We start from the raw sequence: 113495 nt of genomic DNA, 5'->3' as shown, positions 1-113495 counted from the left end.
AGCCCGTGCCCATACCATTTGTCCGGCTTGAATCGGTGCGCAAAGGGCACGACCAGCGCCACTGACAAGATCGCCAAGCCGACACTTGAAAGATTAGCCGGCCCAGAAAGGTCCTTGCCTGACAGCACCGGAAATCCGATCCAGCAAAGAGCGATACCCACAACGATGGTTAAGACCAAGCTTATGACAGCCAGCTTGCCGCTTCCGATCCAAAGAAATCCGCCGAACGGACCGCCAAAGACCGACACCAGGGCCGCCGACCATCTGGATCGCGACTTTGTTTCTTCCGTCACAGACTACCGCCCCCAAGGCAAACAAGGCAGGACTGTCCATCAAACAAAAAAGCGAGGCAAGCCTCGCTTTCGCAATTGCCGGGCTGATCTTCGCATCAAGCCGGCAGAATGGCGCCTTCCAGCGTAGTAAGCTGGCTAAGGAACTGTTCGGCCTTGCTGCGCGTCTGGTCGTCCTTAGCGTCGGCGACGTCTTCCCTGGCTTCCTGGATGCGGCGGGTAAGGTCGGCGCGGTCGATGTCGCCGACGGCTACCGCCGATTCGGCGAGCAGCGTGCAGCCGGCAGGAACGATGTCGGCAAAGCCGCCGAACACGACGTAGCGCTCTTCCTTGCCTTCCGCGGTCTTCACCGTGACGACGCCCGGCTTGATCGTGGTCATGACCGGCGCGTGATAAGCCATGACGGTCATCTCGCCTTCGGCGCCCGGAATGACGACGGACTCGACCTGCTCGGAAACCAGCAGGCGCTCCGGCGAGACCAGTTCGAATTTGAAAGCTTCAGCCATGCCAATTTAGCGAGTAAGGAATAGCGAGCAGCGAATAGTCCAAGGAACTTCGCCTGCTCATACGCCCTATTCGCTACTCCCTCTTCGCTATTCGCTTCTTATTCGCTTGCTTACGCCGCTTCGGCCGCCAGGCGCTGTGCCTTCTCGACCGCCTCTTCGATGCCGCCGACCATGTAGAAGGCAGCTTCCGGCAGGTGATCGTAGTCGCCGTTGCAGAGGCCCTTGAAGCCCTTGATGGTGTCGGCGAGGTCGACCAGCTTGCCCGGCGAGCCGGTGAACACTTCGGCGACGAAGAAGGGCTGCGACAGGAAGCGCTCGATTTTGCGAGCGCGGGCCACCGTCTGCTTATCCTCTTCCGACAGCTCGTCCATGCCCAGGATGGCGATGATGTCCTGCAGCGACTTGTAGCGCTGGAGGATCGACTGCACCTGACGGGCGACCTGGTAGTGCTCTTCGCCAACGACCATCGGGTCGAGCATGCGCGAGGTCGAATCGAGCGGGTCGACGGCCGGATAGATGCCCTTTTCCGAGATCGCGCGGTTGAGCACGGTCGTCGCGTCGAGGTGGGCGAAGGAGGTCGCCGGCGCCGGGTCGGTCAAATCGTCGGCCGGCACGTAGATCGCCTGCACCGAGGTGATCGAACCCTTGGTCGTCGTCGTGATGCGCTCCTGCAGCGCGCCCATGTCGGTGGCCAGCGTCGGCTGGTAGCCCACGGCCGAGGGAATGCGGCCGAGCAGTGCCGACACTTCGGAGCCCGCTTGCGTGAAGCGGAAGATGTTGTCGACGAAGAACAGCACGTCCTGGCCCTGGTCGCGGAAATATTCGGCGACCGTCAGGCCGGTCAAGCCGACGCGGGCGCGCGCGCCCGGCGGCTCGTTCATCTGGCCATAGACGAGCGCCGCCTTGGATCCTTCACCGCCGCCCTTCTTGTTGACGCCGGACTCGATGAACTCGTGATAGAGGTCGTTGCCTTCGCGGGTGCGCTCGCCAACGCCGGCGAACACCGAGAAGCCGCCATGCGCCTTGGCGACGTTGTTGATCAGTTCCTGGATCAGCACGGTCTTGCCGACGCCGGCGCCGCCGAACAGGCCGATCTTGCCGCCGCGGGCATAGGGCGCAAGCAGGTCGAGGACCTTGATGCCGGTGACCAGGATCTGCGCCTCCGTCGACTGCTCGACATAGCTCGGAGCCGGCTGGTGGATGGAGCGCATCTCGATGCCGTCGACCGGCCCTGCCTCGTCGACCGGCTCGCCGATGACGTTGATGATGCGGCCGAGCATGCCCGGGCCGACCGGCACGGTGATCGGCGCGCCAGTGTCATAGACGTCCTGGCCGCGAACCAGACCTTCGGTCGAGTCCATGGCGATGCAGCGCACGGTGTTCTCGCCAAGATGCTGGGCCACCTCGAGCACGAGGCGATTGCCGACATTGGACGTCTCCAGCGCGTTCAGGATCGCCGGCAGATGTTCGCCGAACTGCACGTCGACAACGGCGCCGATGACCTGGCGAACCTTGCCCGCCAAGCCAGTCTTCTTGATGGCAACGGTCGGCGCCTTCGCCGCGGCAGCCTTGGCGGGCGCGGCCGCCTTCTTGGCCGGAGCGGCCTTCGCTACAGCTGCCTTTGCCGGTGCTGCCGCCTTCGCGGCGGTCTTCGGGGCCGCCTTCTGGGGGGTCGCTGCTTTCGCCATCGTCTTTACCCTTTTCGTCTCTCTGTTTCTCACGCGATCCGCTGAAGGTCGACGACCTTCGTGGGAGCGCCTAGAGCGCCTCGGCGCCCGAAATGATTTCGATCAATTCCTTGGTGATCTGCGCCTGCCGCTGGCGGTTGTAGGTGATCGACAATTTGTTGATCATGTCGCCGGCATTGCGCGTCGCATTGTCCATGGCGCTCATCTTGGCGCCCATCTCGCCGGCCGCGTTTTCGAGCAGCGCGCGGAAGACCTGTACGGAGATGTTGCGCGGAATGAGGTCGGAGAGGATTTCGCCCGGCTCCGGCTCGTATTCATAAACGGCGTTGCCGCCGTTCGACGCGTCGGCGGGAGCGGAAGCCACACCTGCCGGAATGATCTGCTGGGTCGTCGGAATCTGGCTGATCACCGACTTGAACTGCGAATAGAACAGCGTGCAGATGTCGAAACCGCCCTCGTTGAAGAGCTGGATGACCTTCTTGGCGATGGCATCGGCATTGACGAAGCCCAGCGTCTTCACTTCGCGCAGGTCGACGCGGTCGATGATCAGCTCCGCGTAGTCGCGGCGCAGGATGTCGAACCCCTTCTTGCCGACGCAGATGATCTTGACCTTCTTGCCGTTGGCCAGCAGCTTGCGGATGTGGTCGCGAGCAAAGCGTGCGATCTGCGAATTGAAGCCGCCGCACAGACCACGCTCGGCGGTGCAGACGACAAGCAAATGCACGTCGTCCTTGCCGGTGCCGGTCATCAGCGCGGGAGCATCGCCGCCGTCGCCGATCGCCTGGGTGATGTTGGCCAGCACCGCGCCCATGCGCTCCGAATAGGGACGAGCGGCTTCCGCCGCCTCCTGCGCGCGGCGCAGCTTCGCCGCGGCGACCATCTGCATCGCCTTGGTGATCTTCTGCGTCGCCTTGACCGAGGCGATACGGTTACGAAGGTCTTTTAATGAAGGCATGCTTCAAACCTGATCCCGTTCGTCCGGCTTCGTTTAAGCGAAGGTCTTGGCGAAGGTGTCGATCTCCGCCTTCAGCTTGGCGCGCAGATCGTCCGACAGCGCCTTCTCCTTGCGGATGCCGTCCAGCACGTCCTTGCCGGCCGAGCGCATGTGGCTGAGCAAGCCATGCTCGAACTTGCCGACCTGGTCGATCGCCAGCTTGTCGAGATAACCGTTGACGCCGGCGAAGATCACCGCGACCTGCTCCTCGACCTTCAGCGGCGAGAATTGCGGCTGCTTCAGGAGTTCGGTCAGGCGCGATCCGCGGTTGAGCAGGCGCTGGGTGGCGGCATCGAGGTCGGAGCCGAACTGGGCGAAGGCCGCCATTTCGCGGTACTGAGCGAGTTCGCCCTTGATCGAGCCGGCGACCTGCTTCATCGCCTTGATCTGCGCCGAGGAGCCGACGCGTGACACCGACAGGCCGACATTGACCGCCGGGCGGACGCCCTGGAAGAACAGATTGGTTTCCAGGAAGATCTGGCCGTCGGTGATCGAGATGACGTTGGTCGGGATGTAGGCCGACACGTCGTTGGCCTGGGTCTCGATGATCGGCAGCGCCGTCAGCGAACCACCGCCATTGTCGTCATTGAGCTTGGCGGCCCGCTCCAGAAGGCGCGAATGCAGGTAGAAGACGTCGCCCGGATAGGCTTCGCGGCCGGGCGGGCGGCGCAGCAGCAGCGACATCTGGCGATAGGCGACGGCCTGCTTCGACAGATCGTCGTAGCTGATCAGCGCATGCATGCCGTTGTCGCGGAAATATTCGCCCATCGTGCAGGCGGTGAACGGCGCCAGGAACTGCATCGGCGCCGGATCGGAAGCGGTGGCGGCGATGATGATCGAATAGTCGAGCGCGCCGCGCTCTTCGAGGACCTTGACGAACTGCGCGACGGTCGAGCGCTTCTGGCCGACGGCGACGTAGACGCAGTAGAGCTTTTCCTTCTCCGGCCCGTTGTCGTGCACCGCTTTCTGGTTGAGCATCGTGTCGAGGATGATCGCGGTCTTGCCGGTCTGGCGATCGCCGATGACCAGCTCGCGCTGACCGCGGCCGACCGGGATCAAGGCATCGATGGCCTTGAGGCCGGTCGACATCGGCTCGTTCACCGATTTGCGCGGAATGATGCCGGGCGCCTTGACGTCGACGCGCTTGCGCTCGGTCGCCTTGATCGGGCCCTTGCCGTCGATCGGATTGCCGAGCGCGTCAACGACGCGGCCGAGCAGACCCATGCCGACGGGCGTATCGACGATGGCGCCGGTGCGCTTGACGATGTCGCCTTCCTTGATGTCGCGGTCGGCGCCGAAGATGACGACGCCGACATTGTCGGCTTCGAGGTTGAGCGCCATGCCGCGGATGCCACCGGGGAACTCGACCATCTCGCCGGCCTGGACATTGTCGAGGCCATAGACGCGGGCGATGCCGTCACCGACGGACAGAACCTGACCGACTTCGGAGACCTCGGCCTCCTTGCCGAAATTCTTGATCTGGTCTTTCAGAATTGCGGAAATTTCCGCGGCGCGGATGTCCATCAGCCGACCTCTTTCAGTGCAAGCTTGAGCGAATTGAGTTTGGTTTTGAGCGACGTATCGATCTGGCGCGAGCCCATCTTGACCACCAGCCCGCCGAGCAGCGACGGGTCGACGGTCACGGTGATCGCGACATCCTTGCCGGCAACGCTTTTCAGCGCCGCCTTCAGCTCGGTCTGCTGAGCCGCCGTCAGCGCATGCGCCGAGGTCACCTCGGCGGCGGTCTCGCCACGATGCTCGGCGGCGATCTGGCGAAACGCCTTGATCATGCCCGGCACTGCGAACAAGCGGCGGTTCTGGGCCACGACGCGCAGGAAATTGCCGGTGAGGCCGGTGATCCCTGCCTTGTCGGCGATTGCCGCGATAGCCTTGGCCTGGTCCTCGCTGGAAAACACCGGGCTATTGATCAGACGGGTAAGGTCGGCACTGCCTTCGAGCATCGTCGCGAAACTGTTGAGGTCGGCCTCGACCTTGGCGACCGAATTTGCCTGCTGCGCGAGCTCGAACAGCGAACCCGCATAGCGTTCTGCGACAGCTGAGATTGGCGATGACGATTGGGCCACGGACCGTCTTTTCTCTTGTCTGACAGGCCGCAGATTGTTGGCGCGAGCGAAAACTCTGGCTAAATCTTTGACCTTACTGCATTTTTCCAAGCACGGAGGCGCGGCTTCCGCTATCCCCGGCCGAAAGTCGATTGCCGTCTAGCACAGGGATTTTAAGACCGCAATGCGTCGTCCTGCATGGTTTTAGGCACTATTGTCGCATCCGGCGGTGCGGTTCGGCCGCTGGATGCGAATTAGCCTTCGATTCAAGCCACAAAGCCGAAGACGAAGGCAAGCGGCAAGGCGGCCAGCACCAGCTCCACCACCATGAAGGCCCAGTTGAAAGGCGTGTTGGCGCCATCCGACATCATCGACAGCAGTCGGCCGAAGGCGGTGAACAGCCAGGAAAAGCCAAGCGCCATGTAGAGCAGCGGTTGCGCCAGCAGTATACAGCACAGGCCGACACCGAGATAGAAGCCCGACATCCGGCCGCGCCCTTCTGCGATCGCCGCCGTCTTCTCGGGCTTGACCTGCAGCCGCATGATCCGGAAGGCCAGCCCCGGCGCCAGGAACAGCAGCAGGCCGAACAGCAAGGTCACGACGGCGCTCGACCATGCCAGCCATTCGCCCTGACTCATCGGCCACGGAAACGCAAATTCCATTCTGTCCCCTCGTAAATGGCTGTTTCGAAGTTCGGGCATTCTAGCGAAGGACATGACATGCGCCAGATGGGCGTCGGTGATTTACGAAACGCGCATCAGCCTCACAAAAAACTCTGCGGGTCGATATCGACCTGCACCCTGACCGAGCCCCGTATCTTCGGTCCCTCGGCCAGCATGGCGCGGATGAACCCTTGCATGTCGGCGCGCCGTTCGCCCTGGATCAGCAGCCGAAAGCGATGGCGGCCGCCGATCAGCGATAGCGGCGCCTCGGCCGGACCGAGCACGAACAGGTCGGCGGCCTGAGGTGCCGCACGCCGCAGGCCGCGGGCGTGCGCTTCGGCTTCCGCGCGCGTCGCAGCACTGACGATGACGCCGGCGAGGCGGCCGAAAGGCGGCAGCGCCGCCCGCTCGCGCTCGGCGATCTCGCGCTCGTAAAAAGCCTCGGCGTCGCCGGAGACGATCGCCCGCATCACCGGGTGGTCGGGCTGGAAGGTCTGCAGCAGCCCAAGGCTCTTCTTGCCCGTTCGGCCGGCGCGGCCGGTCACCTGGCTGAGCAGCTGGAAGGTGCGCTCGGCGGCGCGCGGGTCGCCATTGGCAAGGCCGAGATCGGCGTCGACCACGCCGACCAGTGTCATGTTGGGGAAATTGTGCCCCTTGGCGACGAGCTGCGTGCCGATGACGATGTCGGCCTCGCCATTGGCGATGGCTTCGAGCTCCAGCCTCAGCCGCCGCACACCGCCCATCAGGTCGGACGACAGCACGATGGTTCGAGCGTCGGGAAAGTGAGCGACGACCTCTTCGGCGATGCGCTCGACGCCCGGCCCGCAGGCGACGAGATGGTCGAGCGTGCCGCATTCCGGGCAGGCCTCGGGGCGGCGCTCATTATGCCCGCAATGGTGGCAGACGAGCTGGCCGCGGAAGCGGTGCTCGACCAGCCATGCCGAGCAGACCGGACAGCCGAAGCGATGGCCGCAGACCCGGCACAGCGTCAGCGGTGCATAGCCGCGCCGGTTGAGGAACAGCAGCGACTGTTCCTTTTTCTCCAGCGTCTGGCGCATATGGCCAAGCAGCACCGGCGACAGGAAGCCGCCGCGCGCCGGCGGGGCGCGGCGCATGTCGATCGTCTTCAGGTCTGGAAGCGCCGCCTCGGCGAAACGCGCCGAAAGCACCGCCCTGTTGTAGCGGCCTTGGCTTGCATTGACCCGGCTTTCGACAGACGGCGTCGCCGAGGCGAGCACGACCGGAAAGCCGCCGATATGGCCGCGCACCACCGCCATGTCGCGCGCATTGTAGAAGACGCGATCCTCCTGCTTGTAGGCGGGGTCGTGCTCCTCGTCGACGACGATCAGCCCGAGCTCCCTGAACGGCAGGAACAGCGCCGAGCGCGCGCCGGCGACGACGCGCACCCCGCCTTCCGCCACTTGCCGCCAGACGCGCTCGCGCATCCTCGGCGGCAGGTCCGAGTGCCATTCCGCCGGCTTGGCGCCGAACCGTTCCTGGAAGCGCTCGAGGAAGGCGTGGGTCAGCGCGATCTCCGGCAGCAGGATCAGCACCTGCTTGCCCCGGTCGAGCGCCGCCGCCACCGCCTCGAAATAGACCTCCGTTTTGCCCGATCCGGTCACCCCGTCGAGTAGCGTGACGCCGAATGCGCCGGCCGCGACACTGGTGCGCAGCATCTCGGCCGCATCGTTCTGGTCCGGCATCAGCGAATGCTGGGCGTAGCCCGGATCGGGTGCTGCGACCACCGGCCGCGGCGGGATCATCACAGTCTCGAACACGCCTTGCGCTTTCAGCCCGTCGATGACGGTCGACGACACGCCGGCCGCATGCGCCAGCCCGGATCGCGTCCAGGCAAGCCCACCTTCGGCTGTTTCCAGCACACGCATCCTCGCACCCGTCATCCGGTCGGGTTTGGCGAAAGTGCGTTGCAGCCCTTCGATCCACGGTTCCGGGTCGAAGGCCTCCGGCGCCCGCAACAGCATGCGCGCCACCATGCCGGGCGGCGACAGCGTGTATTGCGCGATCCAGTCGACGAAGCGGCGCATGGCTTGGTCGATCGGCGGGCAGTCGAAGACCTGCTCGATCGGGCGCAACTTTTTGGCATCGACCTTTTCGACGGCGCCGTCCCAGACGATGCCGGCAACCTGGCGCGGACCGAGCGGCACGCGCACGATCGAGCCCGGCACCACACGCATGCCGGCTGGCACGGCATAGGTGTAGGGGCGTTCGGCGGGCATCGGCACCAGCACCGGTGCGGCTGCGACAAAGGGCGAATCTTCGATCATGAGGCGTGACCTTGCCCCGACTTTCGTCTAGAGCAAAGGCCGACCCCGAATGTGCAGGACATGCACATGAAAATCTTCAGGAGACCCCCATGAAATTTTTTGTCGACACCGCCGATGTCAAGGAAATCCGTGAGCTGAACGATCTCGGGCTGCTCGACGGCGTCACCACCAACCCCTCGCTGATCCTCAAATCCGGCGGCAAGATCGCTGACGTCACCAGAGAGATCTGCGAGATCGTCAAGGGTCCGGTCTCGGCCGAAGTCGTCGCGACCGAATACAAGGACATGATGGCGGAGGCCAAGATCCTGGCCAGGATCGCCGAGAATGTCTGCATCAAGGTGCCGCTGACGCTCGACGGCCTCAGAGCCTGCAAGGATATCCGGTCGGAAGGCCGCATGGTCAACGTCACGCTCTGCTTCTCGGCCACCCAGGCGCTGCTCGCCGCCAAGGCCGGCGCCTCCTTCATCTCGCCCTTCGTCGGCCGCATCGACGACACCGGCTGGGACGGCATGGAGCTGATTTCGGACATCCGCACCATTTACGACAATTATGATTTCCAGACCGAGATCCTGACCGCTTCGGTGCGCACTGTGAACCATGTCAAGCAGGCCGCCCTCATCGGCGCCGACGTCGTCACCGCGCCGCCGGCGACGCTGAAAGCGCTGGTCAAGCACCCGCTGACCGACAAGGGCCTGGAGCAGTTCCTTGCCGACTGGGCCAAGACCGGCCAGAAGATCGGCTGAAATCCAGATATTGCGAGAGAAGGCCGGGCAATCGGCCTTTTTTTGCGCCATGCAACCAATGCATGCCGGCCAAGGTGCGCAGCGGCAACTAGCCCGCCGCTGTCTTGCCGTGCTTGACCAGATCCTGGGCGATCGACAAGCGCAGCAGATCCGCCAGTTCGCGCGCCGCGCGGTTCTCGGCGTCGATCTGCGCCCTGTAGGAGGCGAACTCCTGACGCGGCTTGTCGAAAGACGACGTTATCGAGCGCTTGCCGGTCGCGATGGTCGTGCCAGTCTTGGCGTCGGTCAATGCATAGGACGCGGTCAGTGTCACCGTGCCCGCCGTCGACTCGTTTTCATCGGTCTGGGTTCGCACAAATGCTGCGGACTCGACAAGTTCGGTCACGCCGAGATCGAGCGAATAGGCCGGCGAACCCGGCTCGCCCGCACCTTGACCGAGCGCGAAGATCAGATTGTTGCGGACCTGCTGGGCGTAGCGGGTGTCGACCGGCTTGATCGAGATGGATCTGAGTTCGGCGGCAGCCCCGGCTTGCGAGCCAGCGAACAGCGGCGCGCTCGAATAAAGCGGGCGCACCGTGCAGGCCGAAACCATCGCAACCGAAGCGATCAGGCCGCAAAGCGTTATACGGCGCAGCAAACGCGCCACTTCTGTCTTCCTCGGATCAGGCAACGACATTGACGATCCTCTGCGGAACGATGATCACCTTGCGCGGCGCCTTACCTTCGAGCGCTTTCTGCACGAAGTCGAGGGCCAGAACCGCTTTTTCGACCGCACCTTGGTCTGCGTCACGGGCGATTGTCAAATCCCCGCGCTTCTTGCCGTTGACCTGGACCGGCAGCACGATCTCGCTGTCGACGACAAGCGACGGGTCATAGGCCGGCCAGGGCCGTTCGGCTACCAGATCGCTGCCGCCGAGCGTATGCCAGCATTCTTCCGCCAGATGCGGCATGACCGGCGCGATCAGATGGACGAGGACCTCGACGCCTTGCCGACAAGCGGCCTTGAGCGCCGGATCGGCCTTGCCTTCAGCCACTTCGTTGAGCGGCGTGGCGAGCGCGTTGGCGAGCTCGTAGATGCGGGCGATGGCGCGGTTGAAGGCGAGCTTTTCGATGTCCTCGCCGACCGATTTCAATGCTTTGTGCGCAGCCTTGGAAACGACCCCCGCATCGCCCTCCTTTGCCGCCGCCGGCCGGGTGCCGGCGAGCGTTTCGGCCGCCGTCGACACCAGGCGCCAGATGCGCTGGATGAAGCGATGCGCGCCGGCCGCACCTTCGTCGGTCCATTCGACGTCACGCTCGGGCGGCGAGTCGGACAGCATGAACCAGCGCGCGGTGTCGGCGCCGTAACCGTCGGTGATCTCTTCCGGGCTCACCGTGTTCTTCTTCGACTTCGACATTTTTTCGAGCGGACCGATCACCGCCTCTTCACCGGTCGCGATTTCGATGGCGCGGCGCTTGCCGTCGACGTCCTCCAGCCGCACCTCGCTGGGCGCAAGCCAGCGGCCGTTCGAGGCACTGCCGACCCGATAGGTCTCGTGCACCACCATGCCTTGCGTGAACAGGCCCTTGAACGGCTCGGCGAGATCGACATGGCCGGTCTCGCGCATGGCACGGGTGAAGAAACGCGAATAGAGCAGATGCAGGATGGCATGCTCGATGCCGCCGATATATTGGTCGACCGGCAGCCATTCAGTGGCTGCCTTGGGATCGGTCGGATCGTTCGCCCATGGTGCGGTGAAGCGCGCGAAATACCAGGACGAATCGACGAATGTGTCCATCGTGTCGGTTTCGCGCCGCGCGTCCTTGCCGCATTGCGGGCATTTGACATGCCGCCATGTCGGATGGCGGTCGAGCGGATTGCCCGGCCGGTCGAACTCGATATCGTCCGGCAGCCTGACCGGCAGGTCCGCCTTCGGCACCGGCACCACGCCGCAATCCTCGCAATGGATCATCGGGATCGGGCAGCCCCAGTAGCGCTGGCGCGAAATGCCCCAGTCGCGCAGGCGGAAGTTGACCTTGCGCTCGGCCATCGGCCGGTTGCCGATGGTCTTTTGTTCCAGCAGCTTCGCCACCTCGTCGAAGGCCTGATCCGGCTTCATGCCGTCGAGGAAGCGCGAATTGATCATCACGCCGTCGCCGGTATAGGCCTCGTCGATGATCTGGAAGCTTCCTTGATTCTCGCCTTCCGGCATCACCACCGGAATGACCGGCAGGCCGTATCTGTTGGCGAAGTCGAGGTCGCGCTGGTCACCGGACGGGCAGCCGAAGATGGCGCCGGTGCCATAATCCATCAGCACGAAATTGGCGACGTAGACAGGTAGCGTCCACGTGTCGTCGAACGGATGGACGACACGAATGCCGGTATCGAAACCCTTCTTCTCGGCCGTCTCGAGTGCTGCCACCGAAGTGCCCATGTGATGAACTTCGTCGATGAACTTTGCCAGCGCCGGATTGTCCTCGGCGGCCTTTTTGGCCAGCGGGTGGTCGGCGGCGACCGCCATGAAGGAGGCGCCGAAAATGGTGTCGGGCCGCGTCGTGTAGACCTCCAGCTCGTGCTCGCCGGCAACCATCTTGCCAGGATCCGGGGTAGCCAGCGGCCAGCGGATCAGCAGGCCTTCCGAGCGGCCGATCCAGTTCTGCTGCATCAGCTTCACTTTTTCCGGCCAATCGTCGAGTTGGTCGAGCGAATCCAGCAGGTCCTGCGCATAGTCGGTGATCTTGAAGAACCATTGCGTCAGTTCGCGCTGTTCGACCAGCGCACCCGAGCGCCAGCCGCGGCCGTCGATGACCTGCTCGTTGGCGAGCACCGTCATGTCCTCCGGATCCCAGTTGACCTTGGAGGATTTGCGCGTCACCAGCCCCTTTTCGACGAAATCGAGGAACAGCATCTGCTGGCGGTGGTAGTAGTCGACGTCGCAGGTGGCGAATTCGCGCGCCCAGTCGAGCGACAGGCCCATGACCTTGAGCTGCTCGCGCATGGCGGCGATGTTCTGATAGGTCCAGTCCTTGGGATGGACCTTGTTCTGCATCGCCGCGTTCTCGGCCGGCATGCCGAAGGCGTCCCAGCCCATGGGGTGCAGTACGTTGAAGCCCTTGGCCCGCTTGTAGCGCGCCACCACGTCGCCCATCGTGTAGTTGCGGGTATGGCCGATATGGATGCGCCCCGACGGATAGGGGAACATCTCCAGCACATAATATTTCGGACGCGGGTCGTCGTTGTCAGCCTCGAACAGCTTCTTGGCGTCCCAGGCCTTCTGCCATTTGGGCTCTGTCGCGCGCGGATTGTATCGTTCGATTGCCATCGGATGTTTTTCACTTAAAAGCATGCGCGAACCGCCGGACAGTGCCCGGCGGCCGAGGGAAATGTCGTTGCGGTGTTCACCATGGATTGCTGGACCCGTCAACTGCAGCGCCCCGGCCATGACAAAAACTACAGGGCTGCGCGTCCTTTTGGACGCGCAAAGGACGCTGTAGGATTTTAAATTACGCATGATCCTTTCCGAAAATCGAATCCGATTTTCGGGGTCATGCGAGAGTCAGGATATAAGCATGGCAAGCCCCATCGAACAGCTTTTCACGGTCAAGGCGAAGATAGCCGCCGCCGAGCGCGAGGCGGGGCGGCAAGCTGGCGCCGTGACGCTGGTCGCGGTCTCGAAGACATTCGACGCTGCCGATATCCGCCCGGTCATCAAGGCCGGCCAGCGTATCTTCGGCGAAAACCGCGTGCAGGAAGCACAAGCCAAATGGCCGGCGTTGAAGCAAGCCTTTTCCGGCATCGAGTTGCATCTGATCGGTCCGCTGCAATCGAACAAGGCGAAGGAAGCGGTCGCGCTGTTCGACGTCATCGAGACGATTGATCGCGAGAAGATCGCGGCCGAACTCGCCAAGGAAATCGCCAGGCAAGGCCGGTCGCCAGGCCTCTACGTTCAGGTGAACACAGGCTCGGAACCGCAAAAGGCCGGCATCGAACCGCGCGAGGCCGTCGCCTTCGTCGCCCGCTGCCGCATTGTTCATGGCCTCGTCATCGAGGGCCTGATGTGCATTCCGCCGGCCGACGAGAATCCCGGCCCGCATTTCGCACTGCTGGAGAAACTTGCGCGCGAGGCCGGTCTCGAAAAGCTCTCCATGGGCATGTCAGGCGACTACGAGACAGCGATCGCCTTCGGCGCAACCAGCGTCAGGGTCGGCTCGGCGATTTTTGGAGACAGGTACAAAGCGGCCGCGTCATAGCACCGCATTGCGAGGCTCGGGCCGCCCTCTAACTCCGGATGGGATGACCACGAGCGACCAATCACGGCCGTTCCTTTGCAATGTCGAAGGAGGGCACCATGAGCGAACGCATTCCCCATAACCGATATGTCTCCGATGGACTGCACGCGCACGTCTATCTGGCGATGGTCGGGCTTGCCGCGTGGTACGCGCTGTCGGCCTGGGCCGGATTCGGCGACGGCGGCTATACCGATTATCTTCTCGCCGTCATGACCGGATTCATCATCATCTCGGTGGCGTTGCCGGCCATTGCCGGGCGCGTCTGGCTTCGACACCATCGCAGGACGTCCGCGACTGCTCGCAGCTTCGAGGACTGGATGGCCGGCGAATTCGAAACCGGGCAAGGCCGCGTAAGCGCCAAGACGGCGCTGGTCGAACTCCTCCTGCCGCTCGCCGCCGTCGCCTTCGGCATGACGGCCTTCGCGATCGTGGCGCGCCTGGCTGGTTGAGGCGACGCGGTTGGTGTTCGTAACGGCACCGGCTGCCGGATGGTTCCGGTTCAACCCAACCGGACAGTCTCGACCAAAAAGTCGAGAAAGGCCCGCACCCGAGCCGGCAGATGCTTGCCCTGCCCGACATAGACGGCGTGGGTAAGCTCCTCGTCGCCGGGGTTGAAGTCCTCCAGAAGCGGTACAAGCCGCCCGGCGGCGATGTCGGGCGCCACGTGCCAGCGCGCCAGCCGGGCGATGCCCGTTCCGGAGAGCGCCATCAGCCGCATCGCCTCGCCATCGCTGACCAGCGCATTTCCGGTGATCGGGACGACAACGGCCTCGCCGGTTACGCCCACGAAAGGCCAGCCGTCGAGATGGCGCACGAAGCAGAAGCCCATCCGGTTGTGATGATCGAGATCGGCCGGTGTCTGGGGCACGCCGCGCGTCCTGAGGTAAGATGGCGCGGCGACGACGACCACCGGACTTTGCCCGAGCTTGCGCGCCACCAACCGTGATTCGCCGAGCGGCCCGGCACGGATGGCGACATCGGCGCGCTCCTCCATCAAGTCGATGACACTATCGGTCAAAACCAGATCGATGGCGATTTCCGGATAGCGTTCGAGGAAACGCGGCAAAAGCGGAATCAGCCGGTGCTGCCCGAAAGGCACGTAGCTGTTGACGCGCAGCCGGCCGCGGGGTGCTGCGCCCGCCGCCGCCTCGCGCTCGGCTGAAGCCATGTCGGCCAGGATACGCACGCCACTGTCGAAAAAGGCCGCTCCCTCCGGTGTCAGTTGCAGCTTACGCGTCGAACGGCTGACCAGCCGCGCGCCAAGACGAGCCTCCAGCCGCGCGATCAGCTTGCTCACCGCCGACGGCGTCATTCGCAGCGCCCGGGCGGCAGCCGAAAAGCTGCCCGCTTCGACGACGCGGACGAACACTTCGATCTCGCCGGAGCGGTTGATGTCGGGCCTCGCCATTCGTGAATCTATTTCACAGACAATGTGCCTGGCGCAAGGCTGGTTCACAGTACATCGCGGCACGATCTTCCGGTTGGGCGCGGGAGGACACGGGCGTCCCGTCGTCGAAACAGGCCATCAATGAACCGGAAGACCACCATGCCTCTTGCTCTTTATGCCCTCGCCGCCGGTGCCTTCGGCATCGGTGTCACCGAATTCGTCATCATGGGCCTGCTGCTCGACGTCAGCACCGATCTCGGTGTCTCGATCTCGGCTGCCGGCCAGTTGATCTCAGGCTATGCGCTGGGCGTCGTCATCGGCGCGCCGCTGCTGACGATCGCCACCGGCCGCTGGCCGCGCAAGACCGTGCTCCTAGCGCTGATGGCGATCTTCACGCTGGGCAATCTCGCCTGTGCGCTCGCCCCCGATTACTGGACGCTGATGGGGGCCCGCGTGCTCACCGCCTTCGCCCACGGCACCTTCTTCGGCGTCGGCTCGGTGGTGGCGACGGGACTGGTGCCGCCCAACAAGAAGGCCTCGGCGATTGCCCTGATGTTCACCGGCCTGACCATCGCCAACATCCTCGGCGTGCCCTTCGGCACCTGGCTTGGCCAGGCCTTCGGCTGGCGGTCGACCTTCTGGGCGGTAACCCTGGTCGGCATCGCGGCCTTCTCCATCATTCTTCTGCTGGTGCCGCGCAGCAAAGCGGCGCAGGAAAAGAGCGACCTGCGCGGCGATCTCGCCGTGCTCGGCCGCGCGCCGGTTCTGCTTGGCTTCGCCACCACCGTGCTTGGATATGCCGGCGTTTTCGCCGTCTTCACCTATATCGCTCCCCTGCTGACCGAAATCACCGGTTTTCAGGAAACCGCCGTGTCGCCGATCCTGCTCGTCTTCGGCGGCGGCCTCATCGCCGGCAATCTGCTCGGCGGCAGGTTCGCCGACCGCTGGCTGGTGCCTTCGGTTCTCGGCAGCCTTGTCGTGCTGGCGCTGGTGCTCGGCACGATGACCTTCGCCCTGCACAGCCAGGCGATGGCCGTGATCTATGTCGGGCTGCTCGGCGCCGCCGCCTTCGCCACCGTGGCGCCGCTGCAGATGTGGGTGCTGGACAAGGCGCAAGGCGCCGGCCAGAGCCTCGCCTCGTCCTTCAACATCGCCGCCTTCAATCTCGGCAATGCCGCCGGCGCCTGGCTCGGCGGCGTGGTCATCGCCCATGGTCCCGGCCTCGGCGCCGTCACCTGGGTCGCCGCGCTGCTGCCGCTCTCGGCCCTCGCCGTGGCGGCACTGGCGCTGCGCTTCGATACTACAGCGCCGCGCGTCCTCTTGGACGCGCAAAGGACGCTGTAACACTTTGATTTTGCGCATGACCCCGAAAATCGAATTCCGATTTTCGGGGTCATGCGCAGCCCCAGGCTCGGCGAACCGGCATCCGCCCGTTTGTGACGATCCAACCGAATCCAACCACCCTTCGATACAAGGAGCAAAACCATGGACTATCGACGTCTTGGCGCATCGGGCCTGAAGGTCCCGGCGCTCTCGTTCGGCGCCGGAACCTTCGGCGGTTCGGGCCCGCTGTTCGGCGCCTGGGGCAACAGCGATGCGACGGAAGCGCGGCGGCTGGTCGACATCTGCCTGGAGGCCGGCGTCAACCTCTTCGACACCGCCGACGTCTATTCGAACGGCGCCTCCGAAGAGGTGCTCGGCGCGGCCATCAAAGGCCGCCGCGATGCCGTGCTGATCTCGACCAAGACCTCACTGCCGATGGGCGACGGACCCAACGATGCGGGCTCCTCCCGTTCGCGCCTTATCAAGGCCGTTGAGGACGCCCTGAAGCGTCTCGGCACCGATTACATCGACCTGCTGCAATTGCACGCCTTCGACGCCGCAACGCCGATCGAGGAGGTGCTGTCGACGCTGGACAACCTCGTGCGTGCCGGTAAGCTGCGCTATGTCGGCGTCTCCAACTTTTCCGGCTGGCAAGTGATGAAGTCGCTCGGTCTGGCGGACAAGCACGGCTATCCGCGCTACGTCGCCCATCAGGTCTACTACTCGCTGGTCGGGCGCGACTATGAATGGGAGTTGATGCCGCTCGGCCTCGACCAGGGTGTCAGTGCGCTGGTGTGGAGCCCGCTCGGCTGGGGCCGCCTGACCGGCAAGATCCGCCGCGGCGAGCCGCTGCCGGAAAAAAGCCGGCTGCACGACACCGCAAGCTTCGGGCCACCGGTCGAGGACGAGCAGCTCTACCGGGTCGTCGATGCGCTCGACGCCTTGGCCAAGGAAACCGGCAAGACCGTGCCGCAGATCGCCATCAACTGGTTGCTGCAGCGGCCGACCGTCGCCTCCGTCATCATCGGAGCGCGCAACGAGGAACAGCTGCGCCAGAACCTTGACGCCGTCGGTTGGTCATTGACATCAGATCAGATGAAGACACTCGACGCGGCAAGCGCGGTCACCGCGCCCTATCCGTATTTTCCCTATCGCCGGCAGGAAGCCTTCGCCAGGCTCAGCCCGCCCGCGGTCTGACGCTCCAAAGCCGGGCGGAGACTCTCAAGCTGCCGCCCCGCGCTCTAATGCAGCACGAACTCGCCGTCGACCTTGTGCCATTCATTGGGCGCGATCAGCTTCTGGTGCGTGTAGCTCACTGAATGCAGCGGGCCGTCGAGCCTGGACTGCCAGAACTCGATGAACCGGATCAGCACCGGAAATTTCGGAGCGATATCGTAATCCTGCCAGATGAAGCTCTGCAGCAGATGCGGATGATCGGGAAAATGATAAAGAATCTTCGCCGTGGTCAAGCCATAGCCCTTGAGCATCAGGTCCATTTCGGATTGGTCGCGCATTGCGGTCCTCTGGGTTGATTCTCCTTTCCTCCCAATGCGAAATTGTGCGCGCTATTTGCTTAATCGTCTATTGATATTTCGTGATCGATGCCGGGTTTAAGACGCAAAAACATGCAGTTAGCAGCGATCCCGCCTGAGTGCTGACAGCACCGAGGAAAGCCGCTGCGGCATCCCGCCGCGCAAATCCAACGTCTAATATTGCCGTCACCGCGGAACTGTTAATAATGCGCGCGAATTCGTGGCCGCTTCGCCGCGATGCCGTCGGCGGTCAAGCCGGGCGGCCTGGTTTTTGGGAGGGAGTGAAAAAATGTCCGATGTTCATGTCCATCGCGTCCAGCCGGCGTGGAAGAAGAACGCGCTGATCGACAATGACACCTATTTGAAATGGTATGCCGACAGCGTGAAGAACCCGGACAAGTTCTGGGGCAAGCACGGCAAGCGCATCGACTGGTTCAAGCCCTACAGCAAGGTCAAGAACACCTCCTTCAACGGCAAGGTCTCGATCAAATGGTTCGAGGACGGCCAGACCAACGTTTCCTGGAACTGCATCGACCGGCATCTGAAGAAGCGCGGCGACCAGACCGCCATCGTCTGGGAAGGCGACAATCCCTACGACGACAAGAAGATCACCTATAACGAGCTCCACGGGCATGTCTGCCGGCTCGCCAATGTGATGAAGAAGCACGGCGTCAAGAAGGGCGACCGTGTCACCATCTACATGCCGATGATCCCTGAAGCGGCCTACGCGATGCTTGCCTGCACTCGGCTAGGCGCCATCCATTCGGTGGTCTTTGGCGGCTTCTCGCCGGATGCATTGGCCGGCCGCATCGTCGACTGCGAATCGACTTTCGTCATCACCGCCGATGAAGGCCTGCGCGGCGGCAAGTCCATCCCCTTGAAGGAAAACACCGACAAGGCGATCGACATCGCCGCGAAGAATTTCGTGATGGTCAACAAGGTCGTGGTCGTGCGCCGCACCGGCGGCAAGGTTGGCTGGGCTCCGGGGCGCGACGTCTGGTACCACGACGAGATCGCGACGGTTAAGGCGGAGTGCAAGCCGGAGAAGATGAAAGCAGAGGATCCGCTGTTCATCCTCTACACATCGGGCTCGACCGGCAAGCCGAAGGGCGTGCTGCACACCACGGCCGGCTATCTCGTCTACGCCTCGATGACCCACCAATATGTCTTCGACTACCATGACGGCGAAATCTTCTGGTGCACCGCCGATGTCGGCTGGGTCACCGGCCACAGCTATATCGTCTACGGGCCACTCGCCAACGGCGCCACCACGCTGATGTTCGAAGGCGTACCGAACTATCCGTCGCAGTCCCGCTTCTGGGATGTCATCGACAAGCACAAGGTCAACATCTTCTACACCGCGCCGACGGCTTTGCGCGCACTGATGGGCGCCGGCGACGCCCATGTCGCCAAAACGTCGCGCAAATCGCTGCGTGTGCTCGGCACGGTCGGCGAGCCGATCAATCCGGAAGCCTGGGAATGGTATTTCAACGTCGTAGGCAACGGCAAGGTGCCGATCGTCGACACCTGGTGGCAGACCGAGACCGGCGGCATCCTGATCACGCCGCTGCCCGGCGCCACCGACCTGAAGGCGGGCTCCGCGACGCGGCCCTTCTTCGGCGTCAAGCCGCAGTTGGTCGACGGCGACGGCAAGGTGCTGGAAGGGACTACCGACGGCAATCTCTGTATCACGGACTCATGGCCCGGCCAGATGCGCACCGTCTATGGCGATCACAAGCGCTTCGTGCAGACCTATTTTTCGACCTACAAGGGTAAGTACTTCACCGGCGACGGCTGCCGCCGCGACGCCGATGGCTACTACTGGATCACCGGCCGCGTCGACGACGTCATCAACGTCTCCGGCCACCGCATGGGCACGGCCGAGGTCGAATCCGCGCTCGTCAGCCACGACAAGGTCTCCGAGGCCGCCGTCGTCGGCTATCCGCACGACATCAAGGGCCAGGGTATCTACTGCTACGTCACGCTGATGGCCGGCGAGAAACCGGGCGAGGATCTGCGCAAGGAACTCGTCGCCCATGTCCGCAAGGACATCGGCGCTATCGCCACACCCGACAAGATCCAGTTCGCTCCGGGCCTGCCGAAAACCCGTTCGGGCAAGATCATGCGGCGCATCCTGCGCAAGATCGCCGAGGACGATTTTGCCTCGCTCGGCGATACCTCGACGCTGGCCGACCCGGCGGTGGTCGACGACCTCGTTGCCAACCGGCAGAACAAGAGGGGGTGATGCGTTGGGTGCCGTCACCGGGCTTTGGCGTTATCCGGCGAGTTCGCTCGCCGGCGAATGCCTGGAGGTGATCTCGGTCGGTCTGGAAACCATCGATGGCGACCGCCTGTTCGGCCTTGTCGATGCCTCGAACAATGAAATCGCACGGCCCGACCGCGAGGCGAAATGGCACAAGGTGCCACGCATCCGGACCCGGTTATCGGAAGCCCACGAACTGGAGATCGCGACGCCACAGAGCGATTGGCTGCCAGCGCCTGGGGCCGAAAGCGACCGCGCTGTTTCCGCCTTTCTCGGCTTCGAGGCCTCGATCCGTCCGTTTCGCCAAGATGCTGCGCCGGACTACGCCGGTCCCCTGACCGCGGAGCGCTACCGCAAGGCTCCGGTCCACCTCCTGACCACCGCTTCGTTGGCGCGCCTGAAGGCGCTGCATCCCGACGGCGCCGCCGATCCGCGCCGCTTCCGCCCTAACATCGTCGTCGACATGGCGGCTGTCGAGGGATCGTTCCCGGAGACGGAATGGATCGGTCGCAAGCTGGCGATCGGCGACCTGCTGTTGACCATCTCCGAGCCGTGCCGCCGATGCGGCTTCACCATCATCGCCCAGGATGGTTTCGACGACGATCCGGCAATCCTGCGCAATCTGGTCCGTCACAACGCCCATAATCTCGGCGTCTACTGCACGGTCGACCGGCCAGCCCGCGTCGAAATCGGCGAGACGATGCGCCTCCTGTAGGTCATCGGTACAAATCCGCCCGCGTCGGCGGCAGGCCGCTTGGGCCACGCGCGCGCTTGGTGACGACGGTCTGGAATATCTGCGCCGAGGCGCGTTCGAACGTGATCGAACAGCCGGTGAGATAAAGCAGCCAGAGGCGCGCCTTGGCTTCGCCGACCTCGGCGATCGCTTCATCGAAGCGTGCGTGGAGGCGCTCGGCCCACAGACGGCAGGTGCGGGCGTAGTGCTCGCGCAAATTCTCGACGTCGTAGATGAGGAAGCCGTGCGCCTCGAGATTGCCGAGCGTCATGCCGATCGTATCGAGTTCGCCTCCGGGAAAGATGTATTTGATCAGCGCCTTGAATTCCGGACCCTTGCGCAAGGTCTTCTTCATGCTGCCCTTGTCGCGCCGGGTGATGGCGTGGTGCAGATAGATGCCGCCCGGTTCGAGCAGGCGATGGATGGTCGAGAAATAGACGGCGTGGTTGGCGAGCCCCAGATGCTCGAACATGCCGATCGACGATATCTTGTCGAAGGAGCCGGACAGCTCGGCGTAGGACTTTATCTCGATGGTGATGCGATCCTCCAGCCCCTCGGCGCGGATGCGCTCGCGGGCGAGCTGGGTCTGGGCTTCCGACAGCGAAACGCCATGCCCGACGACACCGTAATGTTTCGCGGCATGGATGAGCATGGCTCCCCAGCCGCAGCCGATGTCGAGCAGCCTTTCGCCGGGCTTCAGCCGGAGCTTGCGGCAGATATGATCGAGCTTGTCTTTCTGCGCCTGATCGATGCTGTTGGCGAAATCGGTGAAATAGCCGCAGCTATAGACCATGCGTTCATCGAGGAAGAGCCGGTAGAAAGCGTTCGAAATGTCGTAGTGATGCTGGATCGCCTGCTGGCTCGACCCGCTGACGAAGGGGTTGCGCCCAGAAAGGTCGGTCCGCGCCGTCATCTGTTTTCTCGAAAACAGCACGGTCGGCAGGTCGCGCAGGACCGCCAGCTTCGGCAGCGACTTGAGTTTCATCCTGAGCTTGCCTTGCGAAGGCAGGGCGTAGAAATCGAACAGCGATCCGTCTTCCACGTCGATGGTCTTGGAAATCCACATCTCGATCAGCGTCGAGAGGGAGGGCCGGCGGATCACCTGCCAGACAATGTCCTGGTCGTTGATGGTGAGCACGGGGCCGGTGGCGGGTCCAATCCGCTCGCCGGTCCACAGCTTGACCGCGAAACCCGGCTTCAGGGTTTCGATGACCGTTCGGACGATCCGTGCGGCTCTGTCGGCTGCCTCCATGCCCTCCTCCCATGCTTCGAATGTGCTGGCACGGTCCGACAGGAGTTTGCCCGCCCGATGGGCCGGCCGCAACCCAGTCCGATACTGAAGCAGGCGCCGCGCGAGATTTTCAGCGCACCGCCTTGCCATTTGCCGATCGGCACCCCATCATGAGGGCGTGTTCAACAAATCGAAAGGAGGTGATCCGATGTCGAGTGATTTCGTTTTCCAGAACGTGGCCTCAGCGGATTGCACTTTCGGGAAGCAGTCTTCCCGTTAAGGCGCGAGATGCGCGGCTGGTGACGTGACACGTCGCCGCCATGAGCCGCGCCATGGACGGAAACACGGAAGGCCGCCGGCTTCGAAAGAAGCGGCGGCCTTTTCCTTTCTTGGTGCCCTATTCGTCCCTACTTGGTCACCGTCAGGTTTTCGATGTTGCGCGCTATGTCCTGGAAAGCCTGATCGAGTTCCATCCCATTGGCCGCCTGGTAGAAGTGCTTGATCTTGGCAGTGTCCGGGCTAGCGCAATCCTGGAGAGTAGCCTTGGCATTCGTCTCGTTGAGGTCGAAGCCAACGGTGAAGATTTCGATACCCTTGTCTCGCATGGCAGCGCAAAGCTTCTTGGCCGCCGCGCGGGGCGGCTCCTTGCCCGTTTCATTGTAAACGCCATCGACGGTGCTCGCGTCGAAATAGGACAGGTTGAACTCGCCGTCGGTCATCAGGATCGCGATTTTGGCAACCTTCTTTGGATTCATCATGGCCGGCCGCTCCGAAGCTTTCATCACGCTGCCCCAGTTTTCCGAAAGCATGTACCAGGTCCATTGCACGCCGATATGGCCCGCAGTGCCGCCCGATGCGACAAAATTCTTGATGACGCTCTTGAGCGCCGCGGCGTCCGCCGTCAGCGGCTTCAACGCGGCGGTCGGGCAAGTGGCCGTGTTCCTCCACCAAGCGAACGACGACAGCAGGTAGTCGCGATTGACCATGCTGGCGCCGGGACCCGCATCCGAATATTGATAGGCTCCCTTGCGCTCGGTGGCACAATTGTCCGGGCGCGTGAAGCCGGAGACATACTGTACGGCGCCATTGCCGGGCGCCTGCTTGCGCTGGCTGGTCGAGGTTTCAACATAGACGCTGCTGGCGGCAAGCGCGCCGGCGTTCACCGAATTGGCGTATGGCACGATGGCGACACGCACCCTGGGATTGGCGGGGTCCTGATTGTCCAGGAAGCTGCCGACCGCGTTCGCCGCAGCGGTTCTAAGATCCTTGATTTTCTGGCCGGCCATCGATCCGGTCACGTCGAGCATCATCGCCACTTCGATCGTCTTCTCCGAATAGACCGCCGTCGTCGATGCGGCGACGCGCTTCATGTCACTCATGCTGAAAAGCGGGAAATAAAGGCCGACATCGACATGGACGTCCGCCTGGACCGTCTTGGCGGTCTTGTCGACCGTCAATTTGTCGAGGACGATCTGGTCGGCGCTCAGGATGCCCGCTTGGCTGTTGGCGTTGAGAAAGGCCTGCACCGACTTATTGGCATCGGCCTCCATGATGACGCCGGTCGTCAGGTCGCGCGCCGTCGAGGTCACCGCCGCGTCGACCACGCCTTGCAGGCTCGACTTGGCGTTGTAGAGCTGGGAAACGTTGACGGTAAAGCCGACGCCCAGCGCCAGCACTGACGCGACCATGCCGAGCAGAACCGCGAAGTTTCCCCTTCGATCCGCGGCAAAGCCGCCGACCGCGTGAACAAGACCCCCAAAATGCCGCATGCTTCCGCCTCCATTCGTCACGACCTCAAGGCCGTGTGAAGGCGCAGTGCAGGATTCCGGCCGGATGGCGCCGCCAAACGACCAGAAGCCGGCGGCTTATTGTCAAACCGTTGTTTCTGCTTGGTTTCGAAATGCGGCAAGGTGAACAACCGGTAAACGAGAAGCCGCTGGGGCAATTTCGTTTACGAAGCGCTTACCATGATCGCGCCGTCTGCCGTGAGGTACAAGAACCCAGTCCTGATCCGGCACACGCACGCTGTGCCGAAGCGGGGCGACCATCACAACGGGACGCACGCCGTTCGCGCTTTGGCGCCTCTATGCCAGCATCTGCGCGCTGACGGTCCTGTCGATGCCGCGATGGGGCGGGTTGAACAGATTGCTTTCCTGCTCGTAGGTCCAGACCTTGAACAGGCCGAGCCGGTGCTGGCCGAAACTGTGCAGCAGCGGCACGTCGGTGGCGTCACGGCCGCGCGCGATGACGACGCGACCGATCCGCGGCACGTTGTGGCGGGGGTCGAATGTGTACCATTTGCCGTCGAGGAACACTTCCAGCCACGCCGAAAAATCCATCGGCGCCGGGTCGACCGGTACGCCGATGTCGCCGAGATAGCCGTTCACGTAGCGGGCGGGGATGTTCATGCAGCGGCAAAGCGTGATCGCCAGATGAGCGAAGTCGCGGCAGACGCCGACGCGCTCCTCATGCGCCTGCGCCGCCGTACGGGTCGGGCGCGCATAGCCGTAACCGAACGACAGGCGGTTGTGGACATAGTCGACGATCGCCTGAACCCGCGCCCAGCCGGATGGAACAGGGCCGAAAACCTGCCAAGCCAGATCGCTGAGATGATCGGTCTCGCAATAGCGGCTGCCGAGCAGATAGCCGAGCACGTCGTCCGGCAACTCCGCCACCGGCACTTCCCTGGCCAGCGTGTTGACCTCGTCGGGCTCGCCGCTGTCCTCGACGACGGCGTCGTAGAGAATGCGAAAGCCGCCGCCAGGCGCCGTGAAGCGGCGGCAGGTATTGCCATAAACATCGTGATAGAGCCTGGTCGGAACGGAAGGCGAGGTCAGCACGCGCGTCTGCCGCTTGATGTCGGCCTGCCGATCCTTGTGGATCTCGAGCAGCGAAATCACCGGGGTGGCTTCAAGACAGTCGATGGCGATTTCGTAGCCGAGCCGAATCAGCATCGCGGTTCCCCCCTTTTTAGGCATCGTGGAAGACAGTTCGATCAACGCGAGAAGGCCGATCGTGGTTCCCTGGGAAAGTCGAAAAGGCGATCTCGCGCCTTCCCATGCAGCCGACGCAACGCTACGGTCGGTCGACGTGCTTTGATCCCTCCGAAACGATCCCAGGATAGCAGATGTTCGCAGGCAAAAAATTCGCAGCCTTCCTGTTTGACATGGACGGCACGGTGGTCAATTCGACTGCCGCGGCAGAAAGGGTCTGGGCGGATTGGGCACATCGGCAAGGTCTCGACGTTGCCGCATTCCTGCCGACGATCCACGGCGTGCGGGCGATCGAGACCATCGCTCGGCTGGCGCTTCCAGGCGTCGATCCGACGCGCGAAGCCGATGCTCTTTTGAAGGCCGAGGCGGCCGACGTCGACGGCATCCATCCGATCGCCGGCGCCGCGACGTTTCTGGCGTCGCTGCCGCCCGAGCGCTGGGCCATCGTCACCTCAGCGCCGCGCGAGTTGGCTCTGCTGCGAATCGCGGCCGCCGGCATCCCGCTTCCCGCCATCCTTGTCGCGGCGGAGGATGTTTCCCGCGGCAAGCCGGCGCCCGATTGCTTCCGGCTGGCGGCCGAGCGGCTGGGCGTCGATGCGCGCGACTGCCTCGTTTTCGAAGATGCGCCCGCCGGCATATCGGCGGCCGAGGCGGCAGGGGCCGCGGTCGTGGTGATCAGCGCCACGCACCGGCATCCGTTGCAAACGCCGCACGCCGCGATCGCCGGTTATGACGCGATCGGCATCGCGGTTGACGATCGCGGCTGGATCGCCCTGCAGCCGGAGCGCGCCGCCGAGGTCTGCTAAGCCTCAAGTATCAGGTCGTGCCTAGAAATCGCTGGTCAGGCCCTTGACCTCCCAGTCGCCATAGCGGCCGGGTTCCTTGCCGCCACGGCCGCCGATCTCCTTCGGCACCGCGGCTTCCTGCTGGCGATAGTGTTCGCGGCGTTCTTCCGCTTCCGCCAAAGCGCGGCGGGCTGCCGGCGTCAGCGTTTTTTGCGGCGCGCCGTGATCGGGGCCGGCGTCTGTTCTGCTGGTTTCGTCTGTTTTACTGGTTTCGTCGATCATGCGATATTCCCGGCCGATTGAAACAGGCCCCGATTGAAACAGGGCCTAGCCTTTCCCATCATATAGCGATGAGTAGCGCATGACCCCGAAAATCGGAATCGATTTTCGGACAGGATCATCCGCAAAATAAAGTGTTACAGCGTCCTTTGCGCGTCCAAGGGACGCACGGCGCTGTAAGGAGGATCGACCCTTTTTACGCAGAGCCGACAGAAACGGAGCAAACAATGAACACACTTCGCACCGCCATGCTTTTGGCCGCGATGACCGCGCTGTTCATGGGCGTCGGCTATCTGATCGGCGGATCGGGCGGCATGGTGATCGCCTTGCTGATTGCCGCCGGCATGAACCTGTTCAGCTATTGGAACGCCGACAAGATGGTGCTGTCGATGAACCGCGCCGTCGAGGTCGACGAAAGGAACGCGCCGGAATATTACGCCATCGTGCAGAGCCTCGCCAAACGGGCCGGCCTGCCTATGCCGAAAACCTATCTGATCGACAACCCGCAGCCCAACGCTTTCGCCACCGGGCGCAATCCGCAAAACGCCGCGGTCGCCGCCACCACCGGTCTGCTGCAACGCCTGTCGCATGAAGAAGTCGCGGCGGTCATGGCGCACGAGCTCGCCCATGTGCAGCACCGCGACACGCTGACCATGACGATCGTCGCCACGCTTGCCGGCGCGATCTCGATGCTCGGCAATTTCGCCTTCTTTTTCGGCGGCAACCGCGACAACAACAATTCCTTCGGCATTGTCGGCGTGCTGGTGGCGATGATCGTGGCGCCCTTCGCCGCCATGATCGTGCAGATGGCGGTCAGCCGTACCCGCGAATATGAGGCCGACCGGCGCGGCGCCGAAATAGCCGGAAACCCGCTTTGGCTTGCCTCGGCCCTTGACAAGATCGCCCGTGGCGCCGAACGCATCCGCAACCCGGATGCGGAGCGCAATCCGGCGACCGCCCACCTCTTCATCATCAATCCTCTTTCCGGCGAGCGCATGGACAGTCTGTTTTCCACCCACCCGAACACCGACAACCGCATCGCGGCCTTGCAGGCGATGGCGCGGGACATGGCCGGTGGCGCATCCGCCCCTGCTCAGCGGCCTTCGCCGATGTCGCGGCAGGCGGACGAGCAGCAGCCTTCGGGCCCGTGGGAGAAGGCAGCCCAGCAGCCTGAGCAGCAGCCGGCTGAACCGGCCCGGCCGAAATCCAATCCCTGGGGCCGCAATCCGACCGGACCCAAGGGCCCGTGGTCGTGAGCGGAGCGAAACGCCGGCACCGAATTTCAGGCGATCATGAAAACAATGCCGTGAGCTCCGGCGAGCCCGTTGCCGGCCTTGCCGCGCGCAAGGCGGCGGCAAGGCTGCTTGCCGCCGTCATCGACGCGAGGACGCCGCTGGACGGGCTGACCGACCATGAGAACGGCCATCCGCAATACAAGGCACTCGACCTGCGCGACCGGGCGCTGGTGCGCGCCATACTGGTCACTGCGCTGCGTTTCCGCATGACCATTGCCGGGCTGCTGACCCGTCGCCTGGAAAAGCCGCTGCCGCCAAACGCCACCGCGCTTTCGCATATTCTGCACGTGGCGGCGGCGCAGATCCTGTTCCTCGACATTCCCGACAGCGCCGCCGTCGACCTTGCCGTGACCCACGCCAAGTCCGATCCGCGCACGCTGCGTTTTTCCGGCCTCGTCAACGGCGTGCTACGCACGCTGGCGCGGTCCAAAGAGGCCGAACTGGCTGCAGCACTCGCCACCACCGACGAAGCGCCGAAATGGTTTTCTGACCGGCTGAAAGCCACTTACGGCGCCGACAAAGCCAGGCAAATTCTCACCGCCCACAGGCACGAGGCGCCGGTCGACTTCACCGTCAAGTCCGACCCCGCGCTCTGGGCGGAAAAGCTGGGCGGCATCGTGCTGCCGACCGGTACCGTGCGCGTGGAGAAGCTCAGCGCCTCCGTCACCGAACTGCCCGGCTTCGAGGAGGGCGCCTGGTGGGTTCAGGATGCCGCCGCCAGCCTTCCGGCCCGGCTCTTCGGCGACATAAAGGGTTTGCGCATCGCTGATCTCTGTGCCGCCCCCGGCGGCAAGACCGCCCAATTGATTCTTGGCGGCGCCGAGGTCACCGCCGTCGATACCTCGAAGAACCGATTGGCGCGGCTCTCGCAGAATCTCGAACGTCTCGGTCTGTCCGCGGAGATCGTCCAGGCCGATCTGCTCAAATACGAGCCAAAGGAACTGTTCGACGCCGTTCTCCTCGATGCACCCTGCTCCTCGACCGGCACGGTGCGGCGGCATCCCGACGTGCCCTGGACGAAGACGGCGGACGACGTCGAAAAGCTCGCCGATCTGCAACGGAGGCTGCTCGCCCGCGCCGTCACGCTGGTCAGGCCCGGCGGGCGCATCGTCTTTTCCAACTGTTCGCTCGACCCGCTCGAAGGCGAGGCGCTTCACCGCGCCTTCCTTGCCGGGACGGCTGATATCGTCGACGATCCGCTCCGCCCGGGGGAGATCGCCGGCATCGATCCGTTCCTGACACCGCAAGGCACTCTGCGCACCACCCCCGCCGACCTGGACCTCGGCGCACCGGAACGGTCCGGCCTGGACGGCTTCTTCGCCGCCCGCATGCGAAGGGCCGGCTAATGCCTGTGTCGCCCAAAAGCATGCCCCCCGGTCTTGAGCCGGGCGACCCTTGCGACGCCGCGGGCTTTAAGTCCCACGCTGAAAATTTGTCGACTATTTTAGGGAGAATCTTGCGGAAAACAGGCTGAACTCCAGGGCTTCCGTTGAATTCGCCTTCGCATAAGTTCTTGAATCATATAAACTTGTCTTCGGGTTGAGGGCGATGAGGAGGGCTTTTGGCGATCGCTGCAGGCAGCACGACGCGTCTATGGACGCTTGTCGCGAAGGAGTTCTGGCGCAAGACGCGCCGGCGCCTGCGTGCCGGGCCGATCTATCGCTGGCGCTACTCCGGCCGCACGCCGGAACGTGTTTTGATCGCACCGCCGGACCTGCGCCTGGCCGACCCGCAGATCGCGCTCGAAATCTATTATGGCCGCTATCCGCTGTCGGGACATCTGGTCGAGACCGGCGGTAAATCGCCCTTCCAGATCGCCGTGCCCAATCCCGGCTGGCAGAAGACCCTGCACGGTTTTCGCTGGCTGCGTCATATGCGCGCCGCCGGCACCGAGCTCGCCGCCGCCAATGCCCGCGCGCTGGTCTCCGACTGGATCGCCATGCATGGCAACCACATTTCCGGCGTCGCTTGGGAGCCCGGCACGACGGCCAAGCGCGTCATTGCCTGGCTGCAACATTCCTCGGTGGTGCTGCAGGGCGCTGAATTTCCCTTCTACCGGGCTTTCCTGAAATCGCTTGCCATGCAGATCCGCTATCTCAGGACGATGGCACGCGAGATGCCGAACGGCAAGGACAGGCTGCGCGCCCGCATCGCGCTCGCCTTCGCCGCCTTGTCGCTGCCGGCGCCGGCATCGGCGCTGCGCGGTGCGACCCGCAACCTAGCCGAGGAGCTCGACCGTCAGATTCTGCCGGATGGCGGCCATATTTCCCGCAATCCGATCACCGTTCTCGAAATCCTGGCCGACCTTCTGCCGCTGCGCCAGACCTATGCCAATCAAGCCGAAACGCCGCCAGCGGCGCTGATGGGCGCCATCGACCGTATGCTGCCGGCGCTGCGCTTCTTTCGCCACCAGGACGGCAGTCTCGCCCGCTTCAACGGCATGGGCGCGACCATCCATGACCGCATCGCCACCATTCTGCGCCACGACGACACCGCCGGCGCGCCGTTGCTGCACGCGCCGCATTCGGGCTATGAGCGCCTCTCCATGGGCGGCGTCACCGTGATCGCCGATACCGGCCCACCGCCGCCCGTCGATGTTTCCAACGCGGCGCACGCCGGATGCCTGGCCTTCGAACTGTCCTCCGGCCGCCAGCACTATATCGTCAACGCTGGCGTCGACACCTATGGCGCCGCCGAATTCCGGCCGCTTGCCCGCGCCACGGCCGCCCACTCGACCGCCACCATCAACGACACCTCGTCGGCGCGCTTCAGCCATTCGCTGCGCGTCAACGATCTGCTCGGCACGCCGTTGATCGGCGGTCCGCAGCATGTGCCATGCAAGCGCACCGACCAGCAGGGCAGCCAGGGTTTTCTGGCCCGTCACGACGGCTATGTCGCGCGCTTCGGCTTGCTGCATGAGCGCGAGCTGAAATTATCGGCGAACGGCAACGTGCTCGCCGGCAGGGACCGCTTTCAGCGGCCCAGCGACGCGGCGATCCGCAACAACGGCCGCGATTTCGTCACGGTGCGCTTCCACATCCATCCCGACATAGGCCTGCTTCAGGACGAGCACGATCGCCTGCTGCTGACCGCCGACCAGGCCGACACCTGGGTGTTCACTTGCGCCGAGGTGGTGCCCGAGGTCGAGGAATCCATCTACTTCGCCGGTCTTGGCGGCCCGCGCCGCAGCCGTCAGATCGTGCTGGCCTTCAAGGCATCGGAGATTTCCGAAGTCCATTGGCAACTGACGCGAACGGCGATCGCCGGTCATCCGGAAAAAAGCTGAGACTGCGGCTGGCCTTGCAGCTTGATTTCCAGGCGTCATGTGCTACGGCGCGCGGACAATCTCCAAACTGAAAGGCCGCCAGCCTATGGCCGTCGCCGCCAAGAACATTCCCGCGCCCGACCTCGTTCCCATCCGTCGCGCGCTGCTCTCCGTTTTCGACAAGACCGGCCTCATCGATTTCGCCAGGGCGCTGGCTGCGGGCGGCGTCGAATTGGTCTCCACCGGCGGCACGGCAAAGGCGATCGCCGAGGCAGGCATGGCCGTGCGCGACGTCTCCGACCTCACTGGCTTCCCGGAGATCATGGACGGCCGCGTCAAGACGCTGCATCCATCCGTGCATGGCGCGCTGCTTGGCGTGCGCGACGATCCCGAACACGCCGCGGCGATGCGCGATCATGGCATCGAGCCGATCGATCTCGTCGTCTCCAATCTCTACCCTTTCGAGGATGTCCGCCGCTCCGGTGCCGCTTACGCCTCAATCGTCGAGAACATCGACATAGGCGGCCCGGCGATGATCCGCGCCTCGGCCAAGAACCACGCCTACGTCGCGATCGTCACCGACCCCGAGGACTATGCCTCGGTGCTCAACGCGCTGGAGATGAATTTCGGCTCGCTCTCGCTGGATTTCCGCAAGAAGCTGGCGGCCAAGGCCTTCGCCCGCACCGCCACCTATGATGCGGCGATCTCCGGCTGGTTCGCCGAAGCGCTGGAGATCGAGCATCCCACCTGGCGCGCCTTCGGCGGCAGGCTGGACCAGGTGATGCGCTACGGCGAGAACCCGCACCAGAGCGCCGGCTTCTACGTCGACGGCGACAAGCGCCCGGGCGTCGCGACGGCACGCCAGCTTCAGGGCAAGCAGCTTTCCTACAACAACATCAACGACACCGACGCCGCCTTCGAGCTGGTCGGCGAGTTCGACCCGGCCCGTTCCGCCGCTGTCGCCATCATCAAGCACGCCAACCCGTGCGGCGTCGCCGAAGGCGCTTCGCTGAAGGCGGCCTATGCCAAGGCGCTGGCCTGCGACCCGGTCTCGGCCTTCGGCGGCATTGTCGCGATGAACCGTATCCTCGATGCCGAGGCCGCCGAAGAGATCGTCAAAACCTTCACCGAGGTCATCATCGCGCCGGACGCCTCGGAAGAAGCGATCCGCATCGTCGCCGCCAAGAAGAATCTACGCTTGCTTGTCACCGGCGGCCTGCCCGATCCGCGCGCAGCCGGCACCACCGTGAAATCCGTTTCCGGCGGGTTGCTCGTCCAGGGCCGCGACAATGCGGTGGTCGACGACCTCGACCTCAAAGTGGTGACCAGGCGCGCGCCGACGCCAGCCGAAATGGCCGATCTCAAATTCGCCTTCCGCGTTGCAAAGCACGTCAAGTCGAACGCCATCGTCTATGTCAGGGATGGCGCCACCGTCGGCATCGGCGCCGGCCAGATGAGCCGGGTCGATTCCTCGCGCATCGCTGCGCGCAAGGCGCTCGACGCGGCCGAGGCTGCCGGCCTGGCCGAGCCGCTGACCAAGGGGTCCGTCGTTGCCTCGGATGCCTTTTTCCCGTTCGCCGACGGACTGCTGTCAGCCATTGAAGCCGGCGCCACCGCCGTCATCCAGCCGGGCGGCTCGATGCGCGACGACGACGTCATCGCCGCCGCCGACGAGCACGGCATCGCCATGGTGTTTACGGGCGTGCGGCACTTCCGGCATTGAGCACCCCTTCCTCTCCCCACAAGGGGGAAGGAAAGAGCAGCTACTCCGCCGACCGGTTGTCGGCCGGATACGGCGTGCGGATCAGGATCGCCAGACCGACGCCGAGGAACAGCACGATTGCTGCCATGCCCAGCCGCGACGAGCCGCTGGCCAAGGTGATCGTGGCCACCGTGAATGGTGCAGCAAAACTGGTTGCCCGCCCGGCCAGCGCATAGATGCCGAAATAGCGGCCCGCTTCGGCAGCAGTGACGCTGCGCGCCATGTAGGAGCGCGACGATGCCTGCACCGGCCCGAAGGCAAGCCCGATCAGCAGACCAAAGAAAATGTAGGCTTTTTCCGCCGGCGTGCCGAACAACCCGCCGCTATCGGCCCCGGGCATCATCCAGGCACCGAACAGCGTATAGCCTGGACCGGTCGAGACGATGCCGATCGTGGCGATGCTGAGCATGACAAGCGAAATCATCACGATGGTCTTGGAGCCAAGCGCCGCGTCGAGGCGTGCGGCAACCAGGCAGCCGACGATGGCAACGACGTTCAGGATGATGCCGAACAGGCCGATCTCGGTGATCGACCAGTGGAACATCGCCGCCGCAAAGGCCCCGCCCAGCGTAAGCAGTGCGATGACACCGTCTTGATAGATCATGCGAGCGATAAGAAAGCGGAAGATGCCGCTGCGCTGGCGCACTTCGGCCAATGTCGATTTCAGTTCCGCCAGCCCCTCGCGCACCGCCGGGCCAAGGGGAATGCCCTTCACGGCATCCGGTGTGAAAAAGAACATTGGCAGGATGAACAGGAAATACCAGGCCGCCGACAGGGGCCCGGTCGCCCGCGCATCCTCTCCGAGTTTCGGGTCGAGCCCGAGGACCGGGTCTAGGCCGACGATCGTCTTGCCGGTCTCCGGCGAACTGGCCATGAAGGCGACGACGAAGATCAGCGCGATCATGCCGCCGAGATAGCCAAGGCCCCAGGCGATGTTCGAGATTCGGCCGATTTCGCTCTTGGGCACCAGGCGCGGCATCATCGAATCGTTGAAGACGGTCGAGAATTCCGCCGCGACCGAGGCCAGCGAGAAGAACAGCACGACCAGGAAAAGGTTCGAACCGGGAGCAGCGAACCACAGCAGGCAAAGACTGGCGATCTTGATTGCGGCGAAGAACGCGATCCACGGTTTTCGCGGGCCGGTCTGGTCGGCGATCGAACCGAGGATCGGCGACAGCACGGCGATGGCCAGCCCCGCCGCGGCGATGCCGTAACCCCATGCCGCCTGGCCCGTCTCCGGATCGCTTGCCATGCGAGAGACGAAATAGGGACCGAAGATGAAGGTGGTGATGACCGTGAAGAACGGCTGCGCTGCCCAGTCGAACAGCATCCACCCCCAGATGCCGCGTTCGGGCGCTCGCTGCACTGCTACCTCGGCCATGACCCCTCCATTGGCGCCTGATCCATTCCGATAGAATCGGAATCAGGCTCCATCTTTTTGTTGAACATGATCTTGTCCGAAAACCGGTTCCCATTTCCGCTATCGCGGAACTTCGGTTCGGGATCATGCTTGGCGGTGCCCCGAAATGGGGGCCTGCTTCGCTCTATAGCGCAGTTCTTGCCGGCAATCCCGCGCGATGTGGACGGCGTCTCACAACGCCGTCAGGTCGCTCATCAGCCCCGATGCCACCGCCAGCCGCGACACGGTGATGTCGCCGCCCTCGGTCAGCGCCTGCAGCTGCTCGCGGATACGCCCGACCCGGTCGCCGCCGGCGTCCAGCCATGCCGCCACCGGGTCCGTCACCTTGGCATGGCCGGTCAGCGCCGCCACCGCGATACCGCGCCTGGCAGCGCCGATCGTGTCGGTGGCGCGGGAAAGGGCCAACTGATCGTAATAGTCGGACGGCATGATCGAGCGCGCAGCGTCCTCGACGCGCGGGATGCGAAAGGCATCGCTGACCGCGAAAAACGCCTTCGCGGCCGCGACGATGTCGGCATTCGCCGTTCGGGCTGTCAGCGCGATATCCGGGACAAGGCCGGCCACGTCGGTCAGCGCCAGCTGTTCAGCCAGTCTTTCGGGCGCGCCGCCCTTGAACAGGCCATGCCGCCGCTCCTCGATCCGTTCACGCGAGAAGGCTGGCAGCAGCGAAACGAGCTTCGGCTCCAGTGCCTTGCGCGCGTCCTGCAGTTCGGCGATCCGTTGGCCGAGCGGTGCGGTGCTGGTATCGTTCTTGAGATACCAGCCGCTGCACACATATATAAGCCGACTAACGGACTGATAAAGGTCGAGCTGCACCTGCCCGTCGATCTGGTTGTCGAGCGCATCGACCTCGCGATAGAGTGCCGGCAGCCCGAAGCCGTCCCGCACCAGGGCAAAGGTTCGAACCACGTCGGCGACACTGCGGCCGGTCGCTTCTTGCAGCCGGTCGACGAAGGTCGGGCCGCCACGATTGACCAGATCGTTGGCGAGGACACGGGCGATGATTTCGCGGCGCAGACGATGGCCATGGATCTCGGCCGCGTATTTCTTCGCCATACGGTCTGGAAAATAGCCCATCAGGTCACGGTCGAAATGCGGATCGTCCGGCACGTCGCTGGCGACGATGTCGGAAAACAGCACGATCTTGGCATAGGCGAGCAGCACGCCGAGCTCGGCCCTGGTCAACGGCTCGCCACGCGCCTCGCGCTCGGCAAGGGCTGCCGGCGACGGCAGCGTCTCCACCGCGCGGTCGAGCAGCCCGCGCGCTTCGAGCGCCGTCATGAAGCGGCTCTGATGGGCGATGTCGGCGAGGCCGCGCTTGCGGGCAAGGGACAGCGCCAGCGTCTGCTCGTAATTGTTGGACAGCACCAGCGCGCTCACCTCGTCGGTCATTTCGGCAAGAAGCTTGTTGCGCACTGGGCGGGTCAGCGCCCCCTTGCGCATGGCGGAAGCCAGCGCGATCTTGATGTTGACCTCGACGTCGGAGCAGTTGACGCCGCCCGAATTGTCGATGGCGTCGGAATTGCAGCGCCCGCCATTCAGCCCGAACTCGATGCGCGCCCGCTGCGTCACGCCGAGATTGGCGCCCTCGCCGATGACCTTGGCACGCACGTCGAGCGCGGTCACCCGAATAGCATCGTTGGCGCGATCGCCGACATCCTGGTTGGTTTCTGTCGATGCCCTCAGATACGTGCCGATGCCGCCGAACCACAAAAGATCGACCGGCGCCTTGAGGATGGCATTCATGATCTCGACCGGCGAGGCGGTCGTCTTGCCAAGGCCGATCGCCGCGGCCGCGGCCGGCGGCAGCGTGATCGACTTCTGGCTGCGCGAGACGATGACGCCGCCTTCGGACAGCTTCGTCTTGTCGTAGTCCTGCCAGCTCGAACGCGGCAGGGCGAACATGCGCCGGCGCTCGGCCATCGAAGCCGCCATGTCGGGATCTGGATCGATGAAGATGTCGCGATGGTCGAAGGCGGCGATCAGCCGGGTCTGCTCGGACAACAACATGCCGTTGCCGAACACGTCGCCCGACATGTCGCCGACGCCGACGACGGTGAAGGGCGTGGTCTGGATGTCGCGGTTCATCTCGCGGAAATGCCGCTTGACCGCTTCCCAGGCGCCCTTGGCGGTGATGCCCATCTTCTTGTGGTCGTAGCCGGCCGAGCCGCCGCTGGCGAAGGCGTCGTCGAGCCAGAAGCCATGCTTCTCGCTGATGGCATTGGCGGTGTCGGAGAAGGTCGCTGTACCCTTGTCGGCGGCGACGACGAAATAGGGATCGTCGTGATCGCGCCTGATCACGCCGGCCGGCGGGATGACGCCGTCCAGACCGATATTGTCGGTGATCGACAACAGGCTGGAGACATAGTTCTTGTAGGCGGACGTGCCGGCTTCGAAGATGGCATCGCGGCTGGCACCCGTCGGCAGCTTCTTCGGATAGAAACCGCCCTTGGCGCCAACCGGCACGATCACCGCATTCTTGACCTGCTGCGCCTTGACGAGGCCGAGCACCTCAGTGCGGTAATCCTGGGCGCGGTCCGTCCAGCGCAGGCCGCCGCGGGCGACCGGGCCGAAGCGCAGATGCACGCCCTCGACCTCGGAGCCGTAGACGAATATCTCCCGCCACGGCCGCGGCGCCGGCAGGCCGTCGACCGCCTGCGAATCGAGCTTGATCGCCAGCGACTGGCCCTTCTGCTTCATATCGGCAACGAAATGATTGGTGCGTAGCGTGGCTTCGATCAGGTTGAGGTAGCGGCGGATGATGGTGTCGTCGTCAATATTGGGAACCTCTTCCAAGGCGTCCCTGATCTTGGCCTTGAGATGCTTGGCCGCGACCACGCCCTCCGTTTCGGCCGTCGGTCCGAGGCGGGCAACGAACAGCGCATGCAGGCCGCGCGCGATCTCCGGATAGCGGTTGAGCGCGGCGGCAATGAAATCCTGGCTCTGCGGGATGCCGGCCTGCTGCAGATAGCGGCCATAGGCGCGCAGGATGGTAACCTCGTCCGACCACAGGCCGGCGGTCTGGGCAAGGCAGTTATAGCCGTCATTGTCGATGTCGCCGCGCCAGACGGAAAGGAACGCGTCCTCGAACAGCGCGCCGCCATTGCCAAGGTCGATCGGCTTGCCGTAGCTGTTTTCGAGCTCCATGTCGTGGATGAAGACCATGCCCGGCTGATCACTATTGATCATGCCGGAGGCCTCGTCCCCGACCTCGAAGGTGCGCTCGCTGATAACGCGGAAACCTATGTTCTCCAGCACCGGCACCCGCCGCGACAGCGCCACCGGGCTGCCATGGTGATAGATCTTCAGCGCCGCCTGATACGGTTCCTGGTCGGCATGACGGTAGTAGTCGATGGCGATCGGATTGGCTGCATCGATCTTGGCGATACGCCCGGCATCGGCCAGCGCAACCGCCGGCGAGAAGCTGTCGCGATAGCTCTCCGAGAAGCGCGCGGCGATCGCCGTGAGCGCTGCATCGGCGCCGGTCTCGGCCGCGGTCTCGCGCAGCGCATCGTCCCAGGTCCGCACGATGGCGCGGATCGCTGCCTCGATCGTCGCCTGGTCGATCTTCGGCGTCCTGCCGCCGGAACGGCCGATGATGAAGTGGACACGAGCCAGCCCGCCTTCCGGGAAGGCCGGGTAGTAGGCCGACAGCCGGCCTTCGAACACGGTCTTCAAATAGGCGCCGATCTTCTCGCGCACCACGCTGTCGTAACGGTCGCGCGGGACGAAGACGAGGATCGAGACGAAGCGGTCGAACTGATCGGCACGCACCAACGCCCTCACGCGCGGCCGTTCGACAAGCCCCAGAATGGCTTCGGCGTGCTTACGCAGGATTGGCACCGGAACCTGGAACAGCTCGTCGCGCGGATAGCTCTCCAATACGTTGATCAGCGCCTTGCCGGAGTGATCTTCAGGGTTGAAACCGGACTTGGCGATGATGGTTTCGGCCTTCGACCTGAGATAAGGGATCTTCATCACCGAGCGCGTATAGGCGGTCGAGGTGAACAGGCCGACGATGCGCAGCTCACCCGCAAGCGCACCCTTGGCTGTGTAGGTCTTGACGCCGATGTAGTCGAGGTAGATGCGGCGGTGCACCGCCGACTTGGCGTTGGCCTTGGTGACGATCAGCGGTTCCGGCCCGTACAGGAAGGCTCGAATCTCCGGCGTCGTCGTCACGGCTTCGGTGCCGCGCCGCAGCACCAGCACATCGGGATCGGCGAGGATGCCGAGGCCGGGTTTTTCGGTGCGCTCCAGCGTGCCGCTCTTCTCGCCGCCAGTGTATTTGAACTCGCGCATGCCGAGGAAGGTGAAATTGTCGTCGCGCAGCCATTCGAGGAAGGCGATCGCCTCGGTGACGTGGGCCTTGTCGAGCGGCACCGGAGCGTAGCGGAACTCCGAGATCGCCTGGTCGAGGCGGGCCAACATCGGCTTCCAGTCGGTGACGGCAGCGCGCACCTGACCCAATATTTTCTTCAGCCGCCCGCCCAAGGCCTCGGCCTGCTCGGCCGAAAGGCGGCCGATATGAACGTGGATGACGCTCAGCCGTTCATGGCTGTGATCGCCTTTGGCAAAGCCGCCATCACCGAGGATTTCATCGACGCCGCTTTTACCGTGCCTGACGACGATGACCGGATGGGTGACCAGCAGCGGCTCGCCGGCGCTCTCGGTGATCTCGCCGAGGATGGAATCGAACAGGAACGGCATGTTGTCGTTGACGACGGTGATCACGGTCATCGGCCTGCCTTGGCGGACGACACCGGAATCGACGTCTATGGCGACGACGCAATCGCCCTTCTTGTGTCTGGCGACGGCGCGTCCGGCGAGATCGGCGGCGCGTTCGAGGTCGGCGACCTCGTAGGCGGCGACATCTTCGGCCGGCGCTCGGGCCAGCAGGTAATCGGCAAGCCTGCCGGGCTTTTCGCTGCCCTTGGCGGCAGTCATCCTTTTCAACTGGCTTGCTGATTTCAGGCCGGCCATGAACTAATCCCTCCCGTCATGCTTTTACGACTATCGTAGCAGATGACCGGTATTTGGCGACAAAGGTTTGACGGCTTGCAACGAAATGTCGGAATTCGGCAGAAAATCACCAACCAACGAGGAAAAACAGCCTATGGCCGGAAAAATCACCGCACTCGATCTCGCACCCGCGGAGCTGCGCGAAGCGACAAAGGCCTATTTCGCCAAATGTGAGGAGAAGCTCGGCCTCGTTCCCAATGTGCTCTTGGCCTACGCCTTCGACGAGAACAAGCTGCGCGCCTTCACCGACATGTACAACGATCTGATGCTGGGCCAATCCGGTCTGTCGAAGCTGGAGCGCGAGATGATCGCGGTGGCCGTCTCCTCCGTCAACCATTGCTATTATTGCCTGACCGCGCATGGCGCGGCGGTGCGCCAGCTTTCCGGCGATTCGGCCTTCGGCGAGATGATGGTGATGAATTTCCGCGCCGCCGACCTTTCCCCCAGGCAGACGGCGATGCTCGAATTCGCGGTGAAGCTGACCGAAGAGCCGGCAAAGATCGTCGAGGCCGACCGGGCAGCGTTGCGTGAGGCCGGCTTTTCCGACCGCGACATCTGGGACATCGCCTCGACTGCCGCCTTCTTCAACATGTCGAACCGGGTGGCGGCGGCGGTCGACATGCGGCCGAACGATGAATATCACGCCATGGCAAGGTGAGGTGCGAGCCAACCGAACGATATATTAGAAATTACGAATTCTCGTTGCGCGTTTGCCGGTTTGGTCCGATGATCGCCCTGCGGCGTAACCCGCATGCCGGTTCGACGCCGCTGATCAGGGAGGAGAACATGGCGAAGTTTCTCTACGTCTATCACGGCTCGGGCAAGATGCCGACCGATGAGGCCGAACGGAAAGCAGCGATGGATGCCTGGAACGGCTGGTACGGCAAGCTCGGCTCGGCCGTGGTCGACGGTGGCAATCCGGTCGGCATGTCGAAGACCGTGCTGCCCGGCGGCAAAGTCGAGAACAATGGCGGCAGCAATCCGACTGCCGGTTACACAATCATCGAAGCGAAAGACATCGACGATGCCGTCGGCAAGGCCAAGGATTGTCCTATCCTGACGGACCCGGGTTTCAGCGTCGAGATCGCGCCGATCATCGAGATGATGTGATTGCTCAGGACCTCGCTGCGATCGCCGCCGCGGCACCGGCCATGGTGGTGGCGCTGACGCGGTTGGCGATCTTCATCGCCCGCTTGCTCCTGAGCAGTTTTCGCGCCTGCGCTGCCGCGAGCACCCAGGCCAGATCGATGGCGACCAGAACCACCGCCATGGTCAGCGTCAGTTCGACCCAGCCGATGACCGTCACCGAAGCGAGGTCGATGATGGTCGGCAGCAGCGCCAGGTAGAACATCATGATCTTGGGATTGCCGAGCGTCACAGCCATGCCGGCAAAGAACAGTTTGACGGCCGATTCTTCGCGCGGCATTTCGCCCTCGCGCGCTTCGACCGGCGCCGTCCACATCTTCCAGGCGAGATAGGCGAGATAGGCGACGCCAACCCATTTCAGCACGACGAAGGCAAGATGAAAGGTCTGCGCCACCATCGCCAGCCCGAACACCGCCAGTGACAGCCAGATGCCTTCGCCGATCCACATGGCGAGCAGGAACGGGAACACGTCGCGAAAGCCCTTTGCGATGACCCGCGCCACCAGAGCGGCAATCGAGGGGCCGGGCGAGCCGGCGGCGACAAAAAGCGCGGCGGCGAAGATCAGAAGCGACGTGAAATGCATGACCGGGATCTTTGCTTGGGACGTTGATCGCTGATACTAGCCCAGCTGTCCCCGCAGCGATAGCGTCGACAATAGAAGGGCTTGCCGGCCCGGCACCTCGCGGCTAGTAATTTCGCTCCCGACACAATTTCGAGCTTCACTTTGCCTACGTAACCGCCGGTCTCGTCAACTCCCCCGACACAATGCATGGCGCCGCATTCGCGACGTCTGTTTCATTTCACGTGTTCCTCAGGGTGGCGGTTCGAGACCGGTTTGGCATTGCTGAACCGCTGTCGCGCGCACTCACCCGCGACACCTGATTTCCGACTGCCGCAGCCTCTCGCCACGCCGTGCCCGCATGGGCATCTCGACATCGCCGATCTGACGAACTTCCCGACGGGAAGGGCTTTTCGGCATGTCTTCGATACTGCGTATCCGCTGGACGATTGCGCCCAGAATCGCGCCTCGACCTCTGATCAACTGCAATCGCTGCGGCAGCCTGAGAGCTTACCACAGCAGCGGAAAATTCCGCGTCAACGCCAACGGCAAACGCATCGATGCGTGGCTGATCTACCGCTGCATCGATTGCGACAATTCCTGGAATTTCGGCATTCTGGAGCGGTGCAACCGCCGCGACATCGAGCCTGTGCTGCTGCGGGCGCTCGAACGCAACGATCCTGTCCTGGCGCGTCGCCATGCCTTCGATGTTGTCGCACTGCGAAGCAGGATCAGGCGCGTCGAGGAGTTTCCTGAAGCCGCCGTCCATAAGGAGGTGCTAGGCGACATGCCGGAAAACACCACCGCTCTCGAACTCCAGCTCGGGCTCGAATTGCCGACAGCGCTGCGGCTCGACCGGCTGCTCGCCAACGAACTCGGCATCTCGCGATCGCGGCTTCAGGCTTGGGAAGAGAAACGATTGCTGGTCGTCGGTCCGTATGGGGCCAAAGCCTTGCGCAAGCCGGCCCGAACGGGAACGGTGATCCGCATCGATCTGGCCGGCGAATCCGATCGGGAAGCCATTATCTCGGCTGCCGGCGGATAAAACAAAAAAGGAGGGAGCACGCGCGTGCTCCCCCTCATGATCGCTAGGAAAAAGTGGCTTACGCCGCGCCGACCACTTTCGCCGACTTCTCGAAACGCTTGCGCTCGTTCGGGTCGAGATAGAGCTTGCGCAGCCGGATGGTCTTCGGCGTCACCTCGACCAGCTCGTCATCCTGGATCCAGGCCAGCGCGCGTTCCAGCGTCATGCGGATCGGCGGCGTCAGCTTCACCGCCTCGTCCTTGCCGGCGGCGCGGATGTTGGTCAGCTTCTTGCCCTTCAGCACGTTCACTTCGAGGTCGTTGTCGCGTGAATGGATGCCGATGATCATGCCCTGATAGACCTTGACGCCCGGGTCGATGACCATCGGGCCGCGGTCTTCCAGGTTCCACATGGCGTAGGCCACCGATTCACCCTGTTCGTTGGAGATCAGCACGCCGTTGGTGCGGCCCGGCAGCTCGCCCTTGTAGGGCTGATAGGCATGGAACAGCCGGTTCATGACAGCGGTGCCGCGCGTGTCGGTCAACAGTTCCGACTGGTAGCCAATCAGGCCGCGCGTCGGCGCATGGAAGACGATGCGCTGGCGGTTGCCGCCTGACGGGCGCAGTTCGACCATCTCGGCCTTGCGCTCCGACATCTTCTGCACGACGACGCCGGCATGCTCCTCGTCGACGTCGATAACGACTTCCTCGACCGGCTCCAGCAATTCGCCATTGTCGCCCTGCTGCATGACGACGCGCGGTCGCGACACGGCGATCTCGAAGCCTTCGCGGCGCATCGTCTCGATCAGCACCGCAAGCTGCAACTCGCCGCGCCCGGAGACGAAGAACGAATCCTTGTCCGGTGATTCCTCGATCTTCAGTGCGACATTGCCTTCGGCCTCGCGCAGCAGGCGGTCGCGGATAACGCGGCTGGTCACCTTGTCGCCCTCGGTGCCGGCCAGCGGTGAATCGTTGACAAGGAACGACATCGTCACGGTCGGCGGATCGATCGGCTGCGCATGCAGCGGTTCGGTCACCGACAGGTCGCAGAACGTGTCGGCGACGGTGCCTTTCGACAGGCCGGCAATAGCGACGATGTCGCCTGCCTGCGCCTCGTCGATCGGCTGGCGCTCGAGCCCGCGGAAAGCGAGGATCTTCGAGATGCGGCCGGTTTCGACCTGGGTGCCGTCATGGTGCAGCACCTTGACCGCCTGGTTGGATTTCAGCGTGCCGGATTCGATGCGGCCGGTGATGATGCGGCCGAGGAATGGATTGGCCTCCAGGATGGTGCCGATCATCCGGAACGGGCCGGGATGAACCGTCGGCGCCGGCACATGCTTGATGACCAGATCAAACAGCGGCGCCAGGCCCTGGTCCTTCGGACCTTCGGGGTTCTCCGAGACCCAGCCGTCGCGGCCCGAACCGTAAAGGATCGGGAAGTCGAGCTGCTCGTCGGTCGCGTCGAGTGCTGCAAACAGGTCGAACACCTCGTTGACCACCTCGACATGGCGGGCGTCCGGCCGGTCGATCTTGTTGATGACGACGATCGGCTTCAGGCCGACCTTGAGCGCCTTGCCGACGACGAACTTGGTCTGCGGCATCGGCCCTTCGGCGGCGTCGACAAGCACGATGGCCGAATCCACCATCGACAGGATGCGCTCAACTTCACCGCCGAAATCGGCGTGGCCGGGGGTGTCGACGATATTGATGCGGGTATCCTTCCAGTCGACCGAGGTCGCCTTGGCCAGGATGGTGATGCCGCGTTCCTTTTCCAGGTCGTTCGAATCCATGGCGCGTTCGGCGACGCGCTGGTTGTCGCGGAACGAGCCGGACTGCTTCAGCAGCTGGTCGACGAGGGTGGTTTTTCCATGGTCGACGTGCGCGATGATCGCGATATTGCGGAGTTTCATGTTGTGGTCTCGGGAGCGTTGCAGGCAGCAGGCCAAAAGGCGCTGCCTCTTTCGGTTGCGCGGCTCATACAGGGTTTTTCGCAATTGCGAAAGAGGAGGCGTGTCACCAAATACATGGTCACCAAATCTTAAGCGTCTTGGTATGAAATGAAATTATTAACCAATGCGGAACCTTTCAGGGTCGGGGCAGTTCAAATTTCATGACCAACACGGGCATCAGATACCGGCCAATCCTCGCATGGGCCGCCCTTGCGGTTCTCCTTGCGGCAGGCGCCGCGCAATCGGCTGCGACCCTCAACGAGGCACGCCCTGCCCTGCCGTCCGATACGCGTTCGGCGGAGCAGCTTTTTGCCGATGCTCCCGATGGCGTCGACCCGGTGGTGACCGGGCCGGTCAGCGCCGCCTTCAAACGGAGGCAGGAAAACGCCGGCTGCGACAGCGCGGTCTGGCCCAACATTCCAACCGTCTGCTATCCAGATTGACGATACTGACGATCGCCGACGGCGATCGTCATCCCAGCGTCTTCGCGACGTCGCTTCGCTCCGCCCAGGGATGACGAAACGAGGCCTTTTACGCCGACTGCACCGGATCGAGCGTGACCTTGTAGAGTTCGTTGTCGTCGCGATCCATCAGCCGCACCGTCATCTGTTCGGTGGCGCCGTCGATATCGACGAGGCCAAAGAACTGCAGGCCGGCCGAGGGCGGTACGTTTTGTCCTTGCTCGGCGGTCGGCGCCTTGATGAATTTCAGCTCCGGGCCGAAGGTCATATCGAAATCGTTGGGACCGAATGTCCCCGCGTGGAGCGGACCTGAGACGAATTCCCAGAACGGATTGAAATCCTGGAACTGCGCCTTGTCCGGATTGTAGTAGTGCGCCGCCGTGTAGTGCACGTCGGCGGTCAGCCATACGGTGTTGCTGATGCCAGCATTCTTTATATAGCGAAGGAGGTCGGCAATTTCCAGTTCGCGGCCCTTGGCCGGGCCATTATCGCCATTGCTGACGGCCTCGGCCCCGGACTTCCCGGTGGCGTCGTTCCAGACGATGAGACCCAGCGGCATGTCGGCTGCAATGATTTTCCAGGTCGCGTTGGAGTTTGCCAGTTCACGCTTCAGCCACCTCGTCTGCTGTTCGCCGAGAATGCGCGATTGCGGCGTCACCGTATCCTGCATACCCGGACCATTGGGGCCGCGATAGGAACGCATGTCGAGGAAGAACACGTCGAGCAGCGGCCCGTAGGCGATCTTGCGATAGACACGGCCGGGTTGCGATGGCTCGTAGCGGATCGTCGTCATTTCGTGGAAGGCGCGCGCCGCGCGTGCCGCCAGCATATGGATGGACTTTTCCGAATAGCGGTCGTCGGCGCTCAGGTCCTTCGAATCCGACCAGTTGTTCACCACCTCGTGGTCGTCCCACTGGTAGAAGGTCGGGCAGATGGCGTTGAGCCCCAGCACGTTCCTGTCCATCATGTTGTATTTCCACTGACCCCGGTACTCGTCCAGCGTCTCGGCAACCTTGCGCTTTTCATCGATGAGGACGGCGTTCTTCCACTTGCCGCCGCCGGGAAGATCGACCTCGTCCTTCATCGCGCCGTCGGCATAGATGGTGTCGCCGGAATGCAGGAAGAAGTCGGGCGTATGCTTGCCGATCGTGGCGTAGGTCTTCATGCCGGTCTCGTCGATGCCCCAGCCCTGGCCGGCGGTGTCGCCCGACCAGGCGAACCGGATGTCGCGCTTCGAGGCTGGCGCCGTGCGGAAGCGGCCGATGATCGGCTCGGAGACAGCGTTGATGTCGGCGAGATCGGCCGCGATCATGCGGTAGAAGATGTCCTGATCGGAGGCGAGGTCGGTGAGCAGCCGCTTCACCGTGTAATCGCTGGCCGGCGACGTATCGAGCGGCGCAAGACGAACGGCGTTGGCGAAATTCTCCGTCGATGACACTTCGAACATGACGCGCGACGGACGATCGGTGCGCGTCCAGACCATGCCGCTGGTGGCGTCGACGTCGCCGGACTGGACGCCATGGGTGAAAGCCGGCCGCTGATTGGCGCGGGAATAATAGGGAAGCGCGAGGCCCGAGGCGCCGACGAGGCCAACGGCGCTCGCCGACATGACGAAAGCGCGCCGCGTCATCGAGATTGTGTTCATGGCTGTCTCCTGGATGGCATTGAACGTCGCCACCAAGGTCCAGCCTCAATGTTTCAGGCACATCTCGAAACGATGAAGGTTTTCTGACGATCAACAGGCTGACGAATCTCCCCCTTGAGGGCCCTTGAGGGGGGAGATTAGCGCTCAACCGTAGCAGCTTAAGCCGCCTGCGGTTCCGGCTCGAAGGCCGGCTGGCTGGTGTTGATCAACAGCGAGATGCAGGCTGCGGCTATTGCCGTCATGCCGGCGATGAGGAAGGCAAGTTCATAATTGCCCTGCAATTCGCGCATGGTGCCGCCGAACAGGGCGGCGGTCGCAGCGCCCACCTGATGACCGGCGACGATCCAGCCGAAGACGATCGGCCCGCTGCGGTCGCCGAACGCCTCGTTCGACAGCCTGAGCGTCGGCGGCACGGTGGCGATCCAGTCCAATCCGTAGAGCACGGCGAAGATAATCAGGCTGGTCGACGAGAAGCCGGAGTAAGGCAGATAGATCAGCGACAGGCCGCGGATCGCATAATAGACGCCGAGCAGCTTGCGCGGGTCGAAGCGGTCGGTGAGCCAGCCCGACAGCGTCGTGCCGATCAGGTCGAAGATACCCATCAGCGACAACAGGCCGGCGGCTTGCACCTCGCCGATGCCCATATCGCCGCAAAACGCGATCAGGTGCGTGCCGACCAGTCCATTGGTGGTGAAGCCGCAGATGAAGAAGGTGGCGAACAGATACCAGAACACGCGTGTGCCGGCGGCACGGCGCAGCGTGTTGAGCGTGTGCATCAGGAAATTGCCCTGCGAGGCCGGCGGAACCGGCGGCACGTCGTCGGCTTCGGCGCCGTAGCGCACCATGCCGATCGAGGCAGGACGCTCCGGCACCAGCAGATAGACCAGTGGCACCAGGCAGGCGGTGGCGACCGCAATAGTGATGGCCACCGGCTTCCAGCCGCCCGACTGGGCGAGCGCGGCGAGCAGCGGCAGGAACACCAGCAGGCCGGTAGCTGCGGAGGCCGACATCAGCCCCATCACCAGGCCGCGATTGGTCTTGAACCAGCGGTTGACGATGGTGGCGCCAAGCACCGTGGCGACCGCGCCGGAACCGACGCCGGAAAATACGCCCCAGGTGAGAAGCAGGTGCCATGGCTGGGTCATCAACAGGCTGAGCGCCGTCGAACCCGACATCAGCACCAGCGCCGCCAGCAGCGTGCGGCGCAGCCCGACCCGTTCCATCAAGGCCGCGGCAAACGGTCCGGTCAGACCGTAGAGGAAGATGCCTATGGCAGCGGCGAGCGAGACGACGTCGCGCCGCCAGCCGAAGCTCTCCTCCAGCGGCAGCATCATGACCGCCGGCGCCGACCGGAGGCCCGCCGCGATCAGCAGACAGAGGAAAATGACGGCGACCACGACGAAAGCGTAGCGCTGGCCAAACGGACGGGAGTGGACTATCATGTTACTGACCGGTACGTTGCTGATGGGTCAAATGTATACGTACCGATCGGTAACATTGTCAACCGGACAACGCCATGTCGAGAATGAAAAGCATTGAACCGACGATCAACGCGGATGATGTGGCGCCACCACCCCGGGCCGCTCAGAAGATTCTGAGCGTGGCGCGTGACCTGTTCTACCGGCAAGGCATCAGGGCTATCGGCGTCGACGAAATCGTCAAGCGTGCCGGCGTCACCAAGCCCAGCCTCTACCGCAGCTTTCCGTCCAAGGACGAGCTGGCCGCCTCCTATCTCCGGCAATACGACCTCGAGTTCTGGGACCGCTTCGATGAGGCGGTGGCTGCCCATCCCGGCGATCCGCGCGCGCAGATCGCCGCTTTCCTGACCCGCGTCGGCAAGCGCACGCAAAAAGCCGATTATCGTGGCTGCGGCATGACCAATGCGGCCGTCGAATATCCCGAGCGGAGCCACCCGGCACGCATCGTGAGCGAGGCCAACAAACAGGAATTGCGCCGCCGCCTGCGCGCCATGGCGGCCGCGATGGGCGCCGCCGACGCCGACACGCTGGGCGACGGGCTGCTGCTCCTGATCGAGGGCGCCTATATCAGCGGCCAGTTGTTCGGGCTCGGCGGGCCCGCGCAATCGGTGGCCAGGAATGCCGATCTGCTGATCGGGGCGAGCTTGAAGAAATAGCGTTAGACGATACGCTGGGCAGCCCGAAAACGGAGATGCCCGCATGCGTACCCTTTTGATCCCGCTAGCCCTCGCCGGCCTCAGCCAGGCTGCCCAGGCCGGCGACGTTTCCAGCGCCTACACCGATCTCGACTGGAAGAAGGACTGCGTGACCTACGCGCAGGCAGAGGAAGGCGACGGCGACTGGGCCAGTCTCGCCTGCTCGGGCTACCGCGGCTACCCGGTGCTGATCGCTTACGACGATGCCCGGGAATCGCTGTTCTACGGATTTCCGTCCAGCGACATGACCGCAGTCTGGGAAAGCTTTATCGGCTTCAATTCGGCCGGCCCCAGGATCGAGTGGCGCATCGAGACGAACGGTGATCGCGCCGTTCCTTTCGCGGTCATCCACCGTCGCTCGATTAGCAATCCCGAAGACGAGAATAAACCGACCGAAGTGCTGATCGTCGCCAAGGTCGCCCAGCCGGAAACCCATGAGGGCTGCACCGTCGGCCTGGTGCTGGCCACAGGCGACCCCAGTGCCAACGACCGGGCACGCAAGCTCGCCGACGAGAAGGCGCGGACCTTTGCCTGCGGCAAGGACATGCGCGTCGTCATCGGCAAGGCGCCGGACTTCGGCCGCGTCGACAATTAGCGGCAACGGTCTCCCCCGCGGGTGCTGTCCCGCCGACGTCTGGCGCTTTGGCAGTTGGGCTACTTGCTCGCCTTGGCCCGCTCGATCGCCTCGACGATCATCTTCTTGGCGTAGGCGGCATCGTGCCAGCCCTCGATCTTGACCCATTTTCCGGGTTCGAGATCCTTGTAGTGCTGGAAGAAATGCTGCACCTGGTCGCGTGTGATATCCGGCAGGTGCGTGTATTCGGTGACGTTCTCGTAGCGTAGCGTCAGCTTGGGCGAAGGCACCGCGATGATCTTCTCATCCAGGCCGGCATTGTCTTCCATGATCAGCACACCAATCGGCCGTACATTGATCACGCAGCCCGGCACCAGCGCGCGCGTGTTGCAGACCAGAACGTCGATCGGGTCGCCGTCACCTGACAGCGTGTGCGGCACGAAACCGTAATTGCCGGGATAGCGCATCGAGGTGTGCAGAAAGCGGTCGACGAACAGCGTGCCGGCCTCCTTGTCCATCTCGTACTTGATCGGCTCGCCGCCGATCGGCACCTCGATGATGACGTTGACGTCCTCCGGCGGGTTCTTTCCGGTGGCTATGGCTTGGATACGCATGGCTTTATCCCTCTTTCGATTGGAGACCGATAGCGGGCGGCGGCGCATGGTGCAATGCGGCGAATGGTGCTGAGGCAGACTGAGAGCCTATGGAGAGGAATGCCGGGCCATTATTCCCAGACGAAGGCGACCTTCTTCAGCGCCTTCTGCTCGAAGATCTCGACGCCCTCGGCGACGTCGCGGCCGCCGGCGCCGGCATAGAAGGCGAGCGCGTTCTGGTTGTCCTCCAGCGCCCACACCACCATGCCTTTCAGGCCGTGGTCGGCCAGCCTCGCCCGTGCGGCCGAGAATAGCCGGCTGCCGAGGCCGATGCCCTGATATTCCGGGCGCAGGTAAAGTTCGTAGATCTCGCCCTGCTGCCTGAGTTCACGGGCACGGTTCTTGCCGATCGTGGCGTAACCGGCGATCTTGCCGCCGATCTCGACGACCAGCACGGTGGCGGCGCGACGGATGGCGTTCGCCCACCAGGCGGCGCCGCGGCGATTGATCATCGACGTCAGCGTGCGATGCGGAATGATGCCGGCATAGGCGCCGCGCCAGGCCTGCTGATGCACGTCGGCGATGGCATCCGCGTCGCGCGGCTCGGCCTTCCTGATATCGATGCTCAGCGTGTTCATAATTGGCTAACCATAAACCGGCATCGCCCGAATGCAAGAGTCCGGTCAGCCGGTGCGATGCTTTCGCACAGGCGATCGACTGGTCCGCAGAGATGCTGTCAGGACACGTTTGGAATCGACTCAAATCTCGACCAGATGATCGTCGAGTTCGTTGCTGTCGCCGGACGAGACCGGGAAATGTTCGGCCAGCACCGCGCCCGTCGCTTCGATCGCCTTGACGAAGCCGTCGGCGAGACGATCGTCACCGGCATGGGCGGTCAGGTCGCTGACGACGCCGTCCCAGACATCCTGGCCGACTTGGGCATCGATGCCGCTGTCGGCGACCACCTCGGCGTAGCGCTCGGCAATCGAGACGAAGACCAGCACGCCGGTGCGTGCCGTGGTGCGATGGACGTTGCGGGCGAGGAACTGCTTTCTCGCATTGGCGTGCGCGGCCTGGTAGCGCAGCCGCCTCGGCACGAGGTGGATGCGCAAGCCGGGCATTGTCCACAACAGGACAAGCATGCTGACCAGCGCCAAAAGCTGGGCAATGACGAAATGCGGCACGCGGATCGACAGCCACCAGGCTTCCAGCCCATAGGCGACTGCAAGGCTGACGAAGAGCATGGCCAGCGTCGCCATGAAGGCGGCCGGGAAGAAATAGCCGGCGCTGGCAAGCGCCACCACGCAGTAGATTTCGCCATCGGTCTTTGATTCGGCGGCGCGGATCGCTTCGGCGATGCGGTGATGATCCTCGGGGCTGATCGGTCGTGTTGCCATGTCGTGCCTCACCAGCTTCCTGAAGAACCGCCGCCACCGGACGAGCCGCCGCCGCCCGAAAACCCGCCGCCACCACCGCCTGACGACCAGCCGCCGGAACGGCCCGATGACCAGCCGCTGCCAGTACCGGTCGTCCAGGCGCCGCCCGAGGACGAGGAACGCCTTTGGCCATAACGGAATGTCATGCCCAGCCATTTATACACGCCCGGCGACAGCTTTGTGCCGAAGATCGGCGGCAGGAACGCCATCGCCAGGCCGCCCAAAAACAGCGTCGCCCACACGATGATGAACAGCACGACGATGGGATCAACGGAAAAGCTGTCGGCCGGATTGCGTTCGCCGCGCGCTTCCAGTTCCTCCGGATTGCCTTCCAGCACCATGACCATGTCGTCGACGGCCTTGGCTATGCCGCCGGAGAAATCGCCGGCGCGGAAGGCCGGCACCATGTCGTTTTCGATGATCAGCTTGGTGTGCAGGTCGGTCAGCGTGCCTTCCAGCCCGTAACCGACCTCGATCCGCATCTTGCGGTCGTTCTTGGCGACCAGCAAAAGCACGCCATTGTCCTCGCCGGCCTGGCCGAGCTTCCAGGCGCGGAACAGCCGGTTTGCAAAGGGTTCGATCTCCTCGCCGTCGAGGCTGGGAATCGTTGCGACGACGATCTGGTCAGAGCTCTTGGCCTCGAAGTCGGCGAGCTTCTGGGTCAGCGCCGCCTTGGTCGCGGCATCGATGATGCCGGCATTGTCGACGAGCCGCCCGGTTAGCGCAGGCAGTTCGGCGGCGAGAGCGGTGAAGCCGACCAGCAACAGCACCGCCATGGCCACCAAGGCAGCACCGACGGTGGTGAAGCGGTCGGACATCGGTGGGCGGATGGCGTATCTTGTCATCTCGTCACCAGCTTCCTGATGAGCCGCCGCCGCCGGACGAGCCACCGCCGCCGGAAAAGCCGCCACCGCCTGAGGACCAGCCTCCCCCGCCCGAAGACCAGCCTCCGCCACCGGACGAGCGCCGGCTCGGCTCGAAGGTCATGCCCAGCCAGCGATAGCGGCCAGGACCGATCCTCTTGCCGAAGATCGGCGGCAGGATAGAGACGGCGATGCTGCCGAAGAAGATGATGGCCCAGATGCTTATGAAGATCGCAAAGAACAGGTCGTCGGCGTTGAATGGCGGCTGCTGGTTGCGTTCGCCGCGCGCTTCCAGCTCCTCCGGATTGCCTTCCAGCACCATGACCATGTCGTCGACGGCCTTGGCTATGCCGCCGGAGAAATCGCCGGCGCGGAAGGCCGGCACCATGTCGTTTTCGATGATCAGCTTGGTGTGCAGGTCGGTCAGAGTGCCTTCCAGCCCATAACCGACCTCGATGCGCATCTTGCGGTCGTTCTTGGCGACCAGCAAAAGCACGCCATTGTCCTCGCCGGCCTGGCCGAGCTTCCAGGCGCGGAACAGCCGGTTTGCAAAGGGTTCGATCTCCTCGCCGTCGAGGCTGGGAATCGTTGCGACGACGATCTGGTCAGAGCTCTTGGCCTCGAAGTCGGCGAGCTTCTGGGTCAGCGCCGTCTTGGTCGCGGCATCGATGATGCCCGCATTGTCGACGACCCGCCCGGTCAGAACAGGCAATTCGGCGGCAAGGGCGGTGAGGGCGGTGAGGGGGAGGAAAAGAAGGCTTAGAACGAAGCCCAAGATTATCAGGCTGGCGTTCCTTCGCACCCCCCTCTGTCCTGCCGGACATCTCCCCCGCAAGGGGGGAGATTGGCAGCTTCCTTGCCGGCTCGCGCCTTCAGACGCGGGAGATTGGCGAAAGCGCAGATGACGGCCGATCTCCCCCCTTGCGGGGGAGATGTCCGGCGGGACAGAGGGGGGTGGGACGGAGTACAAGGTCAAATAGAGACTGCGCTCACTAAGCGCCGGTCACCCGCCCTGCTTGGCGCCGAAATCGACCTTCGGCGTCTGCATCTTGTCTTCCTCGATGGTGAAGTTCGCGAACGGCTGATTGCTGCGGAACCACAAGGTCGCCCAAATCACCGACGGGAAGGTCCTCAGCGTCAAATTGTACTCCCTCACCGCCTCGATGTAGTCGCGGCGGGCGACCGCGATGCGGTTTTCGGTGCCTTCGAGCTGCGCCTGCAGCGCCAGAAAATTCTGGTTGGCCTTGAGGTCGGGGTAATTCTCCACCACGGCCAGCAGCCGCGACAGCGCGCTGGTCAGGCCGGCTTGGCTGTCCTGGAATTTCTTGAAGGCTTCCGGATCGCTCAGCGTTTCCGGCGTCACCGTCACCTGCGTCGCCTTGGCGCGCGCCTCGACCACGGCATCGAGCGTATCCTTCTCGTGCGCGGCATAGCCCTTGACCGTCTCGACCAGATTGGGGATGAGATCGGCCCGGCGCTGGTACTGGTTTAGTACCTGGCTCCATGCGGCCTTGGCGTTTTCTTCCGCCGTCGGGATGGTGTTGTAGCCGCAGCCGGCAAGCAGCGGCAACAGTATGGCCATCATCAGCAGGGCCGGCAGGTTGCGGAAGACGAAAGGAGAGGCAAGGCGCTGGGCAAGCATGGTAAGATCCCTCGGTATGACAGGCAGGCGAAGCATTACCACAATCCGCACGCAAGAACATGACCTCCGGCGGGAGCGTTACTGGTTCTCTATCATTCACTGCCAGGCCCTGTGATTGGCCGGGCGAACGGGTTAACGTCGCCGTGAAAAGGACATCGCCATGGCGGGACGCCAGGACAACGACAGCGAATCGCGCCGCATCATCGAGCGCGTGGCACGTGAGACCGATCCGAGCGGCACGTCGTTCCTTGCGCGGAGCGCGAAGGGCGCGCGCGATCACGTCACTGCGGCGGATGCCGACCAGTCGGACCCGATCGAATATTGGGGCACTCGCATTGGCCGGGCGCTGGGGCTCATTGTCGCCATTGGCCTGCTGATCTGGCTCGTGCTTTTCGTCATCCAAAGTTAGGAATCCCGTGAGCATCGAACAAACCGACGCGCCGCGCGCGGTCATCGTCATTTCCAGCCATGTCGCGCGCGGCTCGGTCGGCAACCGCGCCGCCGTCTTTGCGCTGGAGACGCTGGGCTTTCCGGTATGGGCGGTGCCGACCGTCATCCTGCCCTGGCATCCGGGCCATGGTCGGGCGACGCGCATCGTGCCGCCGCTCGATCAATTCAAGGCGCTGATGGCAGATCTCGAGCGCGCGCCGTGGCTGGGCGAGGTCGGCGCGGTGCTGTCGGGCTATCTCGGCGAGGCCGGCCAGGCGGACGCCGTCGCCTCACTGGTCGGCGCGGTCAAGGCGAGGACGCCGGACGCCGTCTATATCTGCGATCCGGTGATGGGCGATTCGGGTGGGCTCTATGTGCCGGAGGCGACAGCCGTCGCCATGCGTGACCGGCTGATGCCGATCGCCGACATTGCCACGCCCAACCGCTACGAACTGGAATGGATGGCGAGAGCGCCGCTGCCCGACTTGAAAGCGGTGATGTCGGCCGCCATTCAAGCCGGGCCACCGACCATGCTGGTCACCTCGGCGCCGGCGATGATGGCCGGCGGCACCGGCAATCTGCTGCTCAACGGCAACCAGGCGCTGCTGGCCGAACATCGCCTCATCGACAAGCCGCCCAATGGGCTCGGCGATCTGACGGCGGCCGTCTATCTGGCACGCATCCTGTCCGGCCAGCCGGCGATCAAGGCACTGCAGTCGACCACGGCGGCGGTCTACGAGATCCTGGCGCGCACCGCCAAGCGCGGCGGCGACGAATTGCAGCTCGAAACCGATGCACAGAGCCTGTCGCATCCGATGGCGATGGTGCAGCTTCGCCATCTCCTGCATCCGGGGCGGGACAGAAGGGCGTGACGTCCAGGGATGGCGTCACGGTTGTCGGTGTCGACGGCTGCAAGGCCGGCTGGATCGCCGTTTACCGCGATCCGGGCGCCGCACCCTCGGCAGGTGTTTTTCCGAGCTTCGCAGCACTGCTCGATGCATTGCCGATCCATGCCACGGTGGCCGTAGACATGCCGATCGGCCTGCCCGATCTTTCGCAAAAAGGCGGACGCGGGCCGGAGGCACTGGTGCGGCCACTGCTCGGCGCGCGGCAATCCAGCGTCTTCGCCATCCCCTCGCGTGCAGCACTTTATGCGCAAACGGATGACTTCACCACGATCGAGGCCTGGTATGCCGCGCATCGCCGGGCAAGCGAAGTGGCGAAGGCGACCTCCGATCCACCACGCGGCGTCTCGATCCAGGCCTTCGGCATCTTTGCCAAGATCCGCGAGATCGATGCCGTGCTGATCGCCCGGCCCGAGTTGCGCAGCCGCGTGTTCGAATCGCATCCGGAGGTCGCTTTCTGCCGGCTGAACGGCGATCAGGCGATGCGCTTGCCGAAGAAGATCAAGGGCGCCGTCAACCCCGCGGGCATGGTGGAACGCAAGGCGCTGCTTGGCCGGCACGGTTATCTCAGGGGCTTTCTCGACCAGACGCCGCCGCGCGGTGCGGCCGCTGATGACTTCCTCGACGCAGCTGCGATGATGCTGGTCGCCGGCCGCATCGCCAGCGGCGAGGCAAGACCGTTTCCGGATCCCCCGCTCGCCGACCGTTTTGGCATCCCTGTGGCGATCTGGGCGTGAATTTCCTTGCCCCATCCATCGGCGAGGCAATTGCATTGGGCGAAGGCCCTATGAGGAGCCTTCCAGCATAGCAATTGCAGTTCTCTGTGATTTGGCATTGCTCGCGACCGGCTTTTGCCGCTAGAGCCTTCCTGACTTAGAAGAGCTGCCGCCTCTAATCCGGAAAGGCTCCGACGCCGCCTATGTCTCATCTCCCTGACCACCTTCTCGCCGGCTACCAAAATTTCATGAGCGGCCGCTATCTCGCCGAAAGCGGGCGCTACCGCGCGCTTGCCCGGGATGGCCAGGCGCCGGAAACGATGATCGTCGCCTGCTGTGATTCGCGAGCGGCTCCGGAAGCGATCTTCGACGCTGGGCCGGGCGAACTCTTCGTGCTGCGCAATGTCGGCAATCTGGTGCCGCCCTATGCGCCCGACGGTGAATTCCACTCGACCTCGGCGGCGCTCGAATTCGCTGTGCAGAGCCTCAAGGTGAAGAACATCGTGGTGATGGGCCATGGCCGCTGCGGCGGCATCCGCGCGGCGCTCGACACCACGGCCGCGCCCCTCTCGTCCGGCGACTTTATCGGCAAATGGATGAGCCTGATCGCGCCGGCTGCCGAGACCGTGTCCTCCAGCACCTTCATGACAGCGACGGAGCGCCAGACCGCATTGGAACGCATCTCGATCCGCTATTCGATCGCCAATCTGCGGACCTTTCCCTGCGTCTCGATCCTGGAGGGCAAGGGACGTCTGTCGCTGCATGGCGCCTGGTTCGACATCTCGACCGGCGAGCTCTGGGTGATGAACAAGGACACCGGTGACTTCGAGCGGCCGGAAATGGTATAGACCCTGATCTCGAACCCTTTGGTTCGGATGTGATCGCGATCAGACAAGAAGATTGAGCCCATCGAGTCCGTCGCGATGGAACGGAGGCGGCGCATGATGCAGAATTGGCGCTCGATTGCTTTCGCCACGGCAACGCTGCTGCTTTCGATCATCACCGCCCGCGCCGACGACCACGCGCTCATCGGCCGCTGGTATGCTGCGCTGCTGGTCGCCGATCGCACCGAACTGTCGGATTTGCTTGCAGACGACGTCCGCATAAAACTCGACGACCTCGGCGTCGTGCAGACCAAGCAGGAGTTCATCGACTCGATCGACGATTGGCAAGATGCCGTCGCGGGCGCCGCGATCCGGCATCGGATCGAGAAGACCGAGGGCGGCGTCACCACGGTGATCGCCTGCTATGATTTCCCCAACAACGACATGCTGATGCAGGAAACCTTCTCGATCACCGACAACCGCATCACCGCCGGTTCGCAGGCGGCGATCGCGGAAACCTGCGACGCCTACTGAGCGGATACCTGGCCAGCCGCGATATTGCGTACGGGACGCCGGCGCCCTACATCGGCGAAGGTCCCACCTCGCCTCTACAGCCATTCGGCGAAAGCCCCCTCACTCAGCGAAAGATGCCCATGCCGTCCACGAAAGCCGTCGACCTCGCCACCCATCCGCTGACCGTCTGGCAAGTGCCGCTCGGCCTGCCCGATTTCACCCGCATCGGCGATGGCGATTTTTCTCCGGTCTTCGATGCTGCATTGAAGGCGCATGAGGCCGAGATCGAGGCGATATCAGGCAATGCCGAGACGCCGACCATCGAGAATACGCTTGCGGCACTGGAACTCAGCGGCGAGGCGCTCGACCATGTCTCGTCGATCTTCTGGTGCCGGGCCGGCGCCCACACCAACGAGGCGATCCAGGCGCTGGAGCGCGACATCTCGCCAAAGATGTCGCGGCATTCCTCGGCGATCTCGATGAACGAGAGGCTGTTTGCCCGCATCGACGATCTCTATCAGCGCCGGGAAGCCCTGAAGCTCGATGCCGAGACGCTGCGGGTGCTGGAAAAGACCTGGAAGAGCTTTGTCCGCTCCGGCGCCAAGCTCGACGCCGAGGGTAAGAAACGGCTGGCGACGATCAATGAGGAACTGTCGTCGCTCGGCACCACGTTCAGCCAGAACCTGCTTGCCGACGAGCGAGACTGGGCGCTGTTCCTCGATGAAGCCGACCTTGCCGGCCTGCCGGAATTCCTGAAAAGCGCGATGGCGGAGGCCGCCGAGATGCGCGGCCAGAAAGGCCGTTACGCCGTCACGCTGTCGCGTTCGATCTACGAGCCGTTCTCGACTTTCTCCGAACGGCGCGACCTGCGCGAGACCGCCTTCCGCGCTTTCACCATGCGCGGCCAGAATGGCGGCGCCACCGACAACACCGCCGTGGTGCGGGACATGCTGAGGCTGCGCGCCGAAAAAGCGAAACTGCTCGGCTACGCTTCCTTCGCCGCCCTGAAGCTCGATGACACCATGGCGAAGACGCCGAAGGCGGTCCATGCATTGCTCGACCCGGTGTGGGAGAAAGCCTTGGAAAAGGCAGCAAGCGACCAGACCGAGTTGCAGCGGCTGGCGGCCGAGGCTGGCAGCAACGAAAAATTCGCGGCCTGGGACTGGCGCTTCTACCAGGAGAAGCTGCGCGCCGAGAAGTTCGCCTTCGACGAGGCCGAGCTGAAGCCCTATCTGCAGCTCGACCGCATCATCGAAGCCTGCTTCGACGTGGCGACACGATTGTTCGGCATTACCTTCGAGGAAAAGAAAGGCATTGCCACCTGGCATCCGGACGCACGTGTTTTCGTCGTCAGGAATGCCGACGGCAGCGAGCGTGGGCTGTTCCTGGCCGACTATTTCGCGCGACCCTCGAAGCGCTCCGGCGCCTGGATGAGCGCGCTGAAATCCGGCTATCATCTTGGCCATGGCTCCAAGCCGGTCATCTACAACATCATGAACTTCGCCAAGCCGCCGGAAGGCGAGGCAGCACTTTTGTCGGTCGACGAGGCCAAGACCCTGTTTCACGAATTCGGCCATGCCCTGCATGGCATGCTGACCGACGTCACCTGGCCATCGGTCTCGGGCACCTCGGTTAGCCGCGATTTCGTCGAACTGCCTTCGCAACTCTACGAGCATTGGCTGACGGTTCCGGCGGTGCTGGAAAAGCATGCGCTGCATGTGAAGACCGGCAAGCCGATGCCGAAGGCGCTGGTCGACAAGATGCTGGCGGCGCGCACCTTCGGCGCCGGCTTCGCCACGGTCGAGTTCACCGCGTCGGCGTTGGTCGACATGGCTTATCACGCGCGACCGGATGCACCGGATGAGCCGCTTCGTTTCGAAGCCGAAACGCTCGAGAAGCTCAACATGCCCGACACCATCGCCATGCGCCATCGCACCCCGCATTTCGGCCACATATTTTCCGGCGACGGCTATTCGGCCGGCTATTATTCCTACATGTGGTCGGAGGTGCTCGATGCCGACGCATTCGCCGCCTTCGAGGAGACGGGCGATCCGTTCAACCCGGCGCTTGCCGAGCGGCTGCGCAAGAACATCTATGCCGCCGGCGGCTCGAAGGACCCGGAAGAGCTCTACACCGCCTTCCGCGGCAAGATGCCGTCGCCCGAGGCGATGATGGCCAAGCGCGGGCTGGTGTAGAGACCGCGACGCAGTGATTTTGACAGGTCGGGGCCTTTCGGCAGTGAACGCCGATCGTGGCAAATCCCAGTCGCCTGTCGCAAACCTCTAGGATTGGCCGAAGCTTCCTTCCCTTCGTCATCCCAGGGCGGAGCAAGGAGCGAAGCGACGCGGCGCAGACCCTGGGATGACGAAGGGAGGGATGTCTCGGCCAATCTCGAAGGTTTTGCGCTGAAAGGGACTATCGACATTCGCCGCCGATCGGCTCCCAAGAAGTCAAAATTACTGTGTCGCGGAACATCTATCCAGGATTGCCCGGCAGCGTCGTTTTGATGGCTTCAGCATCGTCGAAGACGCCCGCGACTCAAGCATCGCCGAGCAGCTCGACGCTCTTCGCCAGCGCGGCCGGATCGCCGAGCACGCGCAGCGTCTTCAGCCGGGCCGTGCCGCCGGCGACAACCGAGACAGCCGATCGCGGCACTCCCAACGCCTTGGCGACCAGCCGTTCGAGCGCTTGATTGGCGGCGCCGTTTTCCGGCACGGCGCGGACGCGAGCCTTCAGATGGCTTCGCCCGTCTGCCGATATCTCGATGCCTTCCAACCTGTCCATCGCTGCTTTCGGCGTCAGCCGGACGAAGAGATCGACGCCGTCGTCGCGCAAGCGGAGCGGCGCGCTCATCGAATGGCTCAGACGACCAGCGGCGCCACCGTGGTGAGCAGGAACTGCCGGAGGAAGAACAGGATCAGGAGCAGGATGATCGGCGAAATGTCGATGCCGCCGAGGTCAGGCAAGAAGCGACGGATCGGCCGCAGCGCCGGCTCGGTCAGCCGGAAGAGCATGTTGCTGACGCTGTCGACGAACTGGTTGCGCGAGTTGACGACGTTGAAAGCGTAGAGCCAGGAGAAAATCGCCGAAGCGATGATGATCCACCAATAAATGTCAAGCGCCAGGACAATGGTCTGAATGAGGGCTATCATGCCGGTCTCCGATTGTTGCCGACATGTAGCCATTGCGGGCGAAAGCGGCAAGAGCCAGCTGCCGCGGCACGCCAGATCGATGGCTCGCCGCGCGCCTTTTGGGCCAAACGCCGTCTTGACAGGAAACCGCCGCGCCCGATAAATGCGCCCATCCGCTGGACGGGGCTGTAGCTCAGCTGGGAGAGCGCGTCGTTCGCAATGACGAGGTCAGGAGTTCGATCCTCCTCAGCTCCACCAGCGGAATTTCCCAAAGATGCGATTCTGATTGCGCTGGCGCCGGGAGTGCTGATCGCCTGGTCAACGGCATCGGCGTCTTTCGCGTGCACCCGCCGACGCTCGGCACCAGCCTGACCGGCTGCGTGCAGGTCTATCAGCGAACGGTCATCGCTTCGGGCGCCCGCGCTTCCCGGCCTGGCTGGGCACCGGCCTGACCTCTGGCGTGCTCAATGCGCTGCTGTTGTTCGTGCCGTCCTCATTGTCTTCACCTTGCGCCGCACCGGATTTCGAAACTCCTTGACCAAGGTGCTGGAGCAATGGCTGCTTTTGTGGAGAATGGTGCGCAAACGGAGTCGGAAAACGTGACCCTTACCAATCGAGACATTGTCGAGCTTATAGCGTGGCGGCGCAAGCTGCACCAGCAACCGGAAATCTCGAATGAAGAGGAGAAGACCGCTAGAGAGGTCGTCGACTTCCTCGCCGATACAAGGCCGGACAAAGTGCTGACCGGATTAGGCGGACACGGCGTAGCGGCTATATATGAAAGCGGCAAGGAGGGGCCGACGGTCATGTTCCGCTCGGAACTCGATGCCTTGCCGATTGAAGAACTTTCAGGCGTGCCGCATTCATCGCTCGTGCCGGGCAAGTCGCATATGTGCGGCCATGACGGACATACCGCGATCCTGGCGGCATTGGGACGGCAGTTGGGGCGCGCGAGACCTGCCCGCGGCCGCGTCGTGCTGATGTTCCAGCCGGCGGAAGAAACCGGCAATGGCGCGGCCGGCGTCGTCGCCGATCCGCGCTTTGGCGAAATCGCGCCGGATTTCGCTTTCTCATTGCACAATCTGCCCGGTGTGCCGTTCGGTGAAGTGCGGCTCAAACCCGGGGTGGTCAACTGTGCTTCGCGCGGCATGCGTATTGTGCTGGAGGGCAAGACCGCGCATTCGTCCATGCCCGAGACCGGCATCTCGCCCATGATGGCAATCAGCCAGTTGATGCCGGCTCTGCCCGCGCTCGGGCGCGGAACCTTCGCCGACGACGACTTCAGCATGCTGACCGTCACCCACGCCGCGATGGGCGAAGCCGTGTTCGGCATCGCGCCCGGCAATGCAGAGGTCTGGGCGACGCTGCGCACCCGGCGCGACGAACGCATGGCAAACCTGTGCGCCACCGCTGAATCGCTGGTCACACAAATCGCGGGCCAACATGGCCTTTCTGCCCGGTGGGACTACCACGAGATATTTGTTGCCAGCGTCAACGCGCCGGATGCGGTGGAACATTTGCGGCAAGCGCTCCACGAAGAGGGCATCGTGCAGGAAGAGGAAGGTCTGCCGATGCGCGCTTCGGAAGATTTCGGCCTGTTCGGCCACGGCGCCTCGTCGGCGATGTTCTTCCTGGGGGCGGGCGAGCGGCACCCCGCTTTGCACAATCCGGACTATGACTTTCCCGACGACCTGATCCCGATCGGGTCAAAGATTTTCATGCGCACGGCGCGCAATCTTCTGAGCTGACCTCATCTTTGGCAAACCCTCGTTTCTGACCCCGCAGCGCCCTACCGCCTCACACAGCCAAGCTCCCCTGCTCCGCCTCCTCGGCATTAGGATCCCCCGGCGCCGTAGCCCAAGCCAGTTCCACCAGCGTAACCGTCCGCCTTCCGACCCCGTCGAGCTGGCACACGATCAGCCCCTGCTCCTCGATATAGGTCAGCAGGCGCCGGGCGCGGCGCAACGAGTGCGAGCCATAGGCGCGGGCAATCGCCGCGTCGCTTGGGCAGGGCCAGCCCTCCTTCGCCGCGCGGGCGATCATCATGAACACGCCCTGCATATCCTCGGGCAGAAGCGAGGCGCGCACCGAGACGTCCTGCCAGGCGTCATCGCCGGTCATGTCGGAGCCCAGCCCGGCGCGGGCGCGCGTCAGCATGCGGCGGAACTCCGGCAGGTCCGGCACGACCGAGGCGAGGCCCTCTATGCGGCAGCGGACGACGAACTCCTGGTAGAGCACGCCGATGACGCGAAATCCCGCGTCGGGTTGCGCCAGCACGGCGCGCAGGACCCGGTCCACCCGCTCACGCCGCTCCGCCAGATCCTCGGCGCTGATCGGCGGCTCCACCGGTTCGGGGCGGATTTCCAGCGCCGCCGACTTTGCCGCCATCAGCTGATCGAGCAGGTCCGGCGACGACCGGCGCTGCGGCCGCACCGTCTCGGGCGGCGGGGCTGCCAGGATGATGGCGCGGGCATCCTCCAGTGCCGCTTCCGGCAGCGGCATCAGCCGCGGGGTGCCGTTGCGCGGACTTGTCTCCGTCGGGCCGATGCGCAGCCCCAGCGGACGGCGCGACAGCGCCGGGCCGAGCGCCATGAATTGCCCGCGCTCCAGGTCGCGGAAAGCCTCGGCCTGGCGCCGCTCCATGCCCAAAAGGTCGGCGGCGCGCGCCATGTCGATATCGAGAAAAGTGCGGCCCATGAGGAAATTGGAAGCCTCGGCCGCGACGTTCTTGGCGAGCTTGGCCAGCCGCTGGGTGGCGATGATCCCGGCAAGCCCGCGTTTGCGGCCACGGCACATCAGGTTGGTCATGGCGCCGAGCGAGAGCTTGCGCGCCTCGTCCGAAACCTCGCCGGCGACCGCCGGCGCGAACAGCTGCGCCTCGTCCACCACCACCAGCATCGGGTACCAATGGTCGCGGGCGACCTCGAACAGCCCGCCGAGGAAGGCGGCGGCGCGCCGCATCTGGTTCTCGGCGTCGAGCCCTTCGAGATTGAGCACCGTGGAGACACGGTGGATGCGCGCCCGCTCGCCGGCGCTCTGCAGGCCGCGCTCGGTATGCTCCTCGGCATCGATCACCAAATGGCCGAACCGGTCGCCCAGCGACACGAAATCGCCTTCGGGGTCGATGATGGTCTGCTGCACCCAGGGCGCACTCTGCTCCAGCAGCCGGCGCAGCAGGTGGGATTTGCCGGAGCCCGAATTGCCCTGCACCAGCAGGCGGGTCGCCAGCAGCTCCTCAAGATCCAGTGCCGCCGGGGCGCCCGCCGTCGTGTGGCCCATCTCGATCGCAACGGTCATGTCTCGACTCTCCTTAGGCGAGGGCTTACCAACCGGACAGCAGCCCGTCGAGCGCCCATGGCCGGCCGCCCGGTATTGCGCACAAGCTGGGCGCCGTGCGCGGCCTTGATGGTCAGGTCGCCGACGTAAGCATTGCGGGGACATGCGCGAGGGGTCGCCGCTTGATCAGGACGATCGCCGAGAAAGCCAGTATGCCGAGCATGCCGACGCCGGCGGTCAACCAGAGCGATGGTTGGACGCCCATGCCTGCCATCGCCATGGCGAGAGCAAAGGGCGCGAGTGCAGAAGAAAACTGACGCGCGGCCGTCACCCAGCCGAGCCGGGCGCCGTAGCGCTCCCGCCCGAACAGTTCCAGCGGCAGCGTGCCGCCGACGATGCTGGCGAGGCCCGAGCCCAACCCGAACAGGATGACGAAGGCGACGGCTCCAGGCACCGATGGTGTCGTCGCCAGCAGGACGACAAGGCCGAGCGGCAGCAGTGTCGCGCCGATCACCGCGAGCCAGGTCTGCGCCAGCTGGCCGCCGAACAGCATATTGGTCAACCGGCTTGCCACCTGCGACGGCCCGAAAAGCGTGGTTACGACAAGCCCGGCCGAGCCAAGCCCGAGCGCCGCCGTCAGCGGGACCATGTGCACGAGGATCGAGGACAGCACGAAACCTTCGACCGCGAAGCCGCCAAGCATGAGCAGAAACACTCTGCTGCGGTCGCGCGGGGTGAAGGCGACCGGACCGCCTGTTGACCCGATGGCCGCCGGTGTCACCGAAGCGCTTTCGCCTGTCCGACGCGACAGCCGCGCCAGCCAGGCATGGATGGGAAGGCAGATGGCGAGATTGACGGCGGCAAAGACGAGGTAGACCTCGCGCCAGGTCAGGTATTCGTGCAGCGCAGCCGTCAACGGCCAGAACAGCGTCGAGGCGAAGCCGGCGATCAGCGTCAGATGGGTGATGCTGCGCAACGCCTTGGCTCCGCCGATCTGGACGATCGCCACGAAAGCGGCGCTGTAGAGCACGAACGCCGACGCCAGCTCCATCGTCACCAGGGCCAGCACGAAGGTCACCCGGCCGGGTGCTACCGCGCACGCGACAAGCGCTGCTGCGGCCGCTGCCGAGCCAAAGGTCATCACGCGGCCGGCGCCGAAGCGATCGGCCCAGCGCCCGGCTGTGGGAGCAAACAGGCCCCCCACCAGCAGCGACGCCGACAGGGCACCGAAAACCCATTGCTCCGGCCAGGCGAACTCGAGCGCGATGGACGGCACCAGGATGCTGAAGCTGTAATAGAGCGTGCCGTAGCCGATGATCTGCGTCAGCCCCAATGCCCAAAGCGCGGCAGCCGGGATCCTCCGGTCGCTCATTCGGCGGCGTCCGCGATCTCGAGATCGCCGCTGCGCGCCGCGGCGATCGCTTGCGTGCCGCCGCAATCGCAGCCTGACTTGCCGCCCGCCTTTGCCTTGGCGTCGTCGACACAGCAGGCATCGACAGAGGCCGGCGCTGGTCCGCCGCAGCAGCCTTCGGATGAGGTTCCGAACGCGGATACCGGCACCGTGCAAACGCCGGTCTCGGGCAACACCAGCTGCACGGCATCAGCCGCCGCCATGTCGCCGGCGATCGCCGCGGCGACCGAGCGGACCTGCTCATAGCCTGTCAGCAACAGGAACGTCGGGGCGCGGCCATAGCTTTTGACGCCGACCGTGTAGAAATCGGGCTCGGGGTGGCTGAGCTCGCGGTGACCATGCGGCGGCACGTCGCCACAGGAATGCTCATTGGGGTCGATCAGCGGCCCGAGCGCCTTGACGCCTTCGAGCCATGGATCGAGATCCAGCCGAAGCTCCCGGGTCAAGGCGAGATCGGGGCGCTGACCCGTCGCTGCGATGATCCGGTCGACGGGGCCGAGCGTGCGCAATCCGTCCTTTGTCTGGCCTTCGACAACCAGGCGGCCGTCGACCTCGCGGATGGCGACCGTGGCAAAGCCCGTCACCAGCCGTACGCGACCGCTCTCGGCGAGCTCCCGAACATCGGAACCAAGCTCGCCCCGCGCCGGCAAGGCGTCGGCATCGCCGCCACCATAGATGCGGACGAGATCGGTGCTGCGCGTCGCCCATAGGGCCGAGGTGCCCGGTTCGGTTTCCGCAAGCCTGGCCAATTCCAGCAAGGCATTGGCGGCGGAATGGCCGGCGCCCACCACCAATGTCGTGCGGCCTGCATAGAGATGACGGTCGCGTCCCAAGACATCCGGTATGCCGTAGGCGATGCGGTTTGCAAATTCCACCTCACCTTCGGCCGGCAACCCACCCGCGCCCAGCGGATTCGGCGTTTGCCAGGTGCCGGATGCATCGATGACGGCACGAGCGCTGTCCCGGCGCGTGCCCTTGACCGTTTCGACCAGAAGCATGAACGGCCGCGTCTCGCGCGCCTTGCTCAACACTTTGTCGGCCCCCCACCGCGAAATGGCGACAACACGGGCATTGGTCTCGATCGATGGCGCCAGTTCGGCAAGCTTTGCGAGCGGCGCGAGGTACTGGTCGACTATCTCTCCGGCCGTGGGGAACGCCTCCGGCTCCGGCATTTGCCAGCCGTGGCTCTCGAGAAGTTTTCGGGCGACCGCATCGACACAATAGCGCCACGGCGTGAAAACCCGCACATGGCCCCAGTCCAGAAGGTTCGACCCAACCGCGGAACCGGCCTCGTAGAGCTTGACCGGAAGGCCGCGGCGGACGAGTTGGGCGGCCGCCGCCAGGCCGACAGGTCCGCCGCCGATGATGGCGACCGGGAGGTTTCTGCTGGGAACCATGATGGCACCTTCTATGTTTCTAGGATTATGGAAATATTCGTCAAAAAAAGAGGTTACGCAGCCGCCTCGCCGACAGCCGGGCCGCATGCGGCATCGGCACAACATTCGTCGGCGAGGAAACCAAGGAGATCGTCCATCACCGGATAATTGGCACGGCAGATCAGGGTCGTCGCCTGACGTTCCTGGGTGACTAGGCCGGTCAGGATGAGCCGGTGGAGGTGATGCGACAAGGTCGATGGAGCGATGCCGAGCGTCTCCTGCAGGTAACCGACCGGTCGCCCGGCCTCACCTGCCCTCACCAGTGTGCGATAGAGATTGAGCCGCTTCGGATTGCCGAGCGCCTCGAGCTGTTTTGCTGCTTGTTCGAGTTTCATGGAAATAAGCTAGTACCGGAACAATGCCGCGTCAATACTATTTCGAAAATTCTCGAAATAGATGTATACCGGTATCCAATCGCAGCCGCTTGGCTGCGCTGCAAAGACGCGTGTGTGACCGATCAGGATGATCGTGGATCGGCAATCACCCTCAAATCGAGCGCTGGCTGACCCGCTTGGCGACCTCTTCGGCGCTTTCGACGCGCTCGGAATAACGGTCCGTGAGATAGGCGGACCGATCGCGCAGGAGCAGCGTGAACTTCATCAGCTCCTCCATCACGTCGACGATCCGGTTATAGTACGGGGACGGCTTCATGCGGCCGGCCTCGTCGAACTCGTTGAAAGCCTTGGCCACCGACGACTGGTTGGGGATGGTGACCATCCGCATCCAGCGGCCAAGGATGCGGAGCTGGTTGACCGCGTTGAAGCTCTGCGAACCGCCGGAAACCTGCATCACCGCGAGCGTGCGGCCTTGCGTCGTCCTGACGCCGCCAGCCGAGAGCGGTAGCCAGTCGATCTGCGCCTTCATCACTCCCGTCATGGCACCATGCCGCTCCGGCGAGCACCAGACCTGTGCTTCCGACCAGATCGACAGGGTTCGCAGCTCCTGGACTTTTGGGTGACCGGCCGATGTCGAATCCGGCAGCGGCAGGCCAGAGGGATTGTAAATGCGCACCTCGGCGCCCAGCCGACGCAAGATGCGAGCGGCCTCCTCCGTCGCGAGCCGGGAGTAGGACCGCTCGCGTAGCGAACCGTAGAGCATCAGCACGCGAGGCTTGTGGATCGACCGCGGCACATCCAGCAGCGCCTGCAGGTCGATCGGCCGGAACTGATCTTCGTCCACGTTCGGCAAGGAATCTTCGGGCACGTGGTCAGGCAATGCGCTTGCCCTGTTCGTCGATGACGACTTCGCCGTCTTCCTTGGTGAATGGCCCTATATCCGGATTGGGCAGGATGTCGAGAACGGCTTCGGACGGCCGTGCAAGCATGGTGCCGAGCGGTGTGACGACAATCGGCCGGTTGATCAGGATCGGATGCGCCAGCATGAAATCGAGGATCTCGTCATCGGTCCATTTGGGATCACCGAGATTGAGTTCGGCGTAAGGCGTACCCTTCTCGCGCAGCAATTCGCGCGGCGTCATCCCCATCGCGGTGATCAACTCGACCAGCCGCTCTCGCGACGGCGGGTTTTTCAGATACTCGATCACATCGGGCTCTTCGCCGGACTGCCGGATGATGGCGAGCGTGTTGCGCGAGGTGCCGCAGTTGGGGTTGTGATAGATGGTGATGGTCATTTTGCTGCTTTCATCTGCGTGACCGACTTAGGCTCACTGAGCAGCCATCCTGCCAAGGCCATGGCGAGCAGCGCGCCCAGAAGTTCGGCGAAGATGAACCCCGGCAGGTCAACCGGACGGATGCCCGCGAAGGTGTTGGAAACGGCTCGCGCGATGGCAACGGCCGGATTGGCAAAGGAGGTCGAAGCCGTAAACCAGTAGGCCGCTGTGATGTAGAGCCCAACCAGCCATGGAATCGCATCCGAACGGAAGCGAAGGCCTGCAAGAATGGTGAAGACCAGGCCGAAGGCGGCCACCAACTCCGCAAGCCATTGTCCGTTTCCGGTCCGCACGGTTTGGGAGATCTGTAGAACCGGCAGTTCGAACATGGCGTGCGCCAGCAACGTTCCAGCGACGCCGCCCACAATCTGGGCGATGACGTAGGCCAAGGCTGCGGTTGCGTCGATTTCGCGCCTGAGAGCGAAGACCAGCGTCACCGCCGGATTGAAATGCGCCCCGGAAATCGGTCCGAGTATGGTGATAAGCACGACCAAAATGGCTCCAGTCGGCAAGGTGTTGCCGAGCAAGGCGAGACCCACGTCATCCGTCAGCCGATCCGCCATGATCCCGGACCCGACAACCGTAGCGACGAGCATCGCGGTGCCGAGCGCTTCCGCGACGATGCGCCGGGGCATGTCTGCCGCCATGATGTTAGCCGGCTTTCGGCAGATCGCGGCCGATTTCATCCAGCCGTTTCTGCAGGGCGAGCTTGTCGATCGCGTTCATCGGCAGGCTGACGAAAATCGAGATCCGATTGTTGAGCATGCGATAGGCTTCGGCGAAGGCCAGATGCTTTTCGGCGTCGGTGCCTTCCACGGCCGCCGGATCGGGCACGCCCCAATGCGCCGTCATCGGTTGTCCCGGCCAGACCGGACAGGATTCATTGGCCGCGTTGTCGCAGACGGTGAAAACGAAGTTCATTTCAGGGGCGCCGGGAGCCGCAAATTCCTCCCAGTCTTTCGAACGGGCGAAAGACGTGTCGTGGTTGAGGGTCTTCAAGAGCTGGAGCGCGAACGGATGGACCTCGCCCTTCGGGTGCGATCCGGCCGAATAGGCTTTGAACTTGCCGGCTCCGACCCGATTGAGAATGGCTTCGGCAAGGATCGATCGTGCCGAATTGCCGGTGCAGAGAAAAAGAACATTGTATGGCTCACTCATCGCGCATCCTCCTTCAACATTCGCAAGTGACAGCTTGAATGACGGGCCGGCACAGTTCCGGCGCACCGTTGCAGCAATCCTCCATGAGATAGGCAAGCAGGTCGCGGAAGCCGGTCATGTCGGCAACATAGCGGATCGTTCGGCCGTCGCGCTCGGCGCGCACGAGACCGGCATGGCCGAGGACCTTCAGATGCGCCGACATGGTGTTCTGCACCGTATCGAGGCGCGAGGCGATCTCGCCGGCTGGCACGCCGTCTGCGCCCGCTCGGACCAGCAGACGAAACACCTCGAGCCTGGTGTCCTGGCCAAGGGCTGCCAATGCAAGGAGAGCGGTGTTCTTATCCATGTATCTTTAAATCCGGAACTATGGATATATACGGCGAACATATGACAGCCGAATGACACGGGCAAGCGGCTCATCCTCTTCATCCCGCAAATGTTCAGCGCCCGAAGACGACCCCGTGCCGAACTATGGCGCACCTCCTTCACTGCGTCATAGGCTCGGAAGCCAGCCGGGGACCGGTCTTGACGTCGACGATCTCGGGTTTGGCGGTCTCGATGGTGCCATCCCAGCCGCCGCCGAGCGCCTTGTTGAGGGCGATGTAGTCGGTCGCAATTGCAATGCGGCTTTGCAGCAGATCGTCCTCGGCCGAATAGAGCGATCGTTCGGTGTCCAGCACATCGAGAAGGCTCGTTTCCCCGGACTTGTAAAGGGTACGCGCGATACGCGCGGCGTCGCCATAGGATTTCGCCGAGGACGCAAGCTTGGAATTCCGGATTCGCTCCTGGCGCAGCGAAACGAGCGCGTTTTCCACGTCTTCGAGTGCCGTCAGCACGGACGATCTGTAGGCGATGAAATACTGATCGCGCTGGGCTCTCGCCACCTCGACGGCCGCCTTCAACTGGCCACCGTTGAACACCGGCACGCTCAGCGTCGGCCCGAAGGACCAGCCGATCGTGGAATTCTTGCCGAGATCACCGACCTTGAAGGCGGTCGTGTCGATGTCTCCGGTCAGACTGACGCTGGGATAGCGAGCCGCCTCAGCCTGGCCGATCTTGGCGGTATATTGCGCATATTGCCGCTCCGCCATACGGACGTCGGGGCGGGAGAGTAGAATGTCGGCAGGAATCCCGGTCGGGATGGGCAGACGCGGCGTTGGTATCGGCGCAACGCGCTTCAGCCGCTCGGTCAATGCCGCCGGCGGGCGTCCCGTGAGCACGGAAAGCCGATGCACCGCTTCGGCATAGCCTGCCTCCAGCGTCGGAACGTCTGCCTCCGTGCTGCTTGCCTGACCGATGGCCTTCGCGACATCCGCCGCCGTTGACATGCCGGCTTGCGCCATGGAGCGGGTGAGCGCTGCGGTTTGCATTTGCGACGCGGCTGCACGCCGGGCGAGGCCGATGCGCGCCTGATAGCCGCGCGCCTCGGCATAGTAGGATGCAACATCGCCGATCAGGGTGAGAAGCGTCGAACGAAGCTCTTCCTCGGACGCATCCAGCCCGTAGCGGGCGGCCTCGACCTTCCTGCGATTGGCACCGAACAGGTCGAGCTCCCAACTGGCGTCGAAGCCGGCCTGGTACTGGCTATAGGCATCGCTGGCGGTTCCGCCCGATGTGGACGAGCTGTCCTTGTTACGGGTGGCGGACCCGGAACCGTCGGCGGACGGGAACAATGTGCCGGCGCTCTGGCGATAGCTGGCGCGCGCCTCGCGGATCTTGGCTTTTGCGGTGGCAACGTCGAGATTGCCGGCAACCGCCTCGTCGACAAGCGCATTCAGCTGGGGATCGCGCAGGCGCTGCCACCATTTCGACAATTGCGGCGGCTTGACGGGCTTTGACGATTTCTGGCCGCTCCACATGGCCGGCATCGCCAGAATTGGCTTCCGATAGTCCGGGCCGACGACGCATCCCGCAAGGGCTGTTGCGGTCAGCATCAGGACAGCAATTCGCATCCCTGCCCGTGCTTTCTCGGATGCTCCTGCCGTCGAGCCGACTTGGCCTTCATTTTTCATGCGTCTACCCTCAATTCCGATTGACTACTGCTTGCCACCGGCATCCGCCGGCGCGCCCACCCGCGTTTCGTAAACTCGACGGTGAGGCGGCGAAGGAAGGGCGGCGGGCTTCGGTGACCGGCGTTCCGATCACACCTTTTCGGTGCGAGCGTCCGGCAGCTCAGTTGCTGCCTCGGCATCGGATCGTTCCACCAGCAGCTTGCGCAGATGGCGGCCGAGGAAGCGCCGGATGTCGTCCATGAAGGTGTAGACCACCGGCACATAGACCAGGCTGAGCACCGTCGAGGACAGCAGCCCGCCGATGACGGCAATGGCCATTGGCGCGCGCGTTTCGGCATCGGCGCCGATGCCGAGCGCGATCGGCAGCATGCCGGCGCCCATGGCGATCGATGTCATGACGATCGGCCGCGCCCGCTTGCGAGCGGCGTCGATCAGCGCCTCGAAGCGGCTCATGCCACGTTCCTTCTCCGCCACCAGAGCGTACTCGACCAGCAGGATCGAGTTCTTGGCCGCGATGCCCATCAGCATCAGCAGGCCGATCAGCGGCGAAAGCCCAAGCGCCTTGCCGGTGATCAGCATGAAGCCGAGCGCACCGCCGACCGAGAGCGGCAGCGCGACCAGGATCGTCACCGGCTGCACGAAGCTACGGAACAGAAGCACCAGCGTCAGGTACATCAGTAGGATGCCTGCGGCGATTGCCGTGGCAAAGCCGGAGAACAGTTCCTGCATGCGGGCGGCGTCGCCGCGCGCCAGTTCATGCACGCCCGCGGGCAGGTCCTGCATTGCCGGCAAGGCGCGGATGGCGGTGGTCGCCTCGCCGAGCGTAATGCCGGAGAGATCCGCCTCGACGGTGGCGCTGCGGCTGCGATCCACCCGCGCAATGCTGTTCGGACCAGCGCTGAAGTTGATGTCGGCGATCGCGGCAAGCGGCACGGTGCCCTTGCTGCCGGTCAACGGCAGGATGGCGAGCTTCGAAGGGTCGTCGATGGCGCCGTCGGGCAAGGTCACGACGATCGACACCTGGCGGTCGCCGAGATTGAATTTCGGCAGGCTGGTGTCGGTATCGCCGACGGTGGCGATCTTCACCGTCTCGGCGATCTCGGTCGGCGTGATGCCGAGCTCGGCCGCCTTTGCGCTGTCGGGGCGCACGATCAGCTCGGGCTTGGTCGTTGCCGCAGTCGATGTCGGATTGCTGAGGCCGGGAACCGACTTCATCTGGTCGATCAGCGCGTCGCTGGTCTTCTGCAGCGCAACGCCATTGTCGCCCACCAGCGTGATCGACACCTTGGCGCCCGAAAAGCCGTCGGCGCCGAACTGGATGCGCGCACCGGGAATATCGTTGAGCTTCGGTGAGGCCGCGGCCTCGAATTCCTGCTGACTGACAGCCCGCTCGTCGCGCGGCTTCAGATTGACGGTGACATTGGCGCTGCGCACTTCGGCCGATGTCGATCCGCGGGTCGGCCCGCCGCCCGACTCGGCTGCCGTGCCGATCGTGGCAAAGATGCTGTCGACCGCCGGTTCGCCTTCCAGGCGCCTGATGATGTCCTGCACCACGGCCGTCGTCTGCTCGATCGTCGATCCCGGTTGCAGCTCGACCGAGATCATCGAGCGGCCGCGATCCGTCGCCGCCATGAACTCGGTCGGCAGTTGCGTCGCCAGCGCCATCGAGCCGGCGAAGAAGGCGATGCCGGCAACAAGCGTGATCCAGCGATGGTCGAGCGCCTTGCGCAGCAGCCAGAGATAGGTCGGCACCCAGGCTGGCGTGTCCTCCTCGCGGTGACCGCCGGCGCGCACGAGGTAGGCGCCCATCAGCGGGGTCAGCATGCGCGCCACCAGCAGCGAGAACAGAACCGACACGCACACCGCAACCGCGAAGCTGAAGAAGAATTTTCCGGGAATGCCCGGCATGAAGGCCACCGGCAGGAAGACGGCGACGATCGTGGCGGTGGTCGCCACCACGGCGAGCCCGATCTCGTCGGCGGCCTCGATCGCCGCCTGATAGGCGCTGGCGCCGGTCTGGCGCATATGGCGCACGATGTTCTCGATCTCGACGATGGCGTCGTCGACAAGGATGCCGACCACCAGCGACAAGGCCAGCAACGTGATGTTGTTGAGCGAGATGTCGAACGCCGCCATCACCGCGAAGGTCGGGACCAGCGACAGCGGCATCGCGACCGCCGACACCAGCGTCGCCCTGATGTCGCGCAGGAACAGCCAGACGACGCCAATGGCGAGCAGCGCGCCAAGCCACAGCGCCTCGAACGCGGCATCGTAACTTTCCTGGACAAAGCCGGAAGACGAGGTGACCTCTGTGAATTTGGCTGCATCTGTCTTGGCGCCCATCTCGGCAATCGCGGCGCGCGCGGCCTTGACCACGTCGATCTCGCTTGAACCGACGGACCGGTAGATATTGAAGGCAACGACTTGCTTGCCATCGAGATAGGCCGCCTGGCGTGGCTTTTCCCAGCTGTCGACCACCGTGCCGAGGTCGGAGAGCTTGACGTCGCCGGTGCCCGCAAGCGCGATGCGCGTATCGGCCAGCGCCTCGACGGTCTGGGCACTGGCCAGCGTGCGAACCGATTGCTCCTGGCTGCCGATGGTGGCGCGGCCGCCCGGCTGGTTGACGTTGTTGGCGGCGAGCGTCTGACTGACATCGCCGGCGCTGATGCCGAGCGCAGCAAGGCGGTCGGGATCGAGCTCGACGCGGATGACCCTGTCAACGCCGCCCGAACGGGTGATCTTGGACACGCCATCGACGCCCAGCATCGCCTTGGCAACGTCGTTGTCGATGTACCAGCTCAGCGCGTCGGGCGACATGACCGGCGCCTCGATCACGTAGGTCAGCACCGAATTGCCTGATGCATTGACCTTCGTCACGACGGGCGTGGTGGCAGCGGCCGGCAGGCTGGACTGGACACTGGAGACCGCGTTGCGCACGTTGTTGGTGGCCGTCTCGGGGTCGGTGTCGAGCGTGAATTCGACTGATGTGACCGAGGAGCCTTCGCTGATCGAGGTCGACACATCGTCGACGCCTTCCAGGCTCGCCACGGCATTCTCGATGACCTGCGCGACCTGCACTTCCATCTCGCTGGGTGCGGCGCCCGTCTGCGTCACCGTGACGGTGACCGTCGGCAGGTCGATGTCAGGCATGTTGTTGGTTCTGAGCTGCATGAAGCCGTAGAGGCCGGCGATCGTCAGCGACAGGAACAAGACGATGGTCGGAACCGGATTGCGGATCGACCAGGAGGAAATGGCGTTCATCGCACCGTCTCCGTCCCCGATGCGGCCTGGCCGGCATCGCCCGCCGCGACGCGAACGAGATTGCCGTCATTGAGCAGGCCCGCGCCGGAGACGACGACGCTGTCGCCTTCGGCCAGCCCGGAGACGATGGCGACGCGGCCGTTCTTGCGGCTGCCGGTCTCCACCGCGCGGGCCGCGACCTTGCCGTCCTGGCCGACGACGAAAACGCTCGGCTTGCCATCGCGCCATGTCAGCGCGCTTTCCGCGACGTTCAGGACTTGCGCCGCGGACGTGGCGATCGAGACGCGGGCGAACATGCCGGGCCTGAGCCCGGAATTGTCCTGCGGCGCGACATAGACGGTACCCAGACGGGTGGTGCCGTCGACCTTCTCGGCGATCGAGCTGACTCTGCCGGAAAACGCCCTGCCGGAGGCGTCGGTAATGGTCGCCGCCTGGTCGGCGGTGATCGCAGCCAGATCCTTCTCGGGCATCTGGACGGCGACCTCGACCTTGCCGGCGCGCACGATCCTCATCAGTTCCGTGCCGGACTGAACGATGGAACCGGCGACTGCCGGCCTGGTGGAAACCGTACCGTCGAAGGGCGAGCGGATTTCGGTCCGCGCGAGTTGCGCGGCGATGTTGTCCGCCGCCGCCTGCGCCTGGACGAGTTGTGCCCGGCTTGTCTTGACCGTCGTCGCTCTTTCCTCGGCCGTCTCAGTGCTGATCGCGTTGCTGGCGATAAGCTTTTGGGCGCGCGCCGAAGCCGTCTCGGCCGCCTCCAATGTGGCATGCGCCTGCTCGACGGCTGCCTTCTGTTCGGCGAGTTCGGCTCTCAGAACGGTATCGTCGAGACGCGCGATCACATCACCCTTGCTGACATGATCGCCCTCGGCAACGAGAACCTCGGTCAGTTGCAGGCCGCTCGTCTGCGAGCCGATCGTGGCTTCCTGCCATGCCTGAACCGTGCCGGTGGCGGTGATCACCGAGGCGATTTCATCCTTGCGCACCTTTTCGACCGAAACTGTCAGCGAGGCAGCCTGCACAGGTGTCTTGTGCGCGGTCGCATCGGCCCCGTTCGCATCGACAGTGCCGCGCCCGTAGGCCTTGAGCATGGCGGCAATCGCGATGGCGAGAATGACGGCCAAAAGCAGCAGGTATTTCTTGCGCGATAATCTAGCGGCCATGGGTCTTTTCGCCGTCGGTTGAACTGGTTTTCTCGAAATGGGGAACGCCGAGCGAAAGCCGCCAGGTGCCGAAGACGAGCCTGGTCGCCCCAGTGAAGGCCTGCAGCGAGCGCAGCGCCGTCACGGTGCCGCGCCGCTGCTCAGGCGCGACCGCCATCAGCAGCCGCAGCGTCACGAACATTTCCCACATGGAAGTCCTCTTTCATCGGCCCCAAGGCCTAATCTCATCAGTCGAGGGCCGGCCCGCTCGACAGCGGGGGCAGATCAGCGGGCCGGCCGGTGCAGCCGGTCAGAGTTGCTCGCCTGTCCAGGGTGGCGGGAGCTGCCTGCCAGGACCGGGCAGGCCTCCGGGGCCGGCTGCATCGTCCGGCGGATTGCCCCACGGGCCGGGGGGTGGCCCGTGCGGCTGGTCCGCCGAAGCAAGGATTTCGAGCTGTTCGGGCGTGAGCTTGACGCGAAGCGCGGCGATCGCCTGCTTCAGCTTTACGGCCGAAGCCGCGCGTTCGGTAAGATCGTCAGCCAGCCTTTCCTGGAAGGCGAAGGGATCGCGGGTTCCGTGATCGGCATCGCTGCCCGGACCGCCGCGAACTCCCGCATCCGGGCCGCGCCTGCCGGGACCATCCGGGCCGTGATCGGGCCGTGCCAGCACCGCCTGCAGCGCGCTGGTATAATCGCGCCAGGCATCGAGCTGCTCGGCCCTGACGCCGATGCGGGTCTCGAGCGCGGAAAGCCGGGCTGCGAGCCTGAATTCCGGCGGCGGCCCCATATGTTGCCGGCCGAAACCGTCCGGCCCATGCCGCGTCAGCCGATGCGGGCCAGGCCCGGGCATCGGGCCTTGATTGGCGCCGTCCTGCATCACGACTTCAGGCGGTTTCCCGCCGGGCGCCGCGGCAAAATCGATTGGCTGCGCCAGAGCGGGATGAATGGTCGCGACGGAAAAAAGGCCGAGAGCAAAAAGTCTGCTTTGCATGATGTAATCCTTTCCCACATGCTTCGGATGGGGAGAGGATAGGAGGCGCCTTTTTCCCGTTTGCTTCGCTCTGTTGCCGAAGGTTTCCAGGAAAGGGAGATTTGTTTCCGAATGTTTCCGCTTCTGGGTTGGAAACATTCGGTTGCAATTTTCCATGCCGCTGGCCGCCGGCTCTCCCTATAATCTGTAACGAACAGCGCAAACGGCACCGGGCAGATAATGCAGTCACAACCCCAAATCCTTGTCGTCGACGACGACCGCGAGATCAGGACGCTTCTCGGGCGCTATCTCGACGGTCAAGGTTTTCGTGTTTCGGTGGCGGCGGACCGGCGCGAGTGCGAGCACAGGCTGGCCACCGGCCAATTCGACCTGATCGTGCTCGACGTCATGCTGCCCGACGGCTCGGGGCTCGATATCTGCCGCGCCCTGCGGGATCGCAAACCCCACATTCCCGTCATCCTGCTGACGGCGCTGAAGGAGGATGTCGACCGCATCATCGGATTGGAGCTTGGCGCCGACGACTATCTTGGTAAGCCGTTCAACCCGCGTGAGCTGACCGCCCGCATCCGCGCCGTGCTGCGGCGCTCGGCGCAGGACCAGGCAGCACCCGCCATGGCCCGCATCTATCACTTTGCCGGCTACACGATGGAGCCGGAAATCCGCCGCGTGGCAAATGCCAAGGGAGAGGCGATCGACCTGACCGGTGCGGAATTTGACCTGCTGCAGGTCTTTGTCGACAGACCAGGCCGCGTTCTGTCGCGCGACCAGCTTCTCGATCTCACGCAAGGGCGCGAGCGCGAGCCGCTCGATCGCTCCGTCGACGTGCTGATGAGCCGGCTGAGGCGCAAGCTTGGCGAGGATGCCGCAGAGCCGCTTTTCAAGACGGTGCGCAATGGCGGTTATCAGTTGACCGTCCGCGTCGAGACCGTGGACGCGCCGGCATGACCTCGCTCAGGGCGCGGATTGCGCTGCTTCTGGTAGCGTCGATCGTCGGTGTGGTGGCTCTGGCGACGCTTGCGGTCGTCAGCGTGGTGCGAGGACCAGCACCCGAAGCCACGATAGAGCCGGTCGCCCGGCAGATCAGGCTTCTGGCGCAGTCGCTTCCCGGCCATGTCGCCGGCGCAAACGATGTCCAGATCGAGCTCGGTGATCAACCGGCAAAGGGGCAGGAAGACGAACGCGCAACACGTTTTCTCAACCGAGCGCTGGAACACAGCGGGACAGCGTTTCCCACCACCGTCGTGCGGGTCGAGGGCAAACCGGGCATGGTCGCCTCGGTGCAACTCCCGGATGGCCGCTGGATGGCCGTCGATATTCCCGACTTCTCGCCGCCGGCCAACCGCTGGCTGGTCCTGGCCGGCTGGATCACGCTCATCGTGCTTGGCGCCACCGCCGTTTCGCTCTACTTCGCGACGGTGCTGACGCGGCCCCTGGTCATGCTGGAATCCGCGACAGCGCGCATCGGGCCGGATGGCATTCTTGCCCCTCTGCCGGAAGAGGGCCCCGGCGAGGTCCGCGCCACCGCACGGGCGCTGAACCAGCTTTCGACGCAGCTCAAATCGGCCATGGAGAGCCGCATGCGCCTCGTCGCCGCGGCGGGCCATGATTTGAGAACACCGATGACGCGTATGCGGCTGCGCGCCGAGTTCCTGGCGGACGAAGAACGCGAAAAATGGCTGCACGATCTCGAGGAGCTCGACCGCATCGCCGACAGCGCCATCCGGCTGGTGCGCGAGGAGGTCGACCAGGACGCCGTCGAACCGGTCGACCTCGAAAGGCTGGTCCGGGACATCGAGGCCGAGATGATTTCGCTCGGTCACGCCGTGTCGATCGCGCATCTCGACAAGGTCTCGGTCAGGGCAGGCGCGCTCGGCCTTCGCCGGGCACTGCGCAATCTGATCGTCAACGCCGCCACCCACGGCAAGGGCTGCAGTATCTCTCTCTCCGCAGCGGGCAATCACGCCGTCCTCACCATCGCCGATCGCGGGCCGGGTATCCCGCAGGAACTGCTGAACAAGGCGTTCGAGCCCTTCTTTCGGGTCGATCCCGGCCGCAGGCAATCCGTTCCGGGCGCAGGCCTTGGCCTCGCCATCGCCAAGGAAATCATCGAACGCTACGGCGGCACCGTCACACTGGAAAACCGCGCCGGTGGTGGTCTTTCCCAGAAGGTCGTTTTCGACGCTGTTTGCTGACCGGGCCGCTCGACATCAAGACCGCTGCCACTGCACCGTCGTGCCGCCTAATTACCGCAGGCTGAACGTCAAGGGCACATCGACGCGCGAGCTAACGCCTTCCGGCGGTGCCGGCACTGTAGCGCCCTGCAGCAGATCGAGTACACCGCGGTCCAGATCAGGGTCGCCGGAGGAACGAGTGATGCGAACGGACGTCACTCGGCCGGAGCCGGCCACCATGAAAGAGACCCTCACAGTTCCTTCCGAGTGGCGGGCTTTAGCGGCCTTCGGATAGCGCTTGTGCCGATTGATCCACCTTGTCAGTTGCGAGTTCCACTTCTTGGAGTCCCCGCGGGATCCCGAGGCTGCTTTGATCGATTTCGGTGCAGCCGCCCTGGCTGCGGGTTTCGCAGCGACGCTGGCTGTCGTCCGGGGCGGTTCGGCTTTTTCCCTTTTCGGTTTGGCCTTTTCGACGGGCTCCTTCACCTTGGCCTTCGCCTGCTTCCTTGCCTTGGTCTCGACGGGTGCGTCGACCGGTCTCGGCTGCGGCAGCGGAATGACCACTTCCGGCGTGACGGCCTCGGCAACGTCAGGCACAACCTCCTCGAGCGGCGGCTGGTCGACCCGTTCCGCCACGGTCGGTGGCGTGGGCTCGATTGCGTCGGCCGGAACGGTTTCCGACGGCTCTGTGATCGGCTCTGCCCGCTCGACGGGCGGCTCGGGCGGAGGCTCCGTTTCGGCTGTCTCGGGCTCCTCGACTGGATCCGGCTGATCGGGCGCCACCTCGTCCGGCATCGGCGCCGGCATGGCCGGCGTGACCGCCATTGGCGACAGCTCGATCACCTGCGCCGGCGGCGACCCGCCGTCGGGCTCGGCCGGGCGCCAGCTCTGCATCGCATAGGCGATCGCGGCATGCGCCACCAGAACCAGCGCTGCCGCGCCCGCCCACCAGGCCATCTCGCGCACGCCGAAGCGCGGCTGATCGACCATGGGCAGGGCGGCCGCCGGCGACATTATTGGCCCGTTCCATTTTGCGGTACCGCGGCATCGCCGGCCGCGGTCTCGAGACCGACCAGCGCGATCTTCAGATAGCCGGCGCCTCGCAAGAGGTTCATCACCTCCATCAGCTCGCCATAGCCCACCGCCTTGTCGGCGCGCAGGAAGATGCGCGTCTGCCTGTCGCCTTTTGTCCTGCCTACGAGCGCGACGGCGAAAGTTTCGCGCGGCACGGTGTCGTTGCCGATCGCCAGGCTGAGGTCGTTTTTCAGCGTTAGGAACAGCGGCGTCTCCGGCCGCGGAGCCGGCGTCGCGGTCGAGCCCGGCAGGTCGACATTGACGTCCACTGTCGCCAATGGCGCCGCGACCATGAAGATGATCAGCAGCACCAGGATGACGTCGATGAACGGCGTGACGTTGATCTCGTGGTTTTCCTCGAGATCGCCGTCGATGTTCTCTCGAATTCTAGCCGCCATGGCGTCGCTCCGTGTTCATTCCGCGGCCATCGGCTTTGCCGGCGCGACCGTGCGGAAATCCAGATCCCGGCTGACCAGCCGTTCGACCCCTGCCGAAGCGTCGGCGAGGATCTGCCTGTAGCCGGCTATCGATCGTGCGAAGACGTTATAGGTGACTACCGCCGGGATCGCCGCGACAAGGCCCATCGCGGTGGCCAGCAAGGCTTCCGCGATGCCCGGGGCAACGACGGCGAGATTGGTGGTCTGCGCCTGCGAGATGCCGATGAAGGCGTTCATGATGCCCCAGACCGTGCCGAATAGGCCGACAAAGGGCGCGGTCGAGCCGATCGTTGCCAGCACGCCGGTGCCACGCGACATGCGCCGCGCCGCCGCTGCCTCGATGCGCGACAGGCGCGAGGTGACCCGTTCCTTCAGCCCGTCGCCGGATACATGATCGAGCGAGCCTGCCGAAAGCGCGGTCTCTTCCTCCGCCGCCCGCACCAGCAAGGCGCCGGGGCCGCTATTGTGGCCAAGCGCGCGCCCGGCCTGGTTCAGCGTCGCGGCATTGTCGATCGCTTGTGCCGCGCGGCGGGCGCGCAGCTTGCCGCCAAGGATCTCCAGCGACTTGGCCAGCCATATCGTCCAGGTGACGAAGGACGCAAAGGCCAGGCCGATCATCACCGCTTTCACGACGATGTCGGCCGCCATGAACATGCCCCATGGCGACAGGTCGTGCGGCAGGGTCTGAGACGCCGCCGTCGAAGGACCCGTCTCGATAGGCGTGGTCTCGTTGGGCGTGGTCACGCCGAGCTGCGTCGCCGGTGGAGCGACCGCTTCCGGCGCAGCCTCTCCAGGCGCGGTAGCGGGCGCCTCGATCGCCGGGGCCGCACCCGGTTGCTCCTGAGCGGCAGCGCCACCAGCCGACAGGATGATGGATGCGATCAACGCGGCGAACAAACCATGTCTGGACAAGGGTTTCTTCCTTATTCTCACAGCGGCCTCATTGCACATAGCCGATGGGCTGGCCGGTGACGGGGTGCGCGAACACGCCCATCTCCACGCCGAAAATACCTTTGAGCACGTCGCCCTGCATGATCTGGTCGGGCGTGCCGCGCGTCAGCAGCCTGCCGTCCTTCAGGGCGATCAATTCGTCGCAGTAGCGGGCCGCCATGTTGGGATCATGCAGCACGACGACGACACACAGGTCGCGTTTGCGGCTGAGGTCCCTGACCAGCCCCAGCACCTCGACCTGATGGGCGATGTCAAGCGCCGAGATCGGCTCGTCGAGCAGCATGACGCCGGCATTCTGCGCTACCAGCATGGCCAGCCACGCGCGCTGCCGCTCGCCGCCGGACAATTCGTCCACCAGCCGGTCGGTAAAATCCGCCATGTCGGTCAGGGCAAGCGCCTCGTCGACATGGCGCCTGTCCTCATGCCCGAAACGGCCGAGCGCGCCATGCCAGGGATAGCGGCCGAGCGTCGCCAGTTCGCGCACGGTCAAGCCGGTCGCCGCCGGCGTCGTCTGCGGCAGATAGGCAAGCGCACGGGCGAGCTCCCGCGCACCCCACTCCACCAGCGGACGCTGCGCGAAGGTGATGCCGCCCGAGCTTGCCGGCTGCTGGCGTGCAAGCAGCTTGATCAGCGTCGACTTGCCCGAACCGTTGTGCCCGATCAGCCCGTAGACGCGCGAGCGTTGCAGTTCGAGCGAAACAGGACCGAGCAGCGTCCGCTCGCCGACAGCGAAACGCACCGCTTCGACATGGAAGGCAGTCTGGGCATGAATTCCTGCCACGGTCTTGGCCTCTCTCCAGCTTTGCGCGCGCATAGCGAAATCCGCTTTTCGGCAATCCGGTTTCGGCGCCGATGCCCGGTTGACTATGAAACATGACTTTACTAGTCAACAATGAAGATGACTTTTTGAGTCAACAAAATGTCGTGACGCGCCTGATTGCGCCGAAATTCGAAAAAGTGAGGCGTGCCGAGATGGTGGTTGGTTCTGGTCGCGATGCGATCCGAAGTGCCGCGGCTGCGCGCCGCGGGCTGTTGATCGCAACGGCATCACTGCCAGCCGTGCTTGGCTGTGGCCACGCCGCCGTCTCAAGAGATCGAGACTAATCTTACGAAACCGGTTTAGTAAAGCGGTTTACAAGCCGCATTTCGTGTGCTGATATCATGACCAGCAGGGAACGCTGGCCAAGCCGCCTTATGAAGAAGCCTACGGCATCGACGATCAGGAATGTGGCGCACGCGGCCGGCGTGTCGGTCACCACCGTGTCACGTCACCTGAACGGCCGCATCAAGCTGCCCGCCGAAACCAGCGAGCGCATCAGGGCGGCCGTGGCGAAGCTGGAGTACCGCCCCAACGCCATTGCGCGGCGCCTGAGCAAAGGCAGCAGCGAAACCATCGGCCTGATCGTCTCCGACATCTCCTATCCGTTTTTCGCCGCCATCGCGAGCGCGGCGGAAGAGGAAGCAAGCCGTCTCGGCTACAGCCTGGTGATGTTCAACAGCCGCAACATCGCGGCCAAGGAACTGGCCTTCCTGTCGCGCATCGACGACGCGCAAGTGGACGGCATTCTGCTGATGACCAACCATCCGGACGATGGTGCGCTGGTCGAAAAGATCAATGCCTGCAGCAATGTCGTCCTGGTCGACGAGGACGTTCCGGGCGCCATCGCGCCGCGCCTGTTTGCCGACAATCGTCTCGGCGCCCAGCTTGCCACCGACCATCTTCTGGCGCACGGGCACGAGGCGATCGCCTTTGTCGGCGGCCCGCCGGCGCTGCTCAGCAGCAAGGAACGGTTCGGGGCTTTCAAGGACAGTCTTGGACATAGCGGTCTGAGGGTGAACCCCGACCACGTCTTCTTCGGCGATTATGACGAACATTCAGGCCTGCGTGCCATTCTGCAGTTTGCCGCCCTCGACAATCCGCCGACCGCCATCTTCGCCTCCGCCGACATGCTGGCGCTGGGGATTTTGCAAGGATGCCGCAAGCTCGGCATCAAAGTGCCGGCCGATCTGTCGCTGGTCGGTTTTGACGACATCCGCAATGTCGATCTTCTCGATCCGCCGCTGACGGCCATCCACCAATCCGCAGAGGAATTCGGGCGCCGGGCGGTCGGCTTGCTGATCGACCACATCAACGGCGCCGAGATTCCGGACGCAGAGCCGGTCACGGTCAAGCTTGTCGTGCGTCACTCGGTGGCCGCGCCGCGCATAAGACAATGGGAACCGGCTGGAAACGCCTCATCCGACAACCACGCCGATAAGAGCTGAATTCTAGACCATGACCCAAAAAGGGGGAAACCGGTTCCGGAAAGAAACCGCAGTTAAAACAATAAGTTAAAGACGGATCAACTCCGCAAAAGCCTGCCATCGACATCAACAATGGGAGCATGAAAATGACAATCTCGCATTTCGCACAGGACGCGGCGCAGATCGCGTTGGAGAAGTTCAGTCGCGGTGAAATCGATCGCCGCTCTTTCCTCGTTGCCTTGGGCGGCCTCGGACTGGCGGCCGCCTTCAAGCCGGGCATTGCTTCGGCCGATGCGTCCGAAATCGTCGTCTGCAATTGGGGCGGTGCTGCAACAGACGCCTTCGCCAAGGCCTATGGCGACCCCTTCACCAAGAAGAGCGGCATGAAGGTGGTGATCGACGGGGCCGGCCCGGCGGTCGGCACCATCCGCGCCATGGTCGAATCCGGCAAGGTCATCTGGGACGCCACCGACGGTGGCATGATCGACTCGCTGACGCTGGGCAAGGGCAATCTGGTCGAGAAGATCGACTACTCGATCGTCGACAAATCGCAGGTGCCGGAGAATTTCGCCGGCGAATTCGGCGTCTCGAACTATGTCTATTCGAACGTGCTCGCCTACGACGCCGACGCCACCAAAGGGGTCGCGCCGACAGGCTGGGCCGACTTCTTCGACACTGCGAAATTCCCGGGCAAGCGCACCATGTGCAAATGGATCCAGGGCCAGCTCGAATTCGTCCTCATGGCGGACGGCGTTGCGCCCGCCGATCTCTACCCGCTCGATGTCGACCGGGCGTTCAAGAAGCTCAAGCCAATGCTGGCCGACATCATCTTCTGGGAAGGCGGCGCGCAGACCCAGCAATTGTTCCGCGAAGGCGAAGTCGTCATGGGCAACATCTGGCACACCCGCGCCAACCTCCTCAACAAAGAGACGCCCGACAAGTTCAAGTGGATCTGGGAGCAGAACATCCTTTCGGCCAGCGCCTGGTCGGTTCCCAAGGGCAATCCCGCCGGCAAGAAAGTGTTCGAATTCATCAACTCGACGCTCGATCCGGCCGGCCAGCTCGTGCTGCTGCAGATCATGGGCAATGGGCCTTCCAACCCCAAGACCCTGGCCTTGATGACGCCGGAAGACGCCGCCGTGAACCCGACGACGAAGGAGAACGCGACCTCGCAGATCATGCTCAATCCCGCCTACTACGCGGAACACGAAACAGAGCTCCAGAACAAGTATCTGGATTTCATCTCGAGCTGACAGACAAACCAACAGGGAAGGGCTGCCTTCGGCAAAGCGGCGGCAGCCCATATCCGATGCGAAATTTCAAGACAACAGCCCTGCTGCTGACTGTCCCCGCCAGCCTGGTGGCGATCGGGCTGTATGCGGCACCGATCCTGCAGGTCCTGGCATTGAGCCTGACCGAGCCGAAGCTTGGTCTGGCCAACTACCAGAGCCTGTTCGCCAACGCGGCGGTCGGGCGTGTCGTCATGACGACGCTCAAAGTGTCTGTGATGACGACGGTGCTCACCGTGCTGGCGAGTTACATCGTGGCATTCGCCATCATCCATATGTCGGCCGGCTGGCGCCGCATCTCGCTGTTCCTGGTGCTGATGCCGTTCTGGATATCGGTGCTGGTCAGGGCGTTTTCCTGGATCACCATCCTGCGCCGGCGCGGCGTCCTCAACAGCACCTTGATGGATTTGGGCATCATCTCGACCCCGCTGGACCTGGTCTACAATCTCTTCGGCGTCACCATCGGCATGGTCCATTACATGATGCCGTTCGCCATCCTGCTGCTCTACGCCAATTTGTCCGACATCGACCGGCGCATCATGCAGGCGGCGCGCTCGCTGGGTGCACGCCCGGCCACGATCTTCTGGCGCATCTGGCTGCCGCTCAGCCTGCCTGGCATCGCGCTGGCGACCTTGTTCGTCTTCGTCTTCTCGCTCGGCTTCCTGGTCACGCCGGCTTTGCTCGGCGCCGGCAAGACCCTGATGATCGCCGAATACATCTCGGTGCAGATTTCGAGCACCTCGCGCTGGGACCTGGCGACATCGCTGTCGACCATGCTGCTGCTGGTGGTCGGCATCATCGTCTTTGCCGCCATGCGCAGCCCGGCGCTGCGCGCCGCTTTCGTCGCGAGGCCGCAACAATGAGGCCGCGGCGCATCATCGAGGTCGGCCTGCCGCGCCTTTTGGCCTGGTGCCTGCTCGGCTTCCTGTTCGTTCCGATCCTGGTGGTGATCCCGGTCGCGCTCACCGACCGCGATTACCTGTCGCTGCCGCAGGACGGCATGTCGACGGAGCATTTCGCAGCACTTGCCGACTGGGGCAAGGGCTGGCTGCCAAGCATGCTGACCAGCGCCGGCATCGCGCTGGCCTGCGCAGTGATCGCGACGGCGCTTGGCGTCACCTTCGCCGTCGGCGCCTGGGCGGCGGGCGGCTGGTGGCCGTCCTTCATGCGCATACTCCTGTTGTCGCCGATGATCGTGCCGCCGATCATCTACGCCGTCGGCATGGTCAAGCTGTGGGCACGCCTGTCGCTGCTCGACAGCTATACCGGCGTCGTCCTGGTGCATGTCGTGCTGGCCTTGCCGCTGACCGTGCTGGCGATCGGCGCATCACTGTCCAATCTCGACCAGAGGCTGGTGCAGGCGGCCAGAAGCCTCGGTGCCAGACCGATGACGGTGTTCGGCAAGGTGATCCTGCCGAACATCGTTCCGGGCGTTGCCGCCGGCGCGCTGCTCGCCTTCGTCGCGTCCTGGGACGAGATCACCGTGACGCTTTTCATCACCGGACGCGCCGTCGTCACGCTGCCGCGCCGCATCTGGACAAGCATCCAGGATGCCGTCGATCCGGCGTTGGCGGCGATCGCCACCGTCCTGCTCGTCGTCACCGTGCTAGCGCTGGTTGCACGCGCGCTGGTCGAACGCAGGCAACGGCAACAGAAGTTCTAACGCAAACACCTCGGAACCAATCGAAAAGGAAAGGAATATCCATGAGCACCGCGATGAGCGACAACGAATACCGCGAGAATAAGTTCTTCAGCATCTTCGGCTCCGTTCCGGAACCGGGCTTCGACACGGCTGAGGAACAGATCCCGGTGTGGGGCCGTCATTGGGGCTGCTCGAACGATGTCGGCAAGCTGCGCGCCGTGCTGATGCATCGACCCGGAGACGAGCTTTCCGTCGTCGAGAACAAGCCGATGCCCGAGATTGGCGGTTTCGGCGATCCTGAGAAGGGCTGGTACTGGATGGGCCGCACCATGCCCGACCTGCCCGCTATGCAGCGCGCCCATGACGAGTTCACCAATTTGCTGCGTTCGGAAGGCGTCGATGTCATCCTCGTCGACAAGGCAGCCCCCGGCGCGATGAAGCAGATCTACACGCGCGACAGCGTCATCGGCATTCCGGGCGGCGCCATCGTCACACGCCTGGCGCGGCGGGTGCGCCGTGGCGAGGAACTGCCGGTGACCCGGGCGCTGGCCAAGGCCGGATGCCCGATCCTCGGCACCATCCACGGCTCGGCCGTCTTCGAAGGCGGCGGCTTTGCCTTCATCGATTCCAAGACCGCCGTCTGCACGGTCTCGATCGCCTGCAACCCGGAAGGCGTGCGGCAGGTCGAGAGCATTCTCGCCGGCCTCGGCGTGACGCTGATCAAGGTACCGATGCCGGGATACCGTATTCACATCGACGGCAGCTTCATCATGGTCGACGTCGAGACGGCGATCGTCAATGTCAACGAACTGCCATACCCGTTCATCGAATATCTGGAGAAGCGCGGCATCAAGATGATCGAACTGCCCCCCGAGGACAGCGCCATGTCGCTCAACTGCCTGGCCGTCGCGCCCGGTCGCGTGATCATGCATGGCAGCCGATCGAAGCGCTTGGCTGACAGGCTCGACGCCGCGGGGATCACCGTGCTGACCTGCAATTACGAGACAGTCGAGCTTGGCGGCGGCGGGCTGCATTGCTCGACGGCGCCGCTGATCAGAGACCCGGTCTGACATGGTCCCGAACTGACATGGCCCCGAACTGACATGGCATTGCTGGTCATCGAGGATCTGGCAAAGACCTATGACAAGGTCACGGCCTTGGCCGGGATCAATCTCTCGGTCGAGGCAGGAGAATTCGTCACCTTGCTCGGGCCTTCCGGGTCCGGCAAGACGACGCTTCTGATGTCGCTGGCCGGCTTCACCACGCCGAGCAAGGGGACGATCCGCCTCGACGGCAAGAACATCACCCATGTCGATCCGGAGGACCGCAATTTCGGCTTCGTCTTCCAGGGTTATGCGCTGTTCCCGCATCTCACCGTCGCCAACAACATCGCCTTCTCGCTCAGGGTCCGCAAATGGGAGAAGGCGAAGATCGCGGCACGGGTGACCGAGATGCTGTCGCTGGTCGGCCTCGACAATCTGGCCGAGCGCAAGCCGCGCGAACTGTCCGGCGGCCAGCAGCAGCGTGTCGCCATCGCCCGCGCCCTGGCCTTCGGGCCGCGCATCCTGCTGCTCGACGAGCCGCTCTCGGCGCTCGACCGCATGCTGCGGGAAACGATGCAGAAGGAGTTGAAGCGGCTGCATCGCGAGACCGGGGTGACCTTCGTCTATGTCACCCACGACCAGGAGGAGGCGATCGCGATGTCCGATCGCATCGCCGTGTTCAACCATGGCCGCATCGTTGAAGTCGGACCGCCACGGGACCTGTACAAGAAACCGTCGACGCGCTTCGTCGCCGGCTTTCTCGGCGAGAACAATTTCCTGTCGGGCCACCGCGCCGACGATGACGAGACGATGGTCGAGGCATTCGGCACGCGCTTCGGCTTTGCGCCCCTGAGAGGCCACCGCGAGCGGCCCGGCGACACGCTCACTGTCTGGGTGCGCCCCGAGGACATCCGCATCGGACAGGCGACGGGCGATGAGATCGGCTTTCGGGCGACGGTCGTCGAGAATTCCTTTGTCGGCGCGGTTGAACGTATCCTGCTGAAGACGGTGGATGGCGAAGAGATGGTTGCGACGCTGCGTTCGGAAGCAGCCGTCGCCGCTGCGCCCGGACAGGTTGTCGATTGCCGGATACATCCCTCCGCCATTGGCGTCCTCCCTGGCGAAGCGTCAGGGTCTTGAGCCGGCGAAACATATCTCGAGGGAAGAGAGAAAAATGATCAAGGCCACACCTTTTGATTTTCCCTATGACGGCAGGCTGGTTGCCGAAAACACCGCGCTGGTTGTCATCGATCTGCAGGAGGATTTCCTGTCGACATCTGGCTATTTCGCCAAGCAGGGATACGATCCGAGCCCATTGCGAGCCATCCTGCCGACGGTCAACCGCCTGATCGCGGCCGCGCGTGCCGCCGGGCTCACCATTATCCACACACGGCAAGGCTATCGGGCCGATATGGCCGACATGACGCCTTACGAGAAGTGGCGCCGCAAGCGGGCCGGCCTGGAAGGAACCGAAATCCTGCTGCGTTCGAGCCCCGGCTTCCAGATCGTTCCGGAGATCGACGTCGCACCGCAAGACATCATCGTCGACAAGACCTGCAACGGCGCCTTCACCTACACGGATTTCGAGCATGTGCTGCGCGCGCAGGGCATCACCCATCTGCTGTTTTCGGGATGCACGACCGACGTTTGCGTCCACACGACGTTGCGTGAAGCCTGCGACCGGAATTTCCAGTGCCTGACGATCTCGGACGCCTGCGCCAGCGGCGACCAGAAGGCCCATGAGGCCGCACTCCACATGGTGACGGTCGAAAACGGCATCTTCGGTGCGCTGACGGATTCTACCGCCGTCGTCGCGGCGCTGTCGCAGCTCTCCGGCAAGGTGCACTGATATGCCTGACGAGATTGCCAACGCACCTCCCGCGGCTGCGACCAGCCGGCTTTACGTCTCACTGATGCGGTTGACGAACAAAGGACTAGCCGAACTCGCCGGCAGCCCCGATCGCCGGAAAGTCAGCGAGGAGCGGGTCGCGGCACTTGGCGGCAGATCTCTCGCCTTCTATGCCACGCTCGGCGCCTATGACTTCGTCCAAGTCTTCGAAATGCCTGATAACGAGGCCATGATGCAATATGTGCTGACGGCTCGGCGCGACGGCTTCGTCGAGCCCCTCATCCTGCCGGCATTCGACCCGTCGACCTTCGGCGCGATTGTCGAACGCGTCCTGAAATAGCCAGCATTCAGCCGGCGCGTGCTTCCCGGCTCACGCGGGACATAAACGCCCCGGGCTGCGGAGCCTCGCGGCGCGCCAGGGTATTGTGCAGAAGCGCGATCGTTTCGCGGCCCGCCGTCGCGATCTCGCGCGGCTGGTCGATGCCGCCCATCATGAATTCCTGGATTCCCAAAGCCGCATAAGGAAGCAGCGACAATGCAATCTGCGCCGGCGGCCCGGCGATTTCGACCGCTTTTTGGCAGGAGACGGCAGCGATGTCCTCCGAACGGACCCGGACGGGAAGCGCGAAACGCAGCTTGCCGGCCCGGCCGTGTTCGGCGGCGGCACTGCGCACCCGTTCCATCAACTGCCGGATCTCGTCGAGCGAACCCGGCGTCAGCTCGAAGACATCGGCATGTCGTCCGGCGACCCTGAGCGCCGTTCCGGACTGTCCGCCCATGCGGATGGTCATGTCGGCGCCATGCGGTCCCTTGCGAGGCACATAGCCGCCTTTGACGCTGTAGAAGGCGCCTTCATGATCGAACGGCCTGTCGTTCGACCACAACCGCTTCAGCAGCACCAGATATTCGTCTATCCGCTGCCAGACGACCGTCTGGCCGACCGGACGTGTTTCGGCATCGTCGTCGCTCAGCGGCTCGCTGAGCATCCTGAGCGACAGCCGCCCGCCGCATCTCGCATCGAGGGCCGCCAATTGCCGTGCCGCCACGATCGGCTCGATCACACCTGCCCAATGCGTGAGAACGACCTCAAGGGATGAAGTGCGATCCAACGCCCGGGCGGCAATATCCATATTGGTTAGCAGCCCGGCCGGATCGTCGACGACGGTCTTCTGGAAACCGATGTCCTCGATCAGCGACAGCTTTGTCGCGGTTTCCGCGAAATCGTAGAAGAAAGGCACGGTTGAATCGGCAGGCTGAGTTTTACCGGGAACATGCGTGAACTCGATCGGCATTGCCATCTCCTCCATCACGTTGGGATCACCGACGCGCAAAAGCGTACCGGCATTCGGTTCATTCAACTCCGGAATTCTGAAAGCGGCAGGTCGCTATCCCTGTAAGCCAGGACCCGATGGCTCGGGACCCCATGATCAGGGAATAAGGCCCAGAACGACTGCCCCGGTGAACACGAAGGCAAAGGCAAAGACGAGATAGGCAAAGGCGCCTGCATAGGCCGGACGCCAAGTCTGGTCGGAACCCAGCCTCTGGCCTTTGCGGGCAGTCTGGGCGTTCTGGATATAGGACATATCGACCTCCGTCTCGGCAATTAATCTATAAAATCAGTAGACTTTGTCGAGTGCTATTTTTTCGCAATCGTTAGAATGAACCCCTCAAAATCTGCAAGAAATTGGTTTTTCTTACTGAATTTCGTTGCACTGGACCGGTCGGCGCGAATCCGCCTTGCCAACTTCGCCCCTGTCGCCGCCGTCGCCCGATGCTGTCGTCGGAAAAGAGTTCGCCGTGTCCGGCTGTTTCGTTTAGCCGGCCGGTGCATGAGGCATAGCATCGCCGCGCAAGCGGGAATGCGGCGTCACGGGCTGGCGAAGCGATCTCCTATTTGCTGGGCGGCATGTAGCCTTCCAGACCGAACAGCATCAGGGCGAGCGACACCAGGAAGAAGCCAACAGCCGCGCCGAGCGCAATCCGGGCGTAGAGTTTGTAAACGTCGCTCAAGATGGTGCCGAACACCCGTCGCGCCGAGCCATCGACTGGGCGCGATTTCTCGTCGAGATAGAGCCAGACTTCGGTGTGTTTGGGATTCTTGATGCCAGCGGTCATGGCTTTCCACATCAGTGCCAGTGCCATGGTCAGCGTAAGGAACGCGCCGGAACGAAAGGCAGATACCGGGTTGAAGGAGAAGCCGATCATGACACAGCCGATGGCAAGCGATCCGAACATTACGGCGCGCCCGATGCACTCCACAGCAACCCGTCTGATCTCGTTCATCGGCTGCCTCGGCAACAAACTGGCCAAGAATGTGCACGTGCTTCGACCATATCAAATCACTTTAAGGCGAATGGGCACGCAGTTCCGCCGACCCGGCGTATCGTTGCGAACGCTATAGCCTGAAATTCAGCCGTCGACGCGGCCTGTCGGCGCGCCTTATGCTGCAAGACATCCGGCAGGGAGGCTTTCGGCTATGTCGAAGGGGACGGGAATGAAGCGGGCGACCGGCGCGACACCACTGATAGCCATAGCGGCTGCGGCCGTCGACACCGAAACAACTGGGCTCGACGCCACAAAGGCACGCGTGGTCCAGATTGGCGCAATCGGCATCGCGCATGGCAAGGTCGTCCGGGAACCTCAGTTCAATCTCCTCATCGATCCTGGTGAAGCGATCCCGCCTGAGGCCTCGCTCGTCCACGGCATCACGGATGCCGATGTTGACGGAGCCGGGAGCTTCTTGGATGCATGGGCGCAATTCCAAGAGTTCGCTGGAGACCGCATCCTCGTCGGCCACTCGATCGGCTTCGACCTGGCGGTGTTGAAACGCGAATGCCGACGCGCCCATTTGCCATGGAAAAAGCCTCGGTCGCTGTGCGTCCGGCTTCTTGCAACCATAGCAAATCCCGATCTGGCAGACCATTCGCTGGAAATGATCGCCGCCTGGCTTCGCCTGGAGATAGCTGGCCGCCATTCGGCTCTGGGCGATGCGATCGCGGCGGGAGACATCTTTGCCGCGTTGATTCCGGAGTTGCGCAAGCGCAACATCCGGACACTCGGAGAGGCTGAGGTCGCCTGCCTTGCCCTTTCGCACACTCTCGAAGCCGGCCATCGCGCCGGCTGGGTTGAGCCGGTGTCGCGCCCCCAGGTTCCCGCGTTTCAGCCGGTAGATCCATATGCCTATCGCCATCGCGTCGGCAGCCTTATGAGCGACCCACCAGTCGTGGTGAAATCGACCAAACCGACAAGGCAGGTCATCGACCTTATGGTCAAGCGCAAGATCAGCTCGGTCCTCGTGTCCGACCGAGGGACGCCAGATCAACCGGTCGTGGAGTACGGCATCGTTACCGAGCGCGATCTGATGCGCCGCATATCATCCGACGCCGAGCGCGTTTTTGACCTGCCGATCGGAAGCATCGCTACGCGACCACTGATAAGCATCCGCGCCGCCGCATTCGCTTATCGAGCGATCGGGCGCATGGATCGGCTGAAAGTTCGCCACCTCGCCGTCCGCGACGATGGGGGCATGCTGGTCGGCATGCTTTCGGCGCGCGACCTGCTGAGGCTCCGCGCCACCGCGGCCATCAATCTCGACGACACGATCGAGCATGCCAAGGACGTCGCCGAATTGGCGGCCGCCTGGTCGATGCTGCCGGGCGTCGTGCGTTCGCTCATCGGCGAGGAGATCGACCCCCGCGTGGTGGCGGAAATCATCAGCGAGGAACTTTGCTCGATTACGCGCCGCGCTGCTGTGCTTGCGCAACAACAGATGCAGACCGAAGGCCACGGCCCGCCGCCCTGTGCCTATGCCGTGCTCGTGCTCGGCTCCGGCGGCCGTGGCGAAAGCCTGATGGCACCCGACCAGGACAACGCAATCGTCTTCGCACATGGTAGGCCGGACGGGCCGGAAGACGCCTGGTTCAAGAATCTCGGTGCCAAGCTCGCCGACATGCTCGACATCTCCGGCGTGCCGTATTGCAAAGGTGGGGTAATGGCCGTGAATGCGGCATTCCGCGGAAGCCTCGACACCTGGAAGGGGCGCGTCGAAGATTGGGTTCGCCGCCACCGGCCGGAGGACCTCCTCAATGTCGATATCGTTTACGACCTGAGGCCGGTTCACGGCGACATGACGCTGGCCGCCCAGTTCATCGAACATGCATATGACCGCGGCCACGCCGAGCCGGTGTTCGCGAAGCTTCTCGGCGAGCAGATAACAGCCGGCAATCCCTTCACTCTTTTTGGTGGCTTCCAGCTTGAAAATGGCCGGCTGGACATCAAGAAACATGGCCTTTTTCCGATCGTTGCGACCGCGCGCACTCTTGCAATTCGCCACGGCATCCGCGAGCGGAGCACACGTGCCCGGTTCGAGAAACTCGTCGCGCTGGACATTGGCGGCGAGCGCGACATGAAGGCAATGCTGGCTGGCCATGCCATGCTGATCGGGTTGCTGCTCGGTCAGCAGACGCATGACATCTACGCCGGCATTCCTGCCTCCAACCGCATCGAGATCGATGCCCTTACGCGCGAGCAGCAGGCAGAGCTCAAAAGACTCATCAAGCACCTTCAGTCAGCATCCGACCTGGTGCGGGACCTGATGTTCGCATAGCCGGCGACGCCCGGACGGTGCACGGTCGAAGGGAAACCTTGGAATATCGGCGTGGTGGAACAAATTCAGCGGGCGGCGCCAAGCAATTCATCGACCAGAGCGCTGCGGTCAGCCTGCGCAAGGAAATCCTCATGCGCACGCAGCAGGTTCATTCTCAGGAAGTTGAAAATATAGTCGTAGTCGTTGGTCAGGAGATTGGGGTGGATCGGGACCGCTTCGAAAACCGTTCGCGCCAGCGGCTCGGGGATTTCACGCACCGGCCGCGACGGACCGGCCTGCGTGGCGGCGAGCCGCTGTCGTGTCAACTCGGCGGCGTCCTCCCAGAAGGCGGGAGGCGAACCCTCCGGAACGGCATATTTGGAGAAGCTTGCCAGGGCCACCTTTTCCAGCGCCGCTGGCAGGCCTCGCTGGCGCAGGCCGGCGGGTTCGCGCAGCGCCCCCTCTACCATTTCCGCCACGATGGCGTAGCACGCAGGGTAGGCGCGCCAGCGTGAATGGTTCAGCGCAGTCTGGAAATCCTTCTCGCTGAACAGCTTCTGCCAGTAGACCCCTGCCCTGACGCGGCAGAACTCGACGATGCTTTTCTGCGCCAGGAAGGCAGCGCGCGAGTCCATGAAGTCAGCCAGTTCGCCGACGTTGCCGATCGGCTGCGGTTTGCGCAGGAACTCGGGCAACAGATCGTTCAGCAGGCCCATGGCGCTCTCCCTTCGGTTTTGTTTCCAACCGATGTCAACCGTTTAGCCTTCGCCACGCCGCACCGCTAGTCCTCTCACCGATTCTCCAGTCCTCTCACCGATTCTAAAGTCGTATGAACAGCAGCGGCAAGAAGTGTTACTTCTATAAAGTTACGGTCGGCTGATTCTATACCCGGCCGCAACATATGCCGGAGGGCTTCCGCGTTAGCGGAAGAGGCAAGCTTTAAACGGCGCCTTGCGGTCGAGACGGTTCGCAAGCTGCCCAACCAAGGGAGGGTTCAACGCTATGGCGACGCCAGACCGTATAAGTTATTGGAACAAGACCAAGAGCCTCATGTTCGTCATGTTGGGCCTGTGGGTGTTCTTCGGCTACGTCATCCACATGTTCGTGGAGCAACTCAACACCATCGTCATTTTTGGCTTTCCGCTCGGCTTCTACATGGCCGCTCAGGGTTCGCTCATCGCCTTCGTCATCATGCTGTTCTGGTTCGCACGGCGCCAGAACGCGATCGACGAAGAGCATGGTGTCCATGAAGATTGATCGGGGGAACGTCAATGGCTAACACGACATCGACCACGGCAGGTGGAGGCGACTTCACCTCCAATCTCGGCCGCATCTACGGCATCTACACCGGCGGTTTCATAGCCTTCATCATCCTGATGGCTATCTTGAGCGCCATGGGCGTCGAGAATGTCATAATCGGCTACCTATTCATGGGCTTCACCATCGTCATCTACGCGGTGATCGGCATTCTGAGCCGTACCATGCACGTCGGCGAATATTACGTCGCTGGGCGTCGCGTACCGGCGCTCTACAACGGCATGGCGACCGGCGCGGACTGGATGTCGGCGGCTTCATTCATCGGCATGGCCGGCTCGCTCTACCTGCTCGGCTATGACGGATTGGCCTTCGTGCTGGGCTGGACCGGCGGCTACGTGCTCGTGGCCATCCTCGTTGCGCCCTATCTGCGCAAGTTCGGCGCCTATACCGTCCCCGACTTCCTGTCGGCGCGCTATGGCGGCAATCTGGCGCGCTTCATCGGTGTGATCGTGTTGTTTTCCTGCTCCTTCACCTATGTGGTGGCGCAGATATTCGGGACCGGCATCATCTCCTCGCGCTTCCTGGGCATCGACTTCAACGTCGCCGTGTATGTCGGCCTGGCCGGCATTCTCGTCTGCTCGATGCTCGGCGGCATGCGCGCCGTCACCTGGACGCAGGTCGCCCAGTACATCGTGCTGATCATCGCCTACCTGATCCCCGTCATCTGGATGTCCACGGTAAAGACGGGCATTCCTATCCCGCAGCTCATGCAGGGTCAGGCCTTGCAGGGCATCGCGGCCCTTGAAGCCGCGCAAAACATCGTGCCCGGCCACGCGACACCGTTCTCGCATGGCGGATATGATGCGAAGAACTATTTCCTGCTCATCCTCTGCCTGATGGTCGGCACGGCGTCGCTGCCGCACGTCCTGATGCGCTACTTCACCACCCCGTCGGTGCGGGAAGCGCGTGTCTCGGTCGCCTGGTCGCTGCTGTTCATTTTCATCCTCTACTTTACGGCGCCCGCCTATGCGGCGTTCGCCAAGTGGACGATGCTCGACCTGGTGGCGTCGGGCCTGACACCTGAAAACATCGGCGAGAAAGCCGGATGGATGATGCGCTGGGCCGCTGCCGACAATACGCTCGTGCAGATCTGCGGCAAGGCGGCGACAGACACCGCGGCGATCGTAGCGGCCTGCGCTGAAAAGGGCGTGACGGCACTTTCGTTTGCCGACATCAACCTGAATGCCGACATGATCGTCCTGGCCACGCCGGAAATGGCCGGCATGCCTTACGTCATCTCGGGCCTCGTCGCCGCCGGCGGTCTTGCCGCCGCGCTCTCGACGGCGGACGGTCTGCTGCTCGCCATCGCCAATGCGCTCAGCCACGACATCTACTACAAGATGATCGACCAGCATGCGCCTACGTCGCGGCGTCTGATCGTGTCCCGCATCTTGCTGGTTATGGTCGCGGTGCTGGCCGCCTACGTCGCATCGACCAAGCCGTCCGACATCCTGTCGATGGTTTCATGGGCGTTCTCGCTTGCCGCCGGCGGCCTTTTCCCGGCGCTGGTGCTCGGCGTCTGGTGGAAGCGTGCCAACTCGGCGGGCGCTGTCGCCGGCATGATCGCAGGCTTCGGCATCACCCTCTTCTATCTGGTGATGACCCAGTACGGCGCCGACTTCGACAAGGCTACGCCGAACATGGAACTGTGGTGGGGGGTGAAGAACATCTCGTCGGCGACTTTCGGACTGCCGGTGGGCTTCGCCGTAATGATCATTGTCAGCCTTCTCACCAAGGCGCCATCCCGGGATATGCAGGATTTCATCGAGGAAATCCGCGTACCTCGCGGCAAGCAGATGATGGAAGAAAAGATAGCCTGATCCCGCGTAGGGACCGGCGCTCGAGGCGGGGTCCGGCGACGGACCCCGCTTTCATTTCAAGGGCGCCGCTGTCATAACGCGGCGCCGCTCCTTGGAAAATTCCATATGAACGATTTCTGGTCCTACTGGTATTTCCACATACCGAATTTCATCCTTGCCGCCGTGATGTACACGCTGATGGGGCGCCTCCTGCTCGGCCTCTTCGTGCCCGAAAGCTGGGACAATTACATCTGGCGCTTCTTCAAGGCCGTCACGGACCCGTTCCTGCGGATCGTGCGGACCATCACGCCGTCGATCCTGACCCAGCCGGTGGTGATCGTCTTCAGCGTGCTCTGGCTTATGGCCTTGCGCGTGGGCTATCTCGTCTTGCTGATCAATTTCGGCCTTGCGCCGATGGCTTCACAAGGGGTTTGAGGCAATGGACAGAAACGCTCTTGTACCCGTCATGGCGGTCGCCATCGTCAACGGTATCTTTTCGCCGTGGGTGCTGATGGTATTCCTGTTCTATCCGATCTGGTATCCGGGCTGGGCGCCTCCCCTAAGTCAGATCGTTTACATGGCAAGTGCGCTGATCCTGTCGACGGTGACCATTATGCTCGCCGGCGTGCCGGCTGCCCTTTATGAGCGCTGGTCGGCGCAACCCAGGAGCATCGTCGTCTCGTCTATCTGGCTTGCCGGCACGGTTTTGTTGACGCTGCCGGCGCTGCCGAATGTGATGCGGGCGCTCGGCGGTGGCTGAGAATTCCCTTCGGCTCGGACCGGATCGACATCCCAGCGCCGCCACCCGCGTCTATCAGCCTGCGGTGGATTCGAGCCGACCGGGGCGAGCGGCTTTCCCCTCGCCATTTGAAGGGGAAGCGGGATTGCGGCCACGGCCATATTGCCGTGGCGTACAGTCCATGACCCTCTTGAAGGCCGTGCTGAAGGCGCTTTCGGATTCGTAGCCGAGCGACAGAGCAATGACGGAGATTGGATCGCTGGAATTCGCCAGCCTGTCACCTGCCAGCAGCATTCGCCAGTTCGTCAGGTACTCCATCGGTGACGTCCCAACCATCTCTTTGAATTTCAGGGCAAAGGTCGAGCGCGACATGCCGGCACGCTCCGCCAGCTCCTGTAATGTCCAGCGATACGCCGGATCGTCGTGCATGGCGTTGATCGCAGCGCTCATCTGCTTGTCCGCAAGGGCGAAAAACCATCCGACGCCACCTCCCAGCCCTTCCGCCAAATGCAGGCGCAGGGCCTGAACCAACATCATGTGGGCGAGGTGTTGCGCAACCAGAAATCCGCCCGGCTGCGGCTCGTGCAGCTCCTGCATCATCCGCTCCACCGACCAGCGCAGCGCCGCCTGATCTGTTTCTTTCCGGATATGCACAATGGGCGGCAGCATGCCCAACAGGATGCCGGCATGATTGCCGCTAACGGCGAAGCGGCTGCCGACGAGAAAGAAATCACCGCCGCCATTGTACGTCACGACGCCGCCAGCGCGTGCGGGGGGAAAAATCGTGCCGGCTTCGACAGGCGTCAAAGTCATGTCGCTTGCCAGGCGGAAAGGCCGTCCACTCGGCAGCACGAAACAGTCCCCCTGCTCCAGGCGTACCGCATCGGGAACGCCTTGCACGGAGAGCCAGCACCCGCCGGAAACCACAGCGTAGCATTTGATGCGTTCGTGCTGGTCGGAGAACTGGATCGACCAGTTTCCGCCCGCGTCGAAGCCAGCGGACACATAACTGCGCGGTTTCAGCAGCGACAGCACATCTGAGAGCGGATCCATGAGGGTTCCGGACGATTGCGAAGATAATACGGACTTTACAGCATAGACCGCGTTTCCTCAATTGGTTATTTAATAATAACGTCTCTGTGAACGTGATCCTCGATCAAGTAATAAACCGTGCTATGCCCACATAACCGAGCGACATCAGGACGATTGCAAATGTAATATGAACTTTGCAGCATAGATCACCTTTGCCAAAGGTCCTATCGTCTAAGTATACCGCAGAGGAGATGGCAGTCGACATCCCCGATGCAACTCAGCGCGCAGCGATTATTGCCTATCTAGAAAGCGCCAGATAAGGGAACAAGAACCATGACAGCGTTCACGATCAATGGACGGGCGGTGGATCTCGCCGCCGAGCCAGATACGCCGCTCTTGTGGGTGATACGGGAGCATCTGAAGCTTACCGGCACAAAATTCGGCTGCGGCATCGCGCAGTGTGGCGCCTGCACCGTTCACGTCGACGGTGAGCCGACGCGCTCCTGCATAACCCTGCTTCAGGACGTGGCCGGCAGGAAGGTGACGACGATCGAAGGCCTGTCGCCGGATGCCAGCCATCCGCTGCAGCAAGCCTGGATCGCCGAGCAGGTGCCGCAATGCGGTTATTGCCAGTCCGGGCAGATCATGCAGGCGGCGGCGCTCCTCAAGAGCAATCCCAACCCCACCCGCGATGAGATCGTCGAACACATGGACGGCAACATCTGCCGCTGCGGGACCTATGTGCGGATCATCAGCGCCATTCAGCGCGCCGCACGGGAGGCCTGAGCCATGACCGGGACATTGCAGCTTCACACCAGAGCGCTCTCGCGGCGCAACTTCCTCATCACCGTCGGCGGCGTCGGCATCTCGGTTGCGTTCGGCGGCTTGCCCCAGGATGCCTCGGGCGCCAGCGTGGCACCGGCGGTCGAGGGCGGCTACCGGCCGAACGCCTGGCTGACCATCGCGGCCGACGGCACGGTGACGATCATGTCACCCGCCTCCGAGATGGGGCAGGGCATCATGACGACGCTGCCGCTGCTCATCGCTGAGGACATGGACGCCGATTGGGACAAGGTTCGCGTCGTCCAGGCTCCGTCCGACGCGGAGAAGTACGGCAATCCCGGCTTTTACGGCGTACAGCTCACCGGCGGCAGCGAATCCACGCGGGGTTACTACAATATGCTGCGCCTGGTCGGCGCCCAGACGCGCAAGGTCATCCTGGCAAGTGCCGCCGCCATGCTGAACGTTCCGGTGGGCGAACTCACCACGCAGCCCAACCGGGTCGTGCACGCGCGGTCGGGCCGCTCGCTCGACTACGGCGAGGTCGCCGCGGCCGGCGCGCTTCCCGATCCATTGCCGCAGGCGACCGATGCCGATCTGAAGCCGAGCGACCAGTGGCGCTATATCGGGTATCTGACGGTACCGCGTGTCGACGTGCCCTCGAAGGTCGACGGCACCGCGATCTTCGGCATCGACGTGCAGCTTCCGGACATGCTGTACGGAGCGGTGCTGCGGGCGCCCGTTCAGGGCGAGCAGCCGGAAACCATCGACGATGCCGAAGCCAGGGCCGTGCTGGGCATCACGCACATCGTTCCGCTTTCCTACGGCGTCGGCATCATCGGCGAAACGGTCGAGGCGACGAAGCGGGCCAAGGATCTGCTCGACGTTACGTGGAGTACGTCGTCGCGGATTCGCAGTTACACCAGCGATCGGCTGTTGGAAGCGTATCGTAGCGTTGGCCGCGACCTCGCCCAAACCGGCGTCAACGCTGCCACGGAAGGTGACGCACGAACTGCGATCTCGAAGGCCGCAACGGTCATCGCGGTCGATTACATGAGCGACCATGTTCACCATGCAACCATGGAGCCGATGAACGCCACGGCGCTCGTGACCGGCGATACGGTTGAAGTCTGGGCGCCGACGCAAGGCCCGACGGGCACCCAGGGCTTTGCCGCGGAGGTGGCCGGCACCACCCCCGACAAGGTCAAGGTGAACACCACCCTGCTCGGCGGCGGCTTTGGTCGCAAAGCCGAGGCCGACTTCATCATCGATGCGGTGTCGCTCGCCAAGGCGGTGCAAGGCCGCCCGGTCAAGGTCATCTGGAGCCGCGAAGACGATGTCCAGCATGGCAAGTACCGCCCGCTCGAGGCGCAACATGTGCAGGTCGGGCTCGATGCCGACGGCAACATCGTCGGCTGGCGGCACCGCATCGTGGCGGATTCCATTTTCGCCCGCACGATGCCTCAGCTGTTCGAGAGCGAAGGGGGACACGACAGTGTGGTGACCGAGGGCGCGCATTTCAACTATGCCGTTCCTGCGCATCAGATCGAGTACATCCGCCAGGATAACGGCCTGGACGTAGGCTTCTGGTTCGCGGTCGGGGTTGGCTACACCAGGTTCGGCATCGAATGCGTCATCGACGAGATCGCCGCCGCCAAGGGCGTCGATCCCGTGGCGCTTCGGCTGGAGCTCCTGAAGGACCAGCCGCGGGCGCGCAAGGTCATCGAGACCGTCGCCCAGATGGCGGAATGGGACCGCCAACGCGACGGGCGGGCGTTGGGCGTCGCCTATTCCGATGCCTTTGGCTCCCATTGCGCTGAGATCGCCGAGGTGTCGGTTGACCGGGAAACCGGCGAAATCCGCGTGCACACCGTGTGGTGCGCTGTCGATCCGGGAACAGCGATACAGCCACGCAACATCGAGGCACTGATGATTACCGGGATCACAAACGGTGCCAGCCACGCGCTGTTCGAGCAGATCAACATCGTCAATGGCGAGGTGCAGGAATCGAACTTCGACACCTATCGGGTGATACGCATGTCCGAGGCGCCCGATATCCAGGTCGCTGTGGTCCCAACGCCCGGGAGTCCGATCGGGGGCATGGGCCAAGTCGGCCTGCCGCCGATCGGTCCCGCGATCGCCAACGCGGTGGCGCGGCTCACCGGTGGCGTGCGGCTGCGGCACTATCCGTTCCTGCCGGAGCGGGTGCTGGAGGCGCTCAACGCCTGAATTTTTGGAAGGTGCTCTCCCTCGCCTCGTTGCGCCAAATCGAAGCGATCGCGAATGCGGTCACGACACGAAGCCAGAGATTAAGAAGTCAGAGATTCCTATGATCGTCGTCACCACACCCACAGGCGGCATCGGCCACCAAGTCCTCGAGAATCTCCTCGACAGTGGCGAACCCATCCGCGTGATCGCGCGCGACCCCTCCCGTCTCTCCTCGCGCACACGCGAGCGCGTCGAGGTCGTGCAGGGGTCCCACGGCGACATCGACGTCGTCAACCAGGCGTTCGCGGGCGCCGACGCCGTGTTCTGGCTGGTGCCCCCGGACTTCCACGCCGAGACCATCGAGGCAGCCTATGTGAATTTCACCCGGCCGGCGTGCGACGCAATCAAGAGCCGGAAAGTAAAACGAGTGGTCGGCGTCTCGGCCCTGGGCCGCGGGGTAGCGAGGAACGCCGGAATGGTCTCGGCGTCGCTGGCAATGGACGACCTGATCGCGAGTACGGGCGTAAGCTACCGGGCGCTGACGATGCCTTCGTTCATGGACAACATCCTGCGCCAGGTAGAGCCGATCAAGAGCCAGGGCATGTTCTTCTCGCCGATTTCGGCGGACCGCAAGCTTCCGACCTGCGCCATCCGCGACATCGCCGCCATCGCCGCGAAGCTGTTGCTCGACCCCTCCTGGAGTGGGCAAAACAGTGTCCCAATCCTCGGCCCCGAGGACCTGTCCTTCAACGACATGGCGCAAATCATGTCCGAGGTGCTGGGCAAGCGGGTCCGCCTCCAACAGATCTCCTTCGAAGCATTCAAAGCGGGCTTCATCGAACGCGGCGCCTCCAAGGCATTCGCGCAGGGAATGACCGACATGATGCTGGCCAAGGACAAGGGTCTCGACAATGCCGAGCCGCGCACGCCGCAGTCCACCACCCCCACCAGCTTCCGCCAATGGTGCGAGGACATATTGAAGCCGGCATTCCTCAGCTAGTCAGCGTTCTTCCCGGCGAAACGGCTTGAGCAGCGCCGAGGGTGCGACGGCATTGCGCGACATCACCGCCATGGCGACGATGGTGAAGATGAAGGGCAGCATCAGGAACGCCTCGTAAGGGATGTGGCCGAGCCCGCTCGCCTGCATGCGCAACTGCAGGGCGTCGACGAAGGCAAACAGCAGCGCTGCTCCCGCCGAACGCCAGGGATCCCAGCGGCCGAAGACGACGAGCGCGATCGCCACCCAGCCACGCCCCGAGACAAGGCCGAAGGTAAAGGCGTTGAACTGCACCATCGACAGGAAGGCGCCGGCCAGCCCCATCAACGCGCCGCCGAGGATCACGGCCTGGAAGCGCGTTGCAATGACGCTGACACCCGCCGAGTCGGCGGCGCGCGGATTTTCGCCGACCATGCGCACCGACAGTCCCCATGGTGTCCGGTAGAGCACAAAGGCGGCCAGGGGAACGGCAAGGATCGCCATGTAGACCAGTGAAAACTGGTTGAACACCGCCGGTCCGAGCACCGGGATATCGGAGAGAACAGGGATCGGCAGCGTCTCGAATCCCTTGATGCTCGGCGGAACCGACTGCTGGCCGAAGATCAGCCGGTAGAGGAAATAGGCGAGCCCTGAGGAGAACAGCGTCACGCCGATGCCGCAGACATGCTGGCTCAGCCCCAGCGCCACCGTGAACAGCGCGTGCACACCGCCCATCAGCGCGCCAGTCAGCACCGCCGCAAGCACGCCGAGCCACAGGCTGCCGCTGAGGCTGGTCGCCGTGAAGCCGGTCATCGCCGATAACAGCATGATGCCTTCGATGCCGAGATTGAGCACACCGGCCCGCTCGGAGAACATTTCGCCCAGCGTCGCAAAGGCCAAGGGCGTGGCTATGCGGATAATCGCGGCCAGGAAGCCGACCTGAAAGATCTGCTCGAACACCACGCTCATTTGGCTGTTCCCACGCGGCGGATGCGATAAGCGGTGAACAGCAGCGCCACAAGCATAGCGAGCAGCGCCGTGCCCTGGATGACGTCGCTGAGGAAGGCTGGAACGCCGGTGGCCCGCGACATCGCCTCGGCGCCGGTCATGACGGCGGCAAGGAAGATCGCCGCCGGCACCACGCCGAGCGGATTGAGCCTCGCCAACATGGCGACGACGATGCCGGAATAGCCGTAGCCCGGCGAGATGTCGCTCATCACCTGGAAATGCACGCCGCCGACCTCTCCGACGCCGGCCAGTCCGGCCAGCGCGCCGGACAGCAGCGCCGTCGAAATCAGCACGCGCTCGACATGGATGCCGCCATAACGCGCGGCTTCGGGGTTCTCGCCGATGACCCTGATCCGGAAACCGAGCGTCGTACGCACGATCAGGAACCAGATCAGCGGTGAGGCAAGGAACGCCGCCACGACGCCGAGATGCAGCCGCGTGCCTTCGAGCAGCACCGGGAAATTCGCCGAATCCTCGATCGGCGGCGAGATCGGGTAGCCGCTGAAACTGTCCTTCCACGGGCCTTCGATCAGCGCCATCAGGGCGTAGAAGATGACCGAGTTGAGCAGCAGCGAGCTGACCACGTCATCAACCCTGAATTTTACCCGCAGCGTCGCCGGCACCAAGGCGACCGCAGCACCGGCGGCAGCGCCCGCCACCGCCATGAGCAGCATGGCGAGCGGCCCCGGCATCGGGATGGCGCCGACCGCGCAGCTCGCCACCGCACCGGCGAGCAACTGCCCCTCGGCGCCGATGTTCCAGAATTTGGCGCGGAAGGCGACGGCGACGGCAAGCCCGGTGAAGATCATCGGTGTCGCGCGCACCAGCGTTTCGGTGATCGCGTAGCTGTCGCCCAGCGACGCCGAAAACATCACGCCATAGGCCTCGATCACGCCAGCGCCGGCCAGTGCGATCAGACCACTGCACAGCACCAATGTCGTACCGATCGCCAGCAGCGGCAGAGCGAGATTGAACCAGGCGGGCGTGCTGGTGCGGGCTTCCAAACGGAACATCACGCCCTCCCCTCCGCCCCGGTCATCATCAGGCCGAGCCGCGCGATCGTGGCCTCCGCGCTGTCGAGCGTGCCGGCAATGCGGCCCTCATACATCACCGCAATGCGGTCGCAGAGCATGAGCAACTCTTCGAGATCCTCGCCGATGACGATGATGCCGCAGCCCTTGGCCCGCATGGCGAGAAACTTTTCGTGGATGAAGCGCGCCGCACCGATGTCGAGACCGCGCGTCGGCTGCGACACGATCAGCACCTTCGGATCGAAGGCGAGTTCACGCGCCAGCAGCGCCTTTTGCAGGTTGCCGCCGGACAGCGCCCCGGCTCGCGTCATCGGCCCGGGGCAGCGTATGTCGTAGGCCTTGATCTGTTCCGCGGCGAAAGCGCGGATCGCATCCGGCCTGAGCAGACCGTTGCGGCTGAACGCCCCCGTGCCGATCCGCGGCAACACCATCGAATCGGCGAGCGGCAGATTGGTGACCAGCCCGGTCGTCATCCGGTCCTCCGGGATGCGCCCGAGGCCGAGCGCCTGCACCTCGCGCGGCGAGAACCGCGATACAATTTTGCCGGCTATCGTCATACGGCCGGCATCGGGCGCGTGAATACCGGAGATCACCTCGGCCAGCGCCCGCTGGCCATTGCCCGAGACGCCTGCAATGCCGAGGATCTCGCCGGCACGCACGGCGAGCGACACCGCGCGCAGCGGCATGCCGGAATGACGCGATGTCGAGATGCCGTCCAGGATCAGCACCGCGGCACCCGGCGTCGATGGTCCCCTGGCCGGCGGAACGATCTCGTGGCCGCACATTAGCCGAGCCATCTCCGAGGACGTCGTGCTGGCAGGCGCGTCGACGCGCCCGGTCACACGGCCATGCCGCAGCACCACGCAGCGATGGGTCAGCGCCCTGACCTCGTTGAGCTTGTGCGAGATGAAGATGATGCCGAGGCCCTGGGTCGCCATCGACCGCAGTGCTGAAAACAGGCCGTCGACCTCTGTCGGCGCCAGCACCGCTGTCGGCTCGTCGAGGATCAGCAGCCTTGCGCCGCGAAACAGCGCCTTGACGATTTCGAGCCGCTGCTGCTCGCCGACCGACAGCGCCGAGACGGGAAGGTCCGGATCGAGCGCAAGCCCGTGCTGCCGGCCGATCTCGTCGAGCCGCGCCAGCCCGCCGGCGCGGTCGATCCGGCCTGACTTTCCGGGAATGCCGATCAGCAGGTTTTCCAGCACTGACAGTCGCGGCGCAAGATGGAAATGCTGATGAACCATGCCGATGCCGGCGGCGAGCGCATCGGCCGAACTGTTGATCGTCACCGGCCGGCCCTGAACCAGGATTTCACCGGCGTCCGGTGCATAGGCGCCAAACAGCACGTTCATCAGCGTCGTCTTGCCGGCGCCGTTTTCACCCAGCAGCCCAAGGATTTCGCCCGGCGCAACGCTGAGATCGACGGCTTCGTTTGCCTTGACGGCGCCGAAGCTCTTGGAGATGCCGCGCATTTCAATGAGAGGGGCGGGCGTTGACAAGGGCAGGATCCTAGGCGTTGGCGCGGATACCCCTCCCCCTCGAGGGGAGGGTGCCGAGCGAAGCGAGGCGGGAGGGGTCGCCTCAACCGCCTCGACGTTGATATTGAGATGGTGCGCGTCACAGCGGACCCCACCCGGCCCTGCGGGCCACCCTCCCCTCAAGAGGGAGGGATATCCTCGCTCAATCCGAAACCGGCGTATTCTCATCCACGTCGACGCGGAAATTGCCGTCGAGGATCTCGGCCTTTTTCTTTTCGACTAGCTCCTTGACGTCTGCGGGCAGCGTCTTGTCGAATTTGTGGTAGGGCGCCAAAGAGGAACCCCCCTTGGCCATGCGCGAGAAATCACCGTAGTCCTGCGCGGTAAAGACACCCGCCTTGACCAGCTTGATCGCTTGCTGGACCGTCGGATACATGTCCCAGACCGGGCCGGTGATCACCGTGTCGGGGCCAAGGCTCGACTGGTCGGACATGTTGGAAATTGCGAGGATCTTCCTCTCCACCGCCGCTTCGATGACGCCGAAGCGCTCGGCATAGATCACGTCGACGCCGGCGTCGATCTGGGCGATCGCTGCTTCCTTCGCCTTCGGCGGGTCGAAGAAGGAGCCGATGAAAGCAACCTTCCTCTTGATATCCGGATTGACTTCCCTTGCACCGGCAAAGAAAGCGTTGACCAGCCGGTTCACTTCCGGAATGCCCATCGCAGCGACGGCGCCGATCATGCCCGATTTCGACATCTTTCCGGCGATCAGGCCGGAAAGATAGGCAGGTTCGTGGATCCAATTGTCGAAGACCCCGAAATTCGGTTCGGCCGGCCCGGCACCGGAGCCGAACAGGAAGGCAACCTTCGGAAACTGCTTGGCGGTCCGGCGCGATTCGCGTTCTGCGGCGAAAGCATCGCCCAGCACCAGCTCATAGCCGCCTTGCGCATATTCGCGCATCACGCGGCTGAAATCGGCCGTCTGCACTTTCTCCGACCATTTGTATTCGATGCCGAGTTCCTTCTCGGCCTTCTGCAGGGCGACGTGGATCTGGTGATCCCATGGCTCCTCGATCGGCGTGGCGAAGATCGCCGCCACCTTCAGCTTCTTGTCCTGCGCCAAGACTTGGCCCGGCAACATGGCCGCCGCCAGGCCGAGCGCACCCAATTCCAGCACGTTGCGTCGCGAAAACCCTTCGCGTTTCAATTGGATTTTGCTCTTCCCATTTTCCATTGCATGCCCCTCTGATTGGCGCCGTGCGAGCCGGCTTTGTTCTCTGGAATATCCGCTGGGCGACTATGTAACGGAGCCTCACCTTTGTCCACATGGTCAAATTTGCAGGCGCAGAGCTGCTGCCGGAAGCTTCGCGCAAAGGCGCCGCTTAAAGCAGATGCGCCCCCGGGCGCGATAAGGCTGCTCACTGCCGTTCCAGCGCCACGGCGATGCCTTGGCCGACGCCGATACACATGGTGGCGAGTGCATAGCGGCCGCCGCGCTCGCGAAGTTCCAGCGCCGCGGTGCCGGTAATGCGCGCACCCGACATGCCGAGCGGATGGCCGAGCGCGATGGCGCCGCCATTCGGATTGACGTACTCCGCGTCCTCGGCAATGCCGAGTTGGCGAAGCACCGCGATGCCTTGAGAAGCAAAGGCTTCGTTGAGCTCGATGACATCGAAATCTGCCGGCTTCAGACCGAGCCGGGCACACAGCTTCTGCGTCGCCGGCACAGGGCCGATGCCCATGATGCGCGGCGCCACGCCGGCGGCCGCACCGCCGAGAATGCGGGCGATTGGCGTCAGGCCGTATTTTTTCACGGCGGTTTCCGAGGCGACGATCAGCGCCGCGGCACCATCATTGACGCCTGACGCATTGCCGGCCGTGACGGTGCCGCCTTGCCGGAACGGCGTCGGCAATTTCGCCAGTGCCTCGAGCGTCGTGCCCGCGCGCGGATGCTCATCCTTGCTGACAACCACCGGATCGCCCTTGCGCTGCGGGATCGTTACGGGAATGATCTCCTTCGCCAGCCGGCCATTGGCCTGCGCGGCCACCGCCTTGTCCTGGCTGCGCACGGCAAAGGCGTCCTGGTCGGCGCGGGAGATGGCGAACTCTTCTGCGACATTCTCGCCGGTTTCCGGCATCGAATCGATGCCGTACTGCTTCTTCATCAGCGGGTTGATGAAGCGCCAGCCGATGGTGGTGTCGTGGATTTCGGCATTGCGCGAGAAAGCGGTTTCCGCCTTGGGCATGACGAAGGGCGCCCGGCTCATCGATTCGACGCCGCCTGATATCATCAGTTCCGCCTCGCCAGTCTTGACGGCACGCGCGGCGATGACGACGGCGTCCATGCCCGAACCGCAGAGGCGGTTGACGGTCGAGCCGGAAATCTCCTTCGGCAGGCCGGCCAGCAGCAGCGCCATGCGCGCGACATTGCGATTGTCTTCGCCGGCCTGGTTGGCACAACCATAGACGATATCGTCGATATTAGCCCAGTCGATGCCGGGATTGCGCTCGACCAGCGCCCTCAGCGGGATCGCACCAAGGTCGTCGGCGCGGACCGGTGCCAACGCCCCACCGAAGCGTCCGATCGGCGTGCGGATGTAGTCGCAGATATAGGCTTCGGCCATCTGTGCAGCTTTCTCTTTTCCGGTCCCTTCATGCGCCGTCCTGGCGCGGGTCCTGCTTGCTTGCGCTCAATGCTTGATGCGGTCGCGCATGGCGTACCAGAGCATGCCGAGCACATAAAGCGGGCCGCGAAGCGCCGTGCCACCGGGAAACGGCATTGGGCTGAGCGTCGAAAACAGATCCAATCGCGAAGCATCGCCGGTGATCGCCTCGGCGAGCAGCTTTCCCGAAAGCGTCGACAGGATCACGCCCTTGCCGGAATAGCCGTGCGCGAAATAGATCTCGCCATAGTGGCCGACATGCGGCAGGCGCGATGTCGTTACCGAGACGAGCCCGCCCCAGGCATGATCGATGCGGCGGCCGCGCAATTGCGGAAAAGTGTTTTCCATATGCGGCCGCACGAAACCGGCGATGTCGGCGGGCGGTGACGGCGTGTAGCGTTCGCCGCCGCCGAACAGCAGGCGTCCATCCGCCGACAGCCGGTAGTAATTGACCACGAACCGCGTGTCGGAGACGGCCACATTGCTTGGAATGACGTCACTCGTGTCGTCCAGCGGCTCGGTGGCGATGATGTAGTTGCCAACCGGCATGATGCGGCTGTTGACGCGCGGCTCGAGCCCCTGGAGCAGCGCATCGCCCGCCAGCACGACATGCCTGGCGCGGACCGAGCCCTTGGCCGTCGAGACCCGGATGAACGGTTCCCGCTCCAGCCGCAGCGCCACCGAGTTCTCGTGGATGGTGACGCCCGCCGCGGCGGCAGCACGCGCCAGGCCCAGCGTGTAGTTCAGCGGATGCATATGACCGCCGAGCTTCTCGTACATCGCGCCGTGATAGGGCGTGTTCACCATTCCGCGCGCCTCAGCCGCTGACAGCATCTCGACATCATGAAAGTTCATCACAGTGGCGAGGCATTCGGCCTCTTCCTCGAGGTCGCGCAGGTCGGAGCCGTTGACCGCACCGGCCAGGTGACCGGTCAACCTGAGGTCGCAGTCAATGGCGTGACGCCCGATCAGGTCGAGCACCAGCCCGCGTGCCTCGAAGGCGAGATCGAAAAGCGCTCGCGCCCGTTCCGGCCCATAGAGCTTGACCAGACCCTTGGCGCCCTTGCGCAGGCCGGGGATGATCTGGCCGCCATTGCGCCCTGACGCTCCCCAGCCGATCTTGCCGCCTTCGAGCAGCGCCACCTTCAAGCCGCGCTCGGCCGCGTGAAGAGCCGCGGACAGGCCGGTGCAGCCGCCGCCGACCACCACCAGGTCGGCGTCGATGTCGCCCCGCAGCGCCGGATGGTCCGGAGCCGCGTTGGCCGTCGCGACATAGTAGGATTTGCCGATATCCAGGCCGGAGTTGAAGCCCCCAGAATTGACACTCATAAGTCACACCTTGAGCAGCAGATGGTCGCGTTCCCAGGACGTGACGACACTTTGGAACAGGTCGAGCTCGACGCTCTTGACGCGCAGATAGGTCTGGAAGAAATCCTCGCCGAGCAGCGCCCGCACCGGGCTGCAGGCGGCGAAACGGTCGAGCGCCTCCTCCATGGTTTTCGGCAGCGTGCTCTTGCTGCGATAGGCATTGCCCGATGCCTCGGGCGAACGCGAGAGTTTTTCCTCGACGCCGAGATAGCCGCAGAGCAGCGAGCCGGCCATCGCCAGATAGGGATTGGCGTCGGCGCCGGGCAGCCGGTTTTCCACCCGTCGCGCGGCGCGCCCGCCGGCCGGCACGCGCAGGCCGCAGGAGCGGTTGTCGTGCGACCACTCGATGTTGGCCGGTGCGCTGTGGTTCGGCCTGATGCGGCGGAACGAATTTACGTTCGGCGCAAACAGCGGCATCACCTCGGGAATGTATTTCTGCAGCCCGCCGATGAAATGCCCGAACATCTCGGTGTCGGCATCGTCGCGCCCGGCAAACAGCGTGTTTCCCGCCTCGTCGATGACCGACATGTGGAGATGCATCGAGCTGCCGGCTTGCGCTGCGATCGGCTTGGCCATGAAGGTCGCGTGCATGCCGCATTCCTGCGCGGCCTGGCGCGTCATCCGCTTGAACAGCGACACCTTGTCGGCCAGCGGCAGCGCGTCGCCATGCAGGAAGTTGATCTCCAGCTGTGCCGTGCCCGATTCATGGATCAGCGTGTCGAGCGGCAGTCCGGCCACAGCTGCGTAATCATAGAGGCGCCGGATCACCGGCTCGAATTCCTCCAGCGCCGCCATGTCATAGGGATGCTGCACGGTTTCGGCGCGGCCATTGCGCCCGACCGGTGCGGTCAGTGGCCGATCGGGATCGGGATTGGGCGCCGTCAGGTAGAATTCAAGCTCTGGCGCCACCACGGCCCGCCAGCCACGCTGGCGATAGAGATCGAGCACGGCTCTCAGGACATGACGTGGCGAGGCCATCCACGGCCGGTCGTCCATATGAAACGCATCGGCGAAGACATAGGCCTTGCCTGCTCCAGCACCTGGCGCGAGACAGAGCGTCGCGACATCCGGCACCATCCGCATGTCGGGGTCCTGATAGCCGAAGCCCTCGTCGTTGGAACCGGAATAGCGGCCGTCAATGCAGACCAGGAAGGCGCTGCTCGGCAGATAAAGCGCGCGATCCTCGAGTGACTTCAGGAACTTCGCCGTCGGTAAGGTCTTGCCGCGCAACACGCCATTCACATCCGGCACCAGGCACTCGACTTCCCTGATCCCCTGCTGCTCCAGCCATTGCTTCGGATCATCCGTTGGTGTCATTTGCGGTGCATCCGTTGTTGTGGTGTTGAGCATCAGGTCACGTCCTTACGAGGGCGAGAATGGCTTCGGCGGCGGCGTCCGTTCCCGGCGCCCGTGCCATGGTGGCTGCATTCTCCTTGAGACGAAAGCGCATCTCGCCGTCGGCCATTAGGCCAAGGATGGCCTGTTCCAGTTCATCATCGCTCCAACCGTCGCGGCTGATGTGGCGGCCGACGCCGGTTTCGTCGGCACGTTGCGCATTGTCATGCCCGTCCCAGCAATAGGGCATGATCAGCGACGGCACGCCGAAACGCAGCGCTTCGCAAAAACTGTTGTTGCCGCCGTGGTGAATGAAGAGGTCGGATTTCGCAACGACCGAGGGCTGCGGAAACCAGGCGTCGAGATAGACATTGTCCGGAACCGCGCGGTAGCTGTCGCGCAGACCGCCGGCATTGACGATGAAGCGTGCCGGCAGCCTGTCGAACACGGCGAGCATGCGTTCGATCAGGCCGACATCCATGGCGCCAAGGCTGCCGAAGCTGACATAGACCAGCGGGCCGCCATTGCGCGGAAAGACCGGCACATCGAACGGCCCTTCCGAGCGGACACAGCCTTCAAGATAGACGAAGCGGGCCGGGTCGAGCGGCTCGGCGCGCTCCCGGCGCACGATCGTCGGGGTCAGCAGCAAATTGAGGTCAGGCGAGGCTTCGAGGAACAGGCCCTTCGGCAAGGGGGCGAGCCCGGCATCCGCCCGAAGCCGATTGAACCGGTCGTGCGCCGGCGCGACGGCAGAGAGGTAACGCGCCTCGAAGGCCGCGCGGCTCGGGTCGTCGGCGGCGAGACCGGACAGATAGGGTGGTACATTAGCGTCGGGAAGCTCGGTTTCGGCGCAGGAGACGACGCGTACCCATGGGCAGCCGGCGGCAGCCAGCGCCGGAAACATGATGACATTGTCGAGCACGACGGCATCCGGCTTCAGCCTTGCCAGCAATTGGCGCAGCGGCGCTTCGGCACTGACCGCCGTGTCGACGATCGCTTCCCAGGTCGGGGCCACGTAGGTTTCGAGTTGGTCGATCGGGCTCAGCCTGAAATGCGGCAGATGGCGGCGCACGAATGCCTGCCAGTAGCTCTGGCGCTCGCTGTCGGTCAGCGGCTCGTCGGTCGGCAGCTGATATTCCTGGAAACCGTAGTCGGCAAACACGCCGGAAAAGCCGGCGTGGCAGATGAACACCGGCCGTGCGCCCCTTGCGCGCAAGGCCTGCGCAATGCCGACGCAATTGAGCGCGGCGCCGAAGCTCGCTTCGGGAAACAGCGCGATGGTCGGGCTGGCTTTACGCTGCAATCCTCGAGGTCCTCGTCAATCCGGCCGGCTGATGGTGCCGAACAATGCGGGGGCCCCGCGACTGGCCGCCTGCGGTCGCTGGCTGCGGGAGAGCCGCAGATGAACGCGAAGCAGATCGGCTGCAACCTCATACTGCCGGCTTTCCAGTTGGTCGAGTATGGTCAGGTGCTCGCGCAGCGATTGCTTCAGCCGGAAGACGTTGACGCCGGCATAGGTTCCCGGCAGCCGGCGCAGCCTGAGATGGTCCGACAGCACATCGGTGACGAATCGATTGGCGGCGCCATCGGCAATCATGCCGTGAAACTCGATGTCCAGCCGCTGGAACTCTCTGGTATCGAATGCGGCGTCGGGCAGCGCCAGCAGCGCCTCCATACCCTGGCGCAATGCTGCCGCACGCGCCCCGTCCAGCCTAAAGCCAGGCGCCAGAATGGCGGCGGGTTCCAGCAGCAGGCGAAACTCATAGCTTTCCCCTTGCGCCTCCGGATCGTCGGGTGCCCGGCGGAAAAGCCAGGCCTGTCCCGGTGCGCGATCCATCAGATTTTCATCTGTCAGTTTCTTTAGCGCTTTTAGTACCGTCTTTCGTTCATAGCCATACCGACGCATCAGCGCGCCGATGGTCACCGTCTGGTCCAACCGGCGCGCCGACCGATCGCGCAGGATCATCTCCGCGAGTTCGTCCTCCTCGGCGCTCGGCAGGTCGGCGGCAACGGTCGCCTGGTTGGCGAGGTCCACGGCCAGCCGATAACCGGATTCGGCTTCCCAGCGCACCACGCCTTTTTCGGTGAGCAGGCGCAGTGCGGCGCGCACCGGAGTCCGCGAGACGTTGCAGAGCGAAGCGATCTGCTGTTCGGGCAGGTGGGCGCCGGCTTCGAAGCCGCGCTGCCGGGCCACGTCGAGAATGCGCTGCGCAAGATCGAGATGGTTGGTGCGCGGTCGTCTGGCTACGGCTTGCATGGCAATTCTCGTGAACGGACTTGACCGGTACGGTTTGGCCGATCGTCCTTGCGAACGCAATCGGTCAGATTCCGCGGTCGTTTGTCAAATTATGGATTGACGTACTTTTTTCTGCAATAGTACTGTCAGATCAATCGGCAACAAAAAAGACCGGGGAACAGGATCGAAGCGGCGGCACGGTCGCAAGCGCTGGTCCGACGAATGAAATTCGACGATCAACCAGAATGGGAGTCTGTCATGACCGCCACCACACCGCGGTACCGTTCGCTGAAAATATCCTCGATCGCGCTTGGCTTTGCCCTAGCGCTGTCGGCGCCCGCTTCTGCTGCCGACCTCGTCATCTCCAACTGGGACGGCTACATGGCGCCGGATGCCATGGACGCCTTCAAGGCCGCGACCGGTGTTTCCGGCGAGCTCGTGGTTCATGCCACCAATGAAGAGATCATGGGCAAGCTCGTCGCGTCCGGCGGCAAGGGCTATGACGTGGTCTTCGT

106 protein-coding genes, 1 tRNA gene and 1 pseudogene (2 of these 108 only partly in view) are annotated in these 113495 nt (G+C 63.8%); 46 read left to right on the top strand and 62 right to left on the bottom strand.

The window, feature by feature from the left end; all coding sequences use genetic code 11:
* The 8 genes from lepB to E5X88_RS15035 form a co-directional block, all read right to left on the bottom strand.
* A protein-coding gene (lepB, locus tag E5X88_RS15070) for a signal peptidase I (protein ID WP_292162507.1) crosses the window boundary here: on the bottom strand, positions 1-293 show its 5' portion. The gene continues 667 nt to the left of window position 1, outside the view; only the first 293 of its 960 coding nucleotides appear in the window; it begins with the start codon at positions 291-293; its stop codon lies beyond the left edge, outside the window.
* 95 nt (positions 294-388) lie between these two features.
* Positions 389-796: a F0F1 ATP synthase subunit epsilon gene (locus E5X88_RS15065; protein ID WP_292162505.1), complete on the bottom strand. Its 408-nt coding sequence runs from the start codon at positions 794-796 to the stop codon at positions 389-391.
* 110 nt (positions 797-906) lie between these two features.
* Positions 907-2484 (bottom strand): F0F1 ATP synthase subunit beta, encoded by a 1578-nt coding sequence (gene atpD / locus E5X88_RS15060; protein ID WP_292162503.1) that lies wholly within the window; start codon positions 2482-2484, stop codon positions 907-909.
* A gap of 70 nt (positions 2485-2554) precedes the next feature.
* Positions 2555-3439 (bottom strand): F0F1 ATP synthase subunit gamma, encoded by an 885-nt coding sequence (locus tag E5X88_RS15055; protein ID WP_292162501.1) that lies wholly within the window; start codon positions 3437-3439, stop codon positions 2555-2557.
* Between the two features lie 33 nt (positions 3440-3472).
* Positions 3473-5002: a F0F1 ATP synthase subunit alpha gene (gene atpA / locus E5X88_RS15050; protein ID WP_292162498.1), complete on the bottom strand. Its 1530-nt coding sequence runs from the start codon at positions 5000-5002 to the stop codon at positions 3473-3475.
* Positions 5002-5562, bottom strand: coding sequence for a F0F1 ATP synthase subunit delta (locus E5X88_RS15045; protein ID WP_292162496.1), 561 nt, complete (start codon positions 5560-5562; stop codon positions 5002-5004). The genes atpA and E5X88_RS15045 overlap by 1 nt, the downstream gene beginning before the upstream one ends.
* Before the next feature lie 245 nt (positions 5563-5807).
* Positions 5808-6203 (bottom strand): DUF4345 family protein, encoded by a 396-nt coding sequence (locus E5X88_RS15040; protein ID WP_292162494.1) that lies wholly within the window; start codon positions 6201-6203, stop codon positions 5808-5810.
* A gap of 101 nt (positions 6204-6304) precedes the next feature.
* Positions 6305-8488: a primosomal protein N' gene (locus E5X88_RS15035; RefSeq protein ID WP_292162492.1), complete on the bottom strand. Its 2184-nt coding sequence runs from the start codon at positions 8486-8488 to the stop codon at positions 6305-6307.
* An 89-nt stretch (positions 8489-8577) separates the two neighbouring features.
* Between E5X88_RS15035 and fsa the strand changes: the two genes are divergently transcribed.
* The gene (gene fsa, locus E5X88_RS15030; RefSeq protein ID WP_292162490.1) at positions 8578-9231 is read left to right on the top strand and encodes a fructose-6-phosphate aldolase; all 654 of its coding nucleotides are present in this window, start codon (positions 8578-8580) and stop codon (positions 9229-9231) included.
* A gap of 88 nt (positions 9232-9319) precedes the next feature.
* Here the strand turns inward: fsa and lptE are convergent, their stop codons facing one another.
* Positions 9320-9907, bottom strand: a complete 588-nt coding sequence (gene lptE, locus E5X88_RS15025) for an LPS assembly lipoprotein LptE (RefSeq protein ID WP_292162488.1) — start codon at positions 9905-9907, stop codon at positions 9320-9322.
* Entirely contained in the window at positions 9894-12533 is a 2640-nt protein-coding gene (gene leuS, locus E5X88_RS15020) for a leucine--tRNA ligase (RefSeq protein WP_292162486.1), read from the bottom strand. Before leuS ends, lptE begins: the two co-directional genes overlap by 14 nt.
* A gap of 247 nt (positions 12534-12780) precedes the next feature.
* Between leuS and E5X88_RS15015 the strand changes: the two genes are divergently transcribed.
* Positions 12781-13461: a YggS family pyridoxal phosphate-dependent enzyme gene (locus E5X88_RS15015; RefSeq protein WP_292162484.1), complete on the top strand. Its 681-nt coding sequence runs from the start codon at positions 12781-12783 to the stop codon at positions 13459-13461.
* A gap of 98 nt (positions 13462-13559) precedes the next feature.
* Complete coding sequence (locus tag E5X88_RS15010) at positions 13560-13949, top strand: hypothetical protein (RefSeq protein WP_292162481.1); 390 nt, start codon at positions 13560-13562, stop codon at positions 13947-13949.
* A gap of 50 nt (positions 13950-13999) precedes the next feature.
* Here E5X88_RS15010 and E5X88_RS15005 read toward each other — a convergent pair whose 3' ends face one another.
* Positions 14000-14908 (bottom strand): LysR family transcriptional regulator, encoded by a 909-nt coding sequence (locus E5X88_RS15005; protein WP_292162479.1) that lies wholly within the window; start codon positions 14906-14908, stop codon positions 14000-14002.
* A 138-nt stretch (positions 14909-15046) separates the two neighbouring features.
* On the opposite strand from E5X88_RS15005, the gene E5X88_RS15000 reads away from it, so the two are divergent.
* Both E5X88_RS15000 and E5X88_RS14995 read left to right on the top strand, forming a co-directional pair.
* Positions 15047-16231, top strand: coding sequence for an MFS transporter (locus E5X88_RS15000; protein ID WP_292162477.1), 1185 nt, complete (start codon positions 15047-15049; stop codon positions 16229-16231).
* Positions 16232-16372: 141 nt separating this feature from the next.
* On the top strand, positions 16373-17407 hold the full coding sequence (locus tag E5X88_RS14995; RefSeq protein ID WP_292162476.1) for an aldo/keto reductase: 1035 nt from the start codon (positions 16373-16375) through the stop codon (positions 17405-17407).
* 44 nt (positions 17408-17451) lie between these two features.
* On the opposite strand, the gene E5X88_RS14990 is transcribed toward E5X88_RS14995, so the two are convergent.
* Entirely contained in the window at positions 17452-17724 is a 273-nt protein-coding gene (locus E5X88_RS14990) for an aspartate-semialdehyde dehydrogenase (protein WP_292162474.1), read from the bottom strand.
* A gap of 307 nt (positions 17725-18031) precedes the next feature.
* Here E5X88_RS14990 and acs point away from each other — a divergent pair, with 307 nt between their 5' ends.
* Both acs and E5X88_RS14980 read left to right on the top strand, forming a co-directional pair.
* Positions 18032-19987 (top strand): acetate--CoA ligase, encoded by a 1956-nt coding sequence (gene acs / locus E5X88_RS14985; RefSeq protein WP_292162473.1) that lies wholly within the window; start codon positions 18032-18034, stop codon positions 19985-19987.
* A gap of 4 nt (positions 19988-19991) precedes the next feature.
* The gene (locus tag E5X88_RS14980) at positions 19992-20720 is read left to right on the top strand and encodes an MOSC domain-containing protein (RefSeq protein ID WP_292162472.1); all 729 of its coding nucleotides are present in this window, start codon (positions 19992-19994) and stop codon (positions 20718-20720) included.
* Between the two features lies 1 nt (position 20721).
* Here E5X88_RS14980 and E5X88_RS14975 read toward each other — a convergent pair whose 3' ends face one another.
* From E5X88_RS14975 to E5X88_RS14965, 3 genes are all read right to left on the bottom strand, one after another.
* On the bottom strand, positions 20722-21990 hold the full coding sequence (locus E5X88_RS14975) for a cyclopropane-fatty-acyl-phospholipid synthase family protein (RefSeq protein WP_292162469.1): 1269 nt from the start codon (positions 21988-21990) through the stop codon (positions 20722-20724).
* 386 nt (positions 21991-22376) lie between these two features.
* The gene (locus tag E5X88_RS14970; protein ID WP_292162467.1) at positions 22377-23738 is read right to left on the bottom strand and encodes a pilus assembly protein; all 1362 of its coding nucleotides are present in this window, start codon (positions 23736-23738) and stop codon (positions 22377-22379) included.
* 315 nt (positions 23739-24053) lie between these two features.
* A complete protein-coding gene (locus E5X88_RS14965; RefSeq protein WP_292162466.1) occupies positions 24054-24923 on the bottom strand; it encodes a transglutaminase family protein in 870 nt (289 codons plus the stop codon).
* Between the two features lie 173 nt (positions 24924-25096).
* On the opposite strand from E5X88_RS14965, the gene E5X88_RS14960 reads away from it, so the two are divergent.
* Positions 25097-25768 (top strand): HAD-IA family hydrolase, encoded by a 672-nt coding sequence (locus tag E5X88_RS14960; RefSeq protein ID WP_292162465.1) that lies wholly within the window; start codon positions 25097-25099, stop codon positions 25766-25768.
* 21 nt (positions 25769-25789) lie between these two features.
* Here E5X88_RS14960 and E5X88_RS14955 read toward each other — a convergent pair whose 3' ends face one another.
* Positions 25790-26029, bottom strand: a complete 240-nt coding sequence (locus tag E5X88_RS14955; RefSeq protein ID WP_292162464.1) for a DUF1674 domain-containing protein — start codon at positions 26027-26029, stop codon at positions 25790-25792.
* Positions 26030-26253: 224 nt separating this feature from the next.
* On the opposite strand from E5X88_RS14955, the gene htpX reads away from it, so the two are divergent.
* The 4 genes from htpX to purH all read left to right on the top strand — a co-directional run bounded on the left by htpX (position 26254) and on the right by purH (position 32309).
* Entirely contained in the window at positions 26254-27282 is a 1029-nt protein-coding gene (htpX, locus tag E5X88_RS14950) for a zinc metalloprotease HtpX (protein WP_292162463.1), read from the top strand.
* 50 nt (positions 27283-27332) lie between these two features.
* Positions 27333-28667 (top strand): RsmB/NOP family class I SAM-dependent RNA methyltransferase, encoded by a 1335-nt coding sequence (locus E5X88_RS14945; protein WP_292162460.1) that lies wholly within the window; start codon positions 27333-27335, stop codon positions 28665-28667.
* Between the two features lie 215 nt (positions 28668-28882).
* Positions 28883-30607 carry a heparinase II/III family protein gene (locus E5X88_RS14940; RefSeq protein ID WP_292162459.1) on the top strand — a complete coding sequence of 575 codons (1725 nt, stop codon included), beginning with the start codon at positions 28883-28885 and terminating at the stop codon, positions 30605-30607.
* An 85-nt stretch (positions 30608-30692) separates the two neighbouring features.
* A complete protein-coding gene (purH, locus tag E5X88_RS14935) occupies positions 30693-32309 on the top strand; it encodes a bifunctional phosphoribosylaminoimidazolecarboxamide formyltransferase/IMP cyclohydrolase (protein WP_292162457.1) in 1617 nt (538 codons plus the stop codon).
* A gap of 40 nt (positions 32310-32349) precedes the next feature.
* Here the strand turns inward: purH and E5X88_RS14930 are convergent, their stop codons facing one another.
* Both E5X88_RS14930 and E5X88_RS14925 read right to left on the bottom strand, forming a co-directional pair.
* Positions 32350-33729, bottom strand: a complete 1380-nt coding sequence (locus tag E5X88_RS14930; RefSeq protein WP_292162455.1) for an MFS transporter — start codon at positions 33727-33729, stop codon at positions 32350-32352.
* 210 nt (positions 33730-33939) lie between these two features.
* A complete protein-coding gene (locus E5X88_RS14925) occupies positions 33940-38748 on the bottom strand; it encodes an NAD-glutamate dehydrogenase (protein ID WP_292162453.1) in 4809 nt (1602 codons plus the stop codon).
* Between the two features lie 133 nt (positions 38749-38881).
* Between E5X88_RS14925 and E5X88_RS14920 the strand changes: the two genes are divergently transcribed.
* Together E5X88_RS14920 and E5X88_RS14915 are read left to right on the top strand one after the other, a co-directional pair.
* Positions 38882-39445: a peroxidase-related enzyme gene (locus E5X88_RS14920; protein ID WP_292162451.1), complete on the top strand. Its 564-nt coding sequence runs from the start codon at positions 38882-38884 to the stop codon at positions 39443-39445.
* Between the two features lie 128 nt (positions 39446-39573).
* Positions 39574-39897 (top strand): hypothetical protein, encoded by a 324-nt coding sequence (locus E5X88_RS14915; protein WP_292162553.1) that lies wholly within the window; start codon positions 39574-39576, stop codon positions 39895-39897.
* A 4-nt stretch (positions 39898-39901) separates the two neighbouring features.
* Here the strand turns inward: E5X88_RS14915 and E5X88_RS14910 are convergent, their stop codons facing one another.
* Positions 39902-40516, bottom strand: coding sequence for a LysE family translocator (locus tag E5X88_RS14910; RefSeq protein WP_292162449.1), 615 nt, complete (start codon positions 40514-40516; stop codon positions 39902-39904).
* Between the two features lie 394 nt (positions 40517-40910).
* On the opposite strand from E5X88_RS14910, the gene E5X88_RS14905 reads away from it, so the two are divergent.
* Positions 40911-41537, top strand: coding sequence for a DUF1062 domain-containing protein (locus tag E5X88_RS14905; protein ID WP_292162448.1), 627 nt, complete (start codon positions 40911-40913; stop codon positions 41535-41537).
* A gap of 58 nt (positions 41538-41595) precedes the next feature.
* Here E5X88_RS14905 and typA read toward each other — a convergent pair whose 3' ends face one another.
* Entirely contained in the window at positions 41596-43425 is a 1830-nt protein-coding gene (typA, locus tag E5X88_RS14900; RefSeq protein WP_292162446.1) for a translational GTPase TypA, read from the bottom strand.
* Between the two features lie 200 nt (positions 43426-43625).
* Here typA and E5X88_RS14895 point away from each other — a divergent pair, with 200 nt between their 5' ends.
* Complete coding sequence (locus tag E5X88_RS14895; RefSeq protein WP_292162445.1) at positions 43626-43907, top strand: hypothetical protein; 282 nt, start codon at positions 43626-43628, stop codon at positions 43905-43907.
* Positions 43908-43995: 88 nt separating this feature from the next.
* Here the strand turns inward: E5X88_RS14895 and E5X88_RS14890 are convergent, their stop codons facing one another.
* Complete coding sequence (locus E5X88_RS14890) at positions 43996-45570, bottom strand: alkaline phosphatase (RefSeq protein ID WP_292162443.1); 1575 nt, start codon at positions 45568-45570, stop codon at positions 43996-43998.
* 158 nt (positions 45571-45728) lie between these two features.
* Positions 45729-47012 carry an MFS transporter gene (locus E5X88_RS14885; protein WP_292162440.1) on the bottom strand — a complete coding sequence of 428 codons (1284 nt, stop codon included), beginning with the start codon at positions 47010-47012 and terminating at the stop codon, positions 45729-45731.
* A 74-nt stretch (positions 47013-47086) separates the two neighbouring features.
* Between E5X88_RS14885 and E5X88_RS14880 the strand changes: the two genes are divergently transcribed.
* Entirely contained in the window at positions 47087-47704 is a 618-nt protein-coding gene (locus E5X88_RS14880; protein WP_292162439.1) for a TetR/AcrR family transcriptional regulator, read from the top strand.
* Positions 47705-47747: 43 nt separating this feature from the next.
* Complete coding sequence (locus E5X88_RS14875; RefSeq protein ID WP_292162438.1) at positions 47748-48338, top strand: hypothetical protein; 591 nt, start codon at positions 47748-47750, stop codon at positions 48336-48338.
* A 59-nt stretch (positions 48339-48397) separates the two neighbouring features.
* Here the strand turns inward: E5X88_RS14875 and ppa are convergent, their stop codons facing one another.
* From ppa to E5X88_RS14845, 6 genes are all read right to left on the bottom strand, one after another.
* A complete protein-coding gene (gene ppa / locus E5X88_RS14870) occupies positions 48398-48931 on the bottom strand; it encodes an inorganic diphosphatase (RefSeq protein WP_292162435.1) in 534 nt (177 codons plus the stop codon).
* Between the two features lie 110 nt (positions 48932-49041).
* Entirely contained in the window at positions 49042-49548 is a 507-nt protein-coding gene (locus E5X88_RS14865) for a GNAT family N-acetyltransferase (RefSeq protein WP_292162433.1), read from the bottom strand.
* 120 nt (positions 49549-49668) lie between these two features.
* Complete coding sequence (locus E5X88_RS14860) at positions 49669-50307, bottom strand: TPM domain-containing protein (protein WP_292162431.1); 639 nt, start codon at positions 50305-50307, stop codon at positions 49669-49671.
* 8 nt (positions 50308-50315) lie between these two features.
* Positions 50316-51122, bottom strand: coding sequence for a YgcG family protein (locus E5X88_RS14855; protein WP_292162552.1), 807 nt, complete (start codon positions 51120-51122; stop codon positions 50316-50318).
* Between the two features lie 73 nt (positions 51123-51195).
* The gene (locus E5X88_RS14850) at positions 51196-52011 is read right to left on the bottom strand and encodes a YgcG family protein (protein WP_292162429.1); all 816 of its coding nucleotides are present in this window, start codon (positions 52009-52011) and stop codon (positions 51196-51198) included.
* A 201-nt stretch (positions 52012-52212) separates the two neighbouring features.
* Entirely contained in the window at positions 52213-52851 is a 639-nt protein-coding gene (locus tag E5X88_RS14845; RefSeq protein WP_292162427.1) for a LemA family protein, read from the bottom strand.
* A 160-nt stretch (positions 52852-53011) separates the two neighbouring features.
* On the opposite strand from E5X88_RS14845, the gene E5X88_RS14840 reads away from it, so the two are divergent.
* The 6 genes from E5X88_RS14840 (at position 53012) to E5X88_RS14815 (ending at position 58433) form a co-directional block, all read left to right on the top strand.
* Positions 53012-53260 (top strand): hypothetical protein, encoded by a 249-nt coding sequence (locus E5X88_RS14840; protein ID WP_292162425.1) that lies wholly within the window; start codon positions 53012-53014, stop codon positions 53258-53260.
* Positions 53261-53267: 7 nt separating this feature from the next.
* Positions 53268-54152 (top strand): pyridoxal kinase PdxY, encoded by an 885-nt coding sequence (gene pdxY, locus E5X88_RS14835; RefSeq protein WP_292162424.1) that lies wholly within the window; start codon positions 53268-53270, stop codon positions 54150-54152.
* Positions 54149-54922, top strand: coding sequence for a DUF429 domain-containing protein (locus E5X88_RS14830; RefSeq protein ID WP_292162422.1), 774 nt, complete (start codon positions 54149-54151; stop codon positions 54920-54922). Before pdxY ends, E5X88_RS14830 begins: the two co-directional genes overlap by 4 nt.
* A gap of 182 nt (positions 54923-55104) precedes the next feature.
* Complete coding sequence (locus E5X88_RS14825; RefSeq protein WP_292162420.1) at positions 55105-55749, top strand: carbonic anhydrase; 645 nt, start codon at positions 55105-55107, stop codon at positions 55747-55749.
* A 93-nt stretch (positions 55750-55842) separates the two neighbouring features.
* Complete coding sequence (locus E5X88_RS14820) at positions 55843-56259, top strand: nuclear transport factor 2 family protein (RefSeq protein ID WP_292162418.1); 417 nt, start codon at positions 55843-55845, stop codon at positions 56257-56259.
* A gap of 119 nt (positions 56260-56378) precedes the next feature.
* Positions 56379-58433, top strand: a complete 2055-nt coding sequence (locus E5X88_RS14815; RefSeq protein ID WP_292162415.1) for a M3 family metallopeptidase — start codon at positions 56379-56381, stop codon at positions 58431-58433.
* 343 nt (positions 58434-58776) lie between these two features.
* Here E5X88_RS14815 and E5X88_RS14810 read toward each other — a convergent pair whose 3' ends face one another.
* Entirely contained in the window at positions 58777-59091 is a 315-nt protein-coding gene (locus tag E5X88_RS14810) for a DUF167 family protein (protein ID WP_292162413.1), read from the bottom strand.
* Between the two features lie 8 nt (positions 59092-59099).
* The gene (locus tag E5X88_RS14805) at positions 59100-59390 is read right to left on the bottom strand and encodes a YggT family protein (protein ID WP_023800489.1); all 291 of its coding nucleotides are present in this window, start codon (positions 59388-59390) and stop codon (positions 59100-59102) included.
* Positions 59391-59551: 161 nt separating this feature from the next.
* On the opposite strand from E5X88_RS14805, the gene E5X88_RS14800 reads away from it, so the two are divergent.
* The 3 genes and pseudogenes from E5X88_RS14800 to E5X88_RS14790 all read left to right on the top strand — a co-directional run bounded on the left by E5X88_RS14800 (position 59552) and on the right by E5X88_RS14790 (position 61117).
* Positions 59552-59627, top strand: a tRNA-Ala gene (locus E5X88_RS14800).
* 18 nt (positions 59628-59645) lie between these two features.
* Positions 59646-59894, top strand: a pseudogene (locus tag E5X88_RS14795) (ABC transporter permease); the annotation flags it as partial.
* Positions 59895-59968: 74 nt separating this feature from the next.
* Positions 59969-61117, top strand: a complete 1149-nt coding sequence (locus E5X88_RS14790; protein WP_292162411.1) for an amidohydrolase — start codon at positions 59969-59971, stop codon at positions 61115-61117.
* Between the two features lie 49 nt (positions 61118-61166).
* On the opposite strand, the gene E5X88_RS14785 is transcribed toward E5X88_RS14790, so the two are convergent.
* The 14 genes from E5X88_RS14785 to E5X88_RS14720 all read right to left on the bottom strand — a co-directional run bounded on the left by E5X88_RS14785 (position 61167) and on the right by E5X88_RS14720 (position 75725).
* Positions 61167-62666: an ATP-binding protein gene (locus tag E5X88_RS14785; protein WP_292162409.1), complete on the bottom strand. Its 1500-nt coding sequence runs from the start codon at positions 62664-62666 to the stop codon at positions 61167-61169.
* A gap of 112 nt (positions 62667-62778) precedes the next feature.
* The gene (arsK, locus tag E5X88_RS14780) at positions 62779-64017 is read right to left on the bottom strand and encodes an arsenite efflux MFS transporter ArsK (RefSeq protein WP_292162407.1); all 1239 of its coding nucleotides are present in this window, start codon (positions 64015-64017) and stop codon (positions 62779-62781) included.
* Positions 64014-65453, bottom strand: a complete 1440-nt coding sequence (locus E5X88_RS14775) for an NAD(P)-binding domain-containing protein (RefSeq protein WP_292162406.1) — start codon at positions 65451-65453, stop codon at positions 64014-64016. Before E5X88_RS14775 ends, arsK begins: the two co-directional genes overlap by 4 nt.
* A gap of 53 nt (positions 65454-65506) precedes the next feature.
* On the bottom strand, positions 65507-65827 hold the full coding sequence (locus E5X88_RS14770; protein ID WP_292162404.1) for a metalloregulator ArsR/SmtB family transcription factor: 321 nt from the start codon (positions 65825-65827) through the stop codon (positions 65507-65509).
* Between the two features lie 151 nt (positions 65828-65978).
* A complete protein-coding gene (gene arsH / locus E5X88_RS14765) occupies positions 65979-66671 on the bottom strand; it encodes an arsenical resistance protein ArsH (RefSeq protein WP_366664816.1) in 693 nt (230 codons plus the stop codon).
* A 28-nt stretch (positions 66672-66699) separates the two neighbouring features.
* Entirely contained in the window at positions 66700-67122 is a 423-nt protein-coding gene (gene arsC / locus E5X88_RS14760) for an arsenate reductase (glutaredoxin) (RefSeq protein ID WP_292162402.1), read from the bottom strand.
* Entirely contained in the window at positions 67119-67808 is a 690-nt protein-coding gene (locus tag E5X88_RS14755; protein WP_292162400.1) for an MIP/aquaporin family protein, read from the bottom strand. Before E5X88_RS14755 ends, arsC begins: the two co-directional genes overlap by 4 nt.
* Positions 67809-67812: 4 nt before the next feature.
* Positions 67813-68319, bottom strand: a complete 507-nt coding sequence (locus E5X88_RS14750; RefSeq protein WP_292162398.1) for an arsenate reductase ArsC — start codon at positions 68317-68319, stop codon at positions 67813-67815.
* 13 nt (positions 68320-68332) lie between these two features.
* Positions 68333-68665 (bottom strand): metalloregulator ArsR/SmtB family transcription factor, encoded by a 333-nt coding sequence (locus E5X88_RS14745; protein WP_292162396.1) that lies wholly within the window; start codon positions 68663-68665, stop codon positions 68333-68335.
* Positions 68666-68804: 139 nt separating this feature from the next.
* Entirely contained in the window at positions 68805-70271 is a 1467-nt protein-coding gene (locus tag E5X88_RS14740) for an efflux transporter outer membrane subunit (protein WP_292162549.1), read from the bottom strand.
* A gap of 189 nt (positions 70272-70460) precedes the next feature.
* A complete protein-coding gene (locus tag E5X88_RS14735; protein WP_292162394.1) occupies positions 70461-73592 on the bottom strand; it encodes an efflux RND transporter permease subunit in 3132 nt (1043 codons plus the stop codon).
* A complete protein-coding gene (locus E5X88_RS14730) occupies positions 73589-74755 on the bottom strand; it encodes an efflux RND transporter periplasmic adaptor subunit (RefSeq protein ID WP_292162392.1) in 1167 nt (388 codons plus the stop codon). Before E5X88_RS14730 ends, E5X88_RS14735 begins: the two co-directional genes overlap by 4 nt.
* Entirely contained in the window at positions 74745-74945 is a 201-nt protein-coding gene (locus E5X88_RS14725; protein ID WP_292162390.1) for a hypothetical protein, read from the bottom strand. The genes E5X88_RS14730 and E5X88_RS14725 overlap by 11 nt, the downstream gene beginning before the upstream one ends.
* A 99-nt stretch (positions 74946-75044) precedes the next feature.
* Positions 75045-75725 carry a hypothetical protein gene (locus tag E5X88_RS14720; protein ID WP_292162388.1) on the bottom strand — a complete coding sequence of 227 codons (681 nt, stop codon included), beginning with the start codon at positions 75723-75725 and terminating at the stop codon, positions 75045-75047.
* Positions 75726-75944: 219 nt separating this feature from the next.
* On the opposite strand from E5X88_RS14720, the gene E5X88_RS14715 reads away from it, so the two are divergent.
* On the top strand, positions 75945-76670 hold the full coding sequence (locus E5X88_RS14715; RefSeq protein WP_292162386.1) for a response regulator: 726 nt from the start codon (positions 75945-75947) through the stop codon (positions 76668-76670).
* Positions 76667-77917 (top strand): ATP-binding protein, encoded by a 1251-nt coding sequence (locus E5X88_RS14710; protein WP_292162385.1) that lies wholly within the window; start codon positions 76667-76669, stop codon positions 77915-77917. The genes E5X88_RS14715 and E5X88_RS14710 overlap by 4 nt, the downstream gene beginning before the upstream one ends.
* 51 nt (positions 77918-77968) lie before the next feature.
* Here the strand turns inward: E5X88_RS14710 and E5X88_RS14705 are convergent, their stop codons facing one another.
* Genes E5X88_RS14705 through E5X88_RS14690 form a run of 4 tightly spaced genes read right to left on the bottom strand, consistent with a single transcriptional unit; the run spans position 77969 to position 81172 of the window.
* Positions 77969-78910 (bottom strand): TonB family protein, encoded by a 942-nt coding sequence (locus E5X88_RS14705; protein ID WP_292162383.1) that lies wholly within the window; start codon positions 78908-78910, stop codon positions 77969-77971.
* The gene (gene exbD, locus E5X88_RS14700; RefSeq protein ID WP_292162382.1) at positions 78910-79368 is read right to left on the bottom strand and encodes a TonB system transport protein ExbD; all 459 of its coding nucleotides are present in this window, start codon (positions 79366-79368) and stop codon (positions 78910-78912) included. The genes E5X88_RS14705 and exbD overlap by 1 nt, the downstream gene beginning before the upstream one ends.
* 15 nt (positions 79369-79383) lie before the next feature.
* Positions 79384-80319 (bottom strand): tonB-system energizer ExbB, encoded by a 936-nt coding sequence (exbB, locus tag E5X88_RS14695; protein ID WP_292162380.1) that lies wholly within the window; start codon positions 80317-80319, stop codon positions 79384-79386.
* Positions 80320-80347: 28 nt separating this feature from the next.
* On the bottom strand, positions 80348-81172 hold the full coding sequence (locus tag E5X88_RS14690) for an ATP-binding cassette domain-containing protein (RefSeq protein ID WP_292162378.1): 825 nt from the start codon (positions 81170-81172) through the stop codon (positions 80348-80350).
* Positions 81173-81519: 347 nt separating this feature from the next.
* Between E5X88_RS14690 and E5X88_RS14685 the strand changes: the two genes are divergently transcribed.
* From E5X88_RS14685 to E5X88_RS14650, 8 genes are all read left to right on the top strand, one after another.
* On the top strand, positions 81520-82623 hold the full coding sequence (locus E5X88_RS14685; protein WP_292162376.1) for a LacI family DNA-binding transcriptional regulator: 1104 nt from the start codon (positions 81520-81522) through the stop codon (positions 82621-82623).
* 125 nt (positions 82624-82748) lie between these two features.
* The gene (locus E5X88_RS14680; protein ID WP_292162374.1) at positions 82749-83855 is read left to right on the top strand and encodes an ABC transporter substrate-binding protein; all 1107 of its coding nucleotides are present in this window, start codon (positions 82749-82751) and stop codon (positions 83853-83855) included.
* A gap of 56 nt (positions 83856-83911) precedes the next feature.
* The gene (locus E5X88_RS14675; protein ID WP_292162373.1) at positions 83912-84754 is read left to right on the top strand and encodes an ABC transporter permease; all 843 of its coding nucleotides are present in this window, start codon (positions 83912-83914) and stop codon (positions 84752-84754) included.
* Positions 84751-85554, top strand: coding sequence for an ABC transporter permease (locus tag E5X88_RS14670; protein WP_292162371.1), 804 nt, complete (start codon positions 84751-84753; stop codon positions 85552-85554). The genes E5X88_RS14675 and E5X88_RS14670 overlap by 4 nt, the downstream gene beginning before the upstream one ends.
* A gap of 41 nt (positions 85555-85595) precedes the next feature.
* Positions 85596-86603: a dimethylarginine dimethylaminohydrolase family protein gene (locus E5X88_RS14665; RefSeq protein ID WP_292162369.1), complete on the top strand. Its 1008-nt coding sequence runs from the start codon at positions 85596-85598 to the stop codon at positions 86601-86603.
* 33 nt (positions 86604-86636) lie between these two features.
* Positions 86637-87716: an ABC transporter ATP-binding protein gene (locus tag E5X88_RS14660; protein ID WP_292162368.1), complete on the top strand. Its 1080-nt coding sequence runs from the start codon at positions 86637-86639 to the stop codon at positions 87714-87716.
* Between the two features lie 34 nt (positions 87717-87750).
* Complete coding sequence (locus E5X88_RS14655; RefSeq protein WP_292162366.1) at positions 87751-88425, top strand: isochorismatase family cysteine hydrolase; 675 nt, start codon at positions 87751-87753, stop codon at positions 88423-88425.
* Between the two features lies 1 nt (position 88426).
* Positions 88427-88765, top strand: coding sequence for a GYD domain-containing protein (locus tag E5X88_RS14650; RefSeq protein ID WP_292162363.1), 339 nt, complete (start codon positions 88427-88429; stop codon positions 88763-88765).
* 7 nt (positions 88766-88772) lie between these two features.
* On the opposite strand, the gene E5X88_RS14645 is transcribed toward E5X88_RS14650, so the two are convergent.
* From E5X88_RS14645 to E5X88_RS14635, 3 genes are all read right to left on the bottom strand, one after another.
* A complete protein-coding gene (locus tag E5X88_RS14645; protein ID WP_292162548.1) occupies positions 88773-89717 on the bottom strand; it encodes an LLM class flavin-dependent oxidoreductase in 945 nt (314 codons plus the stop codon).
* A gap of 135 nt (positions 89718-89852) precedes the next feature.
* On the bottom strand, positions 89853-90008 hold the full coding sequence (locus tag E5X88_RS14640; RefSeq protein WP_292162361.1) for a hypothetical protein: 156 nt from the start codon (positions 90006-90008) through the stop codon (positions 89853-89855).
* Between the two features lie 307 nt (positions 90009-90315).
* Positions 90316-90708, bottom strand: a complete 393-nt coding sequence (locus E5X88_RS14635) for a hypothetical protein (protein ID WP_292162360.1) — start codon at positions 90706-90708, stop codon at positions 90316-90318.
* Positions 90709-90919: 211 nt separating this feature from the next.
* Here E5X88_RS14635 and E5X88_RS14630 point away from each other — a divergent pair, with 211 nt between their 5' ends.
* Positions 90920-93031: a DUF294 nucleotidyltransferase-like domain-containing protein gene (locus E5X88_RS14630; RefSeq protein WP_292162358.1), complete on the top strand. Its 2112-nt coding sequence runs from the start codon at positions 90920-90922 to the stop codon at positions 93029-93031.
* A 65-nt stretch (positions 93032-93096) separates the two neighbouring features.
* On the opposite strand, the gene E5X88_RS14625 is transcribed toward E5X88_RS14630, so the two are convergent.
* Positions 93097-93726: a hypothetical protein gene (locus tag E5X88_RS14625; protein WP_292162356.1), complete on the bottom strand. Its 630-nt coding sequence runs from the start codon at positions 93724-93726 to the stop codon at positions 93097-93099.
* 286 nt (positions 93727-94012) lie between these two features.
* Here E5X88_RS14625 and E5X88_RS14620 point away from each other — a divergent pair, with 286 nt between their 5' ends.
* The 4 genes from E5X88_RS14620 to E5X88_RS14605 all read left to right on the top strand — a co-directional run bounded on the left by E5X88_RS14620 (position 94013) and on the right by E5X88_RS14605 (position 96886).
* Complete coding sequence (locus tag E5X88_RS14620; protein ID WP_292162354.1) at positions 94013-94267, top strand: DUF4212 domain-containing protein; 255 nt, start codon at positions 94013-94015, stop codon at positions 94265-94267.
* A gap of 14 nt (positions 94268-94281) precedes the next feature.
* Entirely contained in the window at positions 94282-96147 is a 1866-nt protein-coding gene (locus E5X88_RS14615; protein ID WP_292162352.1) for a sodium:solute symporter family protein, read from the top strand.
* A 105-nt stretch (positions 96148-96252) separates the two neighbouring features.
* Complete coding sequence (locus tag E5X88_RS14610) at positions 96253-96561, top strand: YggT family protein (protein ID WP_292162351.1); 309 nt, start codon at positions 96253-96255, stop codon at positions 96559-96561.
* 4 nt (positions 96562-96565) lie between these two features.
* Positions 96566-96886, top strand: a complete 321-nt coding sequence (locus E5X88_RS14605) for a hypothetical protein (RefSeq protein ID WP_292162350.1) — start codon at positions 96566-96568, stop codon at positions 96884-96886.
* A gap of 54 nt (positions 96887-96940) precedes the next feature.
* Here the strand turns inward: E5X88_RS14605 and E5X88_RS14600 are convergent, their stop codons facing one another.
* Entirely contained in the window at positions 96941-97918 is a 978-nt protein-coding gene (locus E5X88_RS14600) for an AraC family transcriptional regulator (RefSeq protein ID WP_292162349.1), read from the bottom strand.
* Between the two features lie 312 nt (positions 97919-98230).
* Between E5X88_RS14600 and E5X88_RS14595 the strand changes: the two genes are divergently transcribed.
* From E5X88_RS14595 to E5X88_RS14585, 3 genes are all read left to right on the top strand, one after another.
* Positions 98231-98683: a (2Fe-2S)-binding protein gene (locus E5X88_RS14595; RefSeq protein WP_292162348.1), complete on the top strand. Its 453-nt coding sequence runs from the start codon at positions 98231-98233 to the stop codon at positions 98681-98683.
* A gap of 3 nt (positions 98684-98686) precedes the next feature.
* A complete protein-coding gene (locus E5X88_RS14590) occupies positions 98687-100906 on the top strand; it encodes a molybdopterin cofactor-binding domain-containing protein (protein WP_292162347.1) in 2220 nt (739 codons plus the stop codon).
* Positions 100907-101006: 100 nt separating this feature from the next.
* Positions 101007-101885, top strand: coding sequence for an NAD(P)H-binding protein (locus E5X88_RS14585; protein ID WP_292162345.1), 879 nt, complete (start codon positions 101007-101009; stop codon positions 101883-101885).
* Here the strand turns inward: E5X88_RS14585 and E5X88_RS14580 are convergent, their stop codons facing one another.
* From E5X88_RS14580 to E5X88_RS14540, 9 genes are all read right to left on the bottom strand, one after another.
* Complete coding sequence (locus E5X88_RS14580; RefSeq protein ID WP_292162343.1) at positions 101886-102830, bottom strand: ABC transporter permease; 945 nt, start codon at positions 102828-102830, stop codon at positions 101886-101888.
* Positions 102827-103882, bottom strand: coding sequence for an ABC transporter permease (locus E5X88_RS14575; RefSeq protein WP_292162342.1), 1056 nt, complete (start codon positions 103880-103882; stop codon positions 102827-102829). Before E5X88_RS14575 ends, E5X88_RS14580 begins: the two co-directional genes overlap by 4 nt.
* Positions 103882-105372 (bottom strand): ABC transporter ATP-binding protein, encoded by a 1491-nt coding sequence (locus tag E5X88_RS14570; RefSeq protein WP_292162546.1) that lies wholly within the window; start codon positions 105370-105372, stop codon positions 103882-103884. Before E5X88_RS14570 ends, E5X88_RS14575 begins: the two co-directional genes overlap by 1 nt.
* Positions 105373-105580: 208 nt before the next feature.
* Complete coding sequence (locus E5X88_RS14565; RefSeq protein WP_292162340.1) at positions 105581-106612, bottom strand: BMP family protein; 1032 nt, start codon at positions 106610-106612, stop codon at positions 105581-105583.
* Between the two features lie 184 nt (positions 106613-106796).
* Positions 106797-108002 (bottom strand): 3-oxoadipyl-CoA thiolase, encoded by a 1206-nt coding sequence (pcaF, locus tag E5X88_RS14560; protein ID WP_292162339.1) that lies wholly within the window; start codon positions 108000-108002, stop codon positions 106797-106799.
* Between the two features lie 66 nt (positions 108003-108068).
* Positions 108069-109370: an FAD-binding oxidoreductase gene (locus tag E5X88_RS14555; protein WP_292162338.1), complete on the bottom strand. Its 1302-nt coding sequence runs from the start codon at positions 109368-109370 to the stop codon at positions 108069-108071.
* A gap of 3 nt (positions 109371-109373) precedes the next feature.
* Entirely contained in the window at positions 109374-110726 is a 1353-nt protein-coding gene (locus E5X88_RS14550; RefSeq protein ID WP_292162336.1) for a glutamine synthetase family protein, read from the bottom strand.
* A 37-nt stretch (positions 110727-110763) separates the two neighbouring features.
* Positions 110764-112047, bottom strand: coding sequence for a glycosyltransferase (locus E5X88_RS14545; protein ID WP_292162334.1), 1284 nt, complete (start codon positions 112045-112047; stop codon positions 110764-110766).
* 15 nt (positions 112048-112062) lie between these two features.
* Positions 112063-113001 (bottom strand): GntR family transcriptional regulator, encoded by a 939-nt coding sequence (locus E5X88_RS14540; RefSeq protein WP_292162333.1) that lies wholly within the window; start codon positions 112999-113001, stop codon positions 112063-112065.
* Between the two features lie 237 nt (positions 113002-113238).
* On the opposite strand from E5X88_RS14540, the gene E5X88_RS14535 reads away from it, so the two are divergent.
* Positions 113239-113495 carry the start of a spermidine/putrescine ABC transporter substrate-binding protein gene (locus E5X88_RS14535; protein ID WP_292162331.1) on the top strand. The gene runs 808 nt beyond the window's last position, so the window shows 257 of its 1065 coding nt (coding positions 1-257); it begins with the start codon at positions 113239-113241; its stop codon lies beyond the right edge, outside the window.

Origin of the sequence: Mesorhizobium sp. (assembly GCF_004962245.1) — a bacterium.
GTDB lineage: Bacteria > Pseudomonadota > Alphaproteobacteria > Rhizobiales > Rhizobiaceae > Mesorhizobium.
The sequence above is the reverse complement of the archived record's forward strand: the minus strand, read 5'-3'. Positions and strand labels throughout refer to the sequence as shown.

Bases quoted from the DNA above. Each gene is read 5' to 3' on its own strand.
- E5X88_RS15065 (WP_292162505.1), bottom strand. From the start codon at position 796: ATGGCTGAAGCTTTCAAATTCGAACTGGTCTCGCCGGAGCGCCTGCTG.
- atpD (WP_292162503.1), bottom strand. From the start codon at position 2,484: ATGGCGAAAGCAGCGACCCCCCAGAAGGCGGCCCCGAAGACCGCCGCG.
- E5X88_RS15055 (WP_292162501.1), bottom strand. From the start codon at position 3,439: ATGCCTTCATTAAAAGACCTTCGTAACCGTATCGCCTCGGTCAAGGCG.
- atpA (WP_292162498.1), bottom strand. From the start codon at position 5,002: ATGGACATCCGCGCCGCGGAAATTTCCGCAATTCTGAAAGACCAGATC.
- E5X88_RS15040 (WP_292162494.1), bottom strand. From the start codon at position 6,203: ATGGAATTTGCGTTTCCGTGGCCGATGAGTCAGGGCGAATGGCTGGCA.
- E5X88_RS15035 (WP_292162492.1), bottom strand. From the start codon at position 8,488: ATGATCGAAGATTCGCCCTTTGTCGCAGCCGCACCGGTGCTGGTGCCG.
- fsa (WP_292162490.1), top strand. From the start codon at position 8,578: ATGAAATTTTTTGTCGACACCGCCGATGTCAAGGAAATCCGTGAGCTG.
- lptE (WP_292162488.1), bottom strand. From the start codon at position 9,907: ATGTCGTTGCCTGATCCGAGGAAGACAGAAGTGGCGCGTTTGCTGCGC.
- leuS (WP_292162486.1), bottom strand. From the start codon at position 12,533: ATGGCAATCGAACGATACAATCCGCGCGCGACAGAGCCCAAATGGCAG.
- E5X88_RS15015 (WP_292162484.1), top strand. From the start codon at position 12,781: ATGGCAAGCCCCATCGAACAGCTTTTCACGGTCAAGGCGAAGATAGCC.
- E5X88_RS15010 (WP_292162481.1), top strand. From the start codon at position 13,560: ATGAGCGAACGCATTCCCCATAACCGATATGTCTCCGATGGACTGCAC.
- E5X88_RS15005 (WP_292162479.1), bottom strand. From the start codon at position 14,908: ATGGCGAGGCCCGACATCAACCGCTCCGGCGAGATCGAAGTGTTCGTC.
- E5X88_RS15000 (WP_292162477.1), top strand. From the start codon at position 15,047: ATGCCTCTTGCTCTTTATGCCCTCGCCGCCGGTGCCTTCGGCATCGGT.
- E5X88_RS14995 (WP_292162476.1), top strand. From the start codon at position 16,373: ATGGACTATCGACGTCTTGGCGCATCGGGCCTGAAGGTCCCGGCGCTC.
- E5X88_RS14990 (WP_292162474.1), bottom strand. From the start codon at position 17,724: ATGCGCGACCAATCCGAAATGGACCTGATGCTCAAGGGCTATGGCTTG.
- acs (WP_292162473.1), top strand. From the start codon at position 18,032: ATGTCCGATGTTCATGTCCATCGCGTCCAGCCGGCGTGGAAGAAGAAC.
- E5X88_RS14975 (WP_292162469.1), bottom strand. From the start codon at position 21,990: ATGGAGGCAGCCGACAGAGCCGCACGGATCGTCCGAACGGTCATCGAA.
- E5X88_RS14970 (WP_292162467.1), bottom strand. From the start codon at position 23,738: ATGCGGCATTTTGGGGGTCTTGTTCACGCGGTCGGCGGCTTTGCCGCG.
- E5X88_RS14965 (WP_292162466.1), bottom strand. From the start codon at position 24,923: ATGCTGATTCGGCTCGGCTACGAAATCGCCATCGACTGTCTTGAAGCC.
- E5X88_RS14960 (WP_292162465.1), top strand. From the start codon at position 25,097: ATGTTCGCAGGCAAAAAATTCGCAGCCTTCCTGTTTGACATGGACGGC.
- E5X88_RS14955 (WP_292162464.1), bottom strand. From the start codon at position 26,029: ATGATCGACGAAACCAGTAAAACAGACGAAACCAGCAGAACAGACGCC.
- htpX (WP_292162463.1), top strand. From the start codon at position 26,254: ATGAACACACTTCGCACCGCCATGCTTTTGGCCGCGATGACCGCGCTG.
- purH (WP_292162457.1), top strand. From the start codon at position 30,693: ATGGCCGTCGCCGCCAAGAACATTCCCGCGCCCGACCTCGTTCCCATC.
- E5X88_RS14930 (WP_292162455.1), bottom strand. From the start codon at position 33,729: ATGGCCGAGGTAGCAGTGCAGCGAGCGCCCGAACGCGGCATCTGGGGG.
- E5X88_RS14925 (WP_292162453.1), bottom strand. From the start codon at position 38,748: ATGGCCGGCCTGAAATCAGCAAGCCAGTTGAAAAGGATGACTGCCGCC.
- E5X88_RS14920 (WP_292162451.1), top strand. From the start codon at position 38,882: ATGGCCGGAAAAATCACCGCACTCGATCTCGCACCCGCGGAGCTGCGC.
- E5X88_RS14915 (WP_292162553.1), top strand. From the start codon at position 39,574: ATGGCGAAGTTTCTCTACGTCTATCACGGCTCGGGCAAGATGCCGACC.
- E5X88_RS14910 (WP_292162449.1), bottom strand. From the start codon at position 40,516: ATGCATTTCACGTCGCTTCTGATCTTCGCCGCCGCGCTTTTTGTCGCC.
- E5X88_RS14905 (WP_292162448.1), top strand. From the start codon at position 40,911: ATGTCTTCGATACTGCGTATCCGCTGGACGATTGCGCCCAGAATCGCG.
- typA (WP_292162446.1), bottom strand. From the start codon at position 43,425: ATGAAACTCCGCAATATCGCGATCATCGCGCACGTCGACCATGGAAAA.
- E5X88_RS14895 (WP_292162445.1), top strand. From the start codon at position 43,626: ATGACCAACACGGGCATCAGATACCGGCCAATCCTCGCATGGGCCGCC.
- E5X88_RS14890 (WP_292162443.1), bottom strand. From the start codon at position 45,570: ATGAACACAATCTCGATGACGCGGCGCGCTTTCGTCATGTCGGCGAGC.
- E5X88_RS14885 (WP_292162440.1), bottom strand. From the start codon at position 47,012: ATGATAGTCCACTCCCGTCCGTTTGGCCAGCGCTACGCTTTCGTCGTG.
- E5X88_RS14880 (WP_292162439.1), top strand. From the start codon at position 47,087: ATGTCGAGAATGAAAAGCATTGAACCGACGATCAACGCGGATGATGTG.
- E5X88_RS14875 (WP_292162438.1), top strand. From the start codon at position 47,748: ATGCGTACCCTTTTGATCCCGCTAGCCCTCGCCGGCCTCAGCCAGGCT.
- ppa (WP_292162435.1), bottom strand. From the start codon at position 48,931: ATGCGTATCCAAGCCATAGCCACCGGAAAGAACCCGCCGGAGGACGTC.
- E5X88_RS14865 (WP_292162433.1), bottom strand. From the start codon at position 49,548: ATGAACACGCTGAGCATCGATATCAGGAAGGCCGAGCCGCGCGACGCG.
- E5X88_RS14860 (WP_292162431.1), bottom strand. From the start codon at position 50,307: ATGGCAACACGACCGATCAGCCCCGAGGATCATCACCGCATCGCCGAA.
- E5X88_RS14855 (WP_292162552.1), bottom strand. From the start codon at position 51,122: ATGGCGGTGCTGTTGCTGGTCGGCTTCACCGCTCTCGCCGCCGAACTG.
- E5X88_RS14845 (WP_292162427.1), bottom strand. From the start codon at position 52,851: ATGCTTGCCCAGCGCCTTGCCTCTCCTTTCGTCTTCCGCAACCTGCCG.
- E5X88_RS14840 (WP_292162425.1), top strand. From the start codon at position 53,012: ATGGCGGGACGCCAGGACAACGACAGCGAATCGCGCCGCATCATCGAG.
- E5X88_RS14825 (WP_292162420.1), top strand. From the start codon at position 55,105: ATGTCTCATCTCCCTGACCACCTTCTCGCCGGCTACCAAAATTTCATG.
- E5X88_RS14820 (WP_292162418.1), top strand. From the start codon at position 55,843: ATGATGCAGAATTGGCGCTCGATTGCTTTCGCCACGGCAACGCTGCTG.
- E5X88_RS14815 (WP_292162415.1), top strand. From the start codon at position 56,379: ATGCCGTCCACGAAAGCCGTCGACCTCGCCACCCATCCGCTGACCGTC.
- E5X88_RS14810 (WP_292162413.1), bottom strand. From the start codon at position 59,091: ATGAGCGCGCCGCTCCGCTTGCGCGACGACGGCGTCGATCTCTTCGTC.
- E5X88_RS14805 (WP_023800489.1), bottom strand. From the start codon at position 59,390: ATGATAGCCCTCATTCAGACCATTGTCCTGGCGCTTGACATTTATTGG.
- E5X88_RS14785 (WP_292162409.1), bottom strand. From the start codon at position 62,666: ATGACCGTTGCGATCGAGATGGGCCACACGACGGCGGGCGCCCCGGCG.
- arsK (WP_292162407.1), bottom strand. From the start codon at position 64,017: ATGAGCGACCGGAGGATCCCGGCTGCCGCGCTTTGGGCATTGGGGCTG.
- E5X88_RS14775 (WP_292162406.1), bottom strand. From the start codon at position 65,453: ATGGTTCCCAGCAGAAACCTCCCGGTCGCCATCATCGGCGGCGGACCT.
- E5X88_RS14770 (WP_292162404.1), bottom strand. From the start codon at position 65,827: ATGAAACTCGAACAAGCAGCAAAACAGCTCGAGGCGCTCGGCAATCCG.
- arsC (WP_292162402.1), bottom strand. From the start codon at position 67,122: ATGACCATCACCATCTATCACAACCCCAACTGCGGCACCTCGCGCAAC.
- E5X88_RS14755 (WP_292162400.1), bottom strand. From the start codon at position 67,808: ATGGCGGCAGACATGCCCCGGCGCATCGTCGCGGAAGCGCTCGGCACC.
- E5X88_RS14750 (WP_292162398.1), bottom strand. From the start codon at position 68,319: ATGAGTGAGCCATACAATGTTCTTTTTCTCTGCACCGGCAATTCGGCA.
- E5X88_RS14745 (WP_292162396.1), bottom strand. From the start codon at position 68,665: ATGGATAAGAACACCGCTCTCCTTGCATTGGCAGCCCTTGGCCAGGAC.
- E5X88_RS14740 (WP_292162549.1), bottom strand. From the start codon at position 70,271: ATGCGAATTGCTGTCCTGATGCTGACCGCAACAGCCCTTGCGGGATGC.
- E5X88_RS14735 (WP_292162394.1), bottom strand. From the start codon at position 73,592: ATGAACGCCATTTCCTCCTGGTCGATCCGCAATCCGGTTCCGACCATC.
- E5X88_RS14730 (WP_292162392.1), bottom strand. From the start codon at position 74,755: ATGGCCGCTAGATTATCGCGCAAGAAATACCTGCTGCTTTTGGCCGTC.
- E5X88_RS14725 (WP_292162390.1), bottom strand. From the start codon at position 74,945: ATGTGGGAAATGTTCGTGACGCTGCGGCTGCTGATGGCGGTCGCGCCT.
- E5X88_RS14720 (WP_292162388.1), bottom strand. From the start codon at position 75,725: ATGCAAAGCAGACTTTTTGCTCTCGGCCTTTTTTCCGTCGCGACCATT.
- E5X88_RS14715 (WP_292162386.1), top strand. From the start codon at position 75,945: ATGCAGTCACAACCCCAAATCCTTGTCGTCGACGACGACCGCGAGATC.
- E5X88_RS14710 (WP_292162385.1), top strand. From the start codon at position 76,667: ATGACCTCGCTCAGGGCGCGGATTGCGCTGCTTCTGGTAGCGTCGATC.
- E5X88_RS14705 (WP_292162383.1), bottom strand. From the start codon at position 78,910: ATGTCGCCGGCGGCCGCCCTGCCCATGGTCGATCAGCCGCGCTTCGGC.
- exbD (WP_292162382.1), bottom strand. From the start codon at position 79,368: ATGGCGGCTAGAATTCGAGAGAACATCGACGGCGATCTCGAGGAAAAC.
- E5X88_RS14690 (WP_292162378.1), bottom strand. From the start codon at position 81,172: ATGCGCGCGCAAAGCTGGAGAGAGGCCAAGACCGTGGCAGGAATTCAT.
- E5X88_RS14685 (WP_292162376.1), top strand. From the start codon at position 81,520: ATGACCAGCAGGGAACGCTGGCCAAGCCGCCTTATGAAGAAGCCTACG.
- E5X88_RS14680 (WP_292162374.1), top strand. From the start codon at position 82,749: ATGACAATCTCGCATTTCGCACAGGACGCGGCGCAGATCGCGTTGGAG.
- E5X88_RS14675 (WP_292162373.1), top strand. From the start codon at position 83,912: ATGCGAAATTTCAAGACAACAGCCCTGCTGCTGACTGTCCCCGCCAGC.
- E5X88_RS14670 (WP_292162371.1), top strand. From the start codon at position 84,751: ATGAGGCCGCGGCGCATCATCGAGGTCGGCCTGCCGCGCCTTTTGGCC.
- E5X88_RS14665 (WP_292162369.1), top strand. From the start codon at position 85,596: ATGAGCACCGCGATGAGCGACAACGAATACCGCGAGAATAAGTTCTTC.
- E5X88_RS14660 (WP_292162368.1), top strand. From the start codon at position 86,637: ATGGCATTGCTGGTCATCGAGGATCTGGCAAAGACCTATGACAAGGTC.
- E5X88_RS14655 (WP_292162366.1), top strand. From the start codon at position 87,751: ATGATCAAGGCCACACCTTTTGATTTTCCCTATGACGGCAGGCTGGTT.
- E5X88_RS14650 (WP_292162363.1), top strand. From the start codon at position 88,427: ATGCCTGACGAGATTGCCAACGCACCTCCCGCGGCTGCGACCAGCCGG.
- E5X88_RS14645 (WP_292162548.1), bottom strand. From the start codon at position 89,717: ATGCCGATCGAGTTCACGCATGTTCCCGGTAAAACTCAGCCTGCCGAT.
- E5X88_RS14640 (WP_292162361.1), bottom strand. From the start codon at position 90,008: ATGTCCTATATCCAGAACGCCCAGACTGCCCGCAAAGGCCAGAGGCTG.
- E5X88_RS14635 (WP_292162360.1), bottom strand. From the start codon at position 90,708: ATGAACGAGATCAGACGGGTTGCTGTGGAGTGCATCGGGCGCGCCGTA.
- E5X88_RS14630 (WP_292162358.1), top strand. From the start codon at position 90,920: ATGAAGCGGGCGACCGGCGCGACACCACTGATAGCCATAGCGGCTGCG.
- E5X88_RS14625 (WP_292162356.1), bottom strand. From the start codon at position 93,726: ATGGGCCTGCTGAACGATCTGTTGCCCGAGTTCCTGCGCAAACCGCAG.
- E5X88_RS14620 (WP_292162354.1), top strand. From the start codon at position 94,013: ATGGCGACGCCAGACCGTATAAGTTATTGGAACAAGACCAAGAGCCTC.
- E5X88_RS14615 (WP_292162352.1), top strand. From the start codon at position 94,282: ATGGCTAACACGACATCGACCACGGCAGGTGGAGGCGACTTCACCTCC.
- E5X88_RS14610 (WP_292162351.1), top strand. From the start codon at position 96,253: ATGAACGATTTCTGGTCCTACTGGTATTTCCACATACCGAATTTCATC.
- E5X88_RS14605 (WP_292162350.1), top strand. From the start codon at position 96,566: ATGGACAGAAACGCTCTTGTACCCGTCATGGCGGTCGCCATCGTCAAC.
- E5X88_RS14600 (WP_292162349.1), bottom strand. From the start codon at position 97,918: ATGGATCCGCTCTCAGATGTGCTGTCGCTGCTGAAACCGCGCAGTTAT.
- E5X88_RS14595 (WP_292162348.1), top strand. From the start codon at position 98,231: ATGACAGCGTTCACGATCAATGGACGGGCGGTGGATCTCGCCGCCGAG.
- E5X88_RS14590 (WP_292162347.1), top strand. From the start codon at position 98,687: ATGACCGGGACATTGCAGCTTCACACCAGAGCGCTCTCGCGGCGCAAC.
- E5X88_RS14585 (WP_292162345.1), top strand. From the start codon at position 101,007: ATGATCGTCGTCACCACACCCACAGGCGGCATCGGCCACCAAGTCCTC.
- E5X88_RS14580 (WP_292162343.1), bottom strand. From the start codon at position 102,830: ATGAGCGTGGTGTTCGAGCAGATCTTTCAGGTCGGCTTCCTGGCCGCG.
- E5X88_RS14575 (WP_292162342.1), bottom strand. From the start codon at position 103,882: ATGTTCCGTTTGGAAGCCCGCACCAGCACGCCCGCCTGGTTCAATCTC.
- E5X88_RS14570 (WP_292162546.1), bottom strand. From the start codon at position 105,372: ATGCGCGGCATCTCCAAGAGCTTCGGCGCCGTCAAGGCAAACGAAGCC.
- E5X88_RS14565 (WP_292162340.1), bottom strand. From the start codon at position 106,612: ATGGAAAATGGGAAGAGCAAAATCCAATTGAAACGCGAAGGGTTTTCG.
- pcaF (WP_292162339.1), bottom strand. From the start codon at position 108,002: ATGGCCGAAGCCTATATCTGCGACTACATCCGCACGCCGATCGGACGC.
- E5X88_RS14555 (WP_292162338.1), bottom strand. From the start codon at position 109,370: ATGAGTGTCAATTCTGGGGGCTTCAACTCCGGCCTGGATATCGGCAAA.
- E5X88_RS14550 (WP_292162336.1), bottom strand. From the start codon at position 110,726: ATGACACCAACGGATGATCCGAAGCAATGGCTGGAGCAGCAGGGGATC.
- E5X88_RS14540 (WP_292162333.1), bottom strand. From the start codon at position 113,001: ATGCAAGCCGTAGCCAGACGACCGCGCACCAACCATCTCGATCTTGCG.